At 39.1% G+C, this 115,343-nt stretch carries 101 protein-coding genes and 1 tRNA gene (2 of these 102 running past the window's edge); 61 read left to right on the forward strand and 41 right to left on the reverse strand.

Features of this window, described 5'->3' with window-relative positions:
- Together Q4597_RS00455 and abc-f are read right to left on the reverse strand one after the other, a co-directional pair.
- Nucleotides 1-819, reverse strand: the 5' portion of a protein-coding gene (locus Q4597_RS00455; protein WP_215437965.1) for a hypothetical protein. 54 nt of this gene lie to the left of the window's left edge; 819 of the gene's 873 nt are visible here — the first part of the coding sequence; it begins with the start codon at nt 817-819; the stop codon falls past the left edge of the window.
- A gap of 181 nt (nt 820-1,000) precedes the next feature.
- Nucleotides 1,001-2,911 (reverse strand): ribosomal protection-like ABC-F family protein, encoded by a 1,911-nt coding sequence (gene abc-f / locus Q4597_RS00460; RefSeq protein WP_303404351.1) that lies wholly within the window; start codon nt 2,909-2,911, stop codon nt 1,001-1,003.
- Nucleotides 2,912-3,047: 136 nt separating this feature from the next.
- Between abc-f and Q4597_RS00465 the strand changes: the two genes are divergently transcribed.
- Nucleotides 3,048-3,464 (forward strand): DUF983 domain-containing protein, encoded by a 417-nt coding sequence (locus Q4597_RS00465; protein WP_215437960.1) that lies wholly within the window; start codon nt 3,048-3,050, stop codon nt 3,462-3,464.
- Here Q4597_RS00465 and Q4597_RS00470 read toward each other — a convergent pair.
- The 8 genes from Q4597_RS00470 to Q4597_RS00505 all read right to left on the reverse strand — a co-directional run bounded on the left by Q4597_RS00470 (nt 3,430) and on the right by Q4597_RS00505 (nt 14,630).
- A complete protein-coding gene (locus tag Q4597_RS00470; RefSeq protein WP_303404352.1) occupies nt 3,430-4,494 on the reverse strand; it encodes an FAD-binding oxidoreductase in 1,065 nt (354 codons plus the stop codon). The genes Q4597_RS00465 and Q4597_RS00470 overlap by 35 nt on opposite strands.
- Nucleotides 4,495-4,586: 92 nt before the next feature.
- Nucleotides 4,587-5,489 carry a gliding motility protein GldN gene (gene gldN / locus Q4597_RS00475; RefSeq protein WP_215437954.1) on the reverse strand — a complete coding sequence of 301 codons (903 nt, stop codon included), beginning with the start codon at nt 5,487-5,489 and terminating at the stop codon, nt 4,587-4,589.
- A 59-nt stretch (nt 5,490-5,548) separates the two neighbouring features.
- Complete coding sequence (gldM, locus tag Q4597_RS00480; protein WP_303404353.1) at nt 5,549-7,111, reverse strand: gliding motility protein GldM; 1,563 nt, start codon at nt 7,109-7,111, stop codon at nt 5,549-5,551.
- Nucleotides 7,112-7,165: 54 nt separating this feature from the next.
- Nucleotides 7,166-7,822: a gliding motility protein GldL gene (gldL, locus tag Q4597_RS00485; RefSeq protein WP_289037046.1), complete on the reverse strand. Its 657-nt coding sequence runs from the start codon at nt 7,820-7,822 to the stop codon at nt 7,166-7,168.
- 147 nt (nt 7,823-7,969) lie between these two features.
- Nucleotides 7,970-9,325, reverse strand: a complete 1,356-nt coding sequence (gene gldK, locus Q4597_RS00490; RefSeq protein WP_289037048.1) for a gliding motility lipoprotein GldK — start codon at nt 9,323-9,325, stop codon at nt 7,970-7,972.
- A gap of 123 nt (nt 9,326-9,448) precedes the next feature.
- A complete protein-coding gene (locus Q4597_RS00495; protein ID WP_303404354.1) occupies nt 9,449-10,606 on the reverse strand; it encodes a formimidoylglutamase in 1,158 nt (385 codons plus the stop codon).
- Nucleotides 10,607-10,715: 109 nt separating this feature from the next.
- On the reverse strand, nt 10,716-13,211 hold the full coding sequence (topA, locus tag Q4597_RS00500; protein ID WP_303404355.1) for a type I DNA topoisomerase: 2,496 nt from the start codon (nt 13,209-13,211) through the stop codon (nt 10,716-10,718).
- A gap of 120 nt (nt 13,212-13,331) precedes the next feature.
- Entirely contained in the window at nt 13,332-14,630 is a 1,299-nt protein-coding gene (locus tag Q4597_RS00505) for an LVIVD repeat-containing protein (protein WP_303404356.1), read from the reverse strand.
- A 330-nt stretch (nt 14,631-14,960) separates the two neighbouring features.
- Here Q4597_RS00505 and miaB point away from each other — a divergent pair, with 330 nt between their 5' ends.
- The 7 genes from miaB to groL all read left to right on the forward strand — a co-directional run bounded on the left by miaB (nt 14,961) and on the right by groL (nt 21,793).
- The gene (miaB, locus tag Q4597_RS00510; RefSeq protein WP_303404357.1) at nt 14,961-16,406 is read left to right on the forward strand and encodes a tRNA (N6-isopentenyl adenosine(37)-C2)-methylthiotransferase MiaB; all 1,446 of its coding nucleotides are present in this window, start codon (nt 14,961-14,963) and stop codon (nt 16,404-16,406) included.
- A 29-nt stretch (nt 16,407-16,435) separates the two neighbouring features.
- Nucleotides 16,436-17,704, forward strand: coding sequence for a sigma 54-interacting transcriptional regulator (locus tag Q4597_RS00515; RefSeq protein WP_215437930.1), 1,269 nt, complete (start codon nt 16,436-16,438; stop codon nt 17,702-17,704).
- Between the two features lie 59 nt (nt 17,705-17,763).
- A complete protein-coding gene (locus tag Q4597_RS00520) occupies nt 17,764-18,282 on the forward strand; it encodes an LptE family protein (RefSeq protein WP_215913849.1) in 519 nt (172 codons plus the stop codon).
- A 64-nt stretch (nt 18,283-18,346) separates the two neighbouring features.
- Nucleotides 18,347-19,267 (forward strand): hypothetical protein, encoded by a 921-nt coding sequence (locus Q4597_RS00525; RefSeq protein WP_303404358.1) that lies wholly within the window; start codon nt 18,347-18,349, stop codon nt 19,265-19,267.
- Nucleotides 19,268-19,273: 6 nt separating this feature from the next.
- Nucleotides 19,274-19,636, forward strand: a complete 363-nt coding sequence (gene secG, locus Q4597_RS00530; protein WP_215437920.1) for a preprotein translocase subunit SecG — start codon at nt 19,274-19,276, stop codon at nt 19,634-19,636.
- Between the two features lie 144 nt (nt 19,637-19,780).
- Complete coding sequence (gene groES, locus Q4597_RS00535) at nt 19,781-20,059, forward strand: co-chaperone GroES (protein WP_194525858.1); 279 nt, start codon at nt 19,781-19,783, stop codon at nt 20,057-20,059.
- Nucleotides 20,060-20,161: 102 nt separating this feature from the next.
- Nucleotides 20,162-21,793 carry a chaperonin GroEL gene (groL, locus tag Q4597_RS00540; RefSeq protein ID WP_215437917.1) on the forward strand — a complete coding sequence of 544 codons (1,632 nt, stop codon included), beginning with the start codon at nt 20,162-20,164 and terminating at the stop codon, nt 21,791-21,793.
- 431 nt (nt 21,794-22,224) lie between these two features.
- On the opposite strand, the gene Q4597_RS00545 is transcribed toward groL, so the two are convergent.
- The 3 genes from Q4597_RS00545 to Q4597_RS00555 all read right to left on the reverse strand — a co-directional run bounded on the left by Q4597_RS00545 (nt 22,225) and on the right by Q4597_RS00555 (nt 25,456).
- Nucleotides 22,225-22,581, reverse strand: coding sequence for a heavy-metal-associated domain-containing protein (locus Q4597_RS00545; RefSeq protein WP_303404359.1), 357 nt, complete (start codon nt 22,579-22,581; stop codon nt 22,225-22,227).
- Nucleotides 22,582-22,608: 27 nt separating this feature from the next.
- Nucleotides 22,609-24,867 carry a TonB-dependent receptor gene (locus Q4597_RS00550; RefSeq protein WP_303404360.1) on the reverse strand — a complete coding sequence of 753 codons (2,259 nt, stop codon included), beginning with the start codon at nt 24,865-24,867 and terminating at the stop codon, nt 22,609-22,611.
- 175 nt (nt 24,868-25,042) lie between these two features.
- Nucleotides 25,043-25,456: an HYC_CC_PP family protein gene (locus tag Q4597_RS00555; RefSeq protein ID WP_303404361.1), complete on the reverse strand. Its 414-nt coding sequence runs from the start codon at nt 25,454-25,456 to the stop codon at nt 25,043-25,045.
- Between the two features lie 214 nt (nt 25,457-25,670).
- On the opposite strand from Q4597_RS00555, the gene Q4597_RS00560 reads away from it, so the two are divergent.
- The 8 genes from Q4597_RS00560 to rodA all read left to right on the forward strand — a co-directional run bounded on the left by Q4597_RS00560 (nt 25,671) and on the right by rodA (nt 34,756).
- Complete coding sequence (locus Q4597_RS00560; protein ID WP_303404362.1) at nt 25,671-26,741, forward strand: hypothetical protein; 1,071 nt, start codon at nt 25,671-25,673, stop codon at nt 26,739-26,741.
- An 87-nt stretch (nt 26,742-26,828) separates the two neighbouring features.
- On the forward strand, nt 26,829-27,287 hold the full coding sequence (locus Q4597_RS00565) for a GAF domain-containing protein (protein ID WP_215437907.1): 459 nt from the start codon (nt 26,829-26,831) through the stop codon (nt 27,285-27,287).
- 176 nt (nt 27,288-27,463) lie between these two features.
- Nucleotides 27,464-28,993 (forward strand): bifunctional phosphoribosylaminoimidazolecarboxamide formyltransferase/IMP cyclohydrolase, encoded by a 1,530-nt coding sequence (gene purH, locus Q4597_RS00570; protein ID WP_303404363.1) that lies wholly within the window; start codon nt 27,464-27,466, stop codon nt 28,991-28,993.
- Nucleotides 28,994-29,059: 66 nt separating this feature from the next.
- Complete coding sequence (locus tag Q4597_RS00575; RefSeq protein ID WP_013992538.1) at nt 29,060-30,088, forward strand: rod shape-determining protein; 1,029 nt, start codon at nt 29,060-29,062, stop codon at nt 30,086-30,088.
- An 89-nt stretch (nt 30,089-30,177) separates the two neighbouring features.
- Nucleotides 30,178-30,999 carry a rod shape-determining protein MreC gene (mreC, locus tag Q4597_RS00580; protein ID WP_215913840.1) on the forward strand — a complete coding sequence of 274 codons (822 nt, stop codon included), beginning with the start codon at nt 30,178-30,180 and terminating at the stop codon, nt 30,997-30,999.
- The gene (locus tag Q4597_RS00585) at nt 30,989-31,498 is read left to right on the forward strand and encodes a rod shape-determining protein MreD (protein ID WP_215913839.1); all 510 of its coding nucleotides are present in this window, start codon (nt 30,989-30,991) and stop codon (nt 31,496-31,498) included. The genes mreC and Q4597_RS00585 overlap by 11 nt, the downstream gene beginning before the upstream one ends.
- Nucleotides 31,499-31,546: 48 nt before the next feature.
- A complete protein-coding gene (locus tag Q4597_RS00590; protein WP_215437898.1) occupies nt 31,547-33,469 on the forward strand; it encodes a penicillin-binding protein 2 in 1,923 nt (640 codons plus the stop codon).
- 3 nt (nt 33,470-33,472) lie between these two features.
- Nucleotides 33,473-34,756, forward strand: a complete 1,284-nt coding sequence (rodA, locus tag Q4597_RS00595; RefSeq protein WP_303404364.1) for a rod shape-determining protein RodA — start codon at nt 33,473-33,475, stop codon at nt 34,754-34,756.
- Nucleotides 34,757-34,788: 32 nt separating this feature from the next.
- Here rodA and Q4597_RS00600 read toward each other — a convergent pair whose 3' ends face one another.
- The gene (locus Q4597_RS00600) at nt 34,789-35,607 is read right to left on the reverse strand and encodes a DNA/RNA non-specific endonuclease (protein WP_303404365.1); all 819 of its coding nucleotides are present in this window, start codon (nt 35,605-35,607) and stop codon (nt 34,789-34,791) included.
- A 155-nt stretch (nt 35,608-35,762) separates the two neighbouring features.
- On the opposite strand from Q4597_RS00600, the gene msrB reads away from it, so the two are divergent.
- From msrB to Q4597_RS00620, 4 genes are all read left to right on the forward strand, one after another.
- Nucleotides 35,763-36,227 carry a peptide-methionine (R)-S-oxide reductase MsrB gene (msrB, locus tag Q4597_RS00605; protein ID WP_215437891.1) on the forward strand — a complete coding sequence of 155 codons (465 nt, stop codon included), beginning with the start codon at nt 35,763-35,765 and terminating at the stop codon, nt 36,225-36,227.
- Nucleotides 36,217-36,774, forward strand: a complete 558-nt coding sequence (gene msrA, locus Q4597_RS00610; protein ID WP_303404366.1) for a peptide-methionine (S)-S-oxide reductase MsrA — start codon at nt 36,217-36,219, stop codon at nt 36,772-36,774. The genes msrB and msrA overlap by 11 nt, the downstream gene beginning before the upstream one ends.
- A gap of 106 nt (nt 36,775-36,880) precedes the next feature.
- Nucleotides 36,881-37,294 (forward strand): DoxX family protein, encoded by a 414-nt coding sequence (locus Q4597_RS00615; RefSeq protein ID WP_289037087.1) that lies wholly within the window; start codon nt 36,881-36,883, stop codon nt 37,292-37,294.
- 123 nt (nt 37,295-37,417) lie between these two features.
- The gene (locus Q4597_RS00620; RefSeq protein ID WP_303404367.1) at nt 37,418-37,918 is read left to right on the forward strand and encodes a peptide-methionine (S)-S-oxide reductase; all 501 of its coding nucleotides are present in this window, start codon (nt 37,418-37,420) and stop codon (nt 37,916-37,918) included.
- 57 nt (nt 37,919-37,975) lie between these two features.
- Here the strand turns inward: Q4597_RS00620 and Q4597_RS00625 are convergent, their stop codons facing one another.
- A complete protein-coding gene (locus tag Q4597_RS00625; protein WP_303404368.1) occupies nt 37,976-40,117 on the reverse strand; it encodes a carboxy terminal-processing peptidase in 2,142 nt (713 codons plus the stop codon).
- A 191-nt stretch (nt 40,118-40,308) separates the two neighbouring features.
- Between Q4597_RS00625 and surE the strand changes: the two genes are divergently transcribed.
- The 5 genes from surE (at nt 40,309) to Q4597_RS00650 (ending at nt 45,249) form a co-directional block, all read left to right on the forward strand.
- Nucleotides 40,309-41,085, forward strand: coding sequence for a 5'/3'-nucleotidase SurE (gene surE / locus Q4597_RS00630; RefSeq protein ID WP_215913833.1), 777 nt, complete (start codon nt 40,309-40,311; stop codon nt 41,083-41,085).
- 67 nt (nt 41,086-41,152) lie between these two features.
- Nucleotides 41,153-41,437, forward strand: a complete 285-nt coding sequence (locus Q4597_RS00635) for a hypothetical protein (protein ID WP_215914040.1) — start codon at nt 41,153-41,155, stop codon at nt 41,435-41,437.
- A gap of 88 nt (nt 41,438-41,525) precedes the next feature.
- Entirely contained in the window at nt 41,526-42,638 is a 1,113-nt protein-coding gene (lpxB, locus tag Q4597_RS00640; protein ID WP_303404369.1) for a lipid-A-disaccharide synthase, read from the forward strand.
- Between the two features lie 37 nt (nt 42,639-42,675).
- Nucleotides 42,676-43,230, forward strand: a complete 555-nt coding sequence (locus Q4597_RS00645) for a C40 family peptidase (RefSeq protein WP_215437870.1) — start codon at nt 42,676-42,678, stop codon at nt 43,228-43,230.
- Nucleotides 43,231-45,249 carry a ComEC/Rec2 family competence protein gene (locus Q4597_RS00650; protein WP_303404370.1) on the forward strand — a complete coding sequence of 673 codons (2,019 nt, stop codon included), beginning with the start codon at nt 43,231-43,233 and terminating at the stop codon, nt 45,247-45,249.
- Between the two features lie 5 nt (nt 45,250-45,254).
- Here the strand turns inward: Q4597_RS00650 and Q4597_RS00655 are convergent, their stop codons facing one another.
- Nucleotides 45,255-46,646, reverse strand: a complete 1,392-nt coding sequence (locus tag Q4597_RS00655; RefSeq protein WP_215437864.1) for a peptide MFS transporter — start codon at nt 46,644-46,646, stop codon at nt 45,255-45,257.
- A gap of 118 nt (nt 46,647-46,764) precedes the next feature.
- Nucleotides 46,765-48,942 carry a S9 family peptidase gene (locus Q4597_RS00660; RefSeq protein ID WP_303404371.1) on the reverse strand — a complete coding sequence of 726 codons (2,178 nt, stop codon included), beginning with the start codon at nt 48,940-48,942 and terminating at the stop codon, nt 46,765-46,767.
- A 154-nt stretch (nt 48,943-49,096) separates the two neighbouring features.
- On the opposite strand from Q4597_RS00660, the gene Q4597_RS00665 reads away from it, so the two are divergent.
- Nucleotides 49,097-50,419 carry a hydroxymethylglutaryl-CoA reductase, degradative gene (locus tag Q4597_RS00665; protein WP_303404372.1) on the forward strand — a complete coding sequence of 441 codons (1,323 nt, stop codon included), beginning with the start codon at nt 49,097-49,099 and terminating at the stop codon, nt 50,417-50,419.
- Nucleotides 50,416-51,330, forward strand: coding sequence for a GYDIA family GHMP kinase (locus Q4597_RS00670; protein WP_303404373.1), 915 nt, complete (start codon nt 50,416-50,418; stop codon nt 51,328-51,330). Before Q4597_RS00665 ends, Q4597_RS00670 begins: the two co-directional genes overlap by 4 nt.
- A 55-nt stretch (nt 51,331-51,385) precedes the next feature.
- On the opposite strand, the gene Q4597_RS00675 is transcribed toward Q4597_RS00670, so the two are convergent.
- The 7 genes from Q4597_RS00675 to Q4597_RS00705 all read right to left on the reverse strand — a co-directional run bounded on the left by Q4597_RS00675 (nt 51,386) and on the right by Q4597_RS00705 (nt 59,300).
- A complete protein-coding gene (locus Q4597_RS00675) occupies nt 51,386-53,500 on the reverse strand; it encodes a peptidylprolyl isomerase (protein ID WP_303404374.1) in 2,115 nt (704 codons plus the stop codon).
- Between the two features lie 69 nt (nt 53,501-53,569).
- Nucleotides 53,570-54,799 carry a CNNM domain-containing protein gene (locus Q4597_RS00680; RefSeq protein ID WP_252735838.1) on the reverse strand — a complete coding sequence of 410 codons (1,230 nt, stop codon included), beginning with the start codon at nt 54,797-54,799 and terminating at the stop codon, nt 53,570-53,572.
- Nucleotides 54,800-54,862: 63 nt separating this feature from the next.
- Nucleotides 54,863-55,066, reverse strand: a complete 204-nt coding sequence (locus Q4597_RS00685; protein WP_215437852.1) for a hypothetical protein — start codon at nt 55,064-55,066, stop codon at nt 54,863-54,865.
- A complete protein-coding gene (gene lptC / locus Q4597_RS00690) occupies nt 55,059-55,667 on the reverse strand; it encodes an LPS export ABC transporter periplasmic protein LptC (protein WP_303404375.1) in 609 nt (202 codons plus the stop codon). Before lptC ends, Q4597_RS00685 begins: the two co-directional genes overlap by 8 nt.
- 4 nt (nt 55,668-55,671) lie before the next feature.
- Entirely contained in the window at nt 55,672-57,045 is a 1,374-nt protein-coding gene (locus Q4597_RS00695; RefSeq protein ID WP_246560284.1) for a hypothetical protein, read from the reverse strand.
- Nucleotides 57,046-57,285: 240 nt separating this feature from the next.
- Nucleotides 57,286-58,572, reverse strand: a complete 1,287-nt coding sequence (locus Q4597_RS00700; RefSeq protein WP_303404376.1) for a hypothetical protein — start codon at nt 58,570-58,572, stop codon at nt 57,286-57,288.
- Nucleotides 58,572-59,300, reverse strand: coding sequence for a type III pantothenate kinase (locus tag Q4597_RS00705; RefSeq protein ID WP_303404377.1), 729 nt, complete (start codon nt 59,298-59,300; stop codon nt 58,572-58,574). The genes Q4597_RS00700 and Q4597_RS00705 overlap by 1 nt, the downstream gene beginning before the upstream one ends.
- Before the next feature lie 101 nt (nt 59,301-59,401).
- On the opposite strand from Q4597_RS00705, the gene Q4597_RS00710 reads away from it, so the two are divergent.
- From Q4597_RS00710 to Q4597_RS00745, 8 genes are all read left to right on the forward strand, one after another.
- Nucleotides 59,402-59,474: transfer RNA gene (locus Q4597_RS00710), tRNA-Phe, on the forward strand.
- Between the two features lie 65 nt (nt 59,475-59,539).
- The gene (locus Q4597_RS00715; protein ID WP_303404378.1) at nt 59,540-60,514 is read left to right on the forward strand and encodes a phosphotransferase; all 975 of its coding nucleotides are present in this window, start codon (nt 59,540-59,542) and stop codon (nt 60,512-60,514) included.
- The gene (locus Q4597_RS00720; protein ID WP_303404379.1) at nt 60,511-61,815 is read left to right on the forward strand and encodes an ADP-ribosylglycohydrolase family protein; all 1,305 of its coding nucleotides are present in this window, start codon (nt 60,511-60,513) and stop codon (nt 61,813-61,815) included. Before Q4597_RS00715 ends, Q4597_RS00720 begins: the two co-directional genes overlap by 4 nt.
- A 66-nt stretch (nt 61,816-61,881) precedes the next feature.
- Nucleotides 61,882-62,379 carry a rhodanese-like domain-containing protein gene (locus tag Q4597_RS00725; protein ID WP_215913820.1) on the forward strand — a complete coding sequence of 166 codons (498 nt, stop codon included), beginning with the start codon at nt 61,882-61,884 and terminating at the stop codon, nt 62,377-62,379.
- A 58-nt stretch (nt 62,380-62,437) separates the two neighbouring features.
- Entirely contained in the window at nt 62,438-63,115 is a 678-nt protein-coding gene (locus tag Q4597_RS00730) for a TIGR04282 family arsenosugar biosynthesis glycosyltransferase (protein ID WP_368506669.1), read from the forward strand.
- Nucleotides 63,112-63,927, forward strand: coding sequence for a purine-nucleoside phosphorylase (locus Q4597_RS00735; RefSeq protein ID WP_215437836.1), 816 nt, complete (start codon nt 63,112-63,114; stop codon nt 63,925-63,927). The genes Q4597_RS00730 and Q4597_RS00735 overlap by 4 nt, the downstream gene beginning before the upstream one ends.
- Nucleotides 63,928-64,042: 115 nt before the next feature.
- The gene (locus tag Q4597_RS00740) at nt 64,043-64,789 is read left to right on the forward strand and encodes a DUF547 domain-containing protein (RefSeq protein WP_246560275.1); all 747 of its coding nucleotides are present in this window, start codon (nt 64,043-64,045) and stop codon (nt 64,787-64,789) included.
- Complete coding sequence (locus Q4597_RS00745) at nt 64,776-65,480, forward strand: TIGR04283 family arsenosugar biosynthesis glycosyltransferase (RefSeq protein WP_303404380.1); 705 nt, start codon at nt 64,776-64,778, stop codon at nt 65,478-65,480. The genes Q4597_RS00740 and Q4597_RS00745 overlap by 14 nt, the downstream gene beginning before the upstream one ends.
- Here the strand turns inward: Q4597_RS00745 and Q4597_RS00750 are convergent.
- The 5 genes from Q4597_RS00750 to Q4597_RS00770 all read right to left on the reverse strand — a co-directional run bounded on the left by Q4597_RS00750 (nt 65,477) and on the right by Q4597_RS00770 (nt 69,868).
- The gene (locus Q4597_RS00750) at nt 65,477-66,547 is read right to left on the reverse strand and encodes an N-acetylmuramoyl-L-alanine amidase (protein WP_303404381.1); all 1,071 of its coding nucleotides are present in this window, start codon (nt 66,545-66,547) and stop codon (nt 65,477-65,479) included. The genes Q4597_RS00745 and Q4597_RS00750 overlap by 4 nt on opposite strands.
- Before the next feature lie 188 nt (nt 66,548-66,735).
- Nucleotides 66,736-67,617 (reverse strand): AraC family transcriptional regulator, encoded by an 882-nt coding sequence (locus Q4597_RS00755; protein ID WP_303404382.1) that lies wholly within the window; start codon nt 67,615-67,617, stop codon nt 66,736-66,738.
- Nucleotides 67,618-67,677: 60 nt separating this feature from the next.
- Nucleotides 67,678-68,721 (reverse strand): NAD(P)/FAD-dependent oxidoreductase, encoded by a 1,044-nt coding sequence (locus Q4597_RS00760; protein ID WP_303404383.1) that lies wholly within the window; start codon nt 68,719-68,721, stop codon nt 67,678-67,680.
- A 2-nt stretch (nt 68,722-68,723) separates the two neighbouring features.
- Nucleotides 68,724-69,026 carry a carboxymuconolactone decarboxylase family protein gene (locus Q4597_RS00765; RefSeq protein ID WP_215437822.1) on the reverse strand — a complete coding sequence of 101 codons (303 nt, stop codon included), beginning with the start codon at nt 69,024-69,026 and terminating at the stop codon, nt 68,724-68,726.
- 95 nt (nt 69,027-69,121) lie between these two features.
- Complete coding sequence (locus tag Q4597_RS00770; RefSeq protein WP_303404384.1) at nt 69,122-69,868, reverse strand: SDR family NAD(P)-dependent oxidoreductase; 747 nt, start codon at nt 69,866-69,868, stop codon at nt 69,122-69,124.
- A 136-nt stretch (nt 69,869-70,004) separates the two neighbouring features.
- On the opposite strand from Q4597_RS00770, the gene Q4597_RS00775 reads away from it, so the two are divergent.
- From Q4597_RS00775 to def, 3 genes are read left to right on the forward strand one after another with little or no spacing between them, the layout of a single operon-like run.
- Nucleotides 70,005-70,652 carry a VOC family protein gene (locus tag Q4597_RS00775; protein ID WP_303404385.1) on the forward strand — a complete coding sequence of 216 codons (648 nt, stop codon included), beginning with the start codon at nt 70,005-70,007 and terminating at the stop codon, nt 70,650-70,652.
- An 8-nt stretch (nt 70,653-70,660) separates the two neighbouring features.
- Entirely contained in the window at nt 70,661-71,461 is an 801-nt protein-coding gene (locus tag Q4597_RS00780) for a DUF6503 family protein (RefSeq protein WP_303404386.1), read from the forward strand.
- A gap of 10 nt (nt 71,462-71,471) precedes the next feature.
- Complete coding sequence (gene def, locus Q4597_RS00785; RefSeq protein WP_303404387.1) at nt 71,472-72,002, forward strand: peptide deformylase; 531 nt, start codon at nt 71,472-71,474, stop codon at nt 72,000-72,002.
- On the opposite strand, the gene Q4597_RS00790 is transcribed toward def, so the two are convergent.
- From Q4597_RS00790 to Q4597_RS00810, 5 genes are all read right to left on the reverse strand, one after another.
- Nucleotides 72,003-73,274, reverse strand: a complete 1,272-nt coding sequence (locus Q4597_RS00790) for an outer membrane protein assembly factor (protein WP_215913808.1) — start codon at nt 73,272-73,274, stop codon at nt 72,003-72,005.
- 77 nt (nt 73,275-73,351) lie between these two features.
- Nucleotides 73,352-74,071 carry a hypothetical protein gene (locus Q4597_RS00795; protein WP_303404388.1) on the reverse strand — a complete coding sequence of 240 codons (720 nt, stop codon included), beginning with the start codon at nt 74,069-74,071 and terminating at the stop codon, nt 73,352-73,354.
- A 1-nt stretch (nt 74,072) separates the two neighbouring features.
- Nucleotides 74,073-75,074 (reverse strand): glycoside hydrolase family 113, encoded by a 1,002-nt coding sequence (locus tag Q4597_RS00800; protein ID WP_303404389.1) that lies wholly within the window; start codon nt 75,072-75,074, stop codon nt 74,073-74,075.
- Between the two features lie 45 nt (nt 75,075-75,119).
- Nucleotides 75,120-76,010: a hypothetical protein gene (locus tag Q4597_RS00805; protein ID WP_303404390.1), complete on the reverse strand. Its 891-nt coding sequence runs from the start codon at nt 76,008-76,010 to the stop codon at nt 75,120-75,122.
- A 30-nt stretch (nt 76,011-76,040) separates the two neighbouring features.
- Nucleotides 76,041-76,760 carry a DUF547 domain-containing protein gene (locus tag Q4597_RS00810; RefSeq protein ID WP_289037146.1) on the reverse strand — a complete coding sequence of 240 codons (720 nt, stop codon included), beginning with the start codon at nt 76,758-76,760 and terminating at the stop codon, nt 76,041-76,043.
- A 238-nt stretch (nt 76,761-76,998) separates the two neighbouring features.
- Between Q4597_RS00810 and Q4597_RS00815 the strand changes: the two genes are divergently transcribed.
- The 22 genes from Q4597_RS00815 (at nt 76,999) to Q4597_RS00920 (ending at nt 107,741) form a co-directional block, all read left to right on the forward strand.
- Nucleotides 76,999-78,345 (forward strand): NAD(P)/FAD-dependent oxidoreductase, encoded by a 1,347-nt coding sequence (locus Q4597_RS00815; protein WP_303404391.1) that lies wholly within the window; start codon nt 76,999-77,001, stop codon nt 78,343-78,345.
- Between the two features lie 11 nt (nt 78,346-78,356).
- Nucleotides 78,357-79,961 (forward strand): 4Fe-4S binding protein, encoded by a 1,605-nt coding sequence (locus tag Q4597_RS00820; RefSeq protein ID WP_303404392.1) that lies wholly within the window; start codon nt 78,357-78,359, stop codon nt 79,959-79,961.
- A gap of 63 nt (nt 79,962-80,024) precedes the next feature.
- Complete coding sequence (locus tag Q4597_RS00825; protein WP_303404393.1) at nt 80,025-80,486, forward strand: toxin-antitoxin system YwqK family antitoxin; 462 nt, start codon at nt 80,025-80,027, stop codon at nt 80,484-80,486.
- A gap of 80 nt (nt 80,487-80,566) precedes the next feature.
- The gene (locus Q4597_RS00830) at nt 80,567-81,262 is read left to right on the forward strand and encodes a glycosyltransferase family 2 protein (RefSeq protein WP_303404394.1); all 696 of its coding nucleotides are present in this window, start codon (nt 80,567-80,569) and stop codon (nt 81,260-81,262) included.
- A gap of 1 nt (nt 81,263) precedes the next feature.
- Nucleotides 81,264-82,748: a cellulose synthase family protein gene (locus tag Q4597_RS00835; RefSeq protein ID WP_215913801.1), complete on the forward strand. Its 1,485-nt coding sequence runs from the start codon at nt 81,264-81,266 to the stop codon at nt 82,746-82,748.
- A 79-nt stretch (nt 82,749-82,827) separates the two neighbouring features.
- Nucleotides 82,828-84,189 carry a mannosyltransferase gene (locus Q4597_RS00840; protein WP_303404395.1) on the forward strand — a complete coding sequence of 454 codons (1,362 nt, stop codon included), beginning with the start codon at nt 82,828-82,830 and terminating at the stop codon, nt 84,187-84,189.
- 218 nt (nt 84,190-84,407) lie between these two features.
- Nucleotides 84,408-85,031 (forward strand): GNAT family N-acetyltransferase, encoded by a 624-nt coding sequence (locus tag Q4597_RS00845; protein ID WP_215437785.1) that lies wholly within the window; start codon nt 84,408-84,410, stop codon nt 85,029-85,031.
- A 53-nt stretch (nt 85,032-85,084) separates the two neighbouring features.
- Entirely contained in the window at nt 85,085-86,275 is a 1,191-nt protein-coding gene (argG, locus tag Q4597_RS00850; RefSeq protein ID WP_303404396.1) for an argininosuccinate synthase, read from the forward strand.
- Nucleotides 86,268-87,242 (forward strand): N-acetyl-gamma-glutamyl-phosphate reductase, encoded by a 975-nt coding sequence (argC, locus tag Q4597_RS00855; protein WP_303404397.1) that lies wholly within the window; start codon nt 86,268-86,270, stop codon nt 87,240-87,242. The genes argG and argC overlap by 8 nt, the downstream gene beginning before the upstream one ends.
- Before the next feature lie 70 nt (nt 87,243-87,312).
- Nucleotides 87,313-88,113 carry a pyrroline-5-carboxylate reductase gene (gene proC / locus Q4597_RS00860; RefSeq protein ID WP_215913797.1) on the forward strand — a complete coding sequence of 267 codons (801 nt, stop codon included), beginning with the start codon at nt 87,313-87,315 and terminating at the stop codon, nt 88,111-88,113.
- A 56-nt stretch (nt 88,114-88,169) separates the two neighbouring features.
- Complete coding sequence (locus Q4597_RS00865) at nt 88,170-89,294, forward strand: aspartate aminotransferase family protein (RefSeq protein WP_303404398.1); 1,125 nt, start codon at nt 88,170-88,172, stop codon at nt 89,292-89,294.
- The gene (locus Q4597_RS00870) at nt 89,294-90,493 is read left to right on the forward strand and encodes a glutamate-5-semialdehyde dehydrogenase (RefSeq protein ID WP_303404399.1); all 1,200 of its coding nucleotides are present in this window, start codon (nt 89,294-89,296) and stop codon (nt 90,491-90,493) included. Before Q4597_RS00865 ends, Q4597_RS00870 begins: the two co-directional genes overlap by 1 nt.
- Before the next feature lie 45 nt (nt 90,494-90,538).
- Nucleotides 90,539-91,327, forward strand: coding sequence for a glutamate 5-kinase (gene proB / locus Q4597_RS00875; protein WP_303404400.1), 789 nt, complete (start codon nt 90,539-90,541; stop codon nt 91,325-91,327).
- Nucleotides 91,328-91,377: 50 nt separating this feature from the next.
- On the forward strand, nt 91,378-92,313 hold the full coding sequence (locus Q4597_RS00880; protein WP_303404401.1) for an N-acetylornithine carbamoyltransferase: 936 nt from the start codon (nt 91,378-91,380) through the stop codon (nt 92,311-92,313).
- Between the two features lie 4 nt (nt 92,314-92,317).
- A complete protein-coding gene (argB, locus tag Q4597_RS00885; RefSeq protein ID WP_303404402.1) occupies nt 92,318-93,091 on the forward strand; it encodes an acetylglutamate kinase in 774 nt (257 codons plus the stop codon).
- Nucleotides 93,092-93,093: 2 nt separating this feature from the next.
- The gene (locus Q4597_RS00890; RefSeq protein WP_303404403.1) at nt 93,094-94,158 is read left to right on the forward strand and encodes a M20 family metallo-hydrolase; all 1,065 of its coding nucleotides are present in this window, start codon (nt 93,094-93,096) and stop codon (nt 94,156-94,158) included.
- 78 nt (nt 94,159-94,236) lie between these two features.
- A complete protein-coding gene (gene argH / locus Q4597_RS00895) occupies nt 94,237-95,517 on the forward strand; it encodes an argininosuccinate lyase (protein ID WP_303404404.1) in 1,281 nt (426 codons plus the stop codon).
- A gap of 30 nt (nt 95,518-95,547) precedes the next feature.
- Complete coding sequence (locus Q4597_RS00900; protein WP_303404405.1) at nt 95,548-97,152, forward strand: M1 family metallopeptidase; 1,605 nt, start codon at nt 95,548-95,550, stop codon at nt 97,150-97,152.
- Nucleotides 97,153-97,440: 288 nt separating this feature from the next.
- Complete coding sequence (locus Q4597_RS00905) at nt 97,441-98,508, forward strand: hypothetical protein (RefSeq protein ID WP_303404406.1); 1,068 nt, start codon at nt 97,441-97,443, stop codon at nt 98,506-98,508.
- Nucleotides 98,509-98,575: 67 nt separating this feature from the next.
- Nucleotides 98,576-106,249 carry a BspA family leucine-rich repeat surface protein gene (locus Q4597_RS00910; RefSeq protein ID WP_303404407.1) on the forward strand — a complete coding sequence of 2,558 codons (7,674 nt, stop codon included), beginning with the start codon at nt 98,576-98,578 and terminating at the stop codon, nt 106,247-106,249.
- Between the two features lie 4 nt (nt 106,250-106,253).
- Nucleotides 106,254-107,186, forward strand: a complete 933-nt coding sequence (locus tag Q4597_RS00915) for a PorP/SprF family type IX secretion system membrane protein (protein WP_303404408.1) — start codon at nt 106,254-106,256, stop codon at nt 107,184-107,186.
- A gap of 9 nt (nt 107,187-107,195) precedes the next feature.
- Nucleotides 107,196-107,741 carry a hypothetical protein gene (locus Q4597_RS00920; protein ID WP_303404409.1) on the forward strand — a complete coding sequence of 182 codons (546 nt, stop codon included), beginning with the start codon at nt 107,196-107,198 and terminating at the stop codon, nt 107,739-107,741.
- Between the two features lie 167 nt (nt 107,742-107,908).
- Here Q4597_RS00920 and Q4597_RS00925 read toward each other — a convergent pair whose 3' ends face one another.
- The 5 genes from Q4597_RS00925 to Q4597_RS00945 all read right to left on the reverse strand — a co-directional run bounded on the left by Q4597_RS00925 (nt 107,909) and on the right by Q4597_RS00945 (nt 112,958).
- Nucleotides 107,909-108,757 carry a pseudouridine synthase gene (locus Q4597_RS00925; protein WP_215437745.1) on the reverse strand — a complete coding sequence of 283 codons (849 nt, stop codon included), beginning with the start codon at nt 108,755-108,757 and terminating at the stop codon, nt 107,909-107,911.
- Between the two features lie 25 nt (nt 108,758-108,782).
- A complete protein-coding gene (locus tag Q4597_RS00930) occupies nt 108,783-109,733 on the reverse strand; it encodes a carbon-nitrogen hydrolase family protein (RefSeq protein WP_303404410.1) in 951 nt (316 codons plus the stop codon).
- On the reverse strand, nt 109,733-110,638 hold the full coding sequence (locus Q4597_RS00935; RefSeq protein ID WP_303404411.1) for a geranylgeranylglycerol-phosphate geranylgeranyltransferase: 906 nt from the start codon (nt 110,636-110,638) through the stop codon (nt 109,733-109,735). The genes Q4597_RS00930 and Q4597_RS00935 overlap by 1 nt, the downstream gene beginning before the upstream one ends.
- An 11-nt stretch (nt 110,639-110,649) precedes the next feature.
- The gene (locus tag Q4597_RS00940; RefSeq protein WP_303404412.1) at nt 110,650-111,588 is read right to left on the reverse strand and encodes a mevalonate kinase; all 939 of its coding nucleotides are present in this window, start codon (nt 111,586-111,588) and stop codon (nt 110,650-110,652) included.
- 284 nt (nt 111,589-111,872) lie between these two features.
- Nucleotides 111,873-112,958, reverse strand: a complete 1,086-nt coding sequence (locus Q4597_RS00945; protein ID WP_303404413.1) for a diphosphomevalonate/mevalonate 3,5-bisphosphate decarboxylase family protein — start codon at nt 112,956-112,958, stop codon at nt 111,873-111,875.
- A gap of 92 nt (nt 112,959-113,050) precedes the next feature.
- On the opposite strand from Q4597_RS00945, the gene Q4597_RS00950 reads away from it, so the two are divergent.
- Nucleotides 113,051-113,524 (forward strand): TspO/MBR family protein, encoded by a 474-nt coding sequence (locus Q4597_RS00950; protein ID WP_215437726.1) that lies wholly within the window; start codon nt 113,051-113,053, stop codon nt 113,522-113,524.
- An 8-nt stretch (nt 113,525-113,532) separates the two neighbouring features.
- On the opposite strand, the gene Q4597_RS00955 is transcribed toward Q4597_RS00950, so the two are convergent.
- Nucleotides 113,533-114,072, reverse strand: a complete 540-nt coding sequence (locus Q4597_RS00955; RefSeq protein WP_303404414.1) for a DUF1697 domain-containing protein — start codon at nt 114,070-114,072, stop codon at nt 113,533-113,535.
- Nucleotides 114,073-115,343, reverse strand: partial view of an NAD(P)/FAD-dependent oxidoreductase gene (locus Q4597_RS00960; RefSeq protein ID WP_303404415.1) — the 3' portion only. It continues 4 nt past the right edge of the window; 1,271 of the gene's 1,275 nt are visible here — the last part of the coding sequence; the start codon falls outside the window, past its right edge; it ends in the stop codon at nt 114,073-114,075.

A 115,343-nucleotide genomic window follows, 5' to 3' on the forward strand; every position in this document is an offset into this window, starting at 1 on the left:
ATTTTTGAAATCAATTTTATCATCTTCCTTATCATAATCAAAAACCAAGAACTGCTTTTCATCCATTGAATGAAGGCTTTTGAACGAATCAAATTTGTTATTCTGAAGCTGTAACACCTCTAAGCTAGCCAATTGACCAAACTCTTCCGGAAGCTCACCTCCCAATTGGTTATTCGCCAAAACAAGTTCCTTAAGCTTTGTAAGTCCGCCTATTTCCGAAGGAATACTTCCTTCCAACGTATTTTCAAAAAGACCCAAACTTTCCAATTGGGCCAATCCGCCAACAGATTTAGGTATATTTCCTTTTAGACTATTACTGGACAAGTTTAAAATTTTCAGGTTTTTTATTTCCCCAATACTTTCAGGAATGCTTCCGGTTATAAAGTTGTTGAAAGCCGTTAGCTCCATTAAACTTCTCATTCTACCCAATTCCAAAGGAAGTTCTCCTTTAATACGGTTCATTTCTATCTTCAGCACGCGTAGTCTCGTAAGTTGTGCAATCTCTTTAGGAAGCTCTCCTGTAATGCCGTTAAACGCCAAGTTTAAAGATTCCAGTTTTTCCAAGTCACCAATACTGCTTGGGATAACCCCTTGAAGATTGTTATTAAAAAGATTGATTTCTACAACGTGGTTGTTTCTGACCGTTACACCCTGCCATGTAGAGATTTCTGCATTCAGGTTCCATTTTCTTTGCCATTCATCACCCTTCATTGCGTTGTACAACTCAATGAGCGATTCTTTTTCTTTCTTCGGAACGTCGGCCATAACCGTATGCACCGTAATGCACAAAAGCACTAAGTAACTTAATAGACTTTTCATACGAATACTATTTTTTTTGGTTGACAGTAAGGTTGGGCGTAATTCAAAGCGAATTACCCTACAAAAATAAGCCTTAATGTGGATGAAAAACAAAAATTATCGTTCAACGGCCCTATAATGTTGTGAAAACCAGATATTTTGTTGTGAGCACTTTTTTCAAATGGTCATTTACGGCAGCTCACTAGTAATTTTCTAGCTCTAAGGTAATTTCTTCCCACTTGGTCATCATTTGTTCCAACTGCTTTTTCTTCTTTTGATAGCCATCAAAAAAATTGGGAACAGCAATAGTCTTGTCGTAATCCATTAACAATTTATGGTCTATCTCTGCTATCTCCTTTTCCAGTCTTGCAATGTCCGACTCCACTGAGCTAAGTCGGTTTTTAAGTGATTTTATTTTTTTCTGTTCCTTAAAGTCGGTTGCACTAGATTTTGGCGCGTCGCTTTTTTTTTGAACGTCCTGTTTTTTTTCTATCGCCCTAAAATCTTCAACCTTACGCTGATCCAGATAGTAATCTATATCGCCTAAATACTCTTTAATTTTCTTGTCCTTAAACTCATACACCTTGTTGGTCAGCCCTTGTAGAAAATCCCTATCGTGAGAAACAAGAACCAGGGTTCCGTCAAAATTCTGCAAGGCCTGTTTTAAGACGTTCTTAGATTGAATATCCAAGTGGTTGGTAGGTTCATCCATTACCAACACGTTAAAAGGCTGCAAAAGCATCTTGGCCAAGGCCAAACGGTTTCGTTCACCACCGGAAAGTACTTTTACGTATTTTTCCACCTCATCTCCCTTGAACAAAAATGAGCCCAGAATATCTCTTACCTTACTTCTGTTCTTTTCGTTGGCCGCATCTATCATGGTATCCAATATGGTTTTGCTACCATCTAAGTATTCGGCCTGGTTTTGGGCAAAATATCCAATTTGTACGTTATGCCCCAACTTTAATTTGCCTTCATAGTCCAAATCACCCACCATTATCTTGGCCAATGTAGATTTTCCCTGACCGTTCTGACCCACAAAAGCCGTTTTACTATCGCGCTCCAAAAGTAGATTTATACCAGAAAGTACATCTTTTTCCCCGTAGCTTTTAGAAAGTTCCTCTATTTCCGCAATAACCTTACCCGGAGTTATGGAGACCGGAAAACGGAGGTTCATTACGGCATTATCATCCTGATCTACTTCAATACGCTCCATTTTATCCAATTTCTTGATCAACGACTGTGCCATTGAAGCCTTGGAACTTTTGGCTCGGAACTTCTCGATCAAGCGTTCTGCTTGCTGAATTTCCTTTTCCTGATTCTTTAGGGCGTTCATCTGCTGTTCTTTTATTTCTCCTCTAAGCAAAAGAAACTGGGAATAGGGCTTTCCGTAGTCATAAATACGGCCCAAGGAGATTTCTATGGTACGGTTGGTAACGTTATCCAAAAACATTTTATCGTGAGAAACGATAACAACAGCACCCGCGTACCCTTTCAAAAATTGCTCCAACCAGATAATAGACTCAATATCCAAGTGGTTGGTGGGCTCATCCAGAAGTAACACATCATTGCTCTGGAGCAAGAGTTTTGCCAATTCTATTCGCATTCTCCATCCGCCGGAAAACGTGTCGGTTTTCTTATCAAAATCCTCTCGTTTAAAACCAAGGCCCAGTAGTATTTTTTCGGTTTCACCTTGGTAATTATACCCCCCTAATATTTCATAGCGATGGGTAAGATCGCTCAAGTCTACCATAAGTTGATGATAGATTTCACTCTCATAATCCATTCGCTCTGCTAGTTGGTGGTTAATTTCATCCAACTTAAGCTCCAATGCCTTTATTTCTTCAAAAGCCTGATAGGATTCTTCCAAAACGGTACGCCCCAAAACAAAATCTATATCCTGACGAAGAAAACCAATCTTAATATTTTTCTCCATGGCGATAGTACCCGAATCTATGGGCATATCTTTGGACAACATTTTTAAAAGCGTTGATTTACCCGCTCCGTTCTTACCGATCAGACCCACACGATCACCACCATTTAAACGAAAGGATATTTCCTCAAAAAGATATTCTCCGCCAAAGGAAACGGAAAGGTTATGGATATTCAACATACTTTAAAAATTCTAGATTCAGACAGGCATCATGCCCATAAGGTGGTTTAATTATTTTTGAAAAAACATTACTATTTGTAATGATAGTTACATTGAAAGAAAAGCCAAAGTTGTACTTTTATTCAAAGTTTTGCAAATGTTAAAAAAAGGAAACAAACTATACAGCATTTTAACAGGAAGTTGTCCCAAATGCCACGAAGAGAGCATGTATGAGGATAAAAACCCGTATCATCTGGGCAAAATCTTTGATATGCACGAACGTTGCTCTACCTGTGGCACCAAGTACAAGATTGAACCTTCTTTCTTTTATGGCGCCATGTATGTAAGTTATGCCGTTGGAATTGCTTTTGCCGTAGCAGCATTTGTCATCAGCTTTTTGTTCATTGGCGCAACTTTGACCACTTCATTTATTGCCATTGTTGCCACCATGATAATTTTCATGCCACTAATTATTAGATTGTCCCGAAACATTTGGATCAATTTCTTTATCCACTTTGATTCTGAAGCAGGCACAAAATTCAGGAAAAAGACTGCTGAAAGTATTTCTGAGTAAAACGTGCAATGTCCAATTCCGAATCTAACTCCTGACCGTCTTCTGCGAACATGTACAGTTGTTTTGCAGCAGACGGACCTATAAGAACCCCCCTTGAGCCAAATCCGTTAAGGATATGCAAGCTTTTAAACTTAGGGTGCCTACCTACCAGCGGTTTTCTATCTACCACGGTTGGTCTTACCCCAGCTACTTGGTCTACCACTTTAAAATCGCACTTTAGCACCGTTCTTAATTTAGCCAATAGTCCTTCTCTGGCACTTTCTGTTGGCAGATTGGTTTTGTCATGGCGTTCGTAATTAGCACCTACCCTATAGATATTATTCCCTTGGGGAATAATGAACACCGAAGACTTTATGGCTTTATCCTCTTTTAGAACGTGAGCTTCAATAAATACGTACTCCCCTTTGGAACCTTGCAAAGGCAAATAATTAAAAAACGGATTTTCCTTTAACCCAAAACCTTCTGCAAACACAATTTTTCGGGCAGAAAGAGCGTCGTATTCTACTCTATCATCGGTATACTGCAAACGGTTGTAATCAAAGGTTTCTTCAATCACTAAGTCTTTCTCTTGAAGGTATTTCTTGTACGAGGAGACTAATTTTTCTGTATCTATTCTTCCTGTATGGCGTACTTCCCCATAACCGAACGGAGCATCTACATGAACATTGGTATTTGCGTGAACAGATGTATTCAAAAACCTATCCAATCCTTTTTTATCGGAAGCTTCAAACCACAGGTTTTGTTCTTCAACAGAATGAAACCTTCTGTATACCGGCAGCTCATAATTTAACTTAACTCCTAACTTGCGTTCCAAATGCGCATAAAAAGCCGATGCCGTTTTCATCTGTTCCTCTGCCTGCCACGCCAACGTAAACCGTTTTAGAATAACGGGGTTATATAGGCCTCCGGCCACTACCGAAGAGGTCTGGGAACTATCTGCAATTACCCTAAAGGTTTTGTTATTCTTCTCTAGCTGCTCACAGAATGAAATACCCGCTAGGCCAAGCCCTACAATTAAATAATCTATCATACGCCAAAGGTAGAAAATTGGCAATCAAAAAAAGCGCCCCGACAAAAACTGTCAGGGCGCTCAATACTATTTGAATTGGAATATTCTTGGCTCTAGTAAGCCCACATATCTTGCTCTCTATCTCTAATGACCTCTTGGATTCTACCTGCTTCCAACAACTGGAACAGAGCATTATCTGTAATGTAATCATTTACTTTACGGTCACCATGAACATTGTCTTCTCTATAAATTACACCATTAAACCTTCTTGCATTCAACAACATATCAAAAGAGATAGGTTGCGCAGAGTTTCTTTGGTTAAAGACTTTGGCCTCGTGCAAGATGTTTCGTGCATCTGGATACCATACCCAGAATAACTCAACCTTTGCATCACTTGGATCCATAGAGTCATCATCTATAAAGTTAACGTCAGGAGCTACCGGGGCAATACCTAACAAACGATACTTTAATTCGCCTTGGCGCTTATCAAAATACCACATTCCTTTTATACGGTATTCCTCAATATCGGCCGCAGTTAGGTTTCTTCTCATCACATACTCAGGAGAAAGTTCTTCGCCTGCATTGATCTGTTCATAACCATAATCAGTAGTATCTACTTTTTGCAACGTACTTTGAAGGTCGCTAAACTTACGCTTATCTGTAAAATAAGAATCTGCATAAACATCTTTTAGCTTACCGTTCTTGATATTTTTCAAAAGAACATCATATAATGATCTTCTATCGTTTCCTATATCAATGGTATCTGTAGGATAATATAAAGGGAAATTTACCCTTTCATCAAGATCAATAACTTCCCAAACGGTCTTAGACCAAAGAATGTCACGATCATCTACATACCCATACTCAAGGGGAGCATCATTGTCCAAAGCTTTTTGAGCTTCGGTCTTAATGCCTATTTCCTCAGGCTTTTTGGCGTTCAAGATGTTCGCCTGGGCCATCATGGAAACTGGCAACAATGTTACTGCACCAATTACTAAAGCATTTTTCCAATTCATGTTTGTAAAATTTTAAATTACCGAGCGATCAAAAGACCGCCCGGTTTTACTAGTTGTTATTAGTTTGTAATCTCCACTACAACCGGAGATACCTTCTTCAATTTATAACTCTTGTTATTTGTAATGTAAGCTTGGATATCAAATATCTGAACAGCATCACCTCTTTTAGCTCTTTTAAGGGCAGATTTGGCGTTAGCGTTCAATTTGCTTCCGTTAACACTTACGGTAGGCTGACCAGGAACTTTGAACTTAAATCCGCTTACAGCAAGGTTCAAGTCAAAATCAAAATCTTCCAACATTGCTCCAATAGTAGCAATTTCCATGTTAGCTCTAGGCATTTTAGCACTACCTGTTTGCTTACTTACAGAACCTGCAGGTCTTGGAATATCCTTAATTCTGAATTTGTTACTAAAAGGACCTACTTTCGTACCATCACTTGTAGTACCAGATGCGGTAATTGTAACTTCACGACCTTTACCAGGAGTCATTGTGTAACTGCTTCCTTGGCGTCTCGTTAAACCGTTTGCATTTGCGTTAACCTTGTTATCAGCTATTCCTGGTATGGTAATCGACATTGGATTGGCCACACCACGGTAGACAACGTTCATCTTATCAGCCGCAATCAAAGCAGCATTAGGCTTATTTATAGTTGCAAAGGTGTTTTTTACTGGTACAGGAACTTCCTCGCCATCTTGCTTAAAGTACAATGTACCTTCTACAGTGTGATCTCCGGGAGAACCAGCTCCGATCAACATCTTAACACCACCAGCCTCTAGTTTATAGTCAGTACCTTCAGAAAGTTTTCTTCCGTCTAACGTTAACTCAGCTTTTACAGGAGTAGAAGAGTTATCAGTTTTACTAATGATAATCTTACCGTCATACTTCTCACCAGAGTAAAAAGCAGATTTACTAGCCTGCAAAGATGTTGCAAAATTCTTAAGCGATACTTGGCTTGTTAACTCACCTTCCAACATTCTTTTAAGAGCGTCTTCTTCCGTAGCTTTTACGTCTGCTTGAAGCGCCGTAAGTTTAGCTAAAGAGGCAATTAAAGGGTAACCTTCATAGTGGTAATTGATCCAATCTTGCTTGCTACCATCTCTCTTTGTTTCTTTTCCGTTTTCATCACCGGTTGCGAAACGAGAGTTTACAGATTCTTTCAAATCTTTTGGTACAATAGCCGCCACTTGTGTGCGGTAATCATTAATTCTACTCATGAATTCTTTTCCACCTTCCGATAGATTGTCTCCTTGAAAGAATTGTTGATCTAAGAAATCAGAGTTATCCATTTTTGCATAGTCCTTCGCATCTTCTAAACCTTCTGTCATGCCTTGTTTAAGACCTTCCAGATAGTCATAATACTCTTGGGACATCTGCTTGATTTTCTGCGCATCTTTATAAAGCTTTCCGTATTTCTCTGAATCTTCTCCAGCTTTAGTTTCTAGACCACTCAAGAAAGCTAGGTTACTTTCCGTAGTCTTTTGGTTAGAAGTCTCCATCTTTTCGTTCATAATCCCGAAAGCTGCAAGTACTTCTTTGCTCATGTTTAACGCCAGCATAGCGATGAAGATCAAATACATTAGATTGACCATCTTCTGACGTGGTGTTGCTTTTCCTCCTGCCATGTTTTTTTAATTAGATTTGATTAATTATTTGATTTGGGGTTAACTAATCTCTAATTAGTTTCTATTCATAGCGGTTAACATACCACCGTATACTCCGTTCAATGAAGAAAGGTTAGTTGCCAAAGATTCCATTTGGTCTTTAAGAGCAGATGCATTCTGTACAACTTCTTCATTAACTGAAGCTTGTTTGCTAGCACTCTCTAATTGTACTTTGTATAAGCTGTTCAACGACTCCATTTGAGCGGCAGCCTGTACCATTTCATCAGAATACTTTCTTGTAGACTCCATAGCGTCAACAGTTGGGGCAATACCCTTAGCTGCACCTTCAAAGTTACGAATGCTAGTACCAAGGCTTTCCATTAGGTTAGCGTCAACTCCTGCTTCTTTCAATAATTCGTCTAATTTACCAGACAATGAAGCTTCTGCTTCTTTAATTTCTTGAGCTTCGTTGCTTCTTGCAACTCCTGTTGAAGCACCACCAGCTAATTCTGGGTATACTAAAGACCAATCGTATTCATCATCTACTGGCTCAAATGCACTAATAGCAAAAATAAGTGCTTCTGTAATAAGACCTATTGCTAGAAGAATACCACCATTAAGGGGTCCTAACTCCCAGTGAAGAATCTTGAACAACGCACCAAGGATTACTACCGATGCACCAAGGCCGTAGGCCATGTTGAATAATTTCTTTGTTGATTTTGACTGTGCCATAATTTAAGGTTTAATTTGAAAATTAATGTTAATAAAAGATTTGGTTTACTGTTTGATTTTTTTATCGTCTTCCTCTATGGCTAGAAGAATCAGATGGTGTATTTGTATTTGTGTATTTGAAAATAACTATAATCCTAATGTTACTCTTTATTGTGTTGAATCTTCTTCACCCATATAATCCTGTACGGTTCTAAAGCCGATGTAACTACGAGCAGAATCTGCATACTCATAATCTCTGGTGCTTACCTGTAGGAAATAAGCAACATCTTTCCAAGAACCTCCACGAATTACTTTTCTTGCATTTGCCCCATCGCCACCGTTAGGGTTCATTGTAGAAACAAATTCGTAAGAATTAGGGTCATAGCTAGAGTTGGTCCATTCAGACACGTTACCGGCCATGTTGTAAAGATTAAAATCGTTTGGCTCATATGATTTTGCTTCTACAGTGTATAAAGCTGCATCTGCGGCATAATCACCTCTTTGTGGTTTAAAGTTTGCCATAAAGCAACCTGTATCACTAATTACGTAAGGTCCACCCCATGGGTAAGTTCCTCCTTCAATACCACCTCTGGCAGCATATTCCCATTCAGCTTCAGTAGGTAACCTGAATTGGTTTACAAATTGCTTGCCTTTACTTTTCTGATCATCATTCTTAAACTTGGTTCTCCAGTTACAGAAAGCTCTTGCCTGTGCCCAAGAAACACCAACTACAGGGTATTCACTATAGGCATCGTGCCAGAAATAATCATTATGCATTGGTTCGTTGTACGAATATTCAAAATCACGGATCCAAACGGTAGTGTCAGGATAGATTTCAAGTTCTTCTTGACGGATAAAATCTTTTCTGCTTCCGGTTCTAGAACGAGCCGCAGCTTCAATATCCATCCAGCTATACTTGTACTTCAATTTTGTAACATCAATAGTACGCTGACCGTTATAAGACTCCTCTTCAGGAATATACAAAGAATCCATAACCTCTGTATAATACTCGTCTGGATACTCAGAGATATCCCAAACAAGATCTTGGTCCTTGTTCAAGGCACGGCCTTCAAAACCAGTTTCGCCCATACCGGCATAATTATCCAGCATGTACTTGTCATAAGCAGATAGCTTAGTGGTATCCGCGTCTTTAAACGCATACTCACCAATACCTTCATCCTCAGGCCCTAGACCCAATTCATCTGCCAATACGGCTAAACGTGTTCTGGTAATGGAATCCTGTACCCATTCTACAAACTGGCGATACTCGCTATTCGTAATCTCGGTGTCATCCATATAGAACGATCTGACCGTTACGGTCTTTGTTGGTGCGTTCAGAACTTTAGCCTGGTCCTCTTCGGATTTACCCATGATATAAGAACCTCGTGGAATGAGCTCCATCCCATAAGGTTTCTCAGGATACCACTTCTTTCCTTGGGCCCCGACTAGCTCTCCCTTTGTCTTTGATCCGCAACTGCTGAGCAAAAAAACAAACGCTATAGATGATAACAATAGCTTTTTCATACTTTAGGTTAAATTTCGATTCTGGTTATAAACTGCAAATACTATGATTTAATTCTACACTCTAAAACTGTGATTTCATCAAATTATTGTATCAATGGCAATTATACTATATTTTTTTTCAACTCAATTAAAACCTTTTTTATAGGCCTTGAACCACCGTTCAGGAATGTTTTGGTCGCACGCTTCCAAATAGTCCTTTTTAGTGCATGGTAATAACGCCGATGAATTTGATTTAGTATGCGGCGTTAGTATAGATGGAACCTCTACCCACCACCTATTAGTAAGGTGACTCTTGTGAAAGGTAAGTTCTTCGGTATCTGTAGGAACTATATACTTTGTAAAGTTTTCGCTACTTTCAAAAGGCGATTCGTTTATTCTAAAGTTATAACCCTCGATGAAATACCAAATTATCTGGCCCATTAACTGACAGGATTGATTGGTGTTTTCCATTTCATAGACCCCAAAAATACTTACTTTGTCACTAATTCCCGAATATCTGGCTATGGCACAAATCTCTCTTCCCGTAAACCCGTTTGGCGAAAAATCATCGGATAATCCTATTTCACTGGCCCTAACGGCACGAGCATCCATACTAATCATATGTGCGTTACGCAGTACAGGTTCTGCCAAGGAAATATCCGAACCCAGCTCTCCCAAACGGTAAGCATCAAAGAAAAGACGCTCCATTAAATCTATTTCTTCCTGTGCATTAAAGTAACTCTGATATCCTATATTGGAGAAATTAAAGAGATTATTGGGCTTATCGGTAATAATCTTACTCATATAGGAATGCGATGAAATAAGCTCATCATCCATACCAAAATCAAACCTGCTATCTACCGCGACCAAGTTTACCAAGTCTACAATACCATCAAAAGACCGGTACGCAGGATAGGTTATATCTTGTGTAGCACCTATTATTATGGGCACTATCTTTTTCTCCAAAAGTGCGGAAAGTGTATTCTTTACAACAAAATAGGTATCCTCAACCGTTGCTCCTTCTTCAATATTGCCCATATCCGCCAATGTTGAGTTCCAATTACCCAACAACAACTTGTACAACTGAATCCGTATAGCGGCAATATCTAGCTTTTCGGTTTTCTTTTCAAAGGCGTTTCTAGACTCCCTAACCCCAATAATAGCGATTGAAACATTTTCTAGGTCCGGAAGACCATCTCTTTTAGTATGTATTCTAGCATGCTTTCCCAGAGATTGGGCAGCAAACAGTTCGCAGTGGGCCATTACTTTATCTTCTACTGGAACCAGAAAATCAAATGCCATTTATTTTGAAAGATTATATGTGTTTAAATTATAGAGACGCACGTTATGCGTCTCTTTATCTATCTTTACTACAATTGGCCAATAACCAATACCAACATACTCAAACTTATTACTTTTTTGCTTTAGGTTTGGCCTTTGCCTTTGTTTTCTTCTTTGGTGTTTTTTGCTCAATAAGTTTTTGGGCCTCTTCCAATGATATTTTGGTAGCGTCTACCGTTTTGGCCAACTCCACCTTTATTTTACCCTTTATAATATTGTGCCTACCCCACCTTGCTTTCTCTATTCGGATTCCTTCTTCTGTCCAATTTTGGACCACCTTATCTATCTCTTTCTGTTTTTTAGTCTCAATCAATTCAATAAGGTCTGCCTCAGAAAGATTATCAAAATCGTATTTTTTATTAACGTTGATGAACATACCGTCCCACTTAATAAACGGCCCAAATCTACCGGTTCCTTTGGTCACTTCCTTATCTTCATAGTGATAAATAGGGGCATCGGCCTTTTGTTTTTCTTTTATCAACTCTACCGCACGTGCAAAATCGACATCAAAGGCGCTTTCTCCTTTTTCCAACGAAACAAACTTTTTACCAAAACGTACATAAGGACCAAAACGCCCTACGTTTGCCTCTACTTCCTCCCCTTCGTAAACCCCTAATTTTCTAGGAAGTTTAAAAAGCTCCATAGCCTCCTCATAGGTAATGGTGGTTAAGGATTGGTCCGGCAAAAGGCTCGCAAACTTTGGCTTTTCCTCATCATCTACAGTACCCATTTGCACCATAGGCCCAAAACGGCCTAAACGTACAGAAACCTGACGCCCTGTTTTTGGGTCCTCTCCCAAAATACGTTCGCCACTGGCACGGTCTGCATTCTCCTGAACATCCAATACATTAGGGTGAAAGTCTTTGTAGAAGTCTTTCATAACTTTCTGCCAATCTTCATCACCCTCGGCTATCTCATCAAAATCTTCCTCTACTTTAGCTGTAAAGTTATAATCTAGAATGGTTGCAAAATGACTTACCAAGAAATCGTTTACAATCATACCTATATCCGTAGGAACAAGCTTTCCTTTGTCCGAACCTACCATTTCCGATAGTTTCTTCTCTTGAACGGCACCTGCCTCTAACAATAATTGTACATAGTGTCTTTCCGTGCCTTCTACGGTTCCTTTTTCTACATATCCCCTATTCTGAATGGTAGATATAGTTGGTGCATAGGTTGACGGTCTTCCTATTCCCAGTTCTTCCAATTTCTTAACCAAAGATGCTTCCGTAAAACGGTATGGCGGTCTTGAAAAACGTTCGGTAGCTGTAATGTAATTGTTTTTTAAGGCCTCTCCTACTTTCATGGCAGGAAGCATTCCTTCCTGTTCTTCGGCTACATCCTCTTCATCAAGCCCTTCCATATATACTTTAAGGAAACCATCAAACTTAATTACCTCTCCATTAGCTGTAAATTGCTCTGAATGGGTACTTGCCTGAATTTTTACATTGGTACGTTCCAATTGTGCATCACTCATTTGCGATGCAATGGTACGTTTCCAGATCAACTCGTACAATTTAGACTGGTCACGCTCCAATGATGGAGACTGGTTGGTTATATCCGTAGGTCTAATAGCCTCGTGAGCTTCTTGTGCCCCTTTGGATTTTCCTTTAAAATTACGAACCGTACTATATTTTTCGCCATAATTATCTATAATGGCATCTTTTGCTGCCGATATGGCCTCACCGGAAAGATTAACACTATCCGTTCTCATATAGGTAATAAGTCCCGCTTCATATAAACGTTGCGCCACTTGCATGGTCCTACCTACTGAAAAATATAGCTTTCTTGAAGCTTCCTGTTGTAATGTTGAAGTTGTAAAAGGTGCCGAAGGCGATTTTTTAGCCGGCTTCTTATCTAAATTACCAACCGAAAAATCCGCTCCTATATTTTCGTTCAAAAATACCTGAGCTTCTTCCTTTGAAGGGAACGTCTTGTTCAATTTTGCCGTGAACACACTACCTTCTAGCGTTTTGAATTCTGCCGATATCCTAAAAGAAGCTTCTGCGATAAAGGCTTCAATATCTCTTTCTCGCTCAACAATAAGCCGAACCGCTACAGATTGAACCCTACCTGCGGAAAGCCCTGGCTTAATTTTTTTCCATAAAACAGGAGAAAGTTCATAACCCACCAAACGGTCTAAAACCCGTCTTGCCTGTTGGGCATTAACCAAATTATAGTTTATTTCGCGCGGATTTTCAATCGCTTTTTGAATAGCCGCCTTGGTAATGGAGTTAAAAACTATACGCTTGGTCTTATCCTTATCCAACCCTAAAGTTTCCGCTAAATGCCAAGAAATAGCCTCTCCCTCCCGGTCTTCATCACTCGCTAGCCATATAGTTTCTGCTTTTTTGGCAAGATCACCCAGTTTTTTAACTAGGGCTTTCTTATCCTTATCCACTATATATTTTGGCGCAAAATCATTCTCTACATCTACACCCAGTTCTTTGGAAGGCAAATCGGCAATGTGCCCAAAACTGGACTCTACCTTAAAATCCTTTCCTAAAAACTTTTCTATCGTTTTTGCCTTCGCGGGTGACTCTACTATTACTAAATTCTTAGCCATTCATGGTTTGTTTGATAAAACAAAAGTAATTGATTTTTTTAATTAGCTGTCATACCATATATATAAGGTATAAAAAAACACCCCTATTTTCAGGGGTGTTTTCATTTCTTAAAATTTATTTTACTTTAAGCTGAAGGTACTTAACAACCGTAGGTCATTGTTTAAGTACTTGTATTGATAGAGTACTTTATCGCCTATCATGAGCAAAGAATCTTCCAAAGGAATAACATCATAAGTAACAACATCCTTAAAATGACTTATTAACTTCAAATCATTAACATTGGTCTTATCATATACCTTTAAACCGGAATCACCATCGCAAACAAACAGGTTGTTTCCTTTAAAACCGATACCATAAGGACCATCCAAAGGATAAAACTTTTCCAACTCTGGACTGGCCAGATTGGACACGTTAACGATATATAGTCCGCTTTCCGTATTGCCACAAGAGTTTTCCCCACGAAGGGTTACAAATGCATAATCACCATCTACAACTACCGGATCACAGGCTGTGCCATGAACAAACTCCGATATAAATTCTGGCTTATCCGGTGATGATATATCATATATATACATGCCTTGTGTACCACCTATGAACAAAATATCTCCCTGATTATATATGGTCTCAATTGTACCATTTACGTATACATCTTCCAAAACCTTAGGGTTATCCAAGTTGGAAATATCAAAAACACTAATGCTTGACCATTCTATCGCATACAGATAATCATCCACAATTTTAAACCGAGCCAATGACCCACCTTGCCCCGTACCACCAGTTCTTGGAGTTATCTCCGACACTGCATCGTTCAAAGCAAAATCTATAGTGGGATCTCCACCAACACCATATTTATCCCTAAGCTCGTCTTCCGAAAGGCGTTGCGTCTTTACTTCCCAACCCACTATAGCCTCTTTGGAAGCATCAAAACCCTCATAATCATAAAAATCCGCCTCCGGCCAATCCACATCAAAACCAACGGTACACCAAAATTGCTGATAAATAGCACCTTCTATGCGCTGCACCATTTTAATATCATTGATATCCGATATATCCAGAATAACCAAATCTCCATAGCTATCCGCATACAAACGGTCGTCCTTTATGGAAATATCATAATTACCTTCGAGCTTTATAAATGAAATAGCACTGGGACTTGACGGATTACTGTTATCCAAAACATGAAAGCCTCTATGCACATCGTTAACGAAAACATAATCTTGGTATGCATAAATTTTACCGGACTCTATCATTGGAACAGGTTCCGTAACATCTACGGCTTCTTCCTTAAATTCAGAGAGATTCGCAATCAAAGGTGTTGCAACACGGTACTCCTTACCCGCAACATCATCTTTATCATCACTACAGGAAACTAAAGTAACAATAGCAGTTAGCAATATAAAACACAGGTTCTTCTTCATAGTTTGGTCTTTATGTTTATTGAGGCAACCTTTACACCCTATACCTTAATAAGATACACAACAATAGAATCCGTTGCGTATGGGGCAGAGAGATTTTTAAATTTCCCAATTACCTTACAATCCCATAGTGATCACAAAAACAACTAGGAGCAGACTAAGGACCCACAATACGTTGTTTGCATTATTAGCTCTGGCTATAGAATTCAGGAAAACAGATGAACTACTCTCTAGGGAGTTGTAAAATAATATTAAATTTTACTGTCAATTTGTCACAAACCTGTTTTAAGCCCTATATTTGCTGCCCGTTATATTAGAAAGGCAACAATAGATATGGAGAAAATTATAGACGAATCGCTTCAGGGTTCCGCCCTGGCACTTGGCAAGAAAAATTCCAACAGCAAAAAACTTTATATAGAAAGTTATGGTTGCCAGATGAATTTTTCGGACAGTGAAATCGTCGCGTCCATTTTAGCCAATGAAGGCTTTAATACCACCCAAAACCTTACCGAAGCAGATTTGGTATTGGTAAATACCTGCTCCATTCGCGAGAAAGCGGAACTTACTGTTCGTAAGCGTCTGGAAAAGTTTAACGCCATTAAAAGAGACCGCCCCCATATGAAGGTGGGTGTACTTGGTTGTATGGCCGAACGCTTAAAACATCAATTTTTAGAAGAGGAAAAAATAGTGGACATGGTCGTGGGACCGGATGCCTACAAAGACCTACCCAATCTGATACAAGAAATAGAAGAGGGCCGTAATGCCGTAAACGTTATTCTTTCCAAGGATGAAACTTACGGAGATATTTCGCCCGTGCGGTTGAACACCAATGGAGTAACGGCTTACGTATCCATCACCAGAGGTTGCGATAATATGTGCACTTTCTGCGTAGTTCCTTTTACTAGAGGTCGTGAACGTAGCCGCGACCCACAATCTATCATAGACGAAGTAAACGACCTATGGAACAGAGGCTTCAAAGAGATTACCCTTTTAGGCCAAAATGTTGATAGTTACCTATGGTATGGTGGCGGATTGAAAAAAGATTTCAGCAAAGCCTCGGATATGGAAAAGGCAACCGCAGTGAACTTTTCGCAATTGTTGGAAAAAGCGGCATTGGCCCAACCCAAAATGCGTATTCGGTTTTCTACTTCCAATCCACAGGACATGACCTTAGATGTTATCCACACCATGGCCAAATACAAGAACATCTGTAATTCCATTCACCTTCCGGTGCAAAGTGGTAGTGATCGTATATTAAAAGAAATGAACCGTTTGCATACCCGCGAGGAGTATTTTGAACTTATTGATAATATTCGCCAAATAATTCCCGATTGTTCCATTTCACAGGATATGATCATTGGTTTCCCAACAGAAACCGAAGATGACCATAAAGACACCTTATCTTTAATGGAATATGTAAAGTATGATTTTGGATATATGTTCTCCTATTCCGAAAGACCTGGAACTTTGGCCGAACGAAAAATGGAGGATGATGTTCCCGAAGAAACAAAGAAGCGAAGACTATCTGAAGTTATCGCCCTTCAAAGAGAACATTGCCAAGAGCGTACACAAAGACACTTGGGCAAGGTTCAGGAAATTTTAATTGAAGGCACTTCAAAAAAATCGGAAGAACATTTCATGGGACGCAACTCACAAAATACCGTTGCAGTCTTCCCAAGAAAAGATTACAAGATCGGTGACTTTGTTATGGTACGAATGGATGACTGTACTTCTGCCACCTTAATTGGTGAAGCCGTAGGATACTCAGACAACAACTAGAAACCAACACCCCCGAACCACAAAGAACCATGGAAAACGTACAAGCCATAAAACAACGATTTGAGATAATTGGCAATGACCCAAAACTTAACCGTGCTATAGAAAAAGCCATACAAGTAGCCCCTACGGACATTTCTGTTCTTGTAACAGGTGAAAGCGGTGTGGGTAAAGAGGCCATTCCTAAAATAATCCATTCCCTATCCCATAGAAAACATGCCAAATATATTGCCGTAAACTGTGGAGCTATTCCAGAGGGCACTATAGACAGTGAACTCTTTGGTCATGAAAAGGGTGCTTTTACCGGAGCCACACAAACCCGAAGCGGTTATTTTGAAGTTGCTGATGGTGGAACCATTTTTTTGGATGAAGTAGGAGAATTGCCCCTTACCACCCAGGTTAGATTATTAAGGGTTCTTGAAAACGGTGAATTCCTAAAAGTGGGTTCATCCCAAGTACAAAAGACCAATGTGCGCATTGTAGCGGCAACGAACGTAAACATGTTCGATGCCATTAAAAAAGAAAAATTTAGGGAAGACCTTTATTATAGGTTAAGTACAGTAGAAATTAATATTCCACCGTTACGAGAAAGACAGGGAGACATACATTTACTCTTTAGAAAATTTGCTTCGGATTTTGGACAGAAGTACAAGATGCCTACTATTCGTCTAGATGATGATGCGGTAGACCTTTTGTTAAAATACAGATGGCCTGGTAACATTCGTCAATTACGGAATATTGCCGAACAAGTTTCCGTCCTAGAAGAAAGTAGAAGTGTATCTTGGTCTACCCTAAACGGTTACCTTCCAAATTCCAACAACACTAATTTACCTGCCGTTATTGGTCAAAAAAAGGCAGAAAGCGATTTCAGTAATGAAAGGGAGATTCTTTACAAGGTTCTTTTTGACATGAAAAGCGACCTAAACGATTTAAAGAAACTCACCTTAGAGTTAATGAAGAACAATGATGGTGAAAAAGTTCAAGAAGAGAACGAAGGCCTGATCAGAAAAATTTATGGCGACCATGACGAAGCGGTAGAAGAAGAGGAGCGTACGCCATTAGAAGTGTTACACCTTCCCGAACCACGGATAGAAAAGCCCGTTAGCAAACCTACCGTAGAGGACAAGTACCATTTTGCCGAAGAAATTCAAGAAGAAGAAACCTTATCTTTACAGGAAAAGGAAGTAGAACTCATAAAAAAATCCTTGGAACGTAACCGTGGCAAAAGAAAAGCCGCAGCAGCAGAACTAGGAATATCGGAGCGAACACTTTACCGTAAAATAAAACAGTACGATTTATAACAGACCTAGAACACCACATTAGTGTTTTATGCCGTAACAACTTTAATATACATAGTACTTTGAAAAAGAATTTATACTTAGCCTTCAGCCTCATTCTGATCCTTTCGCTTAATGGATGTGGTGTTTACAATTTTACAGGAGGTAATGTAGGTACCGCCACTACATTTACGGTACCTAGGTTTCAAAATTACGCTACCCAAAACCCTGGTTCTACTTTTGAACCCGGACTGGAAAGAGATTTTACTTTGGCGCTCCAAGATCGTATTTTAAACCAAACCAGTCTTGATTTGACCTCCTCCAACGGCGATTTGTTGTATGAAGGCGAAATAGTTGAGTTCCGCATATCTCCAATGAGCGCAACAGCACAACAAACTGCGGCACAGAACCGGTTATCCATGGCGGTTAAAGTCCGTTTTTATAATAAAACAAAGGAAGATGCAGATTTTGACCAGCGCTTTTCATTTTTCTATGATTACCCCGCAAACTCACAGCTGTCCGCCGTAAAGACCGAAGCCTTAGAAGTTATTTTTGAACGGATCACCCAAGATATATTCAACGCTTCCTTGGCAGATTGGTAAAAGGTTTTCTAACTTATAGGTCCAAAAAAACAAGAATACGCAGTATTACCCGTAACCCAACACAATGAACGTACAAGATTTTACATACCTTTTACAGCACCCGGACAAAGTGGTATCTCCACTTCAGACCAAACAACTGGAAGAGGTTTTGGAAGATTACCCGTACTTTCAGGCCGCACGTGCATTACAACTAAAGGGGCTAAAAAATCTGAACAGTTTTAAATACAACAATGCACTAAAAGTAACCGCCGCATATACTACGGATCGTGATGTTCTTTTTGACTTTATTACTTCTGAGGAATTTTTACAGAATACCATTGCCGATAAAATTTCGGGCAAAGCCACAACACTAGTTGAAACTGAAATTATTTCGGAGGAAATAGAGACCGCCAAAAACGAAAGCAGCCCTGTAGAAATTCCTATTCCGCTAACATCCGCAGATGCTGACAAATTATTGGACCCCAAACTCTTTCAATCTAAAGACCCTAAGATTGATGAAGAAATAGCGGAAGCCAAAAGAAAAGCTTCGGAAAAATTGGAGTTGGGAGAACCCCTACCCTTTACCAAAAGGGAAAAATACTCGTTCGCAGAATGGCTTCAGCTTACCACCTTTACATCTGTTAAAAGAGAAGAGCAAAACACAGCTGCAGAAGAAACCATTGAAGAAGAACCTGAACCTATTGCATTTCCCTTAGAAGAGGAAATCCTTAAAAGGAAAAAGTTTGACCTTATTGACAAGTTCATTGCAGAAAACCCAAAAATAAAACCCAACAAAGACGTTCAAAAGATTGCTATAGAAAGCTCTGTTACGCTTGACAAAAAGGAACTGATGACCGAAACCTTGGCAAAGGTTTACCTAGAGCAAAAAAAGTATAAAAAGGCCATTCAATCTTATAAAATTTTAAGTTTGAAATATCCGGAAAAAAGTGGTTTCTTTGCAGACCGAATTAAAGCGGTAGAAAAATTACAACAAGAAAATAAGTAAGGCATTATGAGTACGTTCACCATTTTTTTAATCCTTATTATTATAGTTTGCTTTTTGCTAATACTAGTCATCATGGTTCAAAACCCTAAAGGTGGCGGGTTGTCATCTTCTTTTGGTGGCGGTGGCAGTCAAATTGTTGGCGGTGTAAAAAAGACAGGAGATTTCTTGGACAAAAGTACTTGGACCTTATCCATTTTACTTGTTGTTCTTATCCTAGCTTCTAACGTTGCCCTTAAAGGAAACTTTAGTGACACAGACTCAAAATTACTGAACGGAGACGGCATTGAGACCGTTGTTCCAGAAACAGTGCCGGAAGCTTTACCGGAACAGGCTCCTGAACCAGCAAGTTCTCCTGCCGATAGTTTATAAAACAACTTACATTCATATACAAAAATGCCAGCTTAGTGACAAGCTGGCATTTTTGGTTTAACAATGTGTCAGTTTTCCCGTAATGGCATAATTTCTGCCTAGTACCACCTGAGAATATAATTTTTCAAACTAAAAACTAAAAATATGGCAAAAGTGAACATTAAACCATTGGCGGATAGGGTTCTTATTGAACCTATGGCTGCCGAAACCAAAACAGCATCAGGTATCTACATTCCAGATACTGCCAAAGAAAAACCTCAACAAGGTAAAATAGTTGCCGTTGGACCTGGCACCAAAGACGAGCAAGTAACAGTTAAAGTTGGTGATACTGTTTTATATGGTAAATACGCAGGCACTGAGCTTAAGCTTGAAGGCGTTGATTACCTTATGATGCGTGAAAGTGACGTTTTAGCAATCATATAGTTTCTTTCATATTCCATTAACCACTGGAATTTTTAAGGAAGTACATAAGATAAATTCAAAAGACTCTCACTTTGGTGAGAAAAACTAATACTAATATTTATTATGGCAAAAGATATAAAGTTTGACATTGATGCACGCGACGGCCTTAGAAGAGGCGTTGATGCATTGGCAGATGCAGTTAAAGTAACATTAGGTCCTAAAGGTAGAAACGTAATCATCAGCAAATCTTTTGGTGCTCCACAGGTAACCAAGGATGGTGTTACGGTAGCAAAAGAAATTGAGTTGGCAGACCCTCTAGAAAACATGGGTGCCCAGATGGTTAAAGAAGTTGCTTCTAAAACCAATGACCTTGCGGGAGACGGTACTACTACAGCTACAGTTTTGGCTCAAGCTATTGTTAAAGAAGGTTTGAAAAACGTTGCTGCCGGCGCAAACCCAATGGATTTGAAGAGAGGTATTGACAAGGCCGTAGAAGCTATTGTTGAAAACTTGGCCAAGCAATCTAAAAAGGTTGGTGATTCTTCAGAAAAAATAAAGCAAGTCGCTTCTATTTCTGCCAACAATGACGAAACTATTGGTGACTTGATCGCCCAGGCTTTCGGAAAAGTTGGTAAAGAAGGTGTAATTACCGTTGAAGAAGCAAAAGGTACCGACACATATGTAGATGTTGTTGAAGGTATGCAATTTGACAGAGGTTATCTTTCTCCATACTTTGTTACGGATTCAGAAAAAATGGTTTCTGACCTAGAAAACCCATACATCTTATTATTTGATAAGAAGATTTCTTCTATGAAGGATTTACTTCCTGTATTGGAGCCAGTTGCCCAATCCGGAAAACCTTTATTGATCATTGCAGAAGATGTTGATGGTGAAGCATTGGCTACTTTGGTAGTAAACAAATTAAGAGGTTCTTTAAAAATTGCTGCTGTTAAAGCTCCAGGTTTTGGTGACCGTAGAAAAGCAATGTTAGAAGACATCGCTATCCTAACTGGTGGTACGGTTATTTCTGAAGAAAGAGGTTTCTCTTTGGACAATACTACACTAGACATGTTGGGTACTTGTGAAAAAGTACAGATAGACAAAGACAATACAACTATCGTAAATGGTGGTGGTGTTGCAAAAGATATCAAAACGAGAGTAAACCAGATCAAATCTCAAATTGAGACCACTACATCTGATTACGATAAAGAAAAACTTCAAGAGCGTTTGGCCAAGTTGGCTGGTGGTGTTGCCGTACTTTACGTAGGTGCTGCATCAGAAGTTGAAATGAAAGAAAAGAAAGACCGTGTAGATGACGCCTTACATGCAACAAGAGCTGCTGTAGAAGAAGGTATCGTTGCCGGTGGTGGTGTTGCCTTGGTTAGAGCTAAAGCGGTTCTTTCTAAAGTTGCTACAGAAAATGAGGACGAAGCTACAGGTCTACAGATTGTTGCCCGCGCCATTGAAGCACCGTTAAGGACTATCGTTTCTAACGCAGGTGGTGAAGGTTCAGTTGTAATTGCTAAAATCCTTGAAGGTAAAGGAGATTACGGTTACGATGCTAAATCCGAGAAATATGTTGAAATGACAAAAGCCGGTATTATCGATCCTAAGAAAGTAACTCGTGTTGCATTGGAGAATGCCGCATCTGTTGCCGGCATGATCTTAACTACCGAGTGTGCATTGACCGATATTAAAGAAGATGCCCCTGCTGCACCACCAATGGGTGGAGGCGGAATGCCAGGCATGATGTAGTGGCGAGCCGCCACAGGCAATTTTCAGCTTGTTTGCGGACGACATATATTATAATTAAAACCGCTCTTGAAGTTTCAGGAGCGGTTTTTTTATACCCTTTTACCAACAAAAAAACCACCTTCTTTATTTACAGAAGGTGGTTTTCATGTCCGAACGGTAAGCGCCTATTCCAGGCCGTAACCTAACTACTTCTTACGAGGAGCAGCTTTCGGAGCAGCCTTTTTACCAGCTTTCGCTGCTAACGGCTTAGCAGATGATTTACCTGCATTTTTTGCTTGTGCCATGATTTTCGTGTGTTAAATAAAACTAATCTAAGGTAGATCAGTTTTTGATCCGTGATATTTTTATTGGGAAAAAATTAACTAAAATTTTTTAGCCAACTTAACCTTGCCCCTACACCTTTAACACCCTAGCCATTAGACGCTTAAATATTAATGGTCAGCACCATCATCTGAATTATCTTCTCTATATCTACAACAAGGGTGCACACTTTCGTAAGCTTCCTCTGTAGCTTTTAATTCTTTGGTATCGTGACCTACCGCTACAATAGCAGTTTTTATTTTCATGGGGTCTGTTTTACGCTCGTCCATAATAACCGCCAATTGATGCGTTGGTATATCCCACGAGGCATACTTTACCCCTTTTACATTAAGTGCCGCTTCCTCTATGCGTTCTTTGCACATGGCACATTTTCCATTAACGTCAAAGGTCATTTTCTTATTCTTTTCTTGGGCAAAGGTCACCAAAGTAAAAAGGGCCATCGCCATTGATAAAACTGTAGTTTTCATTTGTATATGTATTAATTAGTAGTGTTATTAAATTTTAATCCTAAAACCTCCATAAAACATACGCCCCATAATAGGCGCATATATAATAGTAGTATCAAAGTTGGGGCCAAAAGGATCGTCAGCCCCTAAAACCGGATTATCTTGTTGTACTCCGGATAAATTCTCTCCCCCTACATATATTTCAAACGTATTAGAGAACACTTTTGTTATCTGTGCATTCATATGATTATAGGGCGATGATGTAGTTGACAGTTGATACGCTATTGGATTTGAACTCGTATCCGGCAATCGTTTTTCTCCCACACTATGCAACGTATAATCAAACTTCCACTTAGAACCATTTTCCTTTGCTTTTGTCTCATAACCAACATTGGCAAAGAACATATCTTGAGCCTGTAACGGCTTCTGAAGACTACCGCTTTGATAATCGGTTTTTACGTCATAATTTTTATACGCAACCCGCAGATCTAAACGAGGTAGAGGCTCATAATTCACTTCAACCTGAAAACTCTTTGCCTTACTATCTCCTTCCAGATTATAAAATAAGACTTCTTGTGAACTTTCCCAATCCACCACAACCTGATTTTCAAAATGGGTAATATAATAGTCTACCGAGATATCCCCTTTTCCATTCAGAAAATTAAACCCTTGCAAAAAACTTACCCCATAATTCCATGCATCCTCGGGATCAAGACCGTACACTTCTCCGCTAGAGTTTAAGATTTTTATCTCACGTGCAGAAGCAAAAAGCTGTTGGTTCTCCGCAAAAATATTGGCCGCGCGCTTACCCCTACCAAAAGAACCTCGCAAACTTCCCTTTTCCCAAGGTGTATATCGCATGTGGAATCTTGGGGTAACGAACGTACCCAACCTATTGTGGTTGTCTACACGAACACCGGCAGTAAGACTTACCTTTTCCAAATTCTCATAACTATATTCAAAAAAAGCACCTACCGAACGGTCTTCCCTAGAATAATCCGTAGCGGTTACCATTTCATCATAACCGTCATAAGCAAAGGTTAATCCTGTTTTAAACTTGTTGCGTGTATCTCCTATGATAGAGTTGAAAAGCAAATTGGTGTAGATGCTCTCATGGTTAATATCATAAGTTCTAAAACCAAAATACGAATCCTGTTTGTGTAAACTATAAGCCGTTTGAAAACCGAAACTCTGAAATGGCAACTCCGGAAAAACGTAACCTAGTTTTAAAGAAGTATCAAAACGGCGGGTGTTAATTTCACTCCCCCATACTTCGGCTTCATTCTGCAATCCGTTTGCTCCATCTACCCTATCCGTATCAGGGTTAAAATCTACCTCTCCAACTTGCTTTTCATCATTCAAAAACCGGACATTAAAAAAGCTTACCCAACCCTTCTCCGCATCTTGGTACTGCCAGCGGTTCATTACGTTAATTTGGTCTGCCAGGGGAGCATCAAGAAACCCATCTTCATTATCATCTTCTTTTTGGGTCCTTTTATTTCCGTGGATATAAAGTCCAGTGCTCCATTTTTCGGACAACTTTTTATTAAAATGGGTGTTCAGTTCATACCGCCCGTTCTCATTACCATATCCGTTTATAAAAACAGAACTATCCGTTAAAGGCTTAACCAATTCCGTATTTATTTGACCCGAAATACTTTCATAGCCGTTTACCACACTACCCGCACCTTTGGTAATCTGAATACTCTCGATCCAAGTACCTGGGGTAAATGTGAGTCCGTATGCCTGCGAAGCACCGCGCACCATTGGAATATTCTCCTGGGTAATCATTAAATACGGGCTGGTAAGTCCTAACATCTCAATTTGTTTTGTTCCCGTTAACCCATCGGATAGGTTTACATCTATTGCGGGATTGGTCTCAAAACTTTCAGCTAAATTGCAACAGGCCGCCTTTAACAACTCCGCACTATTTACGGTCACCGTATTTTGTGGGCTAAAGTAGGTTTTTTGAATATGGTCCCGTTCCTGTTGCACCACCACTTCTTCCAGCTCATTGGAGGGCTTTAAACCGTGACGTATTGTTTTAGGGGCATTTACCAACAAGGTATCGGACTCATAGCCCACATAACTAATGATCAGTTTATTATACTCCTTTTTATAAGGAATGGAGAATTTTCCATCTATATCCGTTACTACTCCTATTTGGGAATCCATCCAATATACATTGGCCCCCGCAAGTCCTAACGGATTACTATTGCCTGCTTCCACCACTGTTCCATCTACCTTTTCTTGAGGAAAAGAGAGCCAAGGCAATAACAAGGCAAGCGTTATTATTAATTTATTCATCTATTTAAATTGAATTTTCTATTGTCAATTTGTTTGTTTTATTCGTAGTCCCCTACTGGAACAACCCAATAAAATTAGACCTATAGCCTTAAGAGAACTACCTTACCACATGAGATGCTCCGATTAAACCAACCGAAACCATACTATGCAGTACAGCACAAAAAATTGAAAAAAATCAAATTAAAAAGACAGCATCAAGTAATTGAATATCCTTGATTATTTTGGGAGGATTGTAGTGACTGTACGGAACATGTTTAGCCCCTACCGGCTCAAAAAGAGCCCCATAAGAATAAACGAACGCAACCAAAACCATTTGCTGGTCAAGGTTAAAATCGTTAAAAGAAGGTTTTACATCGTTTTGCCCTTCCATAGCGATCAACTCACTATTACAGCATGACATTTTATCTACGGTAGAACCTATATTCTCATCCAAAAACATTGCCATACCACAATCCTGGGCATCCGAGAAAAACGCAACATCCACAAGATACCCCATACAATAGTGCTTTTCTACTTTAAAGGAAGTAGTAGAAACCAGTAGCACCAACGCCATGAAGCAAGCAAAATAAGAATGTATCTTTCGGTTCATTAAGGCAAATTTAAGAAATAAACTGCCATTCTTATTTTTAGCCCTAGTCTTTAACTAAAATTTAGAGTTTCCCGCTAATTCATGATTAAATGAATTTAAAACTGACATTTAGGGCAATAAAATAGAATTAGATCGTTGTAGAGGTACTAATTATAACGGATAAAACTTACAGTACATCCGATTCACTAACCGCTTTCAACTTAAAATTTTAGAAATGAAGAAGAATATTAGATCAGTAGTAAAATCTGGATTTGCAATTTTTGCATTAGCCTTTATGGCCTCTAGCTGTAGTAGCGATGAAGGTTCTGTTTTTGACACTCCCACAGATCAGGAACAAGAAAATCCTGACGGATCAAACACAGCCACATTAATAATCAATGAAAATGATAGCTCCAATGACATTTTAGTTGCTGAAGCATCTGGCGAAGTAGGCGCAACTGTTCCTGGGCGTATTATTTATACTTCCGTAAACAACCAAAAAAGATTGTACATCACCCAAAACATATCCGGAAGTGGAGATATGCCTTTTAATAACTTTAATATAGAAGGCAAAGACCTCAAAGAAGCTTTAAAAGGTGATGGTTCTGTTGACTTAGATGGAGATACCCAAAAAGCTATTGACTTTACTTTTGAACTTCCGGTTCCTGATATTGACAATGGAGAAATAGTATACAAATTCTGGACTACGACCGGAAAGGGAGATTTTAGGGATGCCACTAAAAGAAAAGCATTGGGCGTAGGTACAATTACCGTTACAGTTGGTAATGGTGTTAACCCTACGGCAGAAGTTCGCTCATTTACAGACATAAAACTATTTGCTCCAGCTGCAGACGGCACAACCAAATCTTTCTTCTCTTTGTTAAACAAAACTGTTTACAGAATTAACGAAGGACCAGAATTCAGAGCTTTCTGGGATTTTGGATATTACTATGTGAATGATAAAGCCTATTTTGCTTCAACTGCTACTTACGATGAATCTTTTGGTTTTCCTGTAGAAGGTTTAAAAGCTGAATCAACTGAAGAAAATGCTGCTACCGAGACCTTGAACAACACATACTTTGAACTTTCAACAACAAATAGCGCAGGTTTCGACGCCATTATCCTATCAGGCGAACTAAACTTTGTTACTAAATCTACCTTTCAGACAACTGGGGTATTAGCCGTTGGAGATGTCATTGAATTTGTAGACAACTATGGTAAAAAGGGTCTTATTAAAATTACTGAGATTCAACCTGGTTTTAACAACGATGACTACATTGTCTTTGATGTAAAAATACAACCATAAAATATTTTAAAATATTGAAAAGAGGGTGTCGTTAATTCGGCACCCTTTTTTTGTTTACAAAAGCTTATTTTTGCACAAAAAATTAGCATGTTCAACACATTACGCACCCAAGCGTCTTCCATACTACACTCTACCGAAACAACCGTAGAAAACAGACTGCAAAACCTTTGCGAGCTTCTTAAAGAAACCGTTCCCCATTATGATTGGGTAGGGTTCTATTTTAAAAACGGCAATAAGGAAGAATTAAAATTAGGCCCTTATGCAGGCGCACCTACCGATCATACAATTATACCTTTTGGCAAGGGTATTTGTGGCCAAGTTGCAGTATCCAATCAAAATTTTGTTGTACCGGACGTTAAGGCTCAGGATAATTATATTGCCTGCAGTATTACGGTAAAGGCAGAAATTGTGGTTCCACTATTTATTAATGGTGAAAACGTTGGTCAAATAGATATAGATTCCAATACCCCAGATCCATTTACGGAAGAAGACGAACGCTTTTTAGAGTTTATAAATACCGAAGTGGCCAAAATATACATCCCATAACCCATACCTAAAAGCACTTTTTTAATATATCAATGCCGTTTATCGATGCCACCCCGTGTTATTTGACACGAATCAGTTTAAAACTTTAGCTGTTTTGTTGATAACCTCGGCTATTTTTTCTTTCAAAAAAAGTACTTTTGCGTGTCTTTTTAACTTAGTAACAACATCCTATTAAAATGAGCATCAAAAAAGCTTCTTCTGCACTTATTTCCGTATTCCATAAAGATGGACTAGAACCTATCATTAAAAAATTCCAAGAATTAGGAATTACAATCTACTCCACCGGAGGAACCGAGAAGTTCATAAAAGACCTAGGTGTTGATGTTGTGCCCGTAGAGGACGTAACCAGCTACCCTTCTATATTAGGAGGAAGAGTTAAAACTTTACACCCTAAAGTTTTTGGAGGCATCCTTAACAGACAGGACAATGAAAGTGATGTTGCCCAGTTAGAAGAATTTGAAATCCCACAATTGGATATCGTTATCGTAGATCTTTATCCTTTTGAAAAAACCGTAGCCAGCGGTGCTCCGGAACAAGATATTATTGAAAAGATCGATATAGGCGGTATTTCTCTTATACGTGCCGCTGCCAAGAACTTCAAAGATGTGCTTTGTGTTTCTTCTATGGAAGATTACGCAGATTTCTTAAACGTTATCACAGAAGGTAACGGAAGTACAAGTCTAGAAGACCGCAAGCGTTTTGCATCAAAAGCGTTCAACGTTTCTTCTCACTATGACACAGCTATTTTCAACTACTTTAATAAAGAACAACAAGAAGCTACGCTTAAAATAAGCGAAGAAAAAGGGCAAATTTTGCGTTATGGGGAAAACCCACACCAAAAAGGGTTCTTCTTTGGTGATTTTGAGGCCATGTTCAACAAACTACACGGCAAAGAATTATCGTACAACAACCTTTTAGATGTTGATGCAGCAGTTAACCTAATGAACGAATTCAAGAACGATGCGCCAACTTTTGCCATATTAAAGCACAACAACGCTTGTGGCCTTGCACAACGCGAGACCATTCACCAAGCCTATGTAGATGCCTTGGCCGGTGATCCCGTTTCTGCTTTTGGAGGTATTTTGATCAGTAATGTTGAAATTGACAAACCTACGGCAGAAGAAATTCACGGTTTGTTCTGCGAGGTAGTTATAGCGCCAAGCTATTCTCAAGAAGCACTTGACATACTAAAAGGCAAAAAGAACCGTATTATTCTTGTTCAGAATGATGTGGCGTTGCCGGATACTTTGGTCAGAACTTGTCTTAACGGATTTTTAGTTCAAGACAAGGACCATAGAACGGATGCCATAGAAGATTTACAGTACGTAACGAACACTAAACCATCGGAACAGGATTTGGAAGATTTAATTTTTGCTTCCAAATTATGTAAGCATACCAAGTCCAACACAATTGTTTTAGCTAAAAACAAACAATTATGTGCTAGCGGAACCGGACAAACCTCTCGTGTAGACGCTCTAAACCAAGCAATTCACAAGGCTAAATCGTTTAATTTTGACCTTGAAGGAGCCGTAATGGCGAGCGATGCGTTCTTTCCTTTCCCAGATTGTGTAGAGATAGCCAATAAAAGTGGTATATCTAGCGTTATACAGCCGGGCGGGTCTATAAAAGACCAATTGAGTATTGATTACTGTAATGAAAACAACGTATCTATGGTTATGACGGGCACCCGTCATTTCAAGCATTAATTTCATTACTTTTGTCGATGAAACATACCCCTATCAAGCTAGTAACATAACCAAACAAGATTACAAATGGGATTTTTTGATTTCTTGACTGAGGAAATCGCCATCGATTTAGGTACGGCGAACACCCTTATCATTCACATGGACAAGGTAGTTGTGGACAGCCCGTCCATCGTTGCTCGTGACCGTATTTCAGGCAAGATAATTGCCGTAGGTAAAGAGGCGAACATGATGCAGGGCAAGACCCACGAAAACATTAAAACAATACGCCCGTTAAAAGATGGGGTTATTGCAGATTTTGATGCATCGGAAAAGATGATCAATATGTTCATCAAGAATATCCCTGCTTTAAAAAAGAAATGGTTTCCACCTGCACTTCGTATGGTCATCTGTATTCCTTCCGGTATTACCGAAGTGGAAATGCGTGCCGTAAAAGAATCTGCAGAACGTGTAAACGGTAAAGAAGTTTACTTGATCCATGAGCCAATGGCAGCGGCTATAGGTATTGGGCTCGACATTATGCAGCCAAAGGGAAACATGATCGTAGATATAGGGGGCGGTACTACAGAAATTGCTGTTATAGCCCTTGGAGGAATCGTTTGCGATAAATCCGTTAAGATTGCAGGTGATGTTTTCACTAACGATATTATTTATTACATGCGTACGCAGCACAACCTTTATGTGGGTGAGGCTACTGCAGAGAATATAAAAATAGAAATAGGTTCGGCTACCGAAGATTTACAGACACCTCCGGACGAAAAATCGGTACAAGGTCGTGATCTATTGACAGGAAAGCCTAAGCAAGTCCAGATTTCATATCGTGAAATTGCGAAAGCATTGGACAAATCCATTCTACGTGTAGAAGATGCCGTAATGGAAACACTTTCCCAGACTCCACCGGAACTGGCCGCAGATATCTACAACACCGGTATTTATTTAGCAGGGGGTGGTTCTATGTTACGTGGATTGGACAGAAGGCTATCACAAAAGACAGACCTACCTGTATATATCGCAGAAGACCCGTTACGTGCCGTAGTTAGGGGTACAGGTATAGCACTTAAAAACTTAGAGCGCTACAAGAGTATCCTTATCAAATAAAACCTAAAGATTTCGGGGCGATTTCAAAAGGGTTTAAATTTTATTTCCATTCGGAATTGCTTCGCAGGTTTCACCAAATCCATTAGTGAATGCAGCAGATCATCAACTTTATCATACGATATAAGAATTTCCTTCTTTATGTCTTATTGATGATTGTTTCTTTGGGCTTTACGATACAGTCTCACTCGTATCACCAATCCCGTTTTTTCAACTCGTCCAACTGGATTACGGGCAATATCCTAGAAACCTCAAATGATGTTTCTACCTATTTTGGCCTGGATAAGGAAAACGAGAAGCTAATGCAGGAGAACGAGTACCTGCGCAAGCTGCTTTTCAACAAAAAGGAAATAGACTCCACCATCTTAGATTCGGTACAACTAACATATACTATTACTACGGGTAAGGTCATTAAGAACAGTTTTGCGGACCCCCGCAACTACGTTACCATAAACAAAGGTAAAAAGGATAGTGTTAAGCCGGATATGGGTGTAATTACCAGCAAAGGTATTTTGGGCATTGTAGAAAACACCTCGAATAATTTTGCCACGGTACAGTCTATTTTAAACGAAAAATCCAACATAAACGCCAAAATAAAGAATACCGACCATTTTGGCTCTTTGGTATGGGATACAAAAAGATATAATGTAGTGCAGTTGGTAGATATACCTAGATTGGTGCCACTTACCATTGGAGATACTATTGTAACTGGAGGAATGAGTAGTATTTTTCCAGAAAACATACCTATTGGAACCATTAGAAAATTTGACCTAAATACTTCTAAGAGTTTTTACAACATAGATGTAGCCCTATTTAACGATATGACCAACATCAAGAACGTCTACATCATAGATAATTCTTACCGCGAAGAAATTTTAGAACTAGAAAAACAAACGGAGACCAATGGTCAGTAACTATTACTTCTTAAACGTCATTCGTTTTATACTACTAGTACTGGTACAAGTGCTTGTGTTCAATAGGCTCAATTTTTTTGGGTTCATAAACCCTATGGTCTACATTCTGTTTCTTTACTGGTACCCCATAAAAGAAAACAGGGCGGCATTTATAGGTCTTGGCTTTTTACTGGGCATTGCAATAGATTTCTTTTCGGACACGATGGCCATACACGCAGCATCTACCATTACAATAGCCTATATGAGGCCCGCAATTATGCGATTTGTTTTTGGTGTTAACTTTGAATTTCAAAGTTTTAAATTAAGTAACACCACTAGGGTACAACAAATTACGTATTTGGCGTTATTAATTATAGTACATCACTTTGTTTTCTTTACTCTGGAAATTTTTAGTTTGGCTAATTTCCTATTAATTTTGAAAAAAGTATTGGCTACGGGCACCGCAACTCTTATTCTTTGCTTATTATTTGGTTCACTATTTAGTGTTCGCAAAGAGTAAACAAGCGAAAAAAATTATAAACTTCTTTAATCAAAAATTTCATCTAAGATGAAAAAGCTGTTATTATCATCCATTATCGTAATTATTGGTATTACGTTTCTCGGCAGGCTTTCCTATCTGCAGATATTCAGCTTTTCCCCTGACCAAGTTTTAGAAGACCCCGCAATAAAACGGGTATATGATTATCCTGAGCGCGGTTATATTTACGATAGAAATGGGGAGCTTTTAGTAGGTAACGATCCAGCTTATGATGTCATGGTTATACCTCGTGAGGTTCGTGAGCTAGACACATTGGAACTTTGTGGACTCCTAAAAATAGATAAAGAAAAATTTAAAAAGGAACTACGCAAAGCTACGATTTATTCCCCACGACTTCCTTCAGTTTTTGTTCCTCAACTCTCCAAAGAAGATTACGCAAAACTTCAGGAGAAAATGCGCCATTATGCCGGTTTCTACATCCAAAAACGTTCACTACGCTATTATGATACTAATAGTGCCGCAAACGTATTGGGTTACATTAGTGAAGTAAACGAACGTGATTTGGCAAAAAACCCCTATTACGTACAGGGTGAACTTACCGGCCGTACAGGTGTAGAAAAAGTATATGAGGATATTTTAAGAGGAAGAAAGGGCGTACAATACATTCAAAAAGATAGGTTCAACAGAGATATTGGACCCTACAAAAATGGAACCTTGGACACCTTACCGGAACAAGGTTTTGAAATAAATATTACTATAGACAAACATCTTCAAGAGTATGGAGAGCGTCTTATGCACGGAAAATGGGGCGGTATTGTTGCCATTGAACCGTCTTCCGGAGAAATATTATCCATGATTTCAGGGCCTACCTATGACCCGTCTCTTTTAGTAGGGAGAAAAAGATCTGCTAATTATAGCAAGCTACACTACGATTCAATCTCCAAACCAACGTTTGACAGATCTATTTCGTTTGAAAAAAGTCCAGGTTCTCCATTCAAGGCCATTAATGCTTTAATTGCATTGCAAGAAGGAGCTATTACACCATCTACTACATTTACTTGTCACCACGGCTTTTTTATCGGTAGAAGTAAAAAGGGCTGTCACTGTGGTGGTGGCGTAAGAACGTTGAACAACGGAATCTACAAATCATGCAACGCTTATTTTGTAGGTGCCTATAAAAAATTATTTGAACAATTCCCATCCAATAGCGACGCTATGGATGCCTGGGAGAAGCATGTTAGAAGTTTTGGACTAGGGTCTTATCTAGGCTCCGACCTTTACACGGGAAGGCCTGGTAGTGTTCCCAGTACCGCCCTGTACAATAAATGGTACGGAGAAGGAGACAAAAGATGGTCTGCCACTACCACCTACTCCAATGCCATTGGACAAGGAGAGGTAAACGTTACCCCAATACAGTTGGCCAACATGACCGCTGCCATAGCCAACAGAGGCTTTTTCTATACGCCTCATGTTCTTAAAAAAATAGACGGCAAAGAAATAAGTATCCCAGATTTTGTAGAGCCAAAGCACACTACTATTGATAAGCGACATTTTGAACCTGTAATTCAAGGTATGGCAGACGTTTATCACAAAGGAACGGCACAATACATACAAATACCGGATATTGAAATTGCAGGAAAAACCGGTACCGTAGAGAATTTTATAAAAATAGATAGCGTCAAGACCCAATTAACGGACAACTCGGTTTTTGTGGCCTTTGCTCCAGTAGAAAACCCCAAAATTGCCATAGCCGTATACATTCAAAACGGATACTACGGATCTAGGTACGCCGGACATATTGCCTCTTTGATGATTGAAAAATACCTTAAAGGCGAAATCACCCGAAAAGACCTGGAAAAAAGAATGCTAGAGCGAACTTTGGAAAGTGAATACGCTAAACCATACAGTGGCAAAGAATTTAAAATAAACGAATACGATTGGAGCAAGCATTCTATAAAGTACCAAGAACAAGCAACCCAATCAGAACAATAGCATATGGCCGGTAAAAGTGTCCTTAAACGTATTGATTGGCTTTCTGTTCTATTTTACGTACTACTTCTAACCATAGGTTGGGTAAACATTTATTCAAGTACTTTTTCGGAAAGTGACTCTTCCATATTTGATTTTGGAACTCTACATGGCAAGCAACTTTTCTTTATACTTACCAGTTTTGCATCTATTGTAATCCTCCTTGCTCTTGAGGCCAACTTCTATGAACGGTTCTCCAGTGTACTCTATATCATATCAATGGTACTACTACTGGGCTTATTTGTCTTTGGAAAAACCATAGCAGGAGCTACCTCCTGGTATGATTTGGGCTTTTTTAACCTTCAGCCATCCGAGCTGGCAAAAGTAGCAACAGCCTTGGCCTTGGCCAAATACTTAAGTGATATACAGACCGATATAAAACGAAATAAAGATCAGCTCTACGCCTTCTTGATTATTTTAATTCCGGCTATATTGATTATACCTCAACCTGACCCGGGTAGTGCACTAGTCTTTTTCTCTTTAAGTTTTGTGATTTTCAGGGAAGGCCTACCTATCTACTATCTAGGGATTGCCTTTTTTGCCATCCTTATTTTCGTAACAACCTTAATGTTCGGTACCATTTGGATTACCATAGGCATTGCTTTGATCTTGATACTTTTCTTTCTATTAAAAAAGAAAAAATTTAAAGTTCCAATAATACCTACCGCAATAGCTGTTGCTGTAACCATTCTGTTTTCCCTTTCCGTTGATTTTGTTTTTAACAACGTTTTTGAGCAACGCCACCGTGACCGGTTCAGTCTTTGGTTACGTCTTGAAAAGGACCCTGCCAAACTGGAACACATTAGAAAAACCATTGGCTACAACACGTATCAATCTGAAAAAGCGATTGAATCCGGCGGTTTTTTTGGCAAAGGCTTTTTAGAAGGAACACGAACCAAAGGTGATTTTGTACCTGAACAGCATACAGATTATATTTTTAGTACCGTTGGCGAAGAATGGGGTTTCCTGGGAACGGCAACCGTGGTACTTCTCTTTACTTTCTTATTACTAAGACTTGTTTATCTCTCGGAAAGACAGAAAACCGGTTTTGCCCGAATGTATGGTTATGGGGTAATTTCTATTCTACTCATACATTATTTTATAAATATTGGTATGGTAATAGGTGTACTTCCAACAATTGGTATTCCCCTACCCTTCTTTAGTTATGGTGGATCAGGGCTATTGTTTTTTACGGCCCTCCTATTTATTTTCTTAAAATTGGATGCCAACCGCCTTAAGGAAGGTATTTAGAATATAGCAACGATAAAGACGAATAGCACCTGTTAGAATTTAAACTTCCAACTGCTAGTATCTACCGTACTTTCTACCTTATTCTGAAGTTGTTTAGGAAGCCTTTCAAAAAAATCGATGCCTGTCCGTTTTTCTACCTCATCAACAGAAACACTAAATTGTTTTAAAGGTTTCGTGCTCTGCTTTACTTCCATCAAAAAGGCTAGCACCTTTAGGTTCTCCCCAGCTCCACGAGATATAATTTTGTAATAATATTTAGGCACATCTACATCTTCATCCCCTATCTCTTCCAAGCCTTTTTCCAAAACTCCGGCAGTAACCACAAAAATCTCTCCGTATTGTTTGGCCCACATACGCACTTGCATCTCCAGTTCATTCCATACTCCTGCGTTAAATTCGCGATTTTGAGGACTAATATTACTCGTGTAAAATGTTTCATTATAGGCCTGCTTGGAGAATCTTCTATCTCCCGCCGGGCACAAATGCCCTCTATCATAACCGGAACCCTTATAATTTCTCCAATCTGCAGATTTTGTTCTTACCTTGGGATCCTCAATAAAATAAGGACGCTTACGGTCATCATAGGTCAAGTGTTCTTTCTTTAATGTGTACGCCACCCATTCCGCTTGCTCATAAGGTTCATTATACGATAGTGTATAATGACTGTGCTCAACCACATCTCCTGTTGTTGAACTAGGCATAAGGGTACCGGTTATGGTGGTTTTTGGTCCATTTTCGGTTTGCTGCGAATAGGTATCCGGTGTATAAAAATTTTCGAATAACCAAAAAGCCCCTATACAAACCAACATTAGAACAGAGTAGATGAGCTTATTCTTTTGAGTCTTATTCATTCTTCAAATGTACTATAAAATCAATAGGTGTTGAACGAGTATAAATGTAAGTAAACGCTAAAAAATTCGACAAATAAGTACATTTCATACAATGCAATGTATTTATTTTGTACTATCTAATTCAATGAACAATTAGTTTAAAAGAAAGGAAAACTATGCTTACATGGAAAGATGTAATCAATTTTAGTGTTAAAGGGAATCCACAGCCGGACAGAAGAGTAGAGAAGACCGAGGCAGAATGGCGTGAACTCCTTACTCCTGAACAATTCAGGATTACCCGAATGAAGGGTACGGAACGGGCACACACTGGTGCACTTTGCAGTGCACATGATGCAGGCAAATACAACTGCATCTGTTGCAACGCACCGTTGTTCGATTCTACCATCAAATTTGAATCAGGTACAGGTTGGCCCAGTTTTACTCAGCCTATAAAAGAAAATGCTATTAAATATGAGAAGGATTCCTCATTTGGTATGGTACGCGTAGAGGTCATGTGCAATACTTGTGATGCACATCTAGGACACATTTTCCCCGACGGGCCCGAACCTAGCGGATTACGCTACTGTATTAATTCAGAATCTATGCAATTACAAAAAGAAAGTCTTAAAAATGAGCAATAAAAATCTAGAAATAGCCACACTTGGCGGCGGATGCTTTTGGTGTATAGAAGCTGTCCTGCAAGAATTAAAAGGAGTTGAGAAACTAGTATCCGGTTACACGGGCGGTACCGCTCCCGGAAAACCAACATATAAAGAAGTCTGCTCAGGCCTTACAGGTCACGCAGAGGTGGTTCAGGTTACCTTTGACCCTTCGATAATTTCATATCAAGATTTACTGATTGTGTTTATGACCAGTCACGACCCTACTTCGCTCAATCGCCAAGGGGGAGACGTAGGAACACAATACCGTTCCGTAATTTATTACCATAACGATACGCAAAAGGAAGTTGCCGAAACCGTAATTAAAGAGTTGGCATCTTATTTTGAAGATCCTATAGTTACAGAATTGAGTCCGCTGCCCGTTTTTCACGATGCAGAAGACTATCATCAAGATTATTACCGCAACAACACCGCACAAGGTTATTGTAGCGCCGTAATTACACCGAAACTGGCAAAACTAAGGCAAATGCATGCTGATAAGTTAAAACAGCCGTTAACTAGCTCGTAACCAATTTAGCGCAGCTAATCTACAGGAAACCGTAATTGGCCTGTACAACTTCAAAAAATGGGTTTTAAGAAAGTAATTTTATCTAACAATCTTAAAACCCATTTCTATGAAAACCACACAACTTTACTACCGTGTTGCCCTATCTTTATTTTCATTGGCCATCATATATGCTGTAGCCAACTCCTTTTTTAATTACGAAGCCGTAGTTATGAAATTTGAAGATTTAGGCTACCCTTCTTATTTAATATTTGTATTGGGAACGGCTCAATTACTAGGTCTTTCCGTTCTCATTTTTAACAAAAGCTCTTGGATAAGAGAATGGGCCTATGCCGGCTTTTTCTTAAATCTAGCGTTTGGTATAATTGCACATCTAATGGTAAAAGATGGAAATGGCGTCCCGGCCGTATTCTGTATTATTGCCCTTTACGTGACATTCGTACAAAATAAAAAACTTAATGATCAGGCTACATCTGCAACTGAAGACACACATACTAAACCTACGCTAAAAACTGTAGCATGATTTGGGCGCTACAGCTTTATTTATTGCGACTTAAAAGACCTGCTGAACAGCAGGTCTTTTTATTTTAGCACCACCGCAAGTCCACATCATATTTTACGACTAAACTTATAGACATTATTTACTATGGAAAAGATAGCTTTAGGTGGTGGGTGCCATTGGTGTACGGAAGCAGTATTTCAGTCTTTAAAAGGTGTTAACAAAGTTGAACAAGGTTTTGTATCATCTACGGGGATACATACTAGTTTCTCCGAAGCAGTCGTGGTTCGCTTTAACCCTAGTATCATTACTTTAAAGGACTTAGTAGAAATACATCTTCACACCCACAAAAGCACTTCCAACCATAGCATGCGCACCAAATATAGATCTGCTATCTATACGTTTTCTGACCAGCAGTTGCACGAAGCGAATGCCATTTTAAACGAACTACAAGTGGATTTTAAGGATAGACTCATTACGAACGTACTTCCTTTCGATTCCTTTAAACCCTCTACGGTTGCATTTCAAAATTACTACTACAGCAACCCTGAGAAACCGTTTTGTCAAAATTATATAGACCCAAAAATTAAACTGCTCTTTAAGAAGTTCAGTATACACGCAAAGGCAAATTCAATTGCGAACCTCTAAATAAAAAAGCCCTGACACAAAATGCATCAGGGCTCATTCTATATAAAAATATGTTTTCTATCCTTTTACTGCGGCCAGTTTGCCGTTCTCAATTTTATTGTTCTTTAAATCTTCAAGTACATTGACAGCTTCCTCTACATAAACATCCTTAGCCAAAGCTTTATGCCATCTGTCACGTTTTTCACGTAACACAGAATCTTTAACGAACAACTCTTCTTCATACTTTAAGGAAGCAAAAGTCAACTTAGAATCATATTCATTGATTGCCTTAAAGTAATCTGACTTTTTCTTGTGTTCCTTCTCGTCTGCACGATAAGCATCATAGTTCAAAGAAATCTCCATCTCATCACTTTCGGACTTCAACCATTTAGCGTTTTCCTCAATTAGCTTGATCTGCGGATTATTTGCCATTCTTTTAGTACTGTTGGCAATAGTTTGATCGTAATCTATATACCCTTCCCAAGGCTTGTAATCCGCCGGAGAAATTTTATCCCATTTTAAAGGATTGGCTTGATCTCTCTCACCAAGATCTATATAGCTGTACTTGTCCGGAACCACAACATCACTCTTAACACCTTCCAATTGGGTAGAACCACCGTTAATACGGTAGAACTTCTGGGTGGTTAACTTAATAGCTCCTAGATCTCCGTGATCGTTACTTCTAACTATGTTGTCCAAAGGAATTACGTTCTGTACGGTTCCTTTTCCAAAGGTCTGTTTGCTACCAATAACAATAGCCCTTTTATAGTCCTGCATCGCTGCCGCCAAAATTTCCGAGGCAGAAGCGGATAGTTCGTTTACAAGTATAACAAGTGGGCCGTCCCATTGAATACGCTCATCTTTATCATCATACACATCCTTACCTTTTCCTGAAGAACGTACCTGAACAATTGGGCCATCTTTAATAAAAAGACCGGCCATTTCAACAACGGTCTTTAACGACCCTCCACCGTTATCCCTTAAATCTATGATAAGACCTTCCGCACCTTCTTCTTTTAAACGCTCTACCTCCTTAGCTACATCGGTAGCAGCATTTCTTTCTGTATAATCATCAAAATCTACATAGAATTTAGGCAAATCTATTATTCCAAACTTTTCATCGCTCTTAATAATACTTGCCGATTTGGCGAAAGACTCTTCTAGCTCAACCACATCTCTAGTAAGCTCTACAGTATCTAAAGACCCATCTATCTTACGCACGGTAAGTTCAACTATGGTACCTTTTGGGCCTTTTATCAGTTTAATGGCATCATCCAAACGCATACCTACAATATTGATAGGCTCTTCTCCTTCTTGACCTACTTTTATGATTTGGTCTCCAACTTCCAATCGGGCATCACGCCATACCGGACCACCGGAAATGATATCTACAATCTTAGCACCTTCTGGTTTTTTCTGCAAACGTGCACCAATACCTTCAAATTTACCGGACATGCTCGTATCAAACTTATCTTTTTCATCCGGAGCAAAATAGTACGTATGCGGGTCAAATTCGTCTACAATAGTGTTTATATATTGAACGAACCAATCCTTACGTTCCAAATCATTTACAAAATCAAAAAATTCATCTAGTGTTTTTTTGGTAGAAACCCTAGCTGCCTTTTCAGCATCTTTGGGTGTCATTGGCTTAGCACTAGAACCTTCTTTTTCCTCAACGACATCTCCTCTTTCAACGCCTTTCATTTTAGAGTCATACGTTCCTAGAGTTGCATATTTAAGTTGTTGCCTCCAACGTTCCTTCAATTCTTTTTTAGAAGTAGCGAAACTCATTTTCTCGTAATCGATATTTATGGTTTCGTTTTTATTGTAATCAAAAGGCTTCTCCAGCACCTCTTTATAGATAACCTTTGCTTCCTCCATACGTTGTACCAATCTATCATACACTAGGTTGAAAAATGTGATATCCGTACTTTTGATTTGATCGTCCAATTGAAACTTGTACTGCTCAAATTCTTTGACGTCCTCTTCCAAAAAATATCTTTTGGTCGGATCCAAAACATCAATAAAATCCTCAAAAACACTTACCGAAAAATCGTCATCAATGTTTTTGGGTTCATAATGTCCCTTTTCCAATACATAAGTAATAAGGTCTAAAAGCAGTTTATCTTTATCATCAGTTTCAAAAGATTTATTGGTAAAACTGCATGAAGCAACAGATATAAGCATTACCAAAAGAGAATAGGCAAGATTCCTTTTCATATAATTTTTTTTCGAAATTTTTAAAATAACCAATCTTGGGGAAGATTGAGATTTTCACACTTAAAAGTAATGAATTCCCTAAGATACTGAAAAAACCATGCCACCTTTAGAGGGGATACACTAATTTTTTGTTAAACGAACTTAGGTCGTTGTGTTCTGTAAACGTATTTTTGCCCTATAAAGTATTCAGCATGAAAAAACCTTTGATCTTAGTAACTAACGATGACGGAATTACAGCTCCAGGTATACGTGCTTTGATTAAGTATATGAAAGAACTGGGCGATGTTGTAGTAGTTGCTCCAAACGGACCGCAATCTGGCCAAGGACACGCAATTACCATAGACAATACGTTGTATGCCAATAAAATTGTGGTAGACAAAAAAAATGGCGCACCTATCGAATACAGTTGCAGCGGTACACCTGCAGATTGTGTAAAAATGGCACTTCAGGAATTATTGGACCGTAAACCGGATATTTGTGTAAGCGGCATCAACCACGGATCCAACTCGTCTATAAACGTTATATACTCGGGTACCATGAGCGCTGCTATTGAGGCCGGCATAGAGGGCATACCTGCCATAGGTTTTTCTTTATGCGATTACTCGTGGCATGCAGATTTTAAGCAAGCAGGGCATATCATCAAAAAAATAGTTAGCGAATCCTTGGCCAATGGCATTCCAAAAGGAGTAGTACTGAACGTTAATATTCCTAAGGCCCAAAAAGAGGATATCAAAGGAATAAAAGTTTGCAGACAGGCACGTGCCAACTGGAAAGAGAAATTTGACAAACGCACCAGCCCAGGTGGAAAGGATTATTACTGGCTAACCGGTGAATTTGAACTATTGGACAAAGGCGAAGACACGGATGAATGGGCCTTGGCCAACAATTACGTATCCGTTGTACCTACCCAATTTGACCTTACGGCCCATCATGCAATCCAGCAACTTAATGGTTGGCAATTTGAGTAACTAAAATTCGTTTCTTAAAGAAATATAACTTTACAGTACCAAACAGGATTGAATGAACTTAAAAATTATGAACGTTAAAAAAGAGCTTGCCATAGGATTTTTAGTAGGTATAATTGCCAATACCATTGGCACTTTACTCTATATCTTGTTATTTTCGGACTTTGGTATTGCCGAAACTTTTGAAGCAGCTATAGAACAAGGTCATATTGGCAGTCTTTTGGCCCTGGGAGCCATTCTTAACCTTATCGCTTTTTTTGGCTTTTTAAGAATCCGTAGAGACAACAGGGCTAAAGGTGTTCTTATTGCTACACTTTTAACCGCATTGGCCATTTTGTACTATAAAATCTTTTAGCCGTAAATTAACGGTAAAGAACATACGAATTTTGCCCTAACCGAGTTCTCCTTTTAAAAGGGCAAGGTATAAACTGTATTAATTTGTAATGAAGTATTATATAATAGCAGGTGAAGCGTCTGGAGACCTCCACGGCTCCAACCTTATGAAAGCCCTAATCACCAAAGACCCAGGTGCCAATATTCGCTTTTGGGGAGGTGACCTTATGCAACAGGCAGGAGGAACTTTGGTAAAACATTACAAAGAAATGGCCTTTATGGGCTTTCTGGAAGTCCTTATGAATTTAGGTACAATTGCCAAAGCTATTAAATTCTGTAAGACGGATATTCAACAGTTTCAGCCAGATGTTATTGTTTTTATTGATTACTCCGGCTTTAATCTCCGTATTGCCAAATGGGCCAAAGAACAAGGATTTAGAACAAATTACTATATATCTCCGCAAATATGGGCCTCAAGGGAAGGACGTATAAAAGACATCAAAAGAGATATTGATGCCATGCATGTTATTCTTCCTTTTGAAAAAGAGTTCTACGAAAAGAAACACAATTACCCAGTAAATTTTGTGGGGCATCCACTTATTGATGCCATTGAAAATAGAATTCCGGTTGATGAGCTCCAATTCCGGCAGCAACATAAGTTAGACTCAAAAAAACCGATTATAGCGCTACTTCCGGGTAGTAGAAAGCAAGAAGTACAGAAGATGCTAACGGTAATGTTATCCGTCATCAAAAATTTTTCGGCCTATCAATTTGTAATTGCAGGAGCACCTAGCCTTGACCATGATTTTTACGGGCCCTTTCTAAAAAATCCCAACGTTAGTTTTGTAACCAACAAAACCTATGACCTTTTAAGTATTGCCCATGCAGCCTTGGTTACCAGTGGAACGGCTACATTGGAGACCGCTATTTTTAAGGTGCCCCAAGTAGTTTGCTATAAGGCGAATTGGCTTTCGTACCAGATTGCCAAACGAATTATTACCCTTGAATATATATCGCTTGTGAACCTTATTATGAAAAAAGAAGTGGTAAAAGAGCTTATTCAAAACAATTTGACCACCAAAAACATAAAGGCCGAATTAAATAAAATACTTGATGGACCTGCACGTGAGGCCCAAATTGAAGCCTACAACCAACTTGAAAAAAAATTGGGCGGTAGAGGAGCAAGTGTTAATGCCGCTACCCTTATTATAGAAAATGTTTAATTTTAGTATAAGTCCATCTAGAAACGTATCCATTTACATGCTTCGCAAACTCCTATATATTCTAATTATCTGCCTTGTTGCCAGCTGTGGGGCCTCAAAAAAGAAAACGGCTCAAAACCAACCCAGAAGAGTAACGGTTGCGGCCAAACCCATGGATGCCCCAAAAAGAGAAAAGAAACCTAGCAGGAACGTAACGGTAGCCAAGCGTTCAAAAGCAGATGATGTTATAGATTCAGCATTAAAATTTTCAGGGGTTCGTTACAAATTTGGCGGAACGACCAAAAAAGGAATGGACTGCTCCGGATTACTTTACGTTGCCTTTGGCGAAAATGATGTAAAGCTACCTCGCACCTCATACCATATGGCCGAAGAGGGGAAAAACATTCGCGTGCGCGATGTTGAAAAAGGCGATTTACTTTTCTTTAAAACAAGTAAACGCAGTAAACGTATCAACCATGTAGGCATGGTTGTTTCCGTTGAAGGCGATGAAATTAAGTTTGTACATTCTTCCTCCTCTAGAGGTGTCATAGTTTCTTCCTTACGCGAAGGATATTGGAACAGTGCCTTTATAAAAGCTACCCGAATTCTGTAAATGAGATTGCTTCGCTTCATACCCATAAAATTGACACTCGTTGTCATTTTGGGTATTGTGGCAGGAAACTATCTAAACCTAGACATACGCTTTCCCCTATTTGCTCGCATTATTCTTCTAGTTCTATTGGGTTTTTCACGTTTCAAGGATAAAAAAAACGAATCCCATAGTTTTGGTTACTTAGCCATTTTAACCACATTTTGTATTGGCCTATTCGCTGCCGGGTTGGCACAACCAAAAAATCAAACAAACCATTACCTTAATACAGATTTTTCCGGAAACCGCATTTGGCACATCAAAATTTCGGAGGCACTAAAACCCAGCTCCTATTCGGAGAGATATATTGGCAAGGTACAAGCGCTGGACCAAAATTATGCGGAAGGGAAAGTCTTGCTCAGTTTTTCGAATGATTCTATGCTCAAAAAACTTCAGGTTGATGATGAGATTGTACTATTTAGCTCCATAGGTGAAGTAAAAGCGCCATTAAATCCACATCAATTCAATTATAAGAATTATTTAGAGGATTTGGGTATATTCCATCAATTCAGGCTAACAGGCAGCCAGTTTATTACTCTTGACTCTCCTTCCACCACTATTTACGGCATGGCAGCCAATGCGCGTACCCATATCATTTCTCAACTTAAAAAAGCCGATTTCGGCCAAGAGGAACTGAGCATAATTCAGGCATTGCTTCTAGGGCAACGCAACGACATATCCGAAGAAACCTATACCGATTATAAAAACGCAGGAGCTGTTCATATTTTGGCTGTTTCAGGCTTACACATAGGGATTCTATTATGGATTTTACTATTTTTTCTAAAACCTTTGGAACGTCTGCCTAGAGGCAAAACTTTAAAACTGGTCTTAACCGTGCTTTTGCTTTGGGGCTTTGCCTTCCTTTCTGGTTTATCTGCATCCGTAGTGCGGTCCGTTACCATGTTTTCCTTTGTAGCCTATAGCATGTATTTAAACCGCCCGAACAACACCTTTAACATACTGGCTTTATCCATTTTCTTTATTCTATTGGCCATCAACCCAAACCTTCTTTTTCAAGTGGGTTTTCAAATGAGTTATGCTGCCGTTTTGGCTATCGTTTGGCTCTACCCGCTTTTTCAAAAATTGTGGTTTCCAAAACACAAGCTCGTGAGGAAGATATGGCAGCTCTTGTCCGTTAGTATTGCGGCACAGTTGGGAGTGTTGCCCATAAGCCTGTTTTACTTTCATCAATTTCCGGGTCTGTTCTTTATTAGCAACCTACTCATTGTTCCCGCATTGGGAATTATCCTTGGGATGGGAATTTTAGTTATTTTCTTGGCACTAATTGGCCAATTATGGGGTGAACTGGTTATCATCTATAATGCCCTGATCGGCTGGATGAACCAAATTATACACTGGGTTGCCCAACAGGAAGCCTTTATCTTTAAAAATATCTCTTTTGATGGCGTTCAAATGGTATTGGCCTACACCATACTTTTTAGCTGCGTAATTTTATTCACCCGTCCTAACTTTAAAAAAGCGATTGCACTCGCAACGTTTATGGTGGGGTTTCAACTATGGACGATTTATACGAATTACGAAACTGCCCGCAAGAACATTTTATTTATTGGGCATCAAACCAAAAATACGGTAGTAGTACACCAAAACGGGCACCATACAATTGCTGCAACTCGTGACACCCTTAGCGTAGGGAACATGCTAAATGATTATAGTGTAGCGGAACGAACAACTAATACAACCTACTCCACAGTTAAGAACAGTTATAAGTGGGGAAACAAGAACGTTTTAATTATTGATAGTCTAGGTGTTTACCCCACAAGGGAAACCTCCGTAGATTACCTTATTCTTACCCAATCGCCTAAGCTAAATCTCGAAAGGGTCATTTCATCCATACAGCCAAAAAATATAATAGTAGACGGCAGCAACTATACTTCTTATGTAAATAGATGGAAAGAAACCTGCCTAAAACAAAAACTCCCTTTTCACGCTACAGGCGAAAAGGGAGCTTATTATTTTGATTAACGTAATTAAACGTGTTTCTCTATTTCAAAATCTTCCTGTCCTCCTGAAATTCTAGTTTCTCCGTCTTCCGCACCATGGGCCAATCGCTTTAATGGTTTTAACATGGCGATAACCAAAAGCCCAATTAGAGACCAAATAACGGCTATACCTGTAAAGATTTCAAATTCACCAAGTGATTGTGACGCCTGTCCTATTAGACCTGCCACTTTGTTCCCAAGGCCTGTTGCCGCCCAATATAATCCCATGATAATGGAGGCATATTTAAGCGGTGCCAATTTAGTTATGTAGGATAACGATACCGGAGACGCACAAAGCTCCCCAATAGTATGAAGTAAATAAGCTAATATCAACCAATACATAGCGGAAGAACCGTTGGCCTCATATTGCAAGGATGCTGCACTCATAAACCCGAAACCAAGGGCCATAACTATTAGACCTACGGCTATTTTAAAAATTGACGAAGACTCTTTGCCGGCCTTACGCCATTTTAACCAAAAGGCACCCACCACAGTAGCCAAAGTGATAATGAAGAATGAATTCACCGACTGAAAAACCGATGCTGGAATTTCAAACAGACCAAAGAAATTACGATCCGTTTTTTGCATGGCATATAAGTTCATTAGTCCACCAGCTTGTTCAAAGGCCGCCCAGAATAAAATAATCAATAGAAATGAAATTAAGAGAACCTTTATCCTATCCTTCTCTATACTCGTTAAAGGTCTGTCCAAAATTTCACGATCAGCGGCATTGTTCCTGCTAATTAGGTTACCAACGTGCGTCAAATATTTTTGTCCCCAAATATAAACGGCCTGCCCCATGAACATACCTATAGCGGCCAAACCAAAGCCGTAGTGCCAGTTTATGTTCTCCCCAACATAACCACATAAAATTGGAGCAAGGAAACCACCTATGTTAATACCCATATAAAAAATATAAAAGCCTAAATCGCGTCTTTCGTCCTTAGGCTTGTAGAGTCCCCCAACCATTGAGGATATGTTGGGTTTAAGGCAGCCCACCCCTAAGATTATAAAAAAGCACCCTAAATAAAACGAAGTCTCGGAATTCATTGCCAAAATAGCATGTCCTAAACACAAAAGTATTCCCCCGAGCATAACGGTCTTTTTTTGCCCTAAGAACCTGTCCGCAATCCATCCACCGGGAATCGAAGAAACATACACCAACATGGTATACCACCCATAAAGAGCAAGTGCCTCATCATTACTCCAGCCAAAACCTGCATTGCTAGAAGTAGTCTCCGCTACCAGAAACAAGGTAAAAAGTGCTCTCATCCCATAGTATGAAAACCGCTCCCACATTTCAGTAAAGAATAGAATATATAAACCTACCGGATGCCCGAACAGTTCCTTTTCATGCGGTGCCTTTTCTACTATTGCCATAAATATGTTATTTGTTTAATTGGATTTGTATCAAAACTAGATCAAGATGCGATTAAATTACGCTTTAAAACGTTTCATACCTCTTGAGTCTGTAAACTTCTGTTGTTGGTCTGGGTTTCTAATTTTCAGGGTTCAACAAATTTTCCTGTAAAAAATTAGTCATTTTATTGAATAAGTGCACTCTGGTATTTCCTCCATAAATGCCGTGGTTCTTATCTGGGTAAATGGCCCAATCAAATTGTTTATTGGCCTGCACCAGTGCTTCTATCATGCGCATTGAGTTCTGCACATGTACATTGTCATCACCGGAACCATGAACCAACAGGTAATTCCCTTTTAACATTTCTGGATAGTTCAAAGGAGAGTTTTCATCATAACCGGCCGGATTTTCCTCCGGAGTACGTAAAAAACGTTCTGTGTAAATGGTATCGTAAAAGCGCCATGTAGTTACCGGAGCAACTGCAATGGCCGTTTCAAAAACATCATTCCCTTTTAAAATACAGTTGGTAGACATGTGACCTCCAAAACTCCATCCCCAAATTCCGGTTCTATTTTCGTCTATATACGGCAACTTGCTCAATTCTTTAGCAGCTGCAATCTGGTCTTCGGTTTCATATTTTACAAGATTTAGATAGGTAGACTTTTTAAAATCCGCACCCTTAAAACCCGTTCCCCTACCGTCTACACAAGCAACCACATAACCCCGTGATACCAATTGCTGATGCCACAAATCCCTAGCATCCAACCAACGGTTTACCACGCTCTGTGAACCTGGACCACTATATTGGTACATTAACAACGGGTATTTTTTTGCTGGATCAAAATCTTTAGGCTTCACCATATACATATTTAGCTCATTGCCGTTAATGGTAATGGTAGAGAATTCCTTTTCGCTGATTTCGTATCCTTTCAACTTTTCAACTAAAGCATTGTTATTTTTTATTTCCTTTACCTTTTTCCCGTTTAAAGCTTTGTGCAGCATATAAACAGGCGGTGTACTTGCATTGGAATAGGTGTGTATAAAATAAGTGAAATCTGCACTAAAATCGGCATCATTGGAGCCTTCCTGTGCTACCAAAGCCTTTTTGTTCTTTCCGTTGGTTTCAATACTGTATACACCACGGTTAATTGAGCCGTTTTCCGTAGATTGGTAATAGACCTTATCCTCATTCTGATCATAACCATAGTATTGGGTCACCTCCCATGGCCCCTTGGTTATTTGGTTTACAAGATTACCATCCTGATCATGAAGATAGATATGGTTGTAGCCGTCTTTTTCGCTTGTCCAGATAAAACTATCGTCCGCCAGAAACGTAAGGTTATCCGTGATATCTATATACGCTTTGTCCTTTTCCTCTAAAAGTACGGTAGCCGCATTATTTTTAGCATCTACGGAATACAATTTTAAATGGTTCTGGTGCCTGTTGAGCACCTGCACACTTAAATAATTAGAGTTGTTCATCCATTTGATACGTGGAATGTAATATGCATCCCCAAAATCTACCGAGGCTGTGGTTTTAGCCTTTACATCGTATAAATGCAAACTTACTTTGGCATTTGCCTCGCCGGCCTTAGGATATTTGAATGTTTCCTGAGTAGGATATAAATCCGTTCCAAAAACATCCATAGAAAATTCGGGCACATCCGTTTCATCAAAACGTAAAAAGGCTATTTTGGTACCATTGCTATTCCAATCAAAAGCCCTGACAAAAGCAAACTCCTCTTCGTAAACCCAATCCGTTACACCATTAATGACTGAGTTTTTCTGACCATCTGTCGTAAGCTGTTCCGTAGTTCCGGATGCCAAATCAAATAAGTAGAGGTTGTTTTTGGCCACGTAGGCCACCTTTGTTCCGTCCGGAGCCAGCTTTGGCTCTTGGATTTTTGTATCTGAAACTTCGGTTAGTTTTTTGGTCTTTAAATCATACACATAAAAGATGCCCAGTGTTGAATGTCTATAGATAGATTCTAATTCTGTTGCCAATAACAACTGAGATTCATCATCACTGAATTGGTAGGAGCTAAAACCTTCTATTTCCTGTAAATTGGCAGAACTAACAATGGTTTCTACCTTTTTCTGCGTAGCGTAATCAAACTTATCAATGGTTGTAGTCCCATCTGCACCCCAATTCAACAGGGTATATTGCTTACCGTTTTTCATGGACCTTAAGGCATCCAACCTTTCAATTGAGAACTCACCTCCGTATACTGCCTCTACTGTAACTTGTTTCTTTTGCGCATAAGAAATCGCCAAAAAGGCGAATACAAAAGAGACACTCAAAACTATTTTTCGCATAGAATGTTATAAAAAAGATTAAATCGCCCAAGTTTAGTGATAATTTTACAAAGAATTAAACTTTAAATCATAAAAATCCCTTGTTTTATCGAGGTTAATCGCAATCATAGGTATAAACCATTATCATTATCTTTACCCACCGAAACCAAATGTTATGACCAAGCCCATAGAGGGATTCTCAAAACTGACCAAAGAGCAAAAGATAGATTGGCTAACGGCCTCTTATACGGCCGATCCAGAAGCAGCAAAAAGCCTACTCAAAAGGTACTGGAACACAGCCGAAGACGTGCAACAACTGCATGACGAGTTTATAGAAAACACAGTCACCAATTACTATCTTCCATTTGGAATTGCCCCAAATTTTTTAATCAACGATAAACTTTATGCCATTCCCATGGCCATTGAAGAAAGCTCCGTAGTTGCTGCAGCAAGTAAAGCGGCAAAGTTCTGGCTAGAAAAAGGCGGGTTTAAAACCCAAGTTTTGGGTACCGAAAAAATAGGTCAAGTACATTTCATATACCAAGGCAACAAAGAACACCTTACCTCTTTCTTTGCTCATATAAAACCAAAGCTACTTTCCGAAGCCTCCTCCATTACCAAGAACATGGAAAAACGAGGTGGCGGCATCAATAGCATTGAACTGAGGGATAAAACTAATGCCCTGGACAACTATTACCAATTGCATTGCACGTTTGAGACGCTTGATGCTATGGGCGCGAATTTCATAAATTCCTGTCTAGAACAATTTGCTAAAACTTTTAAGGAAGAGGCGAGTTCGTTTTCTCTTTTTACCGAAAAAGAAAAGGCTATTGAAATTGTAATGAGCATCCTTTCCAATTATGTTCCTAATTGCTTGGTTAAAGCCGAGGTAAGCTGCCCGATTACAGAATTGAAGATAGGAAACAGCGAAGCAGCTCTTCAATTTGCAAAAAAAATGGTACAAGCGGTAAACATAGCCAAAGTAGAACCCCATAGGGCCGTTACCCACAATAAGGGTATTATGAACGGTATAGATGCGGTTGTACTGGCCACAGGAAACGATTTTAGGGCCGTAGAAGCCGGTATCCATGCCTACGCAGCCAAAGATGGTTCTTACACCAGTCTCACCCATGCTTCCATTGAGAATGACACCTTTAAATTTTGGATCGAGATTCCTATGGCTTTAGGGACAATAGGCGGACTCACCAGTTTACATCCTCTTGTAAAATTAGCCATGGAGATATTAGGTAAACCGTCCGCTAAAGAATTAATGCAGATTGTTGCCGTTGCCGGTTTGGCACAAAACTTTGCCGCAGTACGCTCTCTAGTCACCACAGGTATCCAAGAAGGGCACATGAAAATGCACCTATTGAATATCTTGAACCAATTGGGAGCCACCGAAGAAGAAAAGAAAGCATTGACCATTTATTTTAAGAAACATCCGGCTACCCACAATGCCGTGGTAGAAGCGTTTGAAAAGCTCAGGAACACCAAATGACAAGAGAGTACTACAGTAACGGAAAACTACTCTTAACGGGAGAATATGCCATATTAGACGGCGCATTAGGTCTTGCTATACCTACTGCATATGGACAAACGCTAAAAGTAACCCCTACCCAAAGCCAACAATTAATTTGGAAAAGCCTGGACAACGAAGAAAAAGCTTGGTTCAAAACTTCGGTTGATATAGGTGAATTAGCAACTGATAAAAAAGAAGTTACAAGCGAAACCGTAGAAACGGTACTTTTAAATATACTAAAAGAGGCAAAAAAATTAAACCCTAACTTCTTATCCAAAACTACAGGGCTAGAAGTTGAAACTAAATTGGATTTTCCAAAGGATTGGGGTTTAGGGTCATCATCAACCCTTATAAATAACATTGCGCAATGGGCAGAGGTAGATGCTTTTCAACTCTTGTGGAATGCTTTTTCCGGAAGTGGGTATGATATTGCTTGTGCCCAGAATAACAGTCCTATCCTCTATCAGGTTAAGGAAAAAATTCCAACAATAAAACTGGTTGCTTTCAATCCTAAATTCAAAAAACAACTTTTCTTTGTTCACCTAGACAAAAAACAAAATAGTAGGGAAGGGATTGCCCAATATCGAAAAATGGAGTTTGACCATATCAAACTCACCGAAAGTATTACCCGATTAACCTTAGAAATAACGGAAAGTAAAGATTTGGAAACTTTTGGGAGTCTACTGGAACGCCATGAAGCCCTTTTGTCCCGAATATTACAGACCAAGACCATAAAACAACAACTTTTCCCTGACTACTTGGGAACTATAAAGAGTTTAGGCGCTTGGGGCGGCGATTTTATTCTTGCCATTGGCAATAAAGATACTCCAGATTATTTTATAAAAAAGGGCTACCGTACGGTAATTCCCTACGATAAAATGGTACTATAAAAAAAGAGCCTTTCAATATTGAAAGGCTCTTTTTTTTGTATTGTTAGACCACTATCTAGTAGAAAGCAGCTCTTTTGTCCTCAATCTCCGAAGCATCTTTTAATGCATCGTATACTGCAGTATTAACTCGTGCTTCACGTGAAGTTTTTACGGAAGTAGCGTACATACTATAGTTATCCAGTTTTGGCGCTTCGGTCTTCTTGGTAACCGTTAACTTATAAACTCCGGTGTTACCTTCTATAAGCTCAGAAGTAGCACCTTCTTTCATTGCAAAAGCAGTACCTACAACAGCAGGTTCAGACCCAGCTCCAGGAATTGTTGGAGACTTAACAGTTAACGCAGATGCCGTTGAGGCGCTTACGTTATTATCTTTTGCCAAATCTTCAATTGATTTTCCTTTGTTCGCCGCTATAATTTGTGCCGCTTTACGTTCTTTTCTAAGTTTAGGAAGAACTATAGCAGAGGCATCCTCTACAGACATAAGGCCTTCTTTGTATGCCTTTGTTACTTGAGCAACAGCATAACCACCGGTTAAATCAAAACGTTTGATATCCCCAATATTAGTCTCTTCCTGAAAAGCCCATTGTACAATACTTCTTTGTGCACCAAGACCTGGCAAGTTTTCATCTGTAGCCTTTATCTTGTTTACAGGGCGAACCAAGTATTCATTTTCTTTGGCTAAATCTGAGAACGCCTTGTTAGATTCAATAGACTCCATTTCAAATTTAGTAGCATCTGTAAACAACTTATTAGTTGTTTCCTCAGAAGGTTCTATCTCACGAGCCAAGGTAGCTATTTGAACAATATCCTCTTTATCATCTATTTTAATAACATGGAAACCAAAATCAGTTTCAACCATACCAATAGTGCCTACTTTATTTCCAAAAGCAAAATCATTAAAAGCAGGTACCATTCTACCCTCTTGAAAATATCCTAAATCACCTCCGTTTGGTGCAGAAGGACCGTCTGAATTATCACGCGCCAACTCTACAAACTTGGCATCTTTCTTTTTAGCCTCTCTTAACAAACGCTTTGCTTCGGCCTCAGCCTCTTCTTTGGTTCTTGTTACTTCAGGATTGGCACGTTGTGCTCCTTCATAAGCAATAAGAATATGGCTTGCCTTTACAGAACCTCCTGGCTTTCTGGCCACCATTTTAGAAACTTTAAAGAAATCGCCATCTCTATAAGGACCATACATTTCTCCAACCTGCAAAGTCATTAGCGTATCTGCAAACTTAGCAGGAAGCTGCTTCTTAGATTTGTAAATAGTATCAAATTTCACATCTGAATTACGATCTAAAAATGCCGCTAAATCCGTTGTATTCCTGAAACCAGCTACAGTATCATTTTTATCCGTTTGAGTATTGTACTCAACTGTATCGTCCATCAATTTTGTAATGGCATCCTTTACTGCAGTCTCATCTGCGGCAGAAGGCTTCTCCTGAAAGTATACAAACTGAATATCCCTAGCTGGTTCTTGTTTGAAATCTTCCTTATGATTATTGATGTAAGTCTGAATCTCACTTTTAGAAACAGAAATAGTACTATCCGGAATAGAAGTGAACGGAATACGTACATACTTAACATCAACCTTATCATTGGCCAATTTGTAATCTAGCTCACCTTCTTTTAAAGTGGCACCAACTCCGGCCTTGATCAAGTTAAAATACGTCTGCTGTTTTGCGCTTTGAACAATTGCTTGTTCATCTTGCAACCAAAGATTGTACTGCTCCGGATTATTCAACTTAAGCTCAGCAATAAAATTTCTGAATTTGTTCTGGTCAAAAACACCACTTTCATTCTGGAATTGTGGGCTCTGAGCATATGACGGAATAGTTCCAATGTAGTTTAGAATTTGATCTTGCTCAATATCAACCCCTAAATCCTGAAACTGCTGTCCTAAGATGGCATTACGTACCTCTTGGTCAAACACTTGGTTTACGGTCTGCATTGTAGAAGCGTTGGCAGAACGTCTAGAAGCAATATCTACCTTTTGGCGAAATTCATCTATTGAAATTTCCTCTCCATTAATTTCGGCTATACTAGAGCCTACTTTACCACTAACATCTCCGTTGACAAATACACCGGATATTACAAATGCGAAAAGGGCCAAGCCTATAATCAGTATTAGAACGGTTGTCCGTTTTCTTATATTCTCTAAAATTGCCATTAATTAGGGTTTTGTTTAATCAGTTTGCGAAATTAACATTTTTCCTTCAATTTATAAAGGATTGAAAAACTATTCTTTATCAAGGATTTGTAAGAACACTAAATCAATTTTTGTGTTCGATACTTCAATTATTTTGAACATGAAATTTTCTATTTGGATTTCTGAATTTTGCTCGGGAATTTCACCTGTTTCACTCACAATTAATCCGCCAAGTGTCTCATACTCTTCACTTTTAGGAAGCTCCAATTTATAGACTTCATTTATGTAGTCAACCTCTAACCGCGCCGAAAACTTAAAAGTATTATCCTCTAATTGTTCTTCAATTAGATCGGTAGTGTCATGCTCATCTTCAATTTCACCAAAGAGTTCCTCAACAATATCCTCTACGGTCATGATTCCTGAAGTACCTCCGTACTCATCCAGAACCACTGCAATACTCTTTCGTTTTTTGGTCAACACATTAAGAATATCCTGAATAAGCATGGTTTCGGGCACAAACTCAACCGGCAAAAGAATACTCTTTATGGTTTTTGGCTTTTTAAATAGCTCATACGAATGCACATAACCTATAATATTATCTATAGTATCTTTATAGACCAAAATTTTAGAATAGCCTGTTTCCGTAAAAAGTTTTGCCAGGTTTTTTGGTGTCTCATGAAGTTCAACTGCCATGATTTCTGTACGGGGCACCATTACTTCGCGTGCTTTTAAGGCAGCAAATTCCAAGGCGTTCTGGAAAATTTGAATCTCGGAATCTACTTCGTCCTCCTCTTCTACGGTTTCCATCTGCTCCGTTATATAATCCCCAAGTTCTATTTTGCTAAAAGCCAATTGCACATCGTCCCCATCTGTTTTGAAGAACGCTTTTAAAATAGCATCGGACACCCAAATTACAAAATCGGAAATCACCGAAAAGATAATATAAAAAAGATAGGCCGGTATGGCCAAAAATTTGAGCAAGGTATTGGAGTAAATCTGAAAGAGTACTTTTGGCAAAAACTCCGCAGTAAAGAGGATAACCAACGTAGATATGACCGTTTGGGTTACCAGACTAAAATCTCCCAACACTAAATTGAGAAACTCGCTTTGGGAGGGCACCATACTTTGAAACCACCCCATGAGCAGGTCGCCCATGAACAACCCATAAATAACCAAGGCAATATTATTGCCAATAAGCATAGTTGCAATAAACTTAGATGGCTTTTTGGTTAGGCGAGTTAACACCTTGGCCAAAAGACCTTCCTGCTTCTTTTCTATTTCAATGTGAATCTTATTGGCGGAAATGAACGCTATCTCCATACCTGAAAAAAAGGCCGAAAACAGCAGCGATGAAACAATAATCAAAATGGCAGCTTCCACAGCTTATTGTTGGTTATCTTGTTTGCGTTGTTCAAACTTTTTCCTGTAATTTCTTCTGAACAGAAACATTCCTATTGAAACCGCAGCGAAGAACATAAATAAATAAGTGCCTTCCCTATCCGTATTCCAATCCGTAAAAATTCTATACAACGAGAAAAAGGCTACTGCCAAATATAAATATTCGGTATATCTTAAAATCTTAATCATCCGATTCTTCTTTAATAGTCATTAAGCCATATGTTTTATGGGCGTTGAAGAAACTTAAGTCTTTATTAAAATCCATTCCTTCACCATCCATGATAGTTCCATCTTCGGGATTTGTAAACTTAAAACTCTCTTGGGTAAAAATCCAATTATCATCCTGATCCCAAAACAATTGCGGGGTTTCCAATTTCTTGCCGTCATGGCTTTCTATGACCACATTGCCTTGTAAATCTATTACATTTGTGGCAGAATAAATAATTCCGTAATCGGCTTTAATAATACTCTTCTCCCCTGCTTCATTAAAATAATCTACCAACAAACCTTTTGGAAAGGTACGGTACGGAAATTCCTGATTGTTGTAATCCTCGTTTAAGGGACTTGTTAGAACCGCAATTACACGGGTTGAAGTAGAATCTTCACTCTCAAGCATTTCCTTGGCCTCTGTATACGTGGCCGTAAAATTTTCGGTAATACCCATAGGATACACCAAAGGTGCTTTCTCCTGACCGGACCTTTTATAGTTATCCTGACAAGAAAAAAAAACTATTGCCATGGTAAGAACCATGGCAATAGTTTTAAGATTATATCCGTAAGATGAAATCATCTTTCTATAAGTTCGGTACTTTTATGCTACCACCAACCCAACAACTGAAAGATACGGTTTTACCGGCCATACCAGAGTTGAAGATATCTGTTTTAGAAGGTGCTTTTGCAGCATAACTAGCAGCAGACTGATTAGCCGCTCCTTTTACCGCTGGATCTACACGACCAGCTTGACGGGCCATATCCGCAGCCTTCCAGTAAATAGCTCTTTTCTCAAACGGAGTACTACCACAATCGTTAGCACTTGTTGCGTAAAGGCTAGCTATTAACAAATATGCTTTACCGTTGGCTTTATTGGCATTGATAGCCATTTGAGCATACTTTCTAGCTGTAGACTTGCTACCTTTTCTTTTGTTGATTACCGCTACTTTATAAGCGATATCAGATTTTTTATAAGGATCGGTCTCCAAAGTCATAGCCTTATCAAAATCTGCAAGGGCTCCTTTAGAATCTCCATTTTTCATTTTTAATGTACCACCATATACGTAAGCACTAGCAGATGGGTCTAAGGCCAATTGAGCTTCAAACAACTTTTGGAACAAAGGATCATCCGTACATTCTTTGTTGAACATTCTTCCTACCGCTCTTTTTACCCATGTAACATCTCCTTTTTTCTCTTCAAAACTCTTTTCGTATAAAGGAATAAGGTTATCACAATCTGCCAAAGCACCAAGCTTAGAATCTACACTACCGGCAATTTTACCGTAAGATTCCGAGTTAGTAGTCGCAATTTTCAAGCTTCTTTTCTCTTTAGAAGTAATAGTTCCCGTAGAATCTTTAGGAAGCAACTTGGTAATTACACCTGTAAGTTTTTTGTTCTCTTCCTCTATTTTATCGTTTACGTTATCGTAAACATCAAAAACCTCTTGCAAGTCTTTTTTACCATCTTTGTGCAAGTCTACCAAACTTGAAAAGTACAAGTACAAGGCTTTTGGATTCTTAAAGTTTTTAGGATCTTTCTCAAAAGCTTCCCCTAACAACTTGTACAACTCATCATCAGAAGCCATTTTGTTATCGTACAAAAACAAAGCTTTATCAATACCTACTACACCTGGAGAGTATTTTGCAGGAAAGTACTTGGCACTGTTATCGTACAAAGCCAACATATCCTTTACGTACCCATCTTTTTCAGCACCAGATGACTTTTCTATTTTATCGGCCAATATTTTTTCGCCGTAAATAAAGTTAGCACGGTTAATATCAGGGCAATTATCATAGACCATTTTCCAAGGAGTATAAGCCGCCTCATAATTTTTCACCTTTGCATGCTCAACATATATAGATAAGTTGGTCATACATTCTTGATTTTGAGCCTGGGCATTACTTACTCCCATAAACCCTAAAAGCATAATCGCCGTGAAGTAAAGTTTTGTTTTCATTTTTAAATTTTTACTTGTTTTTCAAATTACAAATTGCCAGTCAAATTCATGGTTAGTGCCCAGAGTTATTATGGCTCATTTTTTATGTTCTAATTTTTGGAGGGGTAATGTACTAATTTTTCACCAAGAGGTCTAAAGTAAATTTAGAAAATGCCATTTTGAGATTTTTTTTGCGAATTTACCCAATCATTCTCTAATTAACCCAATAAACCCTAACGAAATCTCAAGCATTTTACAATCTTAGTTTATCTTTCTCTTTCTAAACCATTGATCGTTTAAAGACAATCCTAGGTTGACTTTAAAATAACTCTCCTCAATTAGATTTGCTGCGGTAGTTCCTCTTTTTCCGTATTCAAAACCTAAGTTAAGATTGGAAAGATTGTTACCCAACGGTAAACCCAACCCAAAAGTTATGCCAAAATCATTTATATCTTTTTCATTAACGTACATTCCGGTCTTCTCAAGACGTACACCAGCCCTGTAAGTAACCCTTTTTAAATAGCTTCCAAAAGAATTTCTTTCCGGAGTATAAAAACCTCCCAATGCAAATGTGCTGGCGTCTTTGTATACTAAATTATCTATCTCCAAAAAGGCGTTGGAAAAATCAGTTAGCTTCTGAAAGCTATATTCCAGCCCCAAAAACCATTGCATATTTTTTCCGTAACCCAAGCCCAATGTAGTTGTGGTAGGTATGGTTACCCCAGTTTCTTTTAAGCCTTGAGAGTACAAATCAACTTCATTTACGAAACTTTCCGAGGACGGGCTTCCTATAAAAGAACCTATTCTCTGCGTATTTCTGGCCGAAAGATTGGCCTGTGTATTTATGCGTACCGATGTATACAAGGTGTGTTCATCATCCATTGCCGGTGTATAGCTAAGAGCATAATTCAAATCTACACCGTTAATCCTAGAAACCCGCTCATCTTTTGAACCCAACAAAACACCTTCCGTGCTTTGCACTTTAAGGGTTTCTATTCTCCCAAAATTATAGTTCAGGGTTACACCAAAACTGAAATCCTTTGCAAATTCATAACCAACGGATACATAAGCCTTGTTAACACCGCCTTCACCGGAGTACTGATTTATTTCTTGAGACCCTTCTGCCCCGACCAAATCTTCAAAATTATAACCTACCGAAGAATAAGGCACGATACCAAAACCAACTCCCAAGCCTTTTTTAATACTTAACCCAATAGACAAATAATCTAAATTGGTAACCGCCGTACTCTGCTGTTCGGTAAAGCTTTTTAAAGTAGTCTGTTTGTAAGATAGCCCCGCGGTATATGTGGTTATACCAAAATCATCCCTTCCTTGAATACCCAATTTACTATACGCGGCAGGGTTTCTAAGGTTAACATGAATACTATCGGCATACATACCTATGCCACCCATCATCTGGTTTTCTACGGTAGAACCGCTTCTTAACTCTCCTAAACCAAAATATGAATATGGGGAAACCGAACCATCTTGAGCGTACATGCCTGTTGTAAAAAGGCAAATTATGGCAAAACCTATTTTTCTGATCATTAGCGTTTGTTGTATTCCAACAGATAATTTAATCCCTTAAGGAGAAATTTGGAGTCCGCAAATATGGTATTTTTTAACCGTTTAGACAAAAATAGCATGTCACCGCCTGTTAAAATAACTGTTAAATCTGCAAAACGAGATTTGTATTGGTCTATTACACCGTCTATTTCTTGGCAAATACCGTTTACTACACCACTGTGAATACTGGTTTCGGTAGAGTTTCCAATGTAATCTATAAATTCTTTTGGCTTCAATAGCGGCAATTTTGAAGTTTGTTCGTGCAATGCCTTATATCTCATGTGCAACCCTGGGGAAATGGCCCCTCCCAAATACTCTCCGTAATCGTTCACCATGTCATAGGTAACGCATGTACCGGCGTCTATGACCAGACTGTTCCCTTTTGGATTATGATAAAATGCCGCTGTTGCCAGCGCTATACGATCAACACCTAAGGATTGTGGAGTGGCGTATGAATTCTTAAAAGGGGTTTTACTGGACGGTGTTAGTTCATGAACTTCGCAAAAAACGGTAAGCACTGACATGACTTTTCGGTCCAAATTTCCAACAGAAGCTATTATTCCACTTTTTATTTTAGGATAATGGTCACAAATTTCCTTTAGTTCCCGAGCTACATTTTCAACCTCGGAATTTTGCCGAAATATAAGGGTATCTCCCTCATACACGGCTAGTTTCACACAAGTATTACCGGCATCTATTACTAAGTTCATAGATACAAAGATCAAAAAATGTTACCTAACATTCATCTTTTTTTCAAAATTTGTTTGCATATCGCAAATTTGAAATTATATTTGCACCCGCAAACGGGCATGGTGCCTTAGCTCAGTTGGTAGAGCAATGGACTGAAAATCCATGTGTCCCTGGTTCGATTCCTGGAGGCACCACAAAAAATCCTTACTTCGGTAAGGATTTTTTTGTTTTTGGACTTATCTTGCAAAAAACTACTGTTTTGACTGTAATAGATACCAACACCCCTCTAGAGGAACTACAGAATTATCTACTATCCAAAGAGTGGTTAGACCCCTCAGAAAAAATCATTTCCGTAGAAAAGCCCGGAGACGGCAACATGAACGTGGTACTGCGCATCACAACCGATCAACGTTCGTTTATCTTAAAGCAATCACGGCCCTACGTACAGAAATACCAACAGATCAAAGCACCTCTAGATCGTATTTTTGTAGAAAAAAAATTCTATCAAGCGGTTAGGGACAATGCCGTTCATGCCCACGTACCCAATATCATTGGTTTTGATTCTAACGAGCATTTATTACTGCTTGAGGATTTAGGTCATTGCGAGGATATGGTCTACATCTACCAAAAACAGGCTATCTCAAACAGGCAGTTAGACCGTCTTATTTTTATTCTAGGGCTCATTCACAGAAAAAAGGTATCCAGTGATTTTCCACAGAACCTAGAAATGCGCCAACTGAACCATCAACATATTTTTGAACTTCCATTTTTAGAGGATAACGGATTTCCATTGGACGATATACAACCTGGACTCCAAGAGCTTTCGCTTCAATACAAGAAAGACAAGAAAATAAAAAAGGTTGTAAAAAAGGTGGGGAAGAAATATCTATCACCCGGCACCACCCTTCTTCATGGCGATTATTATCCAGGAAGCTGGATGACCGAATCTGAGAACCTGTACATTATAGACCCGGAATTTGGTTTTGTAGGTTTCCCTGAATTTGATTTAGGTGTCATGGCCGCACATATTATCATGGCTACTGGCAAAAAGGGCTACCTAAAACGTATTCATGCCGCCTATGATGGAGAGGCCGATCTGGAATTAATGTCCCAAGTGGCCGGTATAGAGATTATTAGAAGGCTAATAGGACTGGCACAATTGCCCCTAGAACGCAGTTTAAAAGAAAAAAGCAAACTTCTGAAAAAAGCACGCAAACTCATTTTGTCTCCATGAAAAGACTTCTATTTTGGACGCTAACAGTTTTATTCATTGGCTGCAAAGAAAAACCATCTCCATTAGAAATCCCCGCTCCAATTGGCCAATCATATACCTTGGACACCCTAGACCTTTCAGAAAAAAACTATTACGATAAAGTTTTAGGTGCTCTGGTTGGATCTGCTATTGGCGATGCCATGGGCGCCTCTACCGAAATGTGGTCTCGAAAAGACATTCAACTTAAATACGGCTACATTACGACCCTCACTCCCGCCGTACGACAACAATCACCAGAAGGCACGTGGGACCATAATTTAATTGCCGGCGCCACAACGGACGATACACGTTGGAAGTATGCCATGGTCAAATACCTATCGCTAAACAAAGAAAACCTTAGTGCTACCAATTTTGCCAATTTTATAACGGACTATTATGCATCGCTTACAAAGACCATTAGTGACAATGGTGCCGTACCGGAAACCGATTTCCTGGATACCCAGATTGAAAAAATAGACTGGATCAAGGAATGGGCACGTGTAAGCATGGCTTATCAAGAAGATACCGAAGCCTACCTAAAAGCTATGAACCGTTTTTACGGTGGTGAAATGTCTTGTGCCGGGCAACTGTACACCCCAATGTTCGGGCTTATAAGCAATAATCCTGAAGATGCTTACAACCTTGCCTATGAACATACTTTGTTTGACTTGGGGTATGCCAAGGACATATCCGCTTTGGTTTCAGCAATGACACATATGGCACTCCGGACCACCAATATGGATTCCATAATCAACACCGCCACCTTTATAGACCCGCTAGGCTACCAAGATAGCAGACTAGTAGGCCGTATTTCATATAACATGGCAGATGCTTCCGTAAAAAAAGTCCTAGCCATAAAACAACTTGTATTAGCCGATACCTTAACCGCAAAAGACAGCATTCTCTTTAAAATACCTGAGGGATTTAATAGGCTCCAAAAGGAATGGACCCGCCAAGAACTGGCCTATCAATTTTTGGAGGAAAATGAAAAGGCTATTCCCTTTCACTCTGGAGAAATCTGGCAAATTTTGATTACCGCTTTACAATATGGCGAAGGCGATTTTGAAAAAACCCTTCAATTTATAGTGAACTATGGCCGGGACAATGACACCGTTGCCGCAGTAGCCGGGATGATTCTGGGTGCCAAAGAAGGTTACTCCAACCTACCCGTAACCCTACGTACCCAAGCCCTTAAAGTTAACAAAGAAAATATGGGCATAGACCTTGAGGCCTTGGCGCTTGAAATGGTAGAGAAAAAGCACATTAACTTCCCCAACCCTTAGTTTTTAGTTAACAAAACCCGTTCTTTTTAGTGGTATATTTGTAATTGCACCACAAGCATTACTTTCATGAAAACATGGCTAAGCACTATACTCTTTCTTTGGGCTGTTTCGATTTCCTTTTCCCAAAGTAAAATCGATAAAACCCTAAAAAAGCTTAATACAGGATCCGTAGACTACATTCATGTTGAACAACTTGAAAACGCCACAAACCCCATTTTTATTGATGCTCGAGAGAAGACTGAATACGAAGTAAGCCACTTAAAAGATGCCATTTGGGTGGGATATGATACGTTTCAGTTGGACTCCGTTACTTCACATCTACAAAATAAAAACAAGGAAATAGTCGTTTACTGTTCCATTGGGGTACGATCGGAAGATATTGGAGAAAAGTTGAAAAAAGCTGGGTATACCAATGTAAAAAATCTATATGGAGGCATTTTTGAATGGAAAAACAAAGGCTATCCGGTTTATGATTCTATTGGAAACCCCACCGAAAATGTCCACGCCTTTAACAAACATTGGGGCAAACTACTAAATGCAGGAGAGAAAGTTTACGACAAATAAAACGTCTAATGGGTTCTAGAAATTTCAACACATTACAAACCATTAAAATCTTTCGCATTTGAGTATTATATCGCCCCAAGAAAAACAAAAAGACGCCGCTACGGTAAACTATACCAATATAGCATCAAAAAACCTTCTGCTCATTTTTACACGAAACCCGCAATTGTGCAAATGTAAAACTAGATTGGCAGCTACGGTCGGAAATGAAACAGCTTTGGACATTTACAAGTTTTTACTGAACCACACGGTAAACATTACCAAAGACTTAAATGCCGCAAAACAAGTTTGGTATTCCGAAGAAATTTGGGCAGATGATATTTGGAGCCCTAGTATATTTGACAAAAGATTGCAGCAAGGCAATGATTTGGGCATTCGTATGGCCAAGGCCTTTCAAGATGGTTTTGCTTCTGGCTTTGAACGTATTATCATTATAGGAAGCGATATGTACGACCTTGACCAAAATGATATACAGAATGCTTTTTCCCAGTTAAAGAAAAACGATTTTGTAGTTGGGCCTGCCGAAGATGGCGGCTATTACCTTCTAGGAATGAATTCCTTTAAATCAGAGCTTTTCTCCAATAAAGATTGGGGCAAGGAAACCGTTTTAGCCAGCACCTTGGAAAATCTTAAAAACGAAAAATATCATATTTTAGAAGCACGTAACGATGTGGACGTTTATGAAGATATTAAAGACATAAATGCCTTTAAGCCCTATTTAAAACATATTAAAACATGATACAAAAACAATTAAACGAATCTGTTGCTTATTTACAGAGCAAAGGATTTGACAATCCGGAAATTGGTATTGTACTGGGTACCGGCCTTGGTAAATTGGCCGATCAAATAGAAGACCCTATTGAGGCGCATTACAACCATATTCCTTTCTTTCCCCTGGCCACCGTAGAATTTCACTCCGGAAAGCTTATTTACGGTACCCTGGAAGGGAAAAAGGCAGTGGTCATGCAAGGGCGGTTTCACTTGTACGAAGGGTATGATTTTTTAGATATTACCTACCCCATTCGTGTTATGCACCAGCTGGGCATTAAAAAATTGTTTATTTCCAATGCTGCAGGAGCCATCAATCTGGACTATAAAGAAGGCGACTTAATGCTTATTGAGGATCATATTAACCTTCAAGGCGGATCTCCTTTGGCATTTAAAGGTGTTGGGAAGTTTGGTGACCGTTTTACGGACATGTCCGAACCCTATGACATACCAATGCGCCAAACCCTGACTAAAATCGCAGAGAAAGAAGATATAACACTTCATAAGGGCGTATATGTTTCGGTGGTGGGACCACAACTGGAGACCAAGGCAGAATACCGGATGCTTAAAATTATTGGCGCAGATGCCGTGGGCATGAGTACAGTGCCCGAAGTTATTGTTGCCAACCATTTAAGCCTGCCCATTATTGCTGTTTCTGTTATTACGGATGAGTGCAACCCGGACAATCTTAAACCCGCGGACATACAACGTATCCTTAAAACGGCCGAAGCGGCAGAGCCCAAAATGGTAAAGCTATTCAGGGAGCTGATAAAAACCCTATAGACTATACTTCTAGGTCGAAAAAAAGAAACCAATAAGCTCCTATATGTAAGTTTTTGCATCTAGGAGCTACTTATTGAGAAACCTTAGAAGCATGCAATTTAAACTAATGGCTAAAATGGCAGTGTTATCAATTTTCTCCTTTGCCGGACTTTTTTCTTTTTTTGGAGGGAGAGAAATGCCTCAACACCATTTTTCCGGTAACGAACAGAGCAAAACTTTAGACCACTCCACTTGGAACACCCTTTTAAAGAAACATGTAGATCTTACGGGAAATGTAGACTATAAAGCTTTTAAGGCAGACCAAGCCACATTAACCGCTTATCTAGATTATTTGGCGCATTCGGTTCCTTCCGAAAATTGGGCCAAAGAAGAGGGGCTGGCTTATTACATCAACCTTTATAATGCCGCTACGGTACAGTTAATTCTGAACAACTACCCTACCAAAAGTATAAAAGACATAAAAGACCCGTGGGGAAAAGAATGGGTGAAAATTGGTGATGAAAGCTATTCTCTTGGCGATATTGAGCATAAAATACTTCGTAAAATGGATGAGCCCAGAATTCACTTTGCCATTAACTGCGCTTCTTTCTCATGTCCAAAATTGCTTACCGAGGCCTATACAGCCCAAAAACTTGAGAACCAACTTCAGCAGGCGTCAAAAGACTTTGTAAACGACCCTACAAGAAATATCATCTCAAAAGAAAAGCTACAGCTTTCCAACATCTTTAAGTGGTACAAAAAAGATTTTACCGAAAACGGGAACCTTATCGACTATATCAAAAACTATAGCCATACAGACATAGACCAAAAAGCCAACATAAAATACCTTACCTACGATTGGAGTTTGAATGAAAAAAAATAGACTTCAAATAAGCATTATTATTCCGGTATTGAACGAAGCTAATGGCATTGTCCAAATGCTCAATCACCTAACCGAGAATAGCTCCTCTAACAACATCAAAGAAATATTGATAGTAGACGGGGGAAGCACGGACCCTACTGTTGCCCTGGCAGAGCGTAATGGCGCTAGAGTTATAACCTCCGCAAAAGGAAGGGCCAAACAATTAAATTATGGTGCCAAACACGCTTATGGGGACATACTTTACTTTTTACACGCCGATACGTTCCCCCCAAAGGATTTTGATGTTTCAATACTAAATGCCATAGCGGACGGTTACAAAACGGGGTGTTTTCAAATGAAGTTTGACAGTGACAGTAAATTCTTGAACTTCTTTGCCTGGTTTACCCGTGTTAACCACAAATTATGTAGAGGTGGAGACCAATCTTTATTCATTACAAAATCCCTTTTCACCAATTCGGGTGGGTTTAATGAGGCGTATGTAGTCTATGAGGACAATGAATTTATAGGTCGCTTATACAAAAGTGCATTCTTTAAAATTTTGCCCCGCCACGTAAAGACCTCAGCAAGAAGATACGAAGAAAGAGGCATGCTCAGGCTACAGTATCATTTTGGAATGATGCATTTAAAAAACTACTTGGGTGCCGGACCAGAGCAACTGTACGACTATTACAAAAGAAAAATTTCGATTTAGCGGATAGGGCCTATTTCCCCTAACTCATGATCCAGAAGAATTCCTTCACTTATCCATTTGGCCAAAGCCTGACGGTTTTCAGGGTCCAATATACGCCTCTGATCTTTCTTGTTTCTAATGTTCCCCACCTCTATAAAAGTCATTGCCGGGTGTGTTTTCTTTACTAAATACAAAGAAGTCCGGTCTTGAAAAGTTCCCGAATAAGTGCGGTTAGGCTGATATTTTTTATATTTTTTCTGAAAAGTCTTATGGATACTTTCCGCCAATTTTTTACCGTTCTTGCTCTTTTCATGATGGTAGAAAAACACGTCTATATTCTGCCCCACGCTACGGCTGTCTATATGGGTAACTATAAGGCGTTGGTATTTACCCCTATTTTGTCTGTATAAATCGTTTACGATATTTACCCGTTGTTTTAAACGGGCCACCTGGTTCAAAGGAATGGTTTTATTAGGGTAGGCCACTTCATCATGATCTATTTCCAGAACACGTTCATCCCTGATCCCATCGTTTTCATCCCTAATAATAATATAGACCGTAGCTCCGTGAGACAATAGTTCTTTGGCCAAACGCAACGTTATGTCATATGCATACTCATCTTCAGCAATAGATTTACCACCATAAGTTGCCATTGCTCCAGGGTCTGGTCCACCATGACCAGAAACCAAATAATAGACTGCCCCCTTCAACTTTTCGGTCTTAGGCAGTACCGTTTCATGGTCTTTACCAAAGATGGCGTAATTCTTACCTTCTATCTTTTTAATTTCCTTAGTCTTTCTTTGAATGGAATCTACAACATCAACCGTATCCAAGTCCGCAGAAGGTATTTTGTAAGTTCTACCCGCATACAAATGAACACTGTCTCTAAGGTTTTCAATATTCATTGAGATAAAATCATCATAATGATCATATGGGTTTACCCCTTGTTTTCTTAATAAGGAAAGTATACCATCGCCTTTTTCGGCAACAACCGTCTGTATCGTATCCTGAGCGAAAGACGACATTGTAAAACCTACGGCAACCAGAAATACCGCTACTTTTAAGCGAGAAGAAAAACTATAAACCATTAAACAAACTGTATCAAAAACCAACATGTATCTATTTCACCAAGAAAGTGGTTCTTTCTCTAAAAATCAAAAACAATGCCTAAAATTATTGGAATGCGGTACAAAATTAAAGAACCAAGGGATAAAACAAGAAGGCTTTAAAGAATTTAGTTAACCATTTCTTCAACAGTACACCTTTTCTTCTTTTTTTAGGTAAGTTGACTTTGACGATAAATTTTAGGAGACTGACCTATGTGCCTTTTGAAATACTTTACAAAATAAGAAGCATCCTCAAACCCCAAACGAAACGCTATTTCATTAATCTGCAATGTAGTAAACCGCACCAGTCTTTTGGCCTCCAATATAGTTCTTTCGGCAATGACTTGAGATGGCGACCTCCCTACTACCGCATTTGTTAAAGTAGCTAATGTTTTGGACGAAATATTTAAAATACGTGCATATTCAACCACTGAAAGTCCCTCTTTAAAATTAGCCTCCACCAACTCCTTAAAATCGAAAAACTGCCGTTCATAAAGACTATTAAGCTGTATGAGATTTTGAGCGTCCTCTTGGTGAAAACGTTCTAGCTGTATCAAAAAAGCCTTCAGTAAAAAACGGATACTGTCTTCGTAACCAAAACGATTTCGATCCTGTAATTCAGTTTTAATGAGAGAAATATAGGTTGAAGCCAGGGTTACGGTATCGCCCTCAATAGTATAGCAAGGTTTTTCCAACATATGGAATATGTTGAATTTAAGAAACATGTCCACATCTGTATGCTTAAAAAAACTTTCATTAAAATGAATAAGCCAACCTTGAACTTCTTCATTTTCATCAAAAGCATGTACTTGGTCCTTAGTTACAAAGAGCAGGGTATTCTTTTTAATGGCATACCGCTTAAAATCTACCACATGCGTGCCTCCTTCATTAAAAAACCAGATAATCTGATAATAGCTATGGGAATGGGGTATAGCGGCCAAATCGCCACTTTTTTTCCTATATGTATTTAAATCGTACAACTCAAATTGAAGCTTACGCGGATGCATTTTATGCAGATGGTACTGTTCAATTTTTGTTTTCGAACGTTGCATTGATTGGGGTTGGTACTGGTTTACGAATCCTTGGTCGCAAAAGAAACAGAACACTAACGACTACCCCATAATTTTTTGTGCCGCGTTAATTCCACTAATAATGGCACCATCCATATACCCACCGTGAACAAGGGAAGTCTCCGCACCTGAAAACCAAAGTTTTCCGTTCAAATAGCTTTTGGTAAAAACAGGGTTCCCGTAAGACGGACTCATATAAATAGATTTTATAGTCTCGCAAGAAGTATGTCTATCTTTAGACCAATCTTTTTCTTCATAAGTAAGGTAATTCAAAACTTCGGCACCTAAATATTTAGATAAGTAGTCTAGAATCCGTTGTTTTCTATTTTCTTCGGTAGTATCTCTTAGCCCTTCATTTACAAAACCCATTAGGGCAAAATGAGAATTCTCGGCATCATTGTGATCGTACAATTCCGTAACGGCACCCACTTGACCAATAACCATCCCTGAAAAATTCTTGTTTCGCCAAAATGGCTCTTTAAATGTCAACCCCACTTTTATGGCATTGCTCATCCAGGTATGGGTCTTATCCATTACGGCTCCAACCTCAACAGGTAATTCAGGAGAAAAGGAAATACGGGTAGCTATTTTGGGCGGAACGGTAACAATAACCTTCTCTCCATAAAATACTCCTTTGTTGGTTTCTACCCGTACTCCATCCTCTATTTCATGAATAATCAAAACATCAGTACCCGTTGTTATCTTGTCTAACACAGGTTTAGCTAATGCCTGAATCAAAGCTTGCGAATTTCCCTTAATACGATAGGCTGCTGGGGTGTTCGGATCATTCTCAAAATAATGTTCGGGTGCCATGGTGCTATAGACCAATACGCTCTTCCCTTTATTATATTGATGGTACTTTTCTATACCCAACTCATTTAAAAGCTCAATTACCGCTTCATGATGTGTCTGGAACCAAGTAGCACCAAAATCAATCCCGTTTTGGGTTAAAATCCGGCCCCCAATACAATCTCGTGATTCTAACACTCTAAAATCACTTACCCCCTTGCCGAATAATTTATAAGCTGATGTTAGACCCGAGAGCCCTGCTCCTATTATGATATATTTAGAAAAATTCTCTTTCAAACTTACTTCATTAAATGTGTTCCGTGCACTACTGCAGCTCCCGCTCTTAATGCCGCGGAAACCATAGTAACTTCTGCCAACTCTTCTTCCGTAGCACCTGCCGCTATTGCCGCATCTTTGTGTATTTCAAGACAATATGGACATTGCGTTGTCAAAGCTACAGCAATTGCTATTAACTCCTTATACTTTTTTGGTATAGCACCTTCTGACAGAGCCGCTTGATCAAAAGCCCAAAATGCTTTCATTGCCTTTTCCGATCCTTCCCCTAGAGCTTTTAACTTCTCTAAATTCTTCATGTCGTACATAACTTTACGTTTTTTAAATGGAGGAAGATGAAGCAATTCATATGTTTCCTTTGAGACAACAAACTGCTTCTATCATCCATCAATGGTTGATAAACTTAGTTTCTTCCGGACATTACACCGCCATCCGTGTCCCAAATAGCTCCCGTTACCCACGAAGCCTTATCAGAAAGTAAAAAAGAGATGGTATTGGCTACATCTTCTGGTTTTCCGTATCGCCCAATTGGATGAAAACCGTGGAAACCTTGCAAAGCTTCGTGCGCTTCTTCCTGCCCTCCAAAAACACTGTCATAAACAGGAGTTTGAACCACTGCCGGAGAAACGGCATTCACTCGGATCTTAGAATCTGCCAACTCCATGGCTAAATGTTGCGTTAAGGAATGTAATCCTGCTTTCTGCATAGAATATGCCGTTGAAGGCGTAGCTTTCACTGCCTGCTTAGCCCACATAGAGCCTACATTTACAATAGACCCACCACCTGTGGCCGCCATCTTTCTAGCTACATTCTGTGTAATGAAATAGAACCCTCTGTTCAAATCCATATATGAATCGTAGTCTGCCACAGTGTGATCCAAAAATGGTTTTGGTCCAAAAATACCCGAAGCGTTCACTAGGTAATCTAAATTATCCCAACCGCTGATTTCCGCATTCAAACTGTCCAATTCAGTTGCATTGGTAATATCTACCTTATGGGTCGTTAAATCTCCCGTAGCTTCTTCTTTAAAAGCCGCTAGTTTTTCCGGGTTTGTTCCAACAACGTGTACCTCCACGCCATCACTTAACAGCTTTTGTGCCGTTGCTTTCCCAATTCCGCTACTACCTCCAATTATTAATGCTCTTTTCATAGTATCTATTTTTAGATTTTTCTTTGGAACAAAGGTATTTAGGTTCTCTGGCCAAGAACGGCATATTCCGGAGAATCCATGGTAATTTTCGGAAACATATGCCCTACCTTACCCTATTTAAAATATCTTTATACGTATGAGCGGAAACACTTACAAGCCTAGGATACTGGACCACATTGTCTACACTGTACAGGATTTGGACTCGGCAATCATCACCTTGGAAAATAAGCTAGGCGTTACCGCTATTTTTGGAGGATACCATAGTACCCAAGGCACTAAAAATGCCTTAATCAATCTAGACAATGGCACGTATTTAGAACTGTTGGCTGCAGATGACAGCAACAAAAGTATACTTCCTCCAAGATGGATGGGCGCAGATATGCTTACAAAGGACCAAATTACCCGTTGGGCCATTAAATCCGATCAGCTTGAAAAAGACGCCAGTTCATTAAAAGATTACCATAGCAAAATGGGTCATATAAAAACCGGAAGTAGGAATACGGCAGACGGGACGTTATTAAAATGGCAACTAATTTTACCCCTTGCTACACCAGAAATTGAGTTAATTCCGTTTATGGTAGATTGGAGTCAAACAGAAACACACCCCCATGATGCTTTGCCCAATATGGGGTGTAAGTTAATTGAACTGTATGGTACACACCCAAACCCCGACCTACTCAGCAATACGCTCAAAACCTTAAATGTAAATTTACGGATCGAGCCCAATGAAAACATGAGTTTAAAAGCCATTATACAAAGCCCAAAGGGAATAGTAGAAATTTAATAACGCATATGAAAATCACCTCTTATCTTATTGTTGCATTAGTTTTAATGGGATTCTTTTCGTGCAAGTCCAAGGAAAAAGAAAAAAAAGAAGAATCTGTTGTAAAAACCAGCTACTCCACTGACCCCTCTACCCAAAGGGAAGAACCTGACGAGGCCGAGATTTTAGTGCTAGAAGCGATAATTGCCCATGGGGGCAATGCCTACAACATAGCTCATTATGGCTTTACCTTTCGGAACAAAGAATACACTTTTAAGAATGATGGCAACAAATACACCTATACCGCATCAGTAGGAGACACCATAGACTTTCTTGAAAACGGGAAATTAGTGCGTAGCGTAAACGGCCAGCCGGTGTCACTTTCCCCAAAGGACAATGACAAGTATAAAGAAGCTTTAAATTCAGTGATTTATTTTGCCACACTTCCCCATAAATTAAGTGACAAGGCGGTAAACAAAACCTACAAGGAGGAGATAAAAATTAACGGCGAGGATTACAAAGCCGTTCAGGTAACTTTTGACCAAAAGGGAGGTGGTACTGATTATGACGATGTCTTTATGTATTGGATCAACAAAAATTCAAAAACCGTAGATTACCTAGCCTACAAATATGCAACGAACGGTGGTGGTGTTAGGTTTAGAAGCGCCTACAATAGTAGAACAGTAGATGGTATCATATTTCAAGACTACATCAACTACAAGGCAGCTGTTGGCACCCCATTAACCGAATTGCCTGTTTTATATGAGAATGGAAAATTAGAAGAACTTTCAAAAATAGAAACGGAGAACGTTGTAAATTTAGCCCAATAAAACAGAAAACATGGCTGTTCTTGAAGTTATAAAAATGGGCAACCCTTTACTTAGAAAGATGTCCCAAGCGGTGGAGCCAAAAGAAATAACCTCTCCCGATTTTCAAAAATTTTTAGCGGACCTTGTAGAAACCATGCGTGCGGAAAGTGGCGCCGGTATTGCCGCAATCCAGGTTGGAGTTCTCAAAAGGGTCTTTGCTATGGAAATGAAGAAGAACGATCGTTACCCGGACAAAGGTTCTTTTTCACTTACCACAGTAATAAACCCGGAGATCGAACCTCTTTCTTCGGAAGAAGTAGAAGGGTGGGAAGGATGCTTGTCCATACCCGGAATACGTGGCAGATTAAAGCGCTACAAGAAAGTAAAATTGAGCGGATACGATTCCAACGGTGAGAAGTTTGAAAGGGTTCTAGATGATTTCTCCGCCATAGTAGCCCAACATGAATTGGACCACCTTAACGGCATCTTATTAATTGACCGTATGCCCAACATGAAAACTTTAACCTTTCAAGAAGAGTACGACAAGTATTGGAATGTTTGATCAGAAGTACTGACCAATCCCAAAAACAAGTCCTCTAGAAGCATCCTTGGTAATACCATACCCATAGTCAATTCTAAAAATGGCATTGAAGATGCGCTTATGCATGAACCTAAGGCCCACTCCTGGATAAATACGGATGTTACGTTTATGGGAAAAATCACTAAAACTACCCCCAGGATTACGCCACGACCCACCATCAACAAAAACATTGCTCTGTAGCACAAACCAATTTTCTTCTATGAGGGTATGACGGTATTCCGTATTAAAAACAATAGCACCGGTTCCCCGGTCTATGGTATTACCAACACCCCGTATGTTTAAATTATTGTCTACCGTAAAGGGCGCAAAAGGCGTATTTACATTACTTGCCAATCCTAAACGGAGCCGGTTGGCCCAATTGCCCTTTTCACCAACACGCTTAAAGTAAACAAAATCGTTAAACCCAATTAAAAACTCGGGCAAACTGGAATCTTCACTCCCTACATATTGAAAATTCAAGGTGCTTCTAAATCCATCTAAAAAATAGAAATAGTACTTTATGTTTTCGTAATTGTAAATGAGTTTAAAAAGATGTTTATCTACCCTTAAAGCCCTGGGTACGCTATTGCTGGTTGCCCCGGACAGGTACTTGTAATCTTCTGTAAAAAGACTTCCCCCAAATTCTATTCGATTTTTAAAATTGAATTCGTGTAAGCCCATTACCTCAAAACCGCGATTGTTATACCTATAATCTGCGGTTGTTCCATCAAAAAAAACGGGTTCCTGAGTTGTAAAATCGTTATAACTTAAAGATAAACCAGTAGTTCTACTGAACAGATGCGGAGCCCGAACGGCCACTCCATACGAATTAAAAACATCATATTGATAAAAGCCTCCAAGGGTTATTCCCCTTCCCAAAAAGTTGAATTCCTGCAGACCTACCCTAAAGGCAAAAGCATCATTGGAGGATGAAAAAAGGTTGGCAAAAGGAATTAACGTAAAATTCTCCTCTACATTATAAACCACTTTATATCCTGTATTGCCTTCAGTGGACGGAAAAACATTATAATAAGCATGGGATATTAACGGAAGCCGTCTTAGTCTGGAAATGTCCTCGTCCAAAAGAAGAGAATCCAACTCCATACCGGACTTTAGGGTAACCAAACTTTTTAAGTACGCTACTTTTGTTCGTTTAGCCCCTTCAACCTGAACACTTACCACCGTTCCTTCTTGCGCCAGAGAGAACCATCCATTTAATACAATTATAAAGAACAGAAGTATTCTTATAGTCATTCTTTTATATAATCAGACTGCTAACGCAATTATATCCTTTCTTAGCTACATCCCAAATCATGGGCAATAGCCGTAGATCAAAACTCTATTTCCGAAAAAAGGTTCACCCAGTTATCTTCACTCACTGCCATTAAAGTAAAAGTATAATCAGCTTCTGCTTTCAAGGCCGGTGGGGTATCATTTGTAATATTCAAAACTACATTGTCCAGATCATAGTATTGAAAATTGTTTTCGAAGGTATACGTACCGGACAGCAAATTGCCGGCATCATCGGATACCACTTGAAAATAAATTTTGGAGTCCGTATACTTCCCATCCTCCCAAGTAAACAAACGTTTTCCGGTTTCCAGGGAACCTACCTTTATATTTTTAGAAATATACTCTGTTGGCTTGGAAAGTTGTTTTAACCTAATGGGGTTGGACAGATGTATTTTTCCATCTTCTTCAAAGCTGACAATCACCCATCGTTCTTCTGCAACCGCAACTTCAAACTTTTTTAAATAGCCGTTAAAGACATCAAACGCAGGGATTTCCAATCGGTAATATTGGTCATAATCGGTTTTTGAGATAGAAGTATCTTCCGTTTCGTAGTATCTAATGTTGGTTACCCCTTCCCGTGGATAAAAGAATACACTTACCAAATCATCATTTTTATTACTGGCTGCGCAGGCAATAACGTTATCAACAACCGGTGTCTTGTTTTTTAGGGCATCCTGCAATGTTACATCTTGATTTTCTAAATCGGATGAGCAACCTACGGCTACCATCACTAGAATAAAAAAAATGACTGAACGCATATCAATATTTTTTATATACCTCTTTAATTATTTCTTGTGCCGGTTTATTCTGCGGTGTAAATCTATTGTCTTTCTCCCCTCCGGATTTCTTGTGGTCTATAAACCACTTCCAAACATATCCTCCGGCAAACCATTCTTCGTTCCAAAATTCCTCAAAGATGGCTTTTTTAGCATTTACTTGGGCCATTAAGTTTACTTCATCTTCATTTTTATCTACCAACCACGGTTTATGGGCGGTGTAATCCATACTTCTATACCCAAATTCCGTAAACAAAACAGGACGATCCACTTTCTCAGAAAGTGCTGCAATATCAGTTTTCCACCGTTTCCATCCTTCTCGCAACGCCTCTACGGACGGTGTTTTTTCTTCCGACAGCGGAAAATACGCATCAATTCCTATATAATCCAAATCTTTCCAAAAAGGAACTCTGGAATATTCGTCCCAGTTGGCCGCATAAGTGAGTTTACCATCATAAACAGCCCTGATCCTACCAATTAGTTCATGCCAATATTCCGGTCTATTGGTTACGAATTTTTCAAGCTCGGTACCAATACAAAAGATTTCAGATTGGGTTTCTTGGGCCATTTTAGCATTGGCCAAGATAAATTTATCATAAGCCACCTCTAGCTTTTTCCAATCTTCTTCGGAATTCATGTGTAAGGTGCCCGTAAATTCGCCACGCCAAATCCAAATCTGCGGTTTAACCATAGTCTTGATACCATTTTTATGAAGCATGTCTATATATTGCTTTGCTCCCTTGTTGGTTTCTCCAAACCATTGACGTTCCGTATTGAAGACAATTTCTGGAGAGGCCACATCTCTAATAAAGCCAAAAGGCATAATAGCTGCATGGTTGGCATAAACCTCCTTTACATCATCTATATGTTCTTGCAGCACTTGGTTTCTAGAAGCCACAAAGCTAACCCCGTTAATCTTTTTCTTGACTTGACTAGAGCAAGAGAACTGAAGCAGACATAAAAAAAGGAGTCCTAATCTACGCATGTATCGTTATTAAGACCCCTAAAATACAGTATTTATGATTACCTCTTAGAAAATGGCCCTCAAACCTAAATTAAAGGTTTGCCCGAGCCCCGTATTACTCCCTCTTACAAAGTTTGTATATAAGGCTTCTAGATTAAGCGCATTTGTTAACTGATACTTGGCTCCACCTCCTAAAGCGGTAAAATCTTGAGCAAAATCGTTACCCAAATCCAAACGTTGCGAATGCTGCGCCAGCGCCAAAACTGTAAATTTAGAACTAGGAAAATAACTTAAAAATATGCCCGGTGTAAGGTTCAAGCTATTGTTGGCAAAGCTATCCTCCTTATCACCAAAACTCAGTTCAGAATTCAATTCGCTAAACAACTGCCATTTATTTCCTGGAAAAGTATAGTCGTAAAAAAATCGGTTTTGCCAGATATATCCATTTTGATCCAAGAATACACCGTTTTCGGTTTCATTGTCTACCAAAGGAATAAAGAAAGAACTCTGAATGGAAAAATTACTAACAGACCTAAAAGGCACGAATTTTACCGATGGGGCTAGGGAAGTTAGACCAGAACGCGCTGTGTTATCCTCTCCATCAAACTTAAAAACATCCAGAGCGCCTCTATCTCCTATTACGTTGGAACGGAATTCAAAAATAGCACCCACATTCCAACGCTTGTTTTCACCAACTCCGGTATACGCCTCTAGAGTAGAAGTAAAAAATGTTTGTCTGGGCTCCTTGCCATCACTAAATGTACTTTTGGTTTGGGTATAGAGGTTATTGAACCATTTTAAGTCTATTTGCCCTTTACCAATTAATTTGGACGGTGTATACTGTTGAATATTACTTTGAACCGTTTGTTCCTGATCATTTGTTTCTTCTTGCGAAAATCCGATGGCAGTAGCCAAAAGAAGTCCTGAAAGAAAAAGATTTCTTTGTATTGTTTTCATAAGTTTATGTTTAAAATTTAAGGCTGCTTATTATTTTGTTTCGTTCAAGGTCCAGTCATATGGGTAATATGAAACCTTGGTTTTTTCCGGTAGTTGTTCAGACTTATACTTGTTGATAAAGTCTACTAGGCTCTGTCCATTTTGAGTGAAGTCTCCCTTATACCATTCAAAAATCTGAGAAATTTTTACTTTGTTCTTATTTAATTGGATAAACTTAGGATCGTTCAATGCCAATTTGGTCTGCTTTTCAAGTTGTGCCTCCAAAGTACTTGGCTTATACGCTTTGCTAATTATAGGAGGGCATCCTAAACCGCCACATACCAATACAAAATGAAAACGTGGTTCTGCAGGGAATTTTGCCCGTAACAATTTGTTCTCAATATCATTAAGAGTAGTTTTCTTTCCTCCTATTTCATATTTTTTTCCATCAAAAAAACCACCAACGTCCAAGGGCGATTTTAACGGATAGCTATCAACTATTCCTTTAATAACCAATAAATTGTAACCATTGATCCAAAATGCCTGATACTCTTTGGCATTTGCCTCTGCGACCGTGATTTTTTTTGCGGCCTCAAGCAATTCATTTAAATCTGCGGGGTTTTCCTTAATTGCTTTATAATGAACTCGGCCGTTCGTAACATTAGTTTTGAAAAAGGCATCTGCCTTGCTAAAAAATTCATCAGTACTTTGTCCGAAAGTGGCTGATATTGTGGCTAAAGAAAATACCAAAGCCAAGATTGAATATTTCATAATTTGATAGTTTTTGTTGTTATTCTTGTCGCATAGGTCGAGACAATTTTAACATCCATACAAAAAAAATGATTTTTTTAAGAGTTTTGTAAAAAATTAAAAATCAAGGCCCTACAAGTTCGGTTTACCTCCCAAAACCTTACAAACACCTCAAAAATTTAAAACGTTTCTAAATTAGATAAGGCGATTAAGGTGTTACCTTTAAAAACGACAGAACCCGCAACAACCGAATTAAATTATGGAGCATATCGTCATTATTGGTAACGGAATTTCAGGTGTAACCGCTGCAAGGCACATTAGAAAATTATCCGATAAAAAAATTACCATCGTATCGGCCGAGACCGATTATTTCTTTTCTCGTACTGCCCTAATGTATGTATACATGGGCCACATGAAGTTTGAACATACGCAACCTTACGAAAATTGGTTCTGGAAGAAAAACCGAATAGAATTGGTAAAAGGTTTTGTTACCAACGTAGACCATGAAAGGAAAACCTTGGTATTAGCTGAAGGCAAGGAACTAACTTATGATAAGTTGATTATCGCCACCGGCTCAAAACCTAACAAATTTGGTTGGCCGGGTCAAGATTTAGATGGGGTTCAGGGCTTATACTCAAAACAAGATCTGGACATGATCGAGGCTAATGCCCCAAACAACAAAGTCTGCAATCGTGCGGTTATCGTGGGTGGTGGCCTCATTGGAATAGAACTTGCGGAAATGCTCCGTTCACGTAAAATTCCGGTTACCTTTCTAGTACGCGAAAACAGTTTCTGGAATGGGGTTTTGCCCAGCGGCGAATCTCAAATGATAAACGAGCACATTCTAGACCATCATATTGATTTAAAACTGGAGACCAATCTAGTTGAAATTATAGCAGATGAAAATGGAAGGACCAAAGCCATTACTACGGACAAAGGTGAAACTATAGAATGTAATGTGGTAGGCTTAACGGCAGGCGTTTCCCCCAACATAGATTTCCTTAAGGATTCGGGCATTGAGCTTGGTAGAGGTGTCAAGGTAAACCGTCTTCTAGAAACCAATATAAAAGACATTTATGCTATAGGCGATTGCGCTGAGCAGCATGAAGGCATTGGCAACAGGAGACCTATAGAAGCGGTTTGGTATACCGGTCGTATGATGGGAGAAACCTTAGCCCAGACCATTTGTGGCAACCCAAAATCATATAATCCCGGTCATTGGTTCAACTCCGCCAAATTTCTAGACATAGAATACCAAACCTACGGTTGGGTTTTTAGTGAAAAAATCAAAAAAGAATATGAAAGCCACTTTCATTGGCGCCACGCAAAAGAAAACATCTGCATTACGGTAGCCTACCACAAAGACACCAATACGTTTTTGGGCATCAACACCTTTGGCATTCGTATGCGGCATGAGATATTTGACCGCTGGCTAACCGAGGAACGGGACGTAGATTATGTGATGCAATACCTTAAGGATGCCAATTTTGACCCGGAATTCTATTCGCACTACGAAGAACAAATTATTTCAAAATACAACTCGGTTATGCACACCAGCTTATCCGTTAAGAAAAAAAGTTGGAAACGAATTTTTAGTAAATCTTAACCAAATACAAAATGAAAGCAATAAAAAATATAGGACTGGTCATCTTCTTAATAGGACTGGCCACTTTTACGGTCATACCAGTTACAGGTACTTACCAATTAGACCAAAACACGTTTGAAGAAATAATCAAGGAGAAAAACATTAAAAGTGATGCTTTTATCCAAACTATTAACCAAAACGTAGTAGGCAAAGAATTCAATGGTATGTTGAGTCTATCTCCGGCCATTACCACGGCTTTGGAAAACGCCAACGCACAGCACAAAAAAAATAAAGAATACAAAAAAGTAATCTATACCAGTGGCCACGATATGGCCGCCTTGGTCGGGAAGAAATCCGGCACTGGTTTTATAGCTCAAAACAAAGGCCTTATGTGGTTCTTTACCTTTGGCCTGGGTATTATTGGAGCATTAATGTTCATTCTGCCCAATGTTATCCTATTAGGTAAAAAAGGCATCAAAAATGATGGTGTTTATCATGAGAGCTCTACAAACAAGGGGTGGATTGCTTGGATGGTATTCATATTCCTGGTTTCCTTTTATTTGGTCTTATACTTTAGTCCTGAATATGCCGTAAACTGGACCTTTTTAGTTGACCCCATAAGCGAAAGTCTTAGTGGCAACCCTGCTGGCCATTGGTTTGTATATGGTTTTATGTATTGTGTAGTAATGACCGTTATGGCCGTACGCATGTACATTAAATACCGTCATAATGTATACCAAATGGTGCGCACAACATCTGTACTGTTCTTCCAGATAGTGTTTGCTTTCTTAATTCCTGAAATAATGGTACGCTTACAAATGCCATACTATGATTTTAAGAACGCATTTCCTTTGGACTATGATTTCTTTTTTCAGTGGAATCTAAAATCATTACTTAATAGCGGCGGCATAGGATTGTTCATTCTCGTATGGGGTGTTGTCCTCACCTTGGTTATTGTGCCGGTTATGGTTTATTTCTTTGGAAAAAGATGGTATTGTTCTTGGGTATGTGGTTGTGGAGGTTTGGCCGAAACATTAGGTGACCCTTACCGTCAACACTCAAGCAAATCATTATTCTCTTGGAAAGTAGAACGTTGGTTAATACACGGGGTCCTGTTGTTTGCCGTGGTCATGACAGGCATGACCTTGTATAGTTTCTTTGCCGAATCCGGTACCGTATTGGGCATTAAGACCCAAAGTGTCCAAAATACTTATAGTTTGTTAATTGGCGCTGTCTTTGCAGGCGTTATCGGAACTGGGTTCTATCCTATTTTTGGCAACCGCGTATGGTGTAGATTTGGGTGCCCATTGGCTGCTTACCTTGGTTTTGTGCAACGTTTTAAATCTCGCTTTAGAATTACTACCAACGGTGGCCAGTGTATTTCCTGTGGAAATTGTTCTACCTATTGTGAGCAAGGTATTGATGTGCGTGCGTATGCCCAAAAAGGAGAAAATATTGTACGCTCTAGTTGTGTGGGTTGTGGTATTTGTTCCGCAGTTTGCCCTCGTGGAGTACTGAAACTGGAGAATGGACCGGAAGAAGGCCGTATCAACCCTACCGAAGTATTATTGGGTAATGATGTTGATTTAATGGAACTGGTAAACAAAAAAAATAGAAATACCCCTTGTTCCTGTTAGTTTCCCGTTCAAAAACCGACTATAATTAAACAATTTCAAAAAATGTTTCCTAAACTATTCCTTATGACCGCTCTTGTTTTTTTTGGACTACAGTCCAAAGGAGATGCGGTATACCATAAAGAATACTATCAAACAGGAAACATTAAAGAAGAAGGTTGGTTAATAAACGGTGAAAAAACGGATTTTTGGAAGTTTTACCACAACAACGGAAAACTAGCGGAGCAAGGGCACTACAAAAACAATCAACGCACATCCTACTGGCATTTTTATGATAGTTATGGCAAACCTCTACAAGAGGGCCACTATACAAACGGAAAAAAATCCAATTGGTGGCTTTTCTATGATTCTATGGGAAAAGTGAACCACAAATGCCAGTTAATTAATGGTAAGAAAAATGGATATTGTCTTAAATACATCAATGAGAAGTTGACCTCGGCAGAAAAATACCAAAACGGTAAAAAAATTAAGGAATGGTTTAGTTTTAGTAGTTTTAGGCGCGAAAACAACTTATCCGACCTTAAATAACTTTCTCAGGCCTATATTAAAAGGGCCTTCTTTTTAGATTTATGACACAATGAGCCCAATACTTTCAACACCTTTCGCTAATGCTACAACCAGACATTAAAGTCATTATTCCTGCATATAACGAAGCAGATTCTATAGCTTCGGTGATTGGTGACATCCCAAAATCGGTATCTGAAATAATTGTCGTAAACAATAATTCCACAGATAAAACAGCAGAAAATGCAACTAATGCGGGAGCTACTGTATTGACCGAGAGCCAAATGGGGTATGGCTACGCTTGTTTGAAGGGTATGGACTATGTTGCCAAACAATCCAAAGCACCTGATATTATCGTATTTGTTGACGGAGATTATTCAGACTATCCAGAAGAACTTGATAAGCTTGTAACTCCAATTCTGAATAAAGATGTAGATTTTGTAATTGGTGCACGCGTAAAACGACTAAGAGAAGAAGGCAGCATGACTCCACAGCAAATTTTTGGTAACTGGCTGGCCACTTTTTTAATGAAATTGTTCTTTGGCGCAACATTTACAGACCTAGGTCCGTTTAGGGCTATAGCTTATGATAAGTTATTAGCACTCAACATGGAAGACAAAACTTACGGGTGGACGGTAGAGATGCAATTAAAGGCTTTAAAGAAAAAGTTGGCATATACCGAAATACCAGTACGTTACAAAAAAAGAATTGGCGTGTCAAAAGTTTCCGGTACCGTAAAAGGTAGTATATTTGCGGGCATAAAAATATTAGGTTGGATTTTTAAATACAGCATAAAATAATATGGGTTTACTTATTGCTTACATTATTATCGCAATCTATAGTGTAGCTCTGCTATTGATATTCTTCTACAGCTTGGCGCAACTTAACCTCTTGGTAAATTACCTAGGATACAAAAGGCGCAACCAAATTGCCCCAAAATTCAATCTTCTTGACCCAAAGGAGATTCCCTATGTTACTATACAGCTACCTGTCTATAACGAGGAGTACGTTATGGAACGGTTGCTAGAGAACATTGCAAAAATAGAATACCCTAAAAGTAAACTTGAAATTCAGGTACTTGATGATTCTACGGACGATTCTGTAAACGATACCGCAGAACGGGTAAGGGCCTTACAGGAAACAGGTCTTGACATTCAACATATACGCCGTGAAAATCGTCAGGGTTTTAAAGCGGGAGCATTAAAAGAAGGACTGGAAATTGCAAAAGGTGAGTTTATTGCCATTTTTGATGCAGATTTTATGCCATCCGGCGATTGGTTAAAAAAGACAGTTATTTACTTTAAAGATCCGGAAATTGGCGTGGTACAGACACGTTGGGGCCACATTAACCGTGAGTACTCTACCCTAACCCGTATACAGGCCTTTGCCTTGGATGCCCACTTTACATTGGAGCAGGTAGGCCGAAACGCAAAAGGACACTTTATAAACTTTAACGGTACTGCCGGAATATGGCGTAAAGAATGCATTATAGACGCAGGAAACTGGGAAGGAGATACGCTTACCGAAGACCTTGACCTTAGCTACCGTGCCCAATTAAAGAACTGGAAATTCAAATATCTTGAAGATGTTGAAACACCAGCCGAACTTCCTGTAGTTATCAGCGCCGCTCGTTCACAACAATTTAGATGGAACAAAGGGGGGGCAGAAAACTTTAGAAAAACGGTTTTTAACGTAGTTACGGCCAAGAACATTTCGTTCAAGACCAAATTTCATGGGGTAATGCATTTACTGAACAGTTCTATGTTCCTCTGTGTTTTCTTGGTTTCGCTATTGAGTATACCGGCCATGTACATAAAAGCCATATACCCACAGCTTGATATTGTTTTTACCCTATTGAGTTTCTTTGTACTGAGCACTATTATTCTTTTTGTTTGTTATTGGTTTACCTATAAGAGTATCCAAGGAAGCAGTTTTGACAATTTTGTAGATTATATAAAATTGTTCTTTACTTTCTTTTCTGTGGCATTAGGCTTCTCCTTACATAATTCAATTGCCGTTCTTGAAGGGCATATGGGAAAAAGAAGCGAATTTGTACGTACCCCAAAATTCAACTTGAATAATCTTACGGATTCTTGGAAAGGCAATAAGTACCTTACCAAGAAATTATCTCCAAACATGATTCTTGAAGCTGTTCTAATGGTGTATTTCCTTTTTGGAATGTATAGCGCCATTCCCTTGAACGATTTTGGACTTTTCCCTTTTCATTTTATGCTTTTTATAGGTTTTGGATTTGTTTTCACCAAGTCTTTAACTTCACGTGCATAACGCGAAGAATCTATTCTTGTAAAAGGACCACATGTCATTTAATTTTCTTATTTTTTCGATGATAGGAACAAACCGTTAAATGTCTAACCGACTTACCACATACTGGAAATTACACAAGGTGCCCATAGTATTGGCTCTTTTGAGTGCCATTCTATATTACACCTTCGCTTTTCAGTTAGTGCGAACGGACTTTATTAGACTGCTTACACTTTTTGCCGCTTCCTTTTTTATCTGTTATAAACTCATACAGTTTGAAAAGTGGAACTTTAAATTCCTTTTTGTAGTTGGTATTCTTTTTCGGTTGATTTTCTTAACAACGGAACCTAATCTCTCTCAAGACTACTATCGTTTTATATGGGACGGTCACTTGGTAGGCAATTTTATTAATCCCTACTTAAAAGTTCCCAATGAGTTAATTACCCAAAGTAATTTGGTAATACCCAATGCCCAAACTCTTTATGACAGTATGGGTAGTTTAAGCGCAAAACACTTTAGCAATTACCCCCCGCTAAATCAATTATTATTTGCCATTGCTTCCATTTTGGGCGGCAAAAGTATCATGGGTTCCGTGCTGGTTCTTAAGACCATGATTATCTTATCGGATATTGGTATTTTTTACTTTGGCAGAAAATTGCTAAAACATCTTAACCGCTCTCCTCACCTTATTTTTTGGTATTTTCTTAATCCTTTAGTAATTATTGAACTTACGGGAAATCTTCATTTTGAAGGGGTCATGCTTTTCTTTTTCGTATGGGCCCTGTATTTGTTATCTATTAAAAAATGGGCCTTGGCGGCTATTCCTTATGCCATGTCTATCTGCGTAAAGTTGGTACCGCTATTATTCCTTCCCCTATTCTTAAAACATCTAGGGTTTAAAAAAAGTATAAGTTTCTACGCCATAATTGGTGTTACGTGCCTTTTCTTGTTTACTCCCTTTTACGCCTCAGAATTTATAGCCAACTACTCTAAAACCGTAGGTCTATGGTTTTCTAATTTTGAATTCAACGCCGGTTTATATAATGCCATAAAATACATTGCCGTTCAATTTGACGGAAAACCTTGGGAGCTTATAAAAACATACGGTAAAATAACTCCGGTAATTACTATTCTATCCGTATTGTTCTTTACTTTCTTTAGGAACAACCAACAAGTATCCGTACTTATTACTTCAATGTTGGCCGTACTTACCCTGTATTATTTTATGTCTGCCACGGTACATCCTTGGTACATTATTTTCTTGGTAGTTCTTGGGGTTTTCACCCGTTATAAATATGCCGTACTTTGGTCCGCAACGGTAATTCTAAGCTATTACGCCTACTCAAAGGTAGATTTTAAAGAAAACCTTGGTTTAATTGCCGTTGAGTATATTTCCGTATATGCATTTTTGATTTACGAAATTTTTAACTCAAAACAACAATTTGTTATTTTTCGCAAAAATTAACCTCACACCTTTATACTTTCGGCATAATCTTGTACATTTGACCTTCCATGAAAGGACAAAGACACATATCTAAAACTTTGAGCAACCTTGCTCCAGTTCGCCCGTTTTCTCGTCGCCGTCGCCCGTAAGGGTGTTTCATATTTCATGGAAATAGGTGAGTCCATTTCCGCACAACGACCAACAATTCATTTTTTTTTACAGTTTAAATCCTTTTGGCAATGAAACTAATTATTGCTAACAAGTCACATGTTAAATACGCCCAGATCATTAGCGATACCATTACGGAATCTGCTAAGGTAAGAGGCACAGGCATAGCCAAGCGTACACCAGAATACATTCAGAAACGTTTGGAAAACGGCAATGCCGTTATTGCCCTAGACGGAGACAAGTTTGCTGGCTTCTGCTATATAGAAGTTTGGGGACACGAAAAATTCGTGGCCAACTCAGGCCTAATTGTTCATCCTGATTATAGAAATCAAGGATTGGCCAAAAAAATTAAAAAAAGAATTTTCGAGCTTTCGAGAGAGAAATTCCCGGATGCCAAAATATTTGGTATTACCACGGGCTTGGCCGTAATGAAAATGAATTACGAACTTGGTTACAAACCGGTTACATTTTCTGAACTAACGGACGACCCCGAATTTTGGAAAGGTTGCCAGACCTGCAAGAACTTTGATATTCTTACCCGCACAGAACGTAAAATGTGCCTTTGCACAGGTATGCTGTATGATGCGACCGTCAAAGAAAAAAAGGTGGAAAAAGAACAGGTAAACAGCAAAGCCTTCCAAAGACTTAAAAGCATTAAAGAATCGCTTTTCCTAAAAAAGAAAACAAACGAATAACCATAACAGGCCAATGGATCATCTGATTATGGCCCAGACAATACAGTTTTAAAATGAAAAAATTAGTTTTAGCATACAGCGGCGGATTAGACACTTCCTACTGCGCTAAATACCTATCAAAAGACAAAGGTTTTGACGTACATGCAGTAAGTGTAAATACAGGTGGTTTCTCTAAAGAGGAGATTGCTTCCATAGAAGAAAAAGCACTACAATTGGGGGCCAGTTCCTATACCTCTATTGATGCCGTTCAGACATTTTATGACAAAGTAGTTAAGTACCTCATCTTTGGTAATGTTCTAAAAAATAACACCTACCCTCTTTCTGTAAGTGCGGAACGAATTGTACAGGCAATAGAAATCGTAAACTACGCTAAAAAAATAGGAGCCAATTATATTGCCCACGGTAGCACCGGGGCAGGTAATGACCAAGTTAGGTTTGATATGATTTTCCAAATCGTTGCCCCTGAAATTCAAATAATCACTCCAATTAGGGATAACAAATTAGCTAGGGAGGCCGAAATTGAATACCTAAAACAGAATGGTGTAGATTATCCTTGGGAAAAGGCCAAATATTCTATAAACAGAGGCCTTTGGGGTACTTCCGTGGGTGGTGAAGAAACATTAACATCACAAAGAGCTTTACCGGATAGCGCATACCCAAGCCAATTGCAGGAAAAGGAACCTACTGATGTAAAACTAACCTTTGAAAAAGGAGAATTAGCAGCTATTGACGGTGTTAAGGACGGTCCTGTTGCCAATATAGAAAAGCTGGAGGCCATGGCTTCTAAATATGCTATAGGAAGAGATATTCATGTAGGTGATACCATTATCGGTACAAAAGGTAGGGTTGGTTTTGAAGCTGCGGCTGCATTGATCATAATAAAAGCACACCATTTACTGGAAAAACATACGCTTACCAAATGGCAACAGTTCCAAAAGGAGCAACAAGGTAATTTCTATGGTATGCTATTACACGAAGGAAACTATTTGGATGCCGTAATGAGAAACATAGAAGCCTTCTTGACCGATACCCAAAAAACGGTTTCTGGTGATGTTTTCATCAGCCTATATCCTTTCCAATTTAGACTTAACGGAATTTCTTCTCAACATGATTTAATGACCGATGCTTTTGGCAGTTATGGCGAAGTAAACAAAGGGTGGTCTGCAGATGATGCCAAAGGGTTTATTAAAATACTTTCCAATTCAGGAAAAATATATAACCACGTAAATCAGAAAAATGATTAAAGTAGGTATTATTGGTGGTTCTGGTTACACGGGCGGGGAACTCATTAGAATTCTTTTGCACCATCCTGAAGCTGAAATAGATTTTGTCTACAGCACCACCCGAGCAGGAAAAAAAATTACAACGGCACATGCCGATTTGTTGGGCACGACCGATATGGAATTTACCAGCACCATCAATCCTAATGTAGCGGTTGTATTTCTATGTTTGGGCCATGGTAATTCTTCCAAATTTTTACAGGAAAACGATTTTTCAAAAGACACCAAAATAATTGACCTGAGTAACGATTTCAGACTGCAGGCCGATGCTGTTTTTGAAGGAAGAAAATTTGTTTACGGACTTCCCGAGCTCAAAAAAGAAGAGATAAAAAAGGCTGACTATATTGCCAACCCAGGCTGTTTTGCTACCGCCATACAATTGGGTCTTTTGCCTTTAGCAAAAGCCAACAAATTAGGGCAGGCCGTTCATATTAATGCAGTTACCGGTAGTACCGGCGCGGGTGTAAGTCCATCTGCTACCTCTCATTTTAGCTGGAGAAACAATAATGTGAGCTGGTACAAACCGTTCACCCATCAACATTTAGGCGAAATAAACGAAAGCCTAAAGTCATTGCAAGCGAATTCAGGTGAACTATTTTTTCTGCCTAACCGCGGAAACTTTACCCGTGGCATTCTTGCCACTGCGTATACTGAATATGACGGTACTCTAGAGGAAGCTATTGACCTGTACAAGGATTTTTATGCAGATGCTCAGTTCACGCAAGTAGCCGAAGAGCCCATCCATCTAAAACAGATCGTAAACACCAATCAGTGTCATATTCATTTGCACAAGCATGAAAACACATTGCTTATCACCTCGGCCATAGACAATTTGCTCAAAGGTGCCTCAGGCCAAGCCGTTCAGAACATGAACTTAATTTTTGGCTTTGAAGAAGGTACGGGCCTTAACTTAAAAGCCGGCGTTTTTTAACGATTAATAGAAAACTATTTCCGTAATGCGGTTCTACCGAACAGTAACGGAAACAACCAAAAAATTAAAAATGAAAATAGCCATTATAGGAGCAGGAAATTTAGGACTTTCCATTGCAAAGGGAATTTTAAATTCCAACGGTGCTACAACCATGTACCTGACCAAAAGAAATACTGCTGAAATTGAGGAATATGCCAACTACGGCAATGTTACCATTACCTCGGACAATAGAGAAGCGGTTGAAAATTCGGATATCCTTATTTTGGCCGTGCAGCCCGCTCAATTGGAAAAAATTTTGGAAAGCACCAAAGACCTGCTTACGGAAAAACACGTGGTCATCTCTACTATAACCGGTTTTAGTATTGCTAAAATGGAGGATATTCTTGGTGAGGACTGCAATATCATAAGAAGTATGCCCAACACGGCTATTTCGGTAGGGCAATCCATGACCTGTATCTGTAGCAATGAAAAGGGCAAAAAGAAGATTGAATTGGCTAAGGCTATTTTCAATCGCATGGGACATTCCATGGAAATTCCTGAAACCCAAATGCAGGCCGCAACGGTAATCTGTGCTAGTGGTATTGCCTTTTGGATGCGTTTGATCCGCGCCACTACCCAAGGTGCCATTCAGTTAGGTTTTGATGCCAAGGAAGCACAGGAACTGGCCATGCATACCTGTAGCGGAGCAGCCAGCCTGTTAATTGAATCCGGAAGTCACCCGGAAGCGGAAATTGACCGGGTTACCACACCCCAAGGTTGCACCATTCAAGGTCTGAACGAAATGGAGCACCAAGGCCTTAGCTCTTCCCTAATTCAAGGGATAGTAGCATCCTACGAAAAAATCAGTAGAATTAAAGAGAACCAGTTGTAAAGGGCGGCCTCTCTAATAAAATACAAGAAGCTATGATCAGCTCAACAGTAAAAGTTATGAATTTATTTGATGTTTACCCATTATACGATGTAACCCCGGTTTCTGCAAAGGGGATAGTAGTAACCGATGATAAAGGAACGGAATACCTTGATTTCTACGGAGGTCATGCCGTAATCTCCATTGGCCACTCTCATCCACATTACGTAAAACGTCTTACGGACCAGCTAAATAAAATAGGGTTTTACAGCAACTCGGTAAAGAACCCTTTGCAAGAAGAACTGGCTACTAAATTAGGGGAGCTTTCGAGCTGTGAAAATTACAATCTGTTTTTATGTAATTCCGGTGCAGAGGCCAATGAAAATGCGCTAAAACTAGCTTCTTTCCATACTGGTAAATCTAGGGTTATCGCATTCACCAACGGTTTTCACGGCCGTACCTCCGCAGCCGTTGCCGCAACGGATAACCCAAAAATAAACGCTCCTATCAATTTACAGCAGGAGGTTACTTTTCTTCCGTTGAACGACTTTGAAGCATTTCAAAATGAAATAGAAAAAGGAGATGTTTGTGCGGTAATTATAGAAACCATACAGGGTGTTGGTGGTTTGGATGAACCCACTACGGAATTTTATCAGCAAATAGCCTCACTTACAAAAGCTAACGGATCCATATTGATTGCCGATGAAGTGCAATGTGGTTTTGGCAGAAGCGGTAAATTCTTCGCTTTTCAGCATCATGACATACAACCGGATATTATTTCGGTGGCCAAAGGTATGGGTAACGGTTTTCCTGTAGGTGGTATATTGATTCATGAAGACATTAAGGCTTCTTACGGTTTATTGGGCACCACTTTTGGTGGAAATCATTTGGCATCTGTGGCCACACTGGCAGTTTTAGAAGTTTTGGAAGAAGAAAAACTTATAGAAAACACGGTAGACTTAGAAGGTTATTTTAAAACCTTGGCCGCAGAAATACCTCAAATTAAAAAAGTAAAAGGTAGAGGTCTTATGTTAGGTCTTGAGTTCAATTTTGAAGTAGCCGATTTAAGGAAGAGGTTAATCCATAACCAACAATTATTTACAGGAGGTGCCAAGGACAAGTATGTTTTAAGAGTCCTTCCTGCCTTGAATATTACCAAAGCGCATTTAGATACTTTTTTCACCGCCTTAAAAGCAGAATTGTAATGAGCTTATTACTGGACATAAAACAACGTAACGCCGTACTTTCTGATATGGCCCAACTTTTGGACAAAGAAAGGACCGCGATTTTAGCTGCCAATAAAATTGATATGGACAGCTATACGGGCGACGATATTGCGATGCGCGACCGCCTTAAAGTAGACCAAAGTAAAATAGACGGTATGATTCTGAGCCTGCAACAACTAGCGGCGCAGGAAGACCCCTTAGGCGTAGAACGTTTTAGTTTTGAACACGAGAACGGTATGCAGGTAAGTAATAAAACCGCTCCCTTTGGAACCATACTCATTATTTATGAATCCAGGCCCGATGTTACCATCGAAGCGGCTGGAATCGCTTTTAAATCAGGGAACAAGATTTTATTGAAAGGTGGAAAAGAATCGCTTAACAGCAATCTGCTATTGGTAGATTTATGGCACAAGGCGCTAGAAGCTAATGAGGCCGATGCGAATTGGGTTACCTATCTGCAATTCAACCGGACGGAAACTCAGGCTTTCCTAGAAAAACCTACCCAAAAGGTGGATCTTATTGTACCTAGAGGTGGCGAAAGGCTAATCGCTTTTGTAAAACAGCATGCCACCTGCCCTGTTATTGTTAGTGGTCGTGGAAATAATTTTGTTTTTATTGATAAGGAGGCCGATTTAGAGATGGCAATAGACATTATCATCAACGCAAAAACGACCAAAATATCGGCCTGTAACGCTCTGGACAAGGTTCTTGTTTCATCGGATTTACCACGCAAACAACAGTTCCTTCAGCATTTAATACAGGAACTAAAAAAGAGTGATGTTGAAATTTTGGCCGATGATGCCATATCCGGTATGGAGGGTACAAAAACCATAGAGGACGAGCAAGTTTGGTACGAAGAGTTTCTAGATTACAAGATTGTAATTGGCCAAAGTTCGGATATTGAAGATGCCATTTCAAAAATAAACACTTACGGTGGTGGGCATAGCGCCTCGATCATTACGGCCAATAACGAAACTGCAGATTATTTCATGAGCAATGTAGATACAGCAGCAGTCTACCACAATGCCTCTACCCGCTTTACGGATGGCGGGCAATTTGGACTGGGGGGCGAACTTGCCATTAGTACGGACAAGTTGCACCAAAGAGGCCCTATAGGGTTGCAACACTTGGTGACCAATAAGTGGTATGTAAAAGGAAACGGGCAAACAAGAGGATAAATTTCAACTCCCCCTTGTCTCCCAACGAATGAAAAAGAATACCTGATGAAAAAAAGGATTTTATTAAAAATAGGCTCTAACACCCTTACCAAGGAAACCAATCAGATTTCCCGAGGAAAAATAGAGGACATAGGTAGACAAATAGCACTGCTTAAGGACGATTATGAGTTTGTCATTGTAAGTTCCGGGGCCATTGCCGCAGCTAAGCAGTTCGTGAAATTGGAGCACAACGGAGAGGAAATCAACGTAAAACAAGCATTGGCCGCTATTGGCCAACCGCATTTAATGCGCATGTTCCAAGAGAGCTTTAGGGAATTAGGAATTTTTGCCGCACAGTGTCTTTTATCGTATTCGGATTTTGAGAACCCAAAATCAAAAGCCAATATCAAGAATACTATAGACATTTTGGTAAGCAATAATTTTATTCCTGTCATTAATGAGAATGACACGGTTGCGGCAGATGAAATTCAGTTTGGCGATAATGATAAACTGGCCGCATTAACGGCTGCCTTGCTTAAAGCGGACCTTTTAATAATTGCCACCAATACGGATGGGATATATACCAAAACTTCCATAGAAAACGGAAAACCGGACACTATTGCAGAAGTATTAGGTATTGATAGTCTGCAACAAGAAATAAGCTCGCACAAATCATCGCACGGTACCGGAGGAATGCAATCCAAAGTGGAAGCTGCTACCATTGCCCAAAAGGCCGGTATTGAAACTTGGATTGTAAACGGACTTAACGACAACTTTATAACCGATGCTTTTGAGGGGACGGGCAAGCATACCAAAATAAAGACAAAAGACGGTCACTTTTTAGCGGACCATTGATGTAGATAACATCCACAGAAAAAATAGAATAGCAAGAGAAAAGAACACAAATGAAACATTACCTTTCTTTACAAGACATAGATTCGTTGGAAAACTGGGTGAAAGAGGCCCGAGATTTAAAAGAAGCCCCAAGGAAACACAAGAACTTAGGTTCGGATAAAACTATTGGGTTGTTATTCTTCAACAACAGTCTCCGTACTCGCTTGAGCACCCAAAAAGCAGCTATGAACCTTGGAATGGAGGTAATTGTCATGAATTTTGGAAGCGAAGGGTGGGCTTTGGAATATGCCGATGGCACGGTTATGGACCAAGGAACTTCAGAACACATTAAAGAAGCGGCACAAGTTATATCACAGTACTGTGATATTGTTGCCATTAGAGCCTTCGCTGGATTGCAGGACAAAGAAGAAGATGAGGCCGAAAAGGTTTTGAACGGATTTAAAAAATACGCCAGCGTACCCATTGTAAATATGGAAAGTTCAGTAGGCCACCCGTTACAGGCTTTGGCCGATGCCATTACCTTGGCCGAACAAAACACTAAAACAAGACCTAAGGTGGTGCTTTCTTGGGCACCTCACCCAAAGGCATTACCTCATGCCGTAGCCAATTCATTTGTAGAAATGATGCATTTGCAAGATGCCGATTTCGTAATCACACATCCGGAAGGCTACGAATTGAACCCAGAAGTCACCAAAGGAGCAACTATTGAGTACGACCAGAACAAAGCTTGCGAAAATGCCGACTTCATTTACGTAAAAAACTGGAGCAGTTACAACGATTACGGCAAAGTCTTAAACCAAGATAAAAGCTGGACCATGACCCCGGAAAAAGTGGGTAACGCTAAATTTATGCACTGTCTACCGGTACGTAGAAACATAGTAGTTGCGGATGCTGTCCTAGATGGCGACCAATCTTTGGTCATAGAACAGGCCAACAACAGAACTTACGCCGCACAAATTGTATTGAAGAAAATATTGGAACAGTAAACCCATGAAGTTATCTATTATAAAAATAGGCGGTAACGTCATTGAAAACAAAGAAGAACTCTCTAAATTCCTAAAGGCTTTTTCTGAATTGGAAGGTCCAAAAATATTGGTGCATGGCGGTGGAAAACTGGCCACCCAATTGGGAAAAAGGCTCGGTATTGAATCCAAACTCATAGGTGGACGCCGTATTACAGATGAAAAAAGCCTTGAACTGATTACCATGGTCTATGGCGGACTCGTAAATAAAAATATTGTGGCGGAGCTACAATCCTTGAATTGTAATGCTATTGGACTTAGCGGTGCGGACGGAGATACCATTCAAGCGCACAAAAGACCTGTAAAAGATATTGATTACGGCTTTGCTGGAGATGTAGATGGTGTAAACGCAACGGTTATTACAAAGCTATTAGAAGCAGGGCTAACTCCCGTTTTCTGTGCGATGACCCATAATGGCGAGGGGCAACTATTGAACACCAATGCAGATACCATTGCTTCTGAGTTGGCCATTGGCATGAGCTCTAGTTACGAAACCACCCTTTATTATTGTTTTGAGAAAAAGGGTGTCCTAATGGATGTAACCGATGAAGAATCAGTAGTTAAGCATATTGATACCGAATCCTACAAAAACCTGCTGGAGCAGAAAATTATTGCAGATGGCATGCTCCCAAAAATGGAGAATTGCTTTCACGCCCTTAAACAAAACGTACATCAGGTACGCATTGGAGACATAGGCATGTTAGACCCTAAATCCACTTTATTCACTACCCTTACCCTATAAAAATGGAACAAGCAGCATTAACGCAAAAAGCAATAGACTTATTAAAAGAACTGATTTCGATTCAATCGTTTTCATCTGAAGAGGATAAAACTGCGGACGCCATTGAGAACTGGTTCAAAGCTTTTGACATTCCTTTTAAACGTCACTTGAACAATGTGTACGCGGTAAACAAACACTATGATGAAAGCAGGCCTACCTTGCTTCTAAATTCGCATCATGACACGGTAAAACCAAATTCGGCTTACACAAGAGACCCTTTCAACCCACATATTGAAGATGGAAAACTTTATGGTTTGGGCAGTAACGATGCCGGTGGCGCTTTGGTTTCCCTTATCGCAACGTTCACCCACTATTATGCGGAAGAAAACCTAAATCATAATATTCTAATGGTAGCTTCTATGGAAGAAGAAAGTTCAGGCCCTAATAGCCTACGTGGACTTCTGCCACACCTGCCAAAGATTGATGTTGCCATTGTAGGCGAACCTACTTTGTTGGATTTGGCCATAGCTGAAAAAGGATTGGTCGTTTTTGATGCGGTCATAAAAGGCACTCCATCACATGCCGCACACCCCAACGATAACAACTCCATTTACAACACTATTGAAGTATTGGAGTGGTTCAAAAACTATAAGTTTGATAAGGTTTCAGAAGCCTTAGGCCCCGTAAAATTAACGGTTACACAAATTAACGGAGGCTCACAACATAACGTGGTTCCTGCACAGGTAGACTTGGTTATAGATGTGCGTGTAAACGACAAATACACCAACGGAGAAATTGCTGAAATTCTAAAGAATGAAGCGCCTTGTGAATTAAAGGAGCGCTCATTAAAATTGAATTCTTCGGCTATTGATACAAATCATCCATTAGTGCAGTCGGGAATTGCATTAGGAAGAAAAACCTACGGCTCCCCTACACTCTCGGACCAAGCCGCATTAACCTGTCAGTCCCTTAAACTAGGACCTGGCGACAGTACACGTTCACATTCGGCAGACGAATACATCTACGTCAAAGAAATAGAAGACGGAATAGATTTGTACATTAATTTATTGAAAGGATTTATAAAATAGCGATTAGTACAAAGCACCGAGTATTGAGATTAATCTCAATACTCAGCACTCAATACTAACTACTCAACACTAAGAAAAATGAAACTCTGGGACAAAGGCTTTAGCACCGATAAAAAAATAGACCATTTCACTGTTGGAAACGACCGTGAGCTTGATTTACACTTGGCAAAATACGACGTTATTGCTTCGCAAGCGCATGCCAAAATGCTGGGTAAAATTGGATTGTTGACCAATGAGGAAACTGCGGACTTGGTAAAAGAATTGGATGTCATTGCCGAAACCATTGAAAAAGGCAAGTTCGTAATTGAAGATTCGTTTGAGGACATGCACTCGAAAATAGAATATGTACTCACTGAAAAATTAGGCGACACCGGTAAAAAAATACACACTGCACGGTCTAGAAACGATCAAGTTTTGGTGGCCATGCACCTATACCTGAAAAACGAACTTTCAGAAATAAAATTAGGCACCAAGGAGTTGTTTGATTTGCTTTTGGAACTTGCAGAAAAGCACAAAGACGTTTTGCTTCCGGGATATACTCACTTACAGATTGCAATGCCATCTTCTTTTGGGCTGTGGTTATCCGCCTATGCAGAAAGTCTTATTGATGATTTATATTTTGTTGATGCAGCTTATAAGATAGCGGACCAAAATCCTTTAGGAAGTGCAGCCGGTTATGGAAGCTCCTTCCCTATAGACCGTAGTTTCACGACAAAGGAAATGGGTTTTGAAACTTTAAAATATAACGTTGTTGCCGCTCAAATGGGCCGTGGAAAAGTGGAGAAAGCAACTGCTTTTGGAATGGCAAACATTGCCGCTACCCTATCAAAACTGGCTATGGACATCTGTTTGTACATGAGTCAGAATTTCAACTTTCTGTCTTTTCCAGATGAGTTGACCACCGGTAGTAGTATTATGCCGCACAAGAAAAACCCTGATGTTTTTGAACTGGTACGGGGTAAATGTAACATGCTACAGAGCATACCCAATCAGTTGACTTTGGTTATCAACAACCTACCGAGCGGATATCACCGTGATCTGCAATTGGTAAAGGAAATTATTGTTCCCGCCATTCAGGATATGAAGGCGTGTATTGAGATTCTTACTTTCAGCCTTAAAGAAATGCAGGTGAACAAGGGCATTTTGGAAGACCCGAAATACGATTATCTGTTTAGCGTAGATACCTTGAACGAATTGGTACAGAGTGGATTGCCTTTTAGAGATGCCTACAAAAAAATGGGGCAAGAAATTCAAGAAGGCACCTTTACGCCAAAGCGAGACATTCATCATACGCATGAAGGTAGTTTAGGTAATTTATGTTTGAAGGAGATTAAAGGGAAGATGGACAAGATTTCTTAAATTGCTAGGCATATTATAGAACCAGGCTTCATGAAAACGCAAATACAGTACCTCCATTTTTGTCTCTTTATTTTAATCATGGTGATAGGGCCAAGTATAAACGCCCAAGACACCTACCAAAGAAACACCTCAGCGGATGTACAGGATTACGTTTTCGGGCTTACTTTAAATGATGCATCCAACAGCATAAAAGGAGAAGCTGAAATTACTGTTGATTTTAAAAATGAAGTGAATCCGTTTACATTGGACCTCATCGCCAAAGGAGATACCTATGGCATGCAAGTGACCCATGTTTTTGAAGGCGACAAAGAGGCCAACTATAGCTACGAGCAAAACAAAATAAACATAACGCCATCTGAATCTGAAGAAAAAACAAGAACTTATAAAGTGGTCTATGAAGGTATTCCTGAGAGAGGCCTTGTCATAGACACCACTAAATTTGGGCAACGTTCTTTCTTTGGTGACAACTGGCCCAATCTGGCGCGGCATTGGCTTCCATCGGTAGACCACCCATCGGACAAAGCTACTATTGAATTTAGGATTACCGCTCCCGACCATTATGATGTAGTGGCCACCGGCGAAAAAATAGAAGAAAGCAATCTGGGCGAAGGGTTAAAATTAACTACATACAAAGAACCTGCTCCCGTTGCCATGAAAGTAGTAACCATTGGCGTTACGAAATTTGCAAGCAAACTGTTGGACGAGGTGTATGACATTCCCGTTTCGGCATGGGTCTATCCAGAAAATCGGTTGGACGGATTCTCGGACTATGGTGTAGCTACCAAAGTGCTGAAATATTTTATTGATAATATTGGCCCGTATTCTTACGCTAAATTGGCCAACATGCAGGCCAAGACCCAATGGGGAGGTCTTGAAAATGCCGGTACCATTGCTTATTTTGAAAATTCCGTAACCGGAAAAAACGAAGTAGAAGGACTTATTGCCCATGAAATAGCCCACCAATGGTTTGGTAATTCTGCCAGTGAAAACGATTGGAACCATGTTTGGCTCAGCGAAGGTTTCGCTACTTATTTCGCTATCCTTTATCAAGAAAGCATATATGGGAATGACAAGCGAAAAGAGGAATTAGAACTGGACCGTAAGCAAATCATAGACTATTATCAAAAGAACCCATCACCCATTGTAGACCCTTCCATAACTGACCCAATGAAGGTTTTAAGTACAAACACCTACCAAAAAGGAGGTTGGGTATTGAATATGCTGCGCCATAAGTTAGGCGATGAATTTTTTTGGAAAGGCATTAAGGCCTATTACAAGGCTTTTCAGAATTCCAATGCAATGACTGTAGACTTTCGGAAAATAATGGAACAGGCTTCCGGCGAAGACCTTGAGCCGTTCTTTCAGCAGTGGCTGTTTATAAAGGGTTATCCTGAACTTAAATGGGATTGGAACTACAATAAGAAGCATCTCCAAATTAATCTTACTCAAGTTCAAAAGCATCATATTTTTAAATTTCCCATTGAAATAGGTGTTGTTAAAGACGGGGAAATTGTCATCTACAAAATGGATATGGAAAACGCCAGAAAGAACTTGACCATAAAACTAGACTACCAACCGGATGATGTTGTTCTAGACCCGGAATCTTGGTTGTTGTTTGAAGAGAAAAGCAACTAAATATACCCACCACCACTCTACGCTTTAACTTCCTTCCCTCTTGAACATAATACTAGAGAGGTAGGTTTATCTTACAATAATCTTTTGTTTTTCAGAACTATTTACTGCTCTAAAAATCAATGTTGTAGTCATATTTCCCCTACTCAAATATGTCTCACACTTATAATTTTAACAAACTCACCTTGTAAATTATAGTATTCACAACAAAAATTCTTCGACAGAATACCATTCTTATACTTTTAAATACCAATAAACCAATACCCAACCATTTTTAACCTACTACCCCACATGAAAAGAATTTTCATTCCCCTAATTTCCCTTTGCATATTTTCTTGTAGTACTGATTTGGAAGAAGATACCCTGGATGCAATTGATGAAACTACCAAAACAACATCTGAAAATGAGGAAGAGACCGAAGAAACAACCTCAGAAAACACAAATTCAATTCCTGTTTTTGAAGCAGCCAACTATTCAATAAATGAGCACTCATTAGCTGCCAGTTCTATTGGTTTTGTAACTGCTACCGATAGTGACCAAGATGAAATAACTTACTCCATAGAGTCTAGTGCCGATCTTGTAATTGACGAAGTTACCGGTGAAATCATAACGGGTCCGCTGCTTAAACTAGATTTTGAAACAAAGGATTCCTACACGTTTATGGTCTCTGCATTTGACGGTAAAACTATAGTTGACAAGAGTTATGACCTAGCAATTAACAATGTAGACGAAGTTACACTTCTAACGGACGAACAAAAGGAAGTTGTTGCTTACGCCCAACATTTAGCCTATTGGAAAGGAGATAGTAACATTCCTCTAGACTTTAACCAAAAATGGGCAAACTCTATGAAATTGCACCTTACCGGAACCATTTCAGAACAATATGAAATTACTACGGAAAGCGTCTTAGAACAGTACAACGCATTATTCTCTTCTGGAGATTTCAACATATCGTTAGTTCAAAATTCCGAAGATGCCAATGCAATTTTATTTTACGGCAGTAAAGAAGAGGTAGAAGGGGTTTGGCCTGATATGTACGATGAAATTAAAGATGGGAATTACCATGGTTTTGCTATGAGCCCGTCCGAAAATTCTGTTTTGGTCTCCACCCGAATATGGATATCAAACCCGGCCGATGCACTTTTAAAACATGAGCTGGGGCATGCACTAGGTTTTGGACATTCTAATAAATGTGAAGACGAAGGAAGCTTTTTGTGCTCTCAAATTAGTACAGAAAATGATTTCCTAGAAGTAGAAAAAGATATTATTCGTTTCATCTACAGTTCTAAAATTACCGCTGGTCTTACCGAAGAAGAAATAGAGGCAATTCTAGCTGATATTATACTAAATGAGGAATAGTCCATAAGATATAGTCTCCATCATTTTATCTAACCTGTACGCGAATACTACCCCAAACCAACCAGAAATGACTAAAAACCTACTGCCCATTCTGCTATTTTTATTTTTTAGCGCTAGCACAGTTGCCCAATCATTTACCTCAATTTGGAATACCAATAATACAGAAACAGGTTCTTCTGCTAACAACCAAATAACCATACCTACCAACCCCGCATACACTACTTACAATTATGATGTAGATTGGGGAGATGGTTCTACGGATACTGGGGTAACAGGCAATATAACTCATGACTATGCCGCACCAGGCACCTATACAATTGAAATAAGTGGCACTTTCCCATCTATCTATTTTAATGATGACCGGGCTAATGATAAACTAAAAATCATTGAAATATTGGCTTGGGGTGATATTCAATGGCAGACTATGGAAAATGCTTTTTTTGGGTGTGCAAATATGAATTTTGATTTAATCGATTCACCAGATTTGACCCAAGTAACTTCATTTAAAAATATGTTTAGAGGAGGAACTTCATTCAATGGAATTGTGAATGAATGGGATATAAGTACGATTACTGATCTTTCTGGAACTTTTGCAAATTGTAACACCTTTAATAGACCTTTAGATTTATGGGATACAAGTAACGTTACAGATATGTCTGAAACTTTTACTAGTGCAGGTCAATATAATGAGCCATTAGATAATTGGAATACTGGTGCTGTAACTAACATGTCCGCAATGTTTAGTAGTGCTGGTAATTTTAACCAAAATATCAACAATTGGAATGTTGCTCAGGTAGCAAACATGTCTTCTATGTTTAGATATACTAATAGGTTCAATTTCCCATTAAATAATTGGATTGTAAGCAACGTAACAGATATGTCGTCCATGTTTGATGGTTCTGCTTTTAACCACCCTATTGGTAATTGGAATGTAGCTAGTGTAACAAATATGTCTGGAATGTTTAGACATGCCGTTTACAATCACCCTTTAGCTAGTTGGGATGTATCTTCTGTTCTAGATTTCTCAGAAATGTTTCAAAGACATAGAACTTTTAATCACCCCTTAAACAATTGGAATGTTACTAATGCTACCAACATGTCTAGCATGTTTGACGGTTGGTATTGGGATCAAGTTTACAACCACCCTTTAGATAATTGGAACGTAAGTAATGTTTCCGATATGAGTTATATGTTTAGAGATAACTCTGGTTTTAACCAAGATATAAGTGGATGGAATGTTAGCAATGTAACTAATATGGCAGGTATGTTTTCGCTAACAGATGTATTTAATCAAGATATAAGTGGGTGGAACGTTAGCAGTGTCACGAACATGTCCACAATGTTTCAACAGGCACAGGTGTTCAATCAACCCCTAAATAATTGGAATATAAGTAATGTAACTAATGTCTCATCAATGTTTGATAGGGCTTCAAGTTTCAATCAACCATTAAATTTATGGAACCTCAGCAATGTTACTAGTTTCCAAAATATGTTTAACCGTGCAAGTTCTTTTAATCAAGATATAACGGGCTGGAATACATCTAGTATTACCGATATGTCTGGTATGTTCACTTCTGCCATTACTTTCAACCAAAACTTGGGTATTTGGGATATTTCTTCTGTGACCAATATGACAAATATGTTGTCAAATAGTGGAATATCGCAGGAAAATTATGATAATACATTAATTGGTTGGGCTGGTCAAACTGTAAATACTGGAGTAAATTTAGGCGCAACAAACCTACAATATTGCGATGCCTTAAGCCAAAGACAAAGTTTAATAGATGATGATGGCTGGACAATCTCCGGAGATGCGGTCAACTGTTCGTATGTATTGTGTACCGATATTACGATGCCGCATGCAAGTGATACAGCTACACCTGCAAATAGCGATATCCGGTGGGATCCTGCACCAAATGCCACAGGGTATAAAGTTACCTTAGAAATTGAACGTGGTGGGGTTCGTAGTTATGCTACTATTGGTGGAAATACCGCTAACAATTATGATGTAGGAAATACCGTAGGTTTAGACTTTACCAATGAATTTATGGCTAATGACACCGTATATGTTACCGTAGTACCTTATAATGGTGAAGGGGATGCCGTAGGATGCCAAGAAATTAGTTTTACTGTAGTTGAAAGTTGGGTTAACAGAACCGATGTTTTTAAGATCACTATTGATACTAGAAATTTAGATACCAGTTCTTCTGCGGCAAATCAATATAGAATAGAACTAAATGATGGTTATCCTGACTATTTAACATACGACTTTAATATTGATTGGGGAGATGGGCAGTATGATAATAATGTTACAAATGATATAACACATTCTTATTTAAACCCTGGAATTTATACAATTGCAATCATTGGAGATTTTCCTGCATTTTACCACAGTTCCAGCAATAGAGATAATAAAAAACTTATTTCAATGGACCAATGGGGAGACCAGGTTTGGGGTTCTATGCAAAGTACGTTCTATTACTGCCAAAATATGGAATACAACGCAACGGATATTCCTAATCTTACACAAGTTGAAAGCATGCAAAATATGTTTGGTGCTTGTTTTTTGTTTAACGGTAACATTAATGATTGGGATGTTAGTAATGTTACTAATATGAGTGGTGTTTTCTTAGCAGCTCAAGCTTTTAATCAACCATTAAATAAGTGGGATATAAGTAATGTAACAACTATATCTACAATGTTTCTTGGTGCGGATGCCTTTGACCAAGCACTTGACAATTGGAATACCAGTAATGTAACGGATATGTCCAGAACTTTTGAACAGACCGAATTATTCAATCAGAACATTAATAATTGGGATGTTAGTAATGTAACCGATATGTCTAGTATGTTCGAAAGAGCACTGCTTTTTAATCAACCACTAGATAATTGGGATGTCAGTAATGTAACCGATATGTCTAAAATGTTCGATGGTTTTGTATATGACATTCCATTTAATCAGCCTTTAGACAATTGGGACGTCAGTAGCGTAACCAACATGACAATGATGTTTAGGAGAGCAATAGACTTTAATCAAAATATTAATGGTTGGAATGTTACTAACGTAACAAACATGGCTTTAATGTTTAACAATACAGATGCCTTTAATCAACCTTTAAATAATTGGAATGTATCATCTGTAACAGATATGAATTCTATGTTCAACGGAGCAGATAATTTTAATCAAAATATTAATGGTTGGAATGTTACCAATGTAACTAATATGTCCTCCATGTTTAACAATGCATCAAGTTTTGACCAACCACTAAACAGTTGGGACGTAAATTCTGTGGTAAACATGTCTAGTATGTTTCGTGGTGCATCAGAATTTAACCAACCCTTAGATAACTGGGATGTAAGTGCAGTAGCGAATATGACTTCTATGTTCGAAGATGCCGTACTGTTCAACCAACCTATAAGTACATGGAACGTTAGTTCTGTAACCCTTATGGAATCTATGTTTGAAGATGCCGAAGTTTTTAATCAAGATTTAAATAATTGGAACACTGCAGTAGTAACCAATTTTGAAGCGATGTTTAAAAACGCTCTAGCATTTAATCAACCGCTATCTAATTGGAATACTGGTGAAGCATTAACCATGCAAGAAATGTTTATGGGAGCTTCTACCTTTAACCAAAACATTGACCCTTGGGATGTTTCCTTTGTAACCACTATGGAAGCCATGTTCAATGGAGCAACATCATATAACCAAACCATGAACTCTTGGAACGTAGCTTCTGTAGCTACTATGGAAGATATGTTTAAAGATGCAATAGCCTTTAATGAAAATATTGGTGATTGGAATGTTCGTGGTGTTACTACTATGGAAGAAATGTTCAGCGGCGCAACCATCTTTAACCAAGACCTAAATAACTGGCGTATTTCTGGAGTAGAGAACATGGATTATATGTTCAGAAATGCATCGGCATACAACCAACCTATGGATTTATGGAATCCAGGTTTAGTAACAATGCATGCTATGTTTGATAATGCCATTGCTTTAAACCAAAGTTTGGCAGAATGGGATGTTAGTAATGTTACCAATATGAGTGACATGCTAGACCATACTGCTCTGGTTAGAGAAAACTACGACAACACTTTAATTGCTTGGTCAGAGCAAAACCTAACTCCTGGTATTACACTTGGTGCAGAAGATTTACCTTATTGTGATGCACAGGAAGAAAGACAAGCTATGATCGATAATTTTGGTTGGACATTTAACCAAGATGTTCGCGATTGTCCCATACCAGATTGTACCCTATTAACCTCTCCGCTTAATGGCGATACAGATGTACCGGTAAATACAAATATTACGTGGGAACACGCTTTATACGCAGAAGGATACCGTTTAACAGTAGGCACAAGCTCAGGAGGCAACGATATTGTAAATAATGCCACTATCACCAATGAAACCTCATACGAGTTTGCATCCGATTTCAATACTGGAGATGTAGTCTATGTAACCTTAATTCCTTTTAATACAGAAGGAGATGCTGTTGGTCCATGTACCGAAGAAAGTTTTACTATATCAAGTAATCCGGCAACCATACCAGATTGTACTACTTTAATTGAGCCTTTAGATGGAGTAACTGATGTTGCTGTAACCACAGACCTAAGTTGGAACCCTATTTCCAACGCAGATGGCTATAAAATAACAGTAGGAACCTCAGCAGGGGCAAACGACATTCTAAATTCGGAAGATGTTGGTAATATTACCACTTACGAATTTGCAACAGACTTGCCTGAAGACAGTGATATTTTCGTGACTATTATTCCTTATAACGATGAAGGTGATGCCACAAGTTGTACCGAAGAAAGTTTCCATACGGAAATAATTCCTGTACCACCGGTTTGTACAAATTTAACAACTCCATTGAATGGTGCAACTGACGTACCTATTGATACGCAATTAAGTTGGACAGCGGTATCTAACGCTACTGGATATTTAGTAGTTGTTGGAACTACTTCTGGTGGAATTGAAGTAGTAAACAATATTGACGTTGGTAATTTTACCACTTATAATATTCCTGGAGATTTACAAGAAGCTAGGATGCATTACGTAACTATTATTCCGTATAATGCAGAAGGTGATGCAACAGGTTGTATAGAAGAAACCTTTACTACAGGAGATTCTACGAGTCCTCCGTCATGCACAAGTTTATCTGCGCCAATACATGGAGCAACTGCGGTTGCCCCTGATACCAATTTAACATGGGCCGAAATAACTTCTGCTACGGGGTACAAATTATCCGTAGGTACGTCTTCAGGCAGTTCTGATATTTATTCTGGAGATGTTGGCGATGTTTTAATTCACGATCTTGCTGCTGATTTACCCGAGAGCACAACAATTTATGTAAGTGTTACTCCGTACAATGATAATGGCGACGCCATGAGCTGTACAGAAGAAAGTTTTACTACCGATGGTGTGCCGCTTTGTACAACGTTGTTAATGCCTGCAAACGGAGCAACAAATATTGCGGTAGACTCTAATATGGAATGGAACCCTAGTGGCAACACTAATGGCTATAAATTAACGGTAACTGCTAGCAGTAGTACTGCCAATAATTTAACCAATGTTGATATTACATCAGGTACTACACACACTTTTGCGAATGACTTTGAAAGAGGTGAAACTGTTACTGTCACTATTACGCCATACAACGATACTGGTGATGCAATAGGGTGTACCTCGGAGAGCTTTACTATTATTCCTCCTCCAATACCAACATGTACTACTTTAATCACACCAACGGCAGGAGCTGTTGATATTGCTCCAAGCACTAATTTAGAATGGAACGCAAGCACAGATGCAGACGGTTATAAACTTACCGTTATGGCAAGTAATAGCACGTTAAACAATATAACAAATGTTGATATAACTTCGGGTACCACATATAATTTCGCCAATGATTTTGAACAAGGTGAAACCGTTACCGTTACCATTGTACCATATAACTCCGTTGGGGATGCTATTGGATGTACTTCGGAAAGTTTTACAATAAAACCTGTGCCTACTTGCACAGCTCTAAGTTCACCTACAAATGGTTCTATAGATATTGCAGTAGATTCTGATATTACCTGGAATACTGTAACAGATGCTACGGGTTATAAAGTATCTGTAACCGGCAGTAGCAGCACCGCAAACAACCTAACAGATTTTGATACTACAACTACAACCTATGATTTTACCAATAATTTTGAACAAGGTGAAACCGTTACGGTTACCATTACCCCATATAATGAAGTGGGAGATGCTATTGGGTGTACTTCAGAAAGCTTTATTATTGAGGCCGTACCGCCATGCACCTATTTAAACACCCCTACAAATGGCACCATTGATGTAGCTGTTGACACAAATTTGGAATGGCAACCTATTACCGAAGCAAATGGATACAAGTTAACCGTTTTAGCAAGTAGCAGTACGGGTAATAACGTAACCGATTTAGTTTTATCAACCGGAACATCCTATAGTTTTCCAAATGATTTTGAACAAGGCGAAACGGTTACAGTTACCATTGTTCCTTACAATAATGTTGGAGACTCCATTGGATGTACTTCGGAGAGTTTTACTATAAAGACCATACCCATGTGTACCAACTTGGTATCTCCTGTAAATGGAGATATCATACAAACTACAAGCGAAATTAGCTGGAATCCAGTTATAAACGCTGATGGTTATAAATTAACTATTGATGGTAGCAATAGTAACGCAAATGACATTTCCAATTATGACACAACAGATACCACTTATGTTCTTCCAAATGATTTTGATGAAGGGGAAAATGTTACGGTTACCATTACTCCGTACAATGAAGTAGGTGATGCGATGGGGTGTGCCTCGGAAAGTTTTGTAATACGGCCAATACCTTCTTGCACCAATTTAACAGTTCCTCTAAACGATGCAACTGAAGTTTCTATCTTGACCGATATTTCATGGAATCCAAGCTCAGATGCCGATGGTTATCGAATTTCAGTAGGTACATATCTAAACGGTACCGATATTGTAAACAATGAAGACGTAGCTTCTTTAACCAGCTATACCTTTGCTGAAAATTTACCTTCCGAAAGTTTAATTTATGTTACCATTACCCCATACAACACTTCCGGAAGCGCTATTGGTTGTACAACAGAAAGTTTTGAAACGGAAATAATAGCTCCGGGATGTACTCAATTGTCCAGTCCGTTCAATGGAGAAAACAATGTACCATTGGAAAGTAGCATTTCATGGAACGCAATAGATAAAACAGAAGGTTATCGCTTATCAATCGGAACCACTCCTAGTGGAACTGAAATCCTCAACAATCAAGATTTAGGTAATACTACAACATATACGCACACAGAGGAGTTTCCTCTTGATACACAAATTTATATAAATATTGTTCCATACAATAGTGCAGGTAACGCAGTACAATGTGAAGAACAGTCCTTTACCACGGTTATACCGGAAGATGACACCAAGTATGGCTTCTCACCGGATGGAGATGGAATAAACGAATATTGGCATATAGATAATATTGAGTACTATCCGGAAAATTCGGTAATGATTTACAACAGATGGGGAGATGCCGTTTTTCAAATAAACAATTACGACAATAACTCCAATGTTTTCCGTGGTGAGGCCAATTTAAAGACAAAAATGGGTGCAGGAAAATTACCGGCAGGAACTTATTTCTTCCACATTCAGATTGAAGGCGAAACTATTCTTAAAAAAACTACAGGGTACGTAGTAATCAAGCGTTAATCCAATGAAACTAAACCAAAAAATTGGCACGCTGGCACTAGGTGTTCTGCTGTCGCTTACCTCATATAGCTCTGTGTTTGGGCAACAAACACCAACATTTACAGAGTACAATTACAATCCGTTTATATTAAATTCCGCTTATGCGGGTTTAACCCAAAACACAGAAATTTCATTAAGCAATTCTGGATTTTTTAACCAGATAGAGGGTAGCCCTAAAAGCTTCTCTTTGAGTGGTCATGGGTCTTTGAACCGGAATAAGGTTGGTCTAGGCGCCGGTCTCATAAGAGATCAAATCGGAGTAACTACTTCCACAAATTTCTTTGCATCCTATTCCTATAAAATATTCTTTGACTTTAAAAGTAACAGACCTTATTGGCAACTTTATGATGCAGGGGTATTATCCTTTGGAATTACCGCAGGTCTTCAACAATACCAAGACAACCTAACCCAACTAGGCATAGTAGGCGACCCAAATTTTGCACAAGACATCAATGCTACCATACCAACAATTGGTTTGGGATTTTTATTTAATCACGCTTCGTTTTATGTAGGATTTTCAACGCCAAATATCTTAGGGGATGCGTTGGCTTCAGACGATTCATTAAAATTAAATAGTCCTTATTATGGATATTTTGGGTATCGCTTTTTCAACAATCGTTTTCAAGATTTAATGATAAAGCCCAACGTTCTCATAAAGCATGAGAATGGTGCCGCATTACAGGCGGATTTAAATGTTGCTGTGAGTTTTAGAAACAAATTTGAATTAGGTACGGGATATAGGACCAATAATTCTTTAAACTTTTTAGCAGGCATTTATTTATTTGATAATGTACGGGCCATATATAACTACAATTTGGCTACTAATGATTCTTCGCTAGGGAATACCCACGGAATTATTTTGAGCTATCAATTTGGGGATGGTTATGCATTAGACTAAATTTCAGCTATGTCCATAAAAAAAATAATTATTGGGTCCCTCCTACTTGGTGCAGCTATAATAGTGAGCTCTTTTTACTTGGTTTTTAGGACAAAAACAGAAGATTTATCCAATAAATTTCCCTATAACACAATTATTAATAAAACCTTGATAACCAAACATGAGTGCTATATAACCATACACCAGCATTTTTTAGAAAACCCATATATCTTAAATCTAACTAACACTAGTTTTTACGAAACCAATAAACCCATTTATAAACTGCCCATTGGAACATCATTAAATATTGAAAAAACAAAAGCATTTACAACACCCGTTAGTGGCTCAACACATTCAATTGTAATGGGAAGCGTTTATATTCCCGAACTAAAAGAGACTGTAAAATTTGAATTTTTCTGGGGAGAGAACCCTACTTATGGCCTTTATGACCATGACGATAATTACGATATTTACCCACTTGCTCCATGGCAAGAAAAGGCACTACCCTATAAATATTTTTGGGATGGCCGTAAAGAACCCCACGATTGGGAAGAATGGAACTTGTTATCCAATTAAACGAGAGTTCTAGAAAAGACAAAACCGATACGAATATCGGTCTTAAGGCTTGCTGTTGTTTACTTAAACAAATAAACTATGATACAAAGATGTAGCTTTCGTACGTTTCAAAAGTTACCTTAATCTTACTTTATGGTTATCAAATTCAACCTATCTCTGGCGATAAATTATTTGATCATACCCAAATTAACCACCTCTTGCTCCGTTAGGTAACGCCAGTGGCCTCTAGGCAAGTCTTTTTTGGTAAGTCCTGCATAAACTACGCGGTCTAATTTTACGATTTCGTACCCTAGAGTCTCAAAAATACGTTGTACAATGTTGGTACGGGTACTGAAGATTTCCATACCTATTTGGTTCTTGGGCGCTTTATCTACAAAACTAATATCCTGTACCTTAATTACCTTTTCATCAACAAGTATCCCTTCCTGAATCTTTTTTAAATCGGCACTACGTAAAGGTTTGTTGAGTTCTACATGAAATATCTTTCGCAATCCGTTTTTAGGACTGTTCAAACGTTTGGTCAACTCGCCGTCATTTGTAAAAAGTAAGAGCCCTGTGGTATCCTTACTTAGCTTACCTACAGGCAGAAGCTCCGTTTTGGTAGCTTTGGAAATTAAACCTAGAGCGGTACGCCTACCGTGCTCATTTCGTGCAGCGGTCGTAAAATCTTTGGGTTTATTAAGCAGTACGTACTCTTTCTTAATGGGGTTCAGCAAACGGCCATCAAACTTAACCTCGTCCGTAAGTTTTACTTTATACCCCATTTCAACCACGGGCTTTCCGTTTACGGTTACACTACCCGCTGAAATATAAATATCCGCTTCTCTACGTGAACACACTCCTGAGTTGGCTACATATTTGTTCAAGCGGATAACGTTAGGGTCCGATGGTTTTTTTGGTTCTTGTTCCGTTTTTTTCCGTATTGGTGCATTACCACGCGCATAACTCTTCTTGCGGAAAGTACCACCTTGTCTTCCCGAAGCTCTCTTATCATTGTTGGAATCTGATCTGCCCATATCTAAAATTTATGCAAAGGTAGCTTTAATCTTTGAACTCTACGGTAGATTGACGCTCTCTATTTACGCTAAGCTTCGTAATATCAGGTCTTGAGTAGTGCCCAACCGGGTCAAAATTCTGGCGCTCTTCATAAACCCTATTAAAATCAAGGTCATGATACAACAGCCCTTCCCTATCCAAAACAGGCTCAAGCAACCATTCCCCATCAGGGCCTGCAATACAAGAACCTCCATTGGCCATGACCTCGGGTGCCTTTTTCAAAATTTCCTGCAAATGTGGTGTAGTTTCAGGAAAATCGGTTCTTTTCATCAATGATGACACAGATATTACATAACTGCGAGATTCCCTCGCTATAAAACGGGTTATATCTTTTGTATTATGGTCACTACCCGGCCAAACGGCAATATGTAAATTCTCGCCCTGTCCGTAAAGGGCCGTACGCGGTAAAGGCATCCAATTCTCCCAACAATTAAGTCCGCCAACGGTAAATTGTTTAAGCGGGTGTACTTGAAGTCCGTTACCATCTCCGGGCGCCCATGTTAATCGTTCGTCATAAGTGGGTTGTAATTTACGGTGAACGGATTTGATTTCGCCCGTGGCATCAATATAAACCAAAGAGCAATAGAGACTATGGCCTCCCCTGTTTTGGGCTCTTTCAATAATGCCCAAATACACCGCAATCTTATGTTCCTTTGCCAAAAGACACACAGAAGCCAACTCACCTAGTTCAATTTGCACAGAATTTCGTGCATAGTGCGCATGTAATTCTTTATTCACTTTGGTATCCCAAGCCGCTCCATCCGTTAAGGCCAACCAAAAAGGATAACCGGGCAAAAGGGCTTCACCAAAAACTACAAGTTCCGCTTTTTCGTTTGCAGCCTCCCGAAGAGTGGCCTCAATTTTCTTTAGTGTCGCTGCTTTGTCCAACCAAACTGGTGAAATCTGGGCCAGAGCCACTCTCAATCTATTTTCCATTATAAAATTCGATTTAATACTAGGTCTACATCAATCAAGAGAATACTAAAAACTCCTACTATGATAATAAGCTTAAGGATGTTATGCAGCCAAACATAGTCTTTCTTAGATTTTGATTTTACCAATAAAACCAAGAATAACAATAAAAGTAGCACGCAGGCCATAAAATAGTAATGCATATACCCTACATCAAACTTTAGTATTAACAAAAGTGAAGGAATCAAGGTTAGCAAAATCAATGCAGAAATAAGGGTTTTAGAAACCTTACCGCCATACAAAATAGGAATGGTCTTATAGTTTTGGGCCAAATCTCCTTTTATATTTTCCAGGTCTTTGATCATCTCTCTTGCCAAGATTAATAAAAACAAGAACATGGCATGCACAAAAATTACGTTTTCAAAATTTTTGTAATACACAAAAACGGCAAAAAAGGGGGCTATGGCCAGGGTAGCGGAGACAAAGTTGCCAACAAATGGCATTTTTTTTAATTTATGTGAGTAAAACCATATCCCGAAAATATAGGCCGAAAAGAAAAATACCGCCTTAAACGATACATAACTTGCCGCTATAACCGCCAAAAAATTAAGGATAAAATAAGTGGTTAACTTAAACTGTTGGCCAACAAACCGATCGATCATACTCTTTCTGGGTTTGTTGATCAAATCTTTCTCCGCATCGTAAAAATTATTGATAATATAACCGCTGGCAACTACCAAGGCCGAAGCTATTACGATAATAAAAAGGTTTAGATCAAGGACAACTTCCCGCACAGGTAGTTCATGTGCCAAAATATAGATAGACGCCAAGTACTGCGCCAAAACAATCATGAGAATATTGTATCCGCGAACAACAGAAAACAGACTGAATACCTTTAATAGTAAAAGCCTATTTTTTCTACTGAGCATGTATTGTGATTTTAGAAGTTGTAAACCACTTCCAAATTGTAGCCCTTCAATGCTTTTTTAGCTTTATCCAAATCTTCGGCAAAACCTAGAATGTAGCCACCACCACCGGAACCACAAAGTTTTAGATAATAGTCATTGGTCTCAATACCTTTTTTCCATAGGTCATGGAACTTTGCGGGTATCATAGGCTTAAAATTATCAAGCACCACGTGAGACAATTGTTTTAGGTTACCAAAAAGCGATTTTACATTTCCGCTTACAAAATCTTCCACACAAGCATCTGTGTGTTTGATAAACTGGTCTTTAAGCATGTTACGGAAGCCCTCTTGTTTCATTTTCTCCATGAAAATTTGAATCATGGGTGCCGTTTCTCCTGTTGAGCCGCTATCCAACAAAAACACTGCCCCTTTTCCTTCCGGATTTTGGGTAGGTATGCTGGCAGATTCTATATTATCTTGAGAATTGATAAGAATAGGAATACTCAAATAACTGTTCAAAGGATCTAGACCAGAAGATTTTCCGTGGAAAAAAGATTCCATTTTTCCGAAAATTGCCTTTAACCTAAGTAATTTCTCTCTGGTAAGGTTTTCAAGTATCGTAATCTTATCCTGCGCGTATTTATCATAAATAGCAGCAACAAGTGCGCCGCTACTACCTACTCCATATCCTTGCGGAATAGAACTATCAAAATACATACCCCCTTCAACATCAGCTTTTAAAGAAACAAAATCAAAGGAAACTAAATCAGGACTATTTTTATGGATCATCTCTAAGTAACCTACATATTCACGAAGACTAGCATTAGATTCCTTAGCCGTTTCAGACGGGTTTTCATCCGTCTTTAAAGCTCCCTTAAAAAAATTGTAGGGAATGGAAAGTCCTTTGGAATCTTTAATAATCCCATATTCTCCAAAGAGAAGTATTTTCGAATAAAATAATGGTCCTTTCATTATATAGTTGGTTAGCTACGGTGCAAAAATACAAAATATACTTTTGATGATTCTACAATTCTGCCCCACTACACGATTAACGTTATAATTTTATCTATTAAAACACATAAACCCCGTCATACTTAGTCCGGTTTAAAGCAAAAACCTTACCCATCTGCAGCCAATTCATGTTATGCACCTACTTAAAGATACGCTATATGTACGTTTTATGATACACAATGGATCAAAACAACATATTTTTCTTGAAGCTTGAACGGCCTAACTTCTATTAAATTATGAAGTTCTTAGTTTATTTTTTGAGCACCGTTTCCTACAAAGTCATGAATAAATTGTCCGTTTTGGCAATACGCCGCTAACTCATCCTTAATAAATTGTTGTACTTGTGTTTTCTCATCTTCAGGATAGAGTACATGAACATTGGCCCCGGCATCCAAAGTGAAGCAGACATGGGTTTTAGAATCCTCGCGGAATGCCCATATTTTATTAATGATTTCAAGTGTATTGGGCTTCATGAGGATGAAATAAGGTTGACTTGTCATCATCATAGCATGAAGCGTTAGGGCTTCGCTTTCAACAATGGAAATAAACCCGTTTAAATCACCCTCGGCAAAAACCGTTTCTAGCTTTAAAAGGTTTTCATGGGCCTGATGAAACCGTTGTTCCGCAAAAGGATGCCCGTGCATTAGGTCATGCCCTACCGTACTGCTCACCTGTTTTTGGCCTTTGTCTACCAATAAAATGGTATCGCAATAATTTTGAAAAACAGAATGTACTTTATGTGGATATTCAACTCCGTATAAGTTGGAGCTTCCCTCAATTTTGGCATGTACGCCCCATTGCACTAAACTACCTTTTATACTCCGCGCGGCACTCCCTGAACCTAATCTTGCCAAAAAAGATGCCTTTTGATTAAAATAATCCTGAGTCATTTCAGGGTTTAAATTGCGCTCTATCTCCATTAGGCAAAGTGCCAATGCGCTCATACCTGACGCCGATGAAGCAATACCACTACTATGTGGAAAGGAATTAGAGGTTTCTATCTTAAACTGATACTCCTTTAAAAACGGAAGATACTGATATACCCGTTCAAAAAAAGTATTGATTTTCGGTTTGAAACTTCCCTCTACTTTTCCATCTAAAGCAACATCAAAGAAAAAGCTATTACTTGGCTCGTTTAATCTCTCATAGGTTACCGTTGTTACCGTAGCACATTCGTTTAAAGTAAAACTAATGGAAGGATTAGCTGGAATCTGGTTTTCCTTCTTCCCCCAATATTTTACCAAAGCAATATTACTTGGTGATTTATAGGTGGTTTTTCCGGATAAAACGGACTTTGTATAAGGAGAGGGAATAAATTCTTTTTCGGTCATCGCGAAATATTTTGTGCAAAGATAGTTTTTACCAAGATTGTGATAACCATCAATGGAATAAATCACTATTTTAGGGGTAAACGCTTTATATTTTGAAAAAGAAAGCCCTCTACATTATATGCGCCGTAAGTATTTGCCTTGCTATTGGGTTCCTATCTAGTTTTGCTACCCAAAGCTCCGTAAACGACTGGTTTACCACGCTCAACAAACCTAGCTTTAATCCACCTAACTGGGTGTTTGCGCCCGTATGGACCGTTCTTTACATTATGATGGGCGTAGCGGCCGGTATTGTTTGGGCCAAGGGTCTTTACCATTTATGGGTACAGACCGCACTTTACCATTTTGGATTTCAATTGCTCTTAAATGCAGCATGGAGTATTGTTTTCTTTGGCCTTAAAGAACCGCTCTTGGCACTATTGGTAATTATCACTTTGCTTATTGTACTTGCCATTACCATAAAATGGTTTAAAGTGGTAAGCAAACCTGCCGCTTGGTTATTGGTGCCCTATCTGCTTTGGGTATGTTTTGCAACCGTTCTGAACTATAAACTTTGGGAACTAAACTAACTACTATTTCAAGAAGACATTTCAAGTAGCTTTACCATGGTGTTGTAATTTCGAGTAGTGGCTTCAACCTTTAACTTTCTCTCTACAAGATTGTTGTTCAATTTTGCTTTTCCGTATCCTGTTTTACACCATAAATACACACAATAACACGTTATTGCAAACTCCTCTTGAGCATAGGTTTCTGTACTAAAAGCATCAACAAGTCCTTGCTCCGGCAGATTTTTCAACAAAACAAAATACACTTGTTTCCGGGCAATGGCATCCAAATCCGTATACGGATTACTATTGAAAATATCCCGAAAGTCGCTTCTTGATTTTACCAGAACAGGCACATCAAAACCAAAAGTTCTTTTAATGTTTTCAGCAATTGAAACTTCTAAAGTAGCAGTGCTTACTTCCTCACTTTCAAAAACCACATTACCACTTTGTATATAGGTTTTTACATTTAAAAAACCCATTTCAGTTAACATAGATCTCAACGCTGCCATAGGTACTTTCTTCTGCCCGCTTACGTTTATCCCCCTTAACAAAGCAATATAAACACTCATTTAAAAACTATTAGCTACGGCCTGTGCGGCAATGTACCCGCCCGTCCAAGCATTTTGAAAATTAAAACCTCCGGTAATAGCATCTACATTAATGACCTCGCCAGCAAAATACATACCGGGCAGCTTTTTACTCTCATACGTCTTGAAGTTCACTTCTTTTAAATCGATACCGCCTGCAGTGACAAACTCTTCCTTAAAGGTACTTTTTCCATCAATTTTAAGCTCGCATTCTACAAGTTGATGCGCTAATTTCTCCAATTGATTTTTGGTAACATCGGCCCATTTATCCGTCTCATCAATACCTGAAGCCCGTACCAGATTGGTCCACAACCTACGGGGAACTTCAAGTGCCTTGGTTCTTAAAACGGTTTTTTTGGCCTCTACCTCCTTAATTTCCAAAAACAGTCCCATGAGTCCCTCAAAGTTATAATCCGGAAGCCAATTTACCCGTATCCTAAATTTGTAGTGTATGTCATTCAATAAACGTGCACCCCATGCCGATAGTTTTAAGATTGCCGGTCCGCTTAAACCCCAATGCGTAATAAGAAGTGGCCCATCCGAAGTTAAAATAGGCAGTTTGGATTTTTTGCTTTTTAACCGTGTGGTAACTTTTGAGTTGTACACTTGATTTTGGAATACCTCTACCTGTGCCAATGTACTTACCCCGGGAATACCAGCAATACGCTGGTCTTTGCAATTAAACGTAAACAGAGAGGGCACCGCAGGCACAATTGTATGGCCCATATTTTCTAGAAGCTTCCAAACTTTAGGATTACTTCCCGTGGCCACTACAAGTTTTTCACACTCATAGCTATGTTTAATAGTAGTTATTTTAAACCCCTCTTTATCCTCCCTTTTTTCAATTTTGGAAACCGCGCTGTGTTTTAATATTTTAACACCCAAACGGTTTGTTTCGTTCAAAAAACAATCGATAATGGTCTGGGAAGAATCCGATTCCGGGAACATCCGCCCGTCCGATTCTATTTTGAGGGTTATTCCCCTTTCTTCAAAAAAAGCTATGGTGTCTCCGCTACAATAGGTGTGAAAAGGGCCTATAAGTTCTTTTTCTCCCCTAGGATAGTTTTTGGTCAACTCCCTTGGGTCAAATTCTGCATGGGTTACGTTACAACGTCCTCCACCGGAAACCTTTACTTTTCCCAAGACATCCTTGCCCCGTTCTAAAATTGCAATTTTAAGATGTGGTTTTGCCTCCGCAATATGAATAGCCGTATAAAACCCTGCGGCACCTCCGCCAATAACGATAACATCAA

This window comes from Zobellia sp. 1_MG-2023 (genome assembly GCF_030549125.1).
Taxonomy (GTDB): Bacteria; Bacteroidota; Bacteroidia; order Flavobacteriales; family Flavobacteriaceae; genus Zobellia; species Zobellia russellii.

Excerpts from the sequence above, each read along its gene's own strand:
- Q4597_RS00720 (WP_303404379.1), top strand. The coding sequence starts at position 60,511 with ATGAAAAGACTTCTATTTTGGACGCTAACAGTTTTATTCATTGGCTGC.
- lptC (WP_303404375.1), bottom strand. The coding sequence starts at position 55,667 with ATGATTTCATCTTACGGATATAATCTTAAAACTATTGCCATGGTTCTT.
- Q4597_RS00660 (WP_303404371.1), bottom strand. The coding sequence starts at position 48,942 with ATGCGAAAAATAGTTTTGAGTGTCTCTTTTGTATTCGCCTTTTTGGCG.
- Q4597_RS00695 (WP_246560284.1), bottom strand. The coding sequence starts at position 57,045 with ATGAAAACAAAACTTTACTTCACGGCGATTATGCTTTTAGGGTTTATG.
- groL (WP_215437917.1), top strand. The coding sequence starts at position 20,162 with ATGGCAAAAGATATAAAGTTTGACATTGATGCACGCGACGGCCTTAGA.
- Q4597_RS00515 (WP_215437930.1), top strand. The coding sequence starts at position 16,436 with ATGGAAAACGTACAAGCCATAAAACAACGATTTGAGATAATTGGCAAT.
- msrB (WP_215437891.1), top strand. The coding sequence starts at position 35,763 with ATGCTTACATGGAAAGATGTAATCAATTTTAGTGTTAAAGGGAATCCA.
- Q4597_RS00925 (WP_215437745.1), bottom strand. The coding sequence starts at position 108,757 with ATGGGCAGATCAGATTCCAACAATGATAAGAGAGCTTCGGGAAGACAA.
- Q4597_RS00865 (WP_303404398.1), top strand. The coding sequence starts at position 88,170 with ATGAATTTATTTGATGTTTACCCATTATACGATGTAACCCCGGTTTCT.
- Q4597_RS00565 (WP_215437907.1), top strand. The coding sequence starts at position 26,829 with ATGTTCAACACATTACGCACCCAAGCGTCTTCCATACTACACTCTACC.
- argH (WP_303404404.1), top strand. The coding sequence starts at position 94,237 with ATGAAACTCTGGGACAAAGGCTTTAGCACCGATAAAAAAATAGACCAT.
- Q4597_RS00880 (WP_303404401.1), top strand. The coding sequence starts at position 91,378 with ATGAAACATTACCTTTCTTTACAAGACATAGATTCGTTGGAAAACTGG.
- proC (WP_215913797.1), top strand. The coding sequence starts at position 87,313 with ATGAAAATAGCCATTATAGGAGCAGGAAATTTAGGACTTTCCATTGCA.
- gldL (WP_289037046.1), bottom strand. The coding sequence starts at position 7,822 with ATGGCACAGTCAAAATCAACAAAGAAATTATTCAACATGGCCTACGGC.
- miaB (WP_303404357.1), top strand. The coding sequence starts at position 14,961 with ATGGAGAAAATTATAGACGAATCGCTTCAGGGTTCCGCCCTGGCACTT.
- Q4597_RS00870 (WP_303404399.1), top strand. The coding sequence starts at position 89,294 with ATGAGCTTATTACTGGACATAAAACAACGTAACGCCGTACTTTCTGAT.
- mreC (WP_215913840.1), top strand. The coding sequence starts at position 30,178 with ATGCAGCAGATCATCAACTTTATCATACGATATAAGAATTTCCTTCTT.
- Q4597_RS00845 (WP_215437785.1), top strand. The coding sequence starts at position 84,408 with ATGAAACTAATTATTGCTAACAAGTCACATGTTAAATACGCCCAGATC.
- Q4597_RS00635 (WP_215914040.1), top strand. The coding sequence starts at position 41,153 with ATGAACGTTAAAAAAGAGCTTGCCATAGGATTTTTAGTAGGTATAATT.
- Q4597_RS00810 (WP_289037146.1), bottom strand. The coding sequence starts at position 76,760 with ATGAAATATTCAATCTTGGCTTTGGTATTTTCTTTAGCCACAATATCA.
- Q4597_RS00665 (WP_303404372.1), top strand. The coding sequence starts at position 49,097 with ATGACCAAGCCCATAGAGGGATTCTCAAAACTGACCAAAGAGCAAAAG.
- Q4597_RS00755 (WP_303404382.1), bottom strand. The coding sequence starts at position 67,617 with ATGCAACGTTCGAAAACAAAAATTGAACAGTACCATCTGCATAAAATG.
- Q4597_RS00815 (WP_303404391.1), top strand. The coding sequence starts at position 76,999 with ATGGAGCATATCGTCATTATTGGTAACGGAATTTCAGGTGTAACCGCT.
- Q4597_RS00910 (WP_303404407.1), top strand. The coding sequence starts at position 98,576 with ATGACTAAAAACCTACTGCCCATTCTGCTATTTTTATTTTTTAGCGCT.
- Q4597_RS00840 (WP_303404395.1), top strand. The coding sequence starts at position 82,828 with ATGTCTAACCGACTTACCACATACTGGAAATTACACAAGGTGCCCATA.
- Q4597_RS00795 (WP_303404388.1), bottom strand. The coding sequence starts at position 74,071 with ATGCGTTCAGTCATTTTTTTTATTCTAGTGATGGTAGCCGTAGGTTGC.
- Q4597_RS00955 (WP_303404414.1), bottom strand. The coding sequence starts at position 114,072 with ATGAGTGTTTATATTGCTTTGTTAAGGGGGATAAACGTAAGCGGGCAG.
- Q4597_RS00555 (WP_303404361.1), bottom strand. The coding sequence starts at position 25,456 with ATGAACCGAAAGATACATTCTTATTTTGCTTGCTTCATGGCGTTGGTG.
- Q4597_RS00820 (WP_303404392.1), top strand. The coding sequence starts at position 78,357 with ATGAAAGCAATAAAAAATATAGGACTGGTCATCTTCTTAATAGGACTG.
- Q4597_RS00700 (WP_303404376.1), bottom strand. The coding sequence starts at position 58,572 with ATGATCAGAAAAATAGGTTTTGCCATAATTTGCCTTTTTACAACAGGC.
- Q4597_RS00495 (WP_303404354.1), bottom strand. The coding sequence starts at position 10,606 with ATGGCATTTGATTTTCTGGTTCCAGTAGAAGATAAAGTAATGGCCCAC.
- Q4597_RS00675 (WP_303404374.1), bottom strand. The coding sequence starts at position 53,500 with ATGGCAATTTTAGAGAATATAAGAAAACGGACAACCGTTCTAATACTG.
- Q4597_RS00905 (WP_303404406.1), top strand. The coding sequence starts at position 97,441 with ATGAAAAGAATTTTCATTCCCCTAATTTCCCTTTGCATATTTTCTTGT.
- Q4597_RS00945 (WP_303404413.1), bottom strand. The coding sequence starts at position 112,958 with ATGACCGAAAAAGAATTTATTCCCTCTCCTTATACAAAGTCCGTTTTA.
- Q4597_RS00890 (WP_303404403.1), top strand. The coding sequence starts at position 93,094 with ATGGAACAAGCAGCATTAACGCAAAAAGCAATAGACTTATTAAAAGAA.
- Q4597_RS00620 (WP_303404367.1), top strand. The coding sequence starts at position 37,418 with ATGGAAAAGATAGCTTTAGGTGGTGGGTGCCATTGGTGTACGGAAGCA.
- Q4597_RS00935 (WP_303404411.1), bottom strand. The coding sequence starts at position 110,638 with ATGCTCAGTAGAAAAAATAGGCTTTTACTATTAAAGGTATTCAGTCTG.
- argB (WP_303404402.1), top strand. The coding sequence starts at position 92,318 with ATGAAGTTATCTATTATAAAAATAGGCGGTAACGTCATTGAAAACAAA.
- Q4597_RS00765 (WP_215437822.1), bottom strand. The coding sequence starts at position 69,026 with ATGTACGACATGAAGAATTTAGAGAAGTTAAAAGCTCTAGGGGAAGGA.
- gldM (WP_303404353.1), bottom strand. The coding sequence starts at position 7,111 with ATGGCAGGAGGAAAAGCAACACCACGTCAGAAGATGGTCAATCTAATG.
- Q4597_RS00725 (WP_215913820.1), top strand. The coding sequence starts at position 61,882 with ATGAAAACATGGCTAAGCACTATACTCTTTCTTTGGGCTGTTTCGATT.
- lpxB (WP_303404369.1), top strand. The coding sequence starts at position 41,526 with ATGAAGTATTATATAATAGCAGGTGAAGCGTCTGGAGACCTCCACGGC.
- Q4597_RS00750 (WP_303404381.1), bottom strand. The coding sequence starts at position 66,547 with ATGGTTTATAGTTTTTCTTCTCGCTTAAAAGTAGCGGTATTTCTGGTT.
- argG (WP_303404396.1), top strand. The coding sequence starts at position 85,085 with ATGAAAAAATTAGTTTTAGCATACAGCGGCGGATTAGACACTTCCTAC.
- Q4597_RS00645 (WP_215437870.1), top strand. The coding sequence starts at position 42,676 with ATGCTTCGCAAACTCCTATATATTCTAATTATCTGCCTTGTTGCCAGC.
- Q4597_RS00780 (WP_303404386.1), top strand. The coding sequence starts at position 70,661 with ATGAAAATCACCTCTTATCTTATTGTTGCATTAGTTTTAATGGGATTC.
- Q4597_RS00735 (WP_215437836.1), top strand. The coding sequence starts at position 63,112 with ATGATACAAAAACAATTAAACGAATCTGTTGCTTATTTACAGAGCAAA.
- Q4597_RS00585 (WP_215913839.1), top strand. The coding sequence starts at position 30,989 with ATGGTCAGTAACTATTACTTCTTAAACGTCATTCGTTTTATACTACTA.
- Q4597_RS00590 (WP_215437898.1), top strand. The coding sequence starts at position 31,547 with ATGAAAAAGCTGTTATTATCATCCATTATCGTAATTATTGGTATTACG.
- gldN (WP_215437954.1), bottom strand. The coding sequence starts at position 5,489 with ATGAATTGGAAAAATGCTTTAGTAATTGGTGCAGTAACATTGTTGCCA.
- Q4597_RS00615 (WP_289037087.1), top strand. The coding sequence starts at position 36,881 with ATGAAAACCACACAACTTTACTACCGTGTTGCCCTATCTTTATTTTCA.
- Q4597_RS00650 (WP_303404370.1), top strand. The coding sequence starts at position 43,231 with ATGAGATTGCTTCGCTTCATACCCATAAAATTGACACTCGTTGTCATT.
- Q4597_RS00575 (WP_013992538.1), top strand. The coding sequence starts at position 29,060 with ATGGGATTTTTTGATTTCTTGACTGAGGAAATCGCCATCGATTTAGGT.
- Q4597_RS00545 (WP_303404359.1), bottom strand. The coding sequence starts at position 22,581 with ATGAAAACTACAGTTTTATCAATGGCGATGGCCCTTTTTACTTTGGTG.
- Q4597_RS00825 (WP_303404393.1), top strand. The coding sequence starts at position 80,025 with ATGACCGCTCTTGTTTTTTTTGGACTACAGTCCAAAGGAGATGCGGTA.
- Q4597_RS00705 (WP_303404377.1), bottom strand. The coding sequence starts at position 59,300 with ATGAACTTAGTAATAGATGCCGGTAATACTTGTGTGAAACTAGCCGTG.
- gldK (WP_289037048.1), bottom strand. The coding sequence starts at position 9,325 with ATGAAAAAGCTATTGTTATCATCTATAGCGTTTGTTTTTTTGCTCAGC.
- Q4597_RS00550 (WP_303404360.1), bottom strand. The coding sequence starts at position 24,867 with ATGAATAAATTAATAATAACGCTTGCCTTGTTATTGCCTTGGCTCTCT.
- Q4597_RS00775 (WP_303404385.1), top strand. The coding sequence starts at position 70,005 with ATGAGCGGAAACACTTACAAGCCTAGGATACTGGACCACATTGTCTAC.
- rodA (WP_303404364.1), top strand. The coding sequence starts at position 33,473 with ATGGCCGGTAAAAGTGTCCTTAAACGTATTGATTGGCTTTCTGTTCTA.
- Q4597_RS00655 (WP_215437864.1), bottom strand. The coding sequence starts at position 46,646 with ATGGCAATAGTAGAAAAGGCACCGCATGAAAAGGAACTGTTCGGGCAT.
- Q4597_RS00560 (WP_303404362.1), top strand. The coding sequence starts at position 25,671 with ATGAAGAAGAATATTAGATCAGTAGTAAAATCTGGATTTGCAATTTTT.
- argC (WP_303404397.1), top strand. The coding sequence starts at position 86,268 with ATGATTAAAGTAGGTATTATTGGTGGTTCTGGTTACACGGGCGGGGAA.
- groES (WP_194525858.1), top strand. The coding sequence starts at position 19,781 with ATGGCAAAAGTGAACATTAAACCATTGGCGGATAGGGTTCTTATTGAA.
- Q4597_RS00525 (WP_303404358.1), top strand. The coding sequence starts at position 18,347 with ATGAACGTACAAGATTTTACATACCTTTTACAGCACCCGGACAAAGTG.
- proB (WP_303404400.1), top strand. The coding sequence starts at position 90,539 with ATGAAAAAAAGGATTTTATTAAAAATAGGCTCTAACACCCTTACCAAG.
- def (WP_303404387.1), top strand. The coding sequence starts at position 71,472 with ATGGCTGTTCTTGAAGTTATAAAAATGGGCAACCCTTTACTTAGAAAG.
- Q4597_RS00470 (WP_303404352.1), bottom strand. The coding sequence starts at position 4,494 with ATGATAGATTATTTAATTGTAGGGCTTGGCCTAGCGGGTATTTCATTC.
- Q4597_RS00835 (WP_215913801.1), top strand. The coding sequence starts at position 81,264 with ATGGGTTTACTTATTGCTTACATTATTATCGCAATCTATAGTGTAGCT.
- surE (WP_215913833.1), top strand. The coding sequence starts at position 40,309 with ATGAAAAAACCTTTGATCTTAGTAACTAACGATGACGGAATTACAGCT.
- Q4597_RS00830 (WP_303404394.1), top strand. The coding sequence starts at position 80,567 with ATGCTACAACCAGACATTAAAGTCATTATTCCTGCATATAACGAAGCA.
- Q4597_RS00930 (WP_303404410.1), bottom strand. The coding sequence starts at position 109,733 with ATGGAAAATAGATTGAGAGTGGCTCTGGCCCAGATTTCACCAGTTTGG.
- Q4597_RS00920 (WP_303404409.1), top strand. The coding sequence starts at position 107,196 with ATGTCCATAAAAAAAATAATTATTGGGTCCCTCCTACTTGGTGCAGCT.
- Q4597_RS00770 (WP_303404384.1), bottom strand. The coding sequence starts at position 69,868 with ATGAAAAGAGCATTAATAATTGGAGGTAGTAGCGGAATTGGGAAAGCA.
- abc-f (WP_303404351.1), bottom strand. The coding sequence starts at position 2,911 with ATGTTGAATATCCATAACCTTTCCGTTTCCTTTGGCGGAGAATATCTT.
- Q4597_RS00740 (WP_246560275.1), top strand. The coding sequence starts at position 64,043 with ATGGCAGTGTTATCAATTTTCTCCTTTGCCGGACTTTTTTCTTTTTTT.
- secG (WP_215437920.1), top strand. The coding sequence starts at position 19,274 with ATGAGTACGTTCACCATTTTTTTAATCCTTATTATTATAGTTTGCTTT.
- Q4597_RS00805 (WP_303404390.1), bottom strand. The coding sequence starts at position 76,010 with ATGAAAACAATACAAAGAAATCTTTTTCTTTCAGGACTTCTTTTGGCT.
- Q4597_RS00600 (WP_303404365.1), bottom strand. The coding sequence starts at position 35,607 with ATGAATAAGACTCAAAAGAATAAGCTCATCTACTCTGTTCTAATGTTG.
- Q4597_RS00790 (WP_215913808.1), bottom strand. The coding sequence starts at position 73,274 with ATGACTATAAGAATACTTCTGTTCTTTATAATTGTATTAAATGGATGG.
- Q4597_RS00680 (WP_252735838.1), bottom strand. The coding sequence starts at position 54,799 with ATGGAGATAGCGTTCATTTCCGCCAATAAGATTCACATTGAAATAGAA.
- Q4597_RS00505 (WP_303404356.1), bottom strand. The coding sequence starts at position 14,630 with ATGAAGAAGAACCTGTGTTTTATATTGCTAACTGCTATTGTTACTTTA.
- Q4597_RS00915 (WP_303404408.1), top strand. The coding sequence starts at position 106,254 with ATGAAACTAAACCAAAAAATTGGCACGCTGGCACTAGGTGTTCTGCTG.
- msrA (WP_303404366.1), top strand. The coding sequence starts at position 36,217 with ATGAGCAATAAAAATCTAGAAATAGCCACACTTGGCGGCGGATGCTTT.
- Q4597_RS00900 (WP_303404405.1), top strand. The coding sequence starts at position 95,548 with ATGAAAACGCAAATACAGTACCTCCATTTTTGTCTCTTTATTTTAATC.
- Q4597_RS00625 (WP_303404368.1), bottom strand. The coding sequence starts at position 40,117 with ATGAAAAGGAATCTTGCCTATTCTCTTTTGGTAATGCTTATATCTGTT.
- Q4597_RS00940 (WP_303404412.1), bottom strand. The coding sequence starts at position 111,588 with ATGAAAGGACCATTATTTTATTCGAAAATACTTCTCTTTGGAGAATAT.
- Q4597_RS00800 (WP_303404389.1), bottom strand. The coding sequence starts at position 75,074 with ATGCGTAGATTAGGACTCCTTTTTTTATGTCTGCTTCAGTTCTCTTGC.
- Q4597_RS00745 (WP_303404380.1), top strand. The coding sequence starts at position 64,776 with ATGAAAAAAAATAGACTTCAAATAAGCATTATTATTCCGGTATTGAAC.
- Q4597_RS00685 (WP_215437852.1), bottom strand. The coding sequence starts at position 55,066 with ATGATTAAGATTTTAAGATATACCGAATATTTATATTTGGCAGTAGCC.
- purH (WP_303404363.1), top strand. The coding sequence starts at position 27,464 with ATGAGCATCAAAAAAGCTTCTTCTGCACTTATTTCCGTATTCCATAAA.
- Q4597_RS00670 (WP_303404373.1), top strand. The coding sequence starts at position 50,416 with ATGACAAGAGAGTACTACAGTAACGGAAAACTACTCTTAACGGGAGAA.
- Q4597_RS00465 (WP_215437960.1), top strand. The coding sequence starts at position 3,048 with ATGTTAAAAAAAGGAAACAAACTATACAGCATTTTAACAGGAAGTTGT.
- topA (WP_303404355.1), bottom strand. The coding sequence starts at position 13,211 with ATGGCTAAGAATTTAGTAATAGTAGAGTCACCCGCGAAGGCAAAAACG.